Origin of the sequence: Phenylobacterium sp. (assembly GCF_030681155.1) — a bacterium.
Lineage (GTDB): Bacteria > Pseudomonadota > Alphaproteobacteria > Caulobacterales > Caulobacteraceae > Phenylobacterium.
The window spans coordinates 1-96624 of the sequence record NZ_JAUXXE010000002.1 but is presented as its reverse complement, the minus strand read 5'-3'; the positions used below and the strand labels follow the sequence as shown (position 1 = coordinate 96624).

The following is a 96624-nucleotide window of genomic DNA, read 5'->3' as shown; positions in this document are numbered from 1 at the left end:
TGGCGTTATTGGCTTCGAAGCTGCCGTGCATGCCCAGCATGCCCAGCCACGCCGGATTGGAGGCGGGGAAGGCGCCCAGGCCCATCAGGGTCGAGGTGACCGGCGCGCCGGTCAGCTTGGCGAATTCGCGCAGCAGCTCAGAGGCGCGGGGGCCGGCGTTGATGACGCCGCCACCGGTGTAGAGGATCGGCCGACGCGCGCCGGCGATCATCGCCACGGCCTCGGCGATCTTGGCCGAGTCGCCCTTGGTCCGCGGATTGTAGTTGTGGGCGTGAACGACTTCCTTGGGGCCCTGATAGGCGCCCTTGGAGAACTGCACGTCCTTCGGGATGTCGATGACCACCGGGCCAGGGCGGCCCGAGGTGGCGATGTGGAAGGCCTCGTGGATGATCCGGGGCAGATCGGCCACGTCCTTCACCAGGTAGTTGTGCTTGGTGATCGGCCGGGTGATGCCGATGGTGTCGCATTCCTGGAAGGCGTCGGTGCCGATCAGGTGCGTGGCGACTTGGCCGGTGAAGACGATCATCGGGATCGAGTCCATCAGCGCGTCGACAATGCCGGTGATGGCGTTGGTCGCGCCCGGGCCCGAGGTGACTAGGACGACGCCCGGCTTGCCGGTCGAGCGGGCGTAGCCCTCGGCGGCATGGGTCGCGCCCTGCTCGTGGCGGACCAGCACGTGCTGCAGCCGCGCCTCTTCGAACAAGGCGTCATAGATCGGCAGGACCGCGCCGCCCGGATAGCCGAAGAGCACTTCGACGCCCTGGTCGATGAGGGCGCGGACCACGATCTCGGCGCCGGTCAGGGTTTCGGTCGTGGCGGGGGCTTCGATAGTCTGGTGGGCGGTCATTTCGGGCGGCCTTGGTTTTCGGCAATAAAAAAGGCCCTCAATGGGGCCTGTGGCAAGCGACCTTTAACGGGCTGACGACGATGTCAGTCCGCGAGAGGTCGCCCAGAGAGTACAAGAAGCTCACGCACGAGCGTTCTCCAAATGAAGTCAGCAACGCTCATGACATGCCCCGATCAGCCCGTCAAGGCGGGGCTGAGAGCAAGAAACTGCCTCCACTGGCTTTCGTGGTCGACGGCGTCGATCCGGGGCCAGTCGGCCATCTGTCCTCGCAGCCAGGTCGACTGGCGCTTGGCGTAGCGGCGGGTCTCGCGTTGAGCGGCGTCCAATCCCTCGGCGAGGCTGGTCTCGCCCCGCAGATAGGCGGCCAGTTCGCGGTAGCCGACGGCCTTCATGGCGGGCAGGGCCGGATCCAGTTCCCGCGCGGCGAGGGCGGCGACCTCGTCCAAGGCCCCCTGATCAATCATGTTCTCGAGCCGGACATCGCAGCGGTCGTAGAGGGCCTGACGAGGCGGCTCCAGCGCGACGGCGTTCCAGGAAGCGGGCTCCAGGGCCGGATCGGTGCGAGCCTGCCAGTCGCTGAGCGAGGTCCCGGTGGCGGCGTAGACTTCCCAGGCGCGCGATAGTCGTTGACGGTCGGCCGGGGAAATCCGGGCCTCGGCGGCAGGATCGACCTGCGCCAACCGGTCGCGGAAGGCGGCTTCGCCCAAGGCGTCGAAATCTGCGGCGGATGCGCGGCGAACCTCGGCAGGCGTCTGCGGCACGTCGGCCAGCCCATGGGTGAGAGCGCGGAAATAAAGGCCGGTGCCGCCTACGACCACCGCCGGGCGTCCCCGTTCGGCGATATCGCCCAGCACTGAGGTGGCGGCCCGCTGCCAACGGCCGACCGACCAGCCGTCAGCGGCGTCGACGGTTCCAAACAGGTGATGGAGGGCTTGAGCCTCTTCCTCGACTGATGGACGCGCGGTCAGCAGGCGCAGGTCGGCATAGAGCTGCAGCGCGTCGCCATTGACGATCTCGGCGCCGATTTCCTGGGCCAGCCGCAGGGCCAGCGCCGACTTGCCGCTTGCCGTCGGCCCGGCGATCAGCCAGATGCGGGGCTCCATGCAGATCGCCCTTACCCTTGTCGGTCCCGATTCAGACGCGGCTCTACAGGCCGTCGCCCTTGTAACGCCAGCGCTCGCAGGAGCCCATGCCCGCGTCAAGGAGCCCCGCATCCTTGGCGACGGCGCCGTGGATTTACTGGTTGAAGCTGAGGCCGTCGGATTGGTCCGCGCCGCGGCGGAAGCCAGTCTTGCGCACTTGCCGGTCGATATCTGCGCCCAACCCTGGAACGGGCGTCGCAAGCGACTGCTGATCGCCGACATGGACTCCACCATCATCGGCTGCGAGTGCATCGATGAACTGGCCGACTTCGCGGGCGTGAAAGAACAGGTCTCGGCGATCACCGAGCGCGCCATGCAGGGCGAGCTCGACTTCGAGGCGGCTCTGCGCGAGCGCGTGGCCATGCTCAAGGGCTTGCCGCTCAGCGCGCTGCAACAGGCCTATGACGAGCGTGTTCGGCTTAATCCGGGCGCCCGGACGCTAGTCCGAACCATGGCGACGCATGGCGCTCGCTGCGCCTTGGTCTCCGGCGGCTTCACCTTCTTCACCAGCCGCGTGGCTCAGGCCGCAGGCTTCCATCTCGACCGCGCCAACATTCTGCACGACGACGGCCACGGCCTGACCGGGACGGTCGGAGAGCCGATCCTTGGCCGCGAAGCCAAGCTCGCTTCGTTGAAGGACCTGTCTCAAGCCCAGGGGATCGAGCTGGCGGAAACCCTGGCGGTCGGCGACGGCGCCAATGACCTGGGCATGATCGAAGCTGCGGGCCTGGGCGTGGCCTACCGCGCCAAGCCGATCGTGGCGGCCCAAGCCGACGCCAAGGTGGACCATGCCTCGCTCACGGCGCTGCTCTATTTCCAAGGCTATCGCGCCGACGAGTTCGTAACCGACTGAAGCGGGGTTTGATTTCCGCCATAGGGCCAAGCTCGCTAGAGACAGCGCCATGAGCTTGCCTCGCGCGCCCCTCGCCGTCGTCTTCGACATGGACGGCCTGCTCTGCGACACCGAAGTCGTCTATCGCGACGCGATGATCGCAGTGGCGGCCGAGGACGGCCACGACATGCCGTTGTCGCTGTTCAAAAGCATGATCGGCCTGCCGGGCCCGTCGGGCGACCGCAAGGTGCTTGACCACTTCGGAGACGATTTCCCGATCGAGTCCTTCAACACCCGTATCCGCGACTACGTGGATGCAGCCTGCGTCGCCGGGGTGGCGCTCAAGGCCGGGGTCGTCGAGTTGCTGGACCACTTGGACGAACTTGGCCTGCCTCGCGCGATCGCGACCTCGTCGAGCCATCGGTCAGTTCAATCCCACCTCGGCCACAGCGGCATCATCCCGCGGTTCAACACGGTGGTGGCGCGGGGCGACTATGTGCTCGGCAAGCCCAATCCCGATCCCTTCCTGACCGCGGCCGCGCGGTTGGGGATCGCGCCTGAGTTCTGCTTGGCGCTTGAGGACAGCCATAACGGCGTGCGCGCCGCATCCACGGCGGGAATGATGACCATCATGGTTCCAGACCTGCTCGACCCCACGCAGGAGATGCATGACCTTTGCGTCCGCATCGCCCGTGACCTGCATGAGGTCGAGGCCTTGATCAGGGCCTCGCGCTAGCCGCCGCGCGATTGTTGTTGGGCGGGTTCTTGAACCGCTCGATCACGTCCTTGACGACATTGGACGGGATGGCGAAGGCCAGGCCCGCGCCCGGCTCGCCCCGCGACTCCCGTGCGCTGGCCATGCCGATCACCTGGCCGGACGAATTCAGCAGCGGCCCACCCGATCCGCCAGCCGTCAAAGGCGCATCGGTCTGGATGTAGGCGGTCACCGGCCCGCTCAAGGCGCCATTGGCGAAGCGGTTCTCGCCCGCCGGACCGATCTGCCGGTTGATCGCCGAGACGATGCCCGAGGTGGCGGTCCCGACCAGGCCATACGGCGCGCCCATCAGGACGACCGGCTGCCCGGCTTTCACCTGATTGCTGTCGGCCAGTGTAAGCGGGACCAATTGCTTGCCCGGGGTGGTGCTGAACACCGCCACATCGGCGACCTCGTCCGACCCGATCAATTCGGCCCGCGCCACGCTGCCATCGGCGAAGACCACGCTGACCACCGGCATGCCGCCGGTGACATGAGCGGCGGTGACGATCAGGCCTTCCGACGAGACCACGAAACCCGATCCCATCGGCATGGCCTCGCCGCGCGGTCCGCCTGAGACGGTGATCATCACGGTCGCGCGTTGGCCTCGATCCACGGCCCCGATGAAGCCCTCGCCGCCGCGCGGGGCGTGTGGCGTGTCGTCCGAACCGCGCGTCAGGCCCCAGCCGAGCAGCAGCAGGATGACCAGCGCGACGACGCCGGCCGCGGCGTGCAGAAGTTGTTGGGTGCGCAAGACGGACTCCGGGCGAAAAACCTTCACGCCCAAAAGCGGCCAAGGTCGAGCTTGGTTCCACCGGGAGGGGTGCGGCTTTAGAGCGCGATCCAGTAGTGCAAGGCGGTCTCGCCTGGTCGCCAGATATGCGGGACCGAGGCGGTGTGCACCCCGCCGTTCTTCTCGATCACCTTGATCGAGGCGGGGTTCAGCGCATTGACGGTCAGCAGCACGCGGCGCAGCGGCAGGTTCGCGCGAATATAATCCAGACCCTCGGCCAGCATGGCGCTAGCGTGGCCGTTACCGCGTGCGCTGGGGCGAACCGCGTAGCCGACGTGCCCGCCGACCTTTTCAAGGTTTTCGTTGAGATGGTGGCGGACGTGGAAGGAGCCGAGGAACGTCTCGCCCTCCACGTACCAGAGGACGCTCGAGGGCACCGCCGCGCCTTGCCCGCCGTCTGGCAAGGTCACGGTCGTCGGTGGATTGCGCTGGCTCTCGATGAAGGCCTCCGGATCGGCCGCGATCTCGGCGATCGATTCCGGAGTCTCAGCCCGCAGGGTATCGCGGGAGTATCCCTCGCGCAGGGCCTCCAGGAAGGAAGGCATCTGCGCGAGGTCTGATCGTATGAGCCTTGGCATTAGGCTTAGCGGGCGTTCGGGCCGCCGTCGAAGTACTTGAAGAACTCGCTGTCGGGCGACAGCACCATGGTGGTGTCGCCGCGGCCGAGCGAAGCCTCATAGGCCTGCATGGACCGGTAGAATGAGGCGAAGGCCGGGTCACGTCCGAAGCTCTGAGCGAACAGACGGGTGCGTTGGGCGTCGCCCTCGCCTCGGGTGGTCTCGGCTTCCTGGTGAGCCGTGGCGAGCGTGATCGCGACTTCGCGGTCGGCGCCGGCGATGATCTCACGCTTGCGCTGTTCGCCCTCGGCCCGAGTTTCGGCCGCCTGTTGCTGACGGGAGGTCTGCATCCGGCGATAGACCGCCGCCTGGTTGGCGGCCGGCAGATCGGCGCGCTTGATGCGCAGGTCGATGATCTCGATGCCCAGCTTGGACGAGTTGGCGCGGGCGGCGACATCGGCGCGGGTCTTGGCCATCAGCTCACCGCGACGACCGGAGATGATGTCGTTGGAGGTCGCCGAACCCAGCACCTGACGGAGCGAGGAGTTCACCAGCCGTTCGATCCGGTCGGACGCGGTCCGCTCGTCACGAAGGGTGCGGTAGTACTGCAGCGGATTGGAGATCCGGTAGCGGACGAAGGCGTCCACGACCAGGCGCTGCTGGTCGGCGGCGATGACTTCTTCCTGTTCGGCTTCCAGTGCGAGGTTGCGCTTGTCGAACATCACGACGTTTTCGATGAAGGGCGCCTTCATCTTCAAGCCAGGGTCCGGATCGCCGGGCGCGTTCACGACGCGGACCGGCTCGCCGAGCCGCACGATCACGGCCTGGGTACGTTGGTCGACGATGAAGAAGGTCTGCGACAGTACGATCAGCAGACCGACGACGATGACGGCGATGACGGTGAGATTGCGGTTCATCGGGCGGCTCCCGTGCTGGGAGTCGGCGCAGCGCCGGTCTCGGGTTGCGGCTCGACACGCACGGCGGACAGCGCGGCGGTACGTGGGCGGAAGACGTCCGGCGGCAGAATGATCGGCGCGCTAGCGCCCTTGCCGTCGATGACCACCTTGTTCGAGTTCTGGAGCACGCGTTGCATGGTCTCGATGTAGAGCCGCTCCTTGGTCACACCAGGGGCCTTGCGGTACTCATTGTAGATCTGGTCGAAGCGCGACACGTCGCCGGTGGCCTCGCGCACGGACTGCTCGCGATAACCGCGGGCGGATTCGATCAGCTTGGCCGCGTCACCCTTGGCTTCGTTGATCACCCGGTTGCGATAGGTGTTGGCCTCGTTGGCGGCGCTCTCGGCGTCCTGCTGGGCGTTGGTCACGTCGCGGAACGCGGCGACGACCTCGGTCGGCGGGTTGGCGGTGCGGATCTGCACTTCGACGACGGTCACGCCGGCGTTCCAGGAATCCAGGGTCCGTTGCATGGTCTCGGCCGCCTGGGCCTGAACCTGACCGCGGCCGCGCGTCAGCACGTCCTGAAGCGGGGTGCGGCCGACGACTTCGCGCATGGCGCTTTCGGCGACGGCTTTGACGGCCGAGTCCTGGTCGCGAACGTTGAAGACGAAGTTGCGGGCGTTCGCCACGCGCCAGGTCACGCTGAAGTCCAGGTCGACGATGTTCTCATCGCCGGTGAGCATCAGGCTTTCGGCGGGCACGTCATTGGTGGCGGTGCCGCCGATGTCGATGCGGTTGAGGCTGGTGACCGGCACCTTCTCGACGCGCTCAAGCGGGATCGGCAGGTGATAGCGGATGCCGGGACCCTCGGAGCGCGAGTAGGCGCCGAAGGTGGTGACGACCGCCTGTTCGTTGGGTTGGACGATGTAGATGCCCGACAGCGCCCAGAGGCCGAAGCCGACACCAGCCACCGCAGCGATCGCGCCAGGACGGATACCGTCGCCGCCGGGGCCGCCGAAGAAGTCGCGAACCTGCTGCTGCAGACGCTCGAACGCTGCGTTCAGTTCAGGCCCTTCAGGGCGGCGCGGTCCACGCGGACCATTGCCGCCGCCACCGCCGGTGGGCCGGCGGGGTGGAGGCTTTTTATCGCCATTCCCATCGTTCGGGGGCGGAGCGCCCCAAGGACCGGGGTTCGCGTTGTCATTCCAAGGCATGGTCGCGTCGTCTTGCTTTCGTCTCGGCGCGGCCGCGTCGTGAGGCCCGTGGCTGGGCTTGTAAACCGGCGCTGTGAGCCGGATATGTTACTCAACGTCGGTTAAAGCAAGGCAAAGGGCCCAATGGATTCGACAATCCCCGATCGAAACGCCGTTCTCGCGGCCCTTGACGGGGTCTTAGATCCGAAATCGGGCAAGGGTCTGGTGGCCGCTGGCCTGGTCCGTGGACTGACGATTGGCCCCGGTCGAGCTGGCTTCATGCTGGAGGTCCCGGCCTCTGAAACCGGGCTCTATGGCCCAGTTCATGGCGAGGCCCAGGCGGCGCTCTCGGCCGTGCCCGGGGTCGCCAAGGCCCAGGTGGTGTTGACCGCTGAGCATGACGCGCCGCCGCCCGCTGAGGGCGTCACCCGGGTCCGCAAGGGCGCCCGCGTGAGCGAGGATCCCAAGGCCGCGCCGGCTCCATCGCCCGAGGCGGCCCGTCCGGCTCATGTGCGCCGCGTGATCGCAGTGGCCAGCGGCAAGGGCGGGGTGGGCAAGTCCACCGTGTCGGTGAACCTGGCGACGGCGTTCGCCGAGCTGGGTTTGAAAGTCGGGGTGCTCGACGCCGACGTTTACGGCCCCTCGGCGCCGCGCATGCTGGGGATCGACGGCGAGCCCGCCTTTGAGAACGGCAAACTTCAACCCCTGCACGCCTGGGGTCTGAAGGTCATGTCGATCGGCTTCCTGGTCGATGAGGGCGCGCCGATGATCTGGCGTGGCCCCATGGCGTCTTCGGCTGTTCGCCAGATGATGAACGACGTGGCCTGGGGTTCGGAAGCCGAGCCGCTGGACGTGCTGGTCGTCGACCTGCCGCCTGGCACCGGCGACATTCAGCTCACCCTGATCCAGAAAATGAAGATCGACGGGGTGGTGATCGTTTCCACGCCGCAGGAGATCGCCCTGATCGATGCGCGCCGCGCGGTGTCGATGTTCCAGAAGACCGGCACTCCGATCCTCGGCGTGATCGAGAACATGGCCTTCTTCACCGATCCGTCGACCGGCGCGCCGATCCCGATCTTCGGTACGGGCGGGGCCAAGGCCGAGGCTGAACGTCTGGGCGTACCGCTGCTGGCCGAGGTGCCTTTGGAGATGGCCTTGCGCGAAGCCTGCGACAACGGCCGCCCGGTGGTGGCCACGACGCCGGACAGCGCTGCGGCCCAGGCTTTCATCGCCGCGGCCAAGGCGTTGATGGTTTGACGACCTGCTCCTCCCCCACACCGCGGGGGAGGAGGCTATCTCCCTAGCGGGGGGTATCGGTCGCCAGGCCGACGCCGCTGACCGAGTCCAGCAGCGCCGCCTGGGCGGCCAACGCGTCGCGTTCATCGAGCTGGCGGCGCACGTCGGCGTGGCGGGTGGCGTCCAGCTTCCAGCCAATGAAGGCCGCGCCGCCGAAGAACACGAAGATGATCGGGGCGAAGACGTAGCAGAGCTCCAGGCCCCGGATGGCCTCGGGGGTGTTCACCGCGCCTTCGGCGGCGTTGTAGCCGACGATGTCGAGCACCCAGAAGCTGATGCCGACCGTGATCGCCGTCCCGATCTTTTGGGTGGTCGTGACCAGGGCGTAGAGCAGACCGACGCGTTCCTTGCCGGTTTCAAGCCTGACCTCGTCGGCGACGTCGGCGACCATGGCCCGGACGATCAGGATGAAGGCCGAGGAGACGAAGCCGACCGACATCATGCCGGGGATAGCCAGCGACATGGTGGCCGGCGGAATGATCATCAGCGCTGACTGGGTGAAGGCGTAGGCAACCGCCGCGGTGATGATCGCACGGTGCTTGCCGACCTTCTGCGCCAGCCAGCCCCAGAACATCGAGCCGAGCAGGCCCGCGGCGATGAAGAAGACCAGCAGCACGCCGGTCTGCTGGGTCGAGTAGCCCCGGGCGTCGTGGAAGAAGAACAGATAGAGGGCGGCCGTGGTGCCCGGACCAAGCGCCATGAACAGGTCGGCGAAGATCAGCCGCGCCATTTCCGGGCGGCGGACCAGATCCCAGTAGTCGGCCAGGGTGGCGCGTTCCTTGTCGGCCTCGGGGTTGATGCGCTCGGGGGTCACGAACGAGCACAGGGCAACGGTGATAGGCAGCAGGATGATGCAGAACCAGCCCATGGCGTGGACGCCGTTGGCGCCGGTGCCCTTGGGGCCGAGGGCCAGCGGGAGCAGCAGGATCAGCACCGCCCCAACCACGCCGACCGCCTGGATCACGCCATAGACGCGCGAGCGGTCATGATAGTCGGTCGCCAGCGAGGCGGCCCAGGCCGCCTGAGCCAGGGTCAGGATCGAGATGCCGACATAGAGCACCAGGAGCCAGCCGATCAGGTAGCCCTCGGTGATCCCGGGCTTGGCCATGAACAGCATGTAGGAGGCCGCCATGACGATTGGCGCGCCGAGCACCAGCCAAGGCCGGTAGCGGCCGAACCGCGACTGCGTGCGGTCCATGGCCATCCCCAGGGCCGGGTCGAGGGCCATGTCGAGCAGTCGCACGATAGTGAAGGCGCTGCCGACCGCGACGAGCGACAGGCCAAGCTGCGCGGCGAAGAAGCGGGGAAGATAAACCGCCATCACCAGCCCAATGGCGGCGATGGGAAGCGCGGTCGATGCAAACGACATGACCACGGGCAGTGACAGCCGTTGGCTGCTGGTGGCGGTATTCGCCATGAATGCCTCAAATGTCTGGTCCCGGGAAAAATGGTCCGGGCGGCTTAGAAAATGACGGCCCGGGACGAGGTCCCAGGCCGGTATCAATCTCAGGTACTATCTGCTTGCTTGGGGTGGGACCGCAATGGCCGCCTCACCGGAAATCGTCTCGATGACTGGCGCCTCGTCATAGAGGGCGTCGCGTTCGTCGAGCTGGCGGCGGATCTCGGCGTGCCGCTCGGGGCCCAGCTTGTAGCCGAACATGCAGGCCCCACCGAGCATGACGAACGCCACCGGACCGATCAGGTAGGCGAGCTCAAGGTTGTGGATCGCTTCGGGCGTGTTGGCTGCGCCTTCCGTGGCGATATAGCCGACCTTCGAGAGCACGAAGAAGGTCAGACCGATCGAGAAGGCGCCGGCGATCTTGGAGGTCATCACTGTCATGGCGTAGAGCAGGCCCGCACGCTCTCTGCCCTGTTCAAGGCGCACCTCGTCGGCGATGTCTGCGGTCATCGCCCGCGTCAGGACGTTGAAACCGGCGGCCAGGAAGCCGGCCATGAACATCGGGACCGCGCCGATGAGCATGTTGCCCTGGGGGATCGCCATCAGCGAGATTAGCACCAGCGAGTAGCCGGTCGTGGCGACCATCACCGCGCGGTGCTTGGAGATCTTGGTCGCCAGGCGCCCCATCAGCGGCGCCCCGACGAAGCCCGCCAGGATGTATATCGCCAGCAGGATGCTGGCTTGGCCGGTGGTGTAGCCGCGGCTGTCGGTGAAGAAGAACAGGTAGAGCGCGCTCATCCAGCCCGGGCCAAGCGCGAGGCACAGGTCAGCCAGGAGGATCCGGGCGAAGGAGGGGCGGGCTATCAGCGCCCAATAGTCCCGCATGCGGAACTGTTGGCCGGCCACCTCCGGCGCGATCTTTTCGGGAGTGCGCCAGACGACCAGGGCCACGGCGATCGGAGTCATGGCGAAAATGAACCAGCCCATGGTGGCGACGTTGCCCGCGTCCGAGGCGCCTCGAGCTTCGTTGATGATGGGGATCGCCAGCGCAGCCGCCGCGCCGATCACGCCAATGGCGGTCATGATCCCAAATAGCCGGGAGCGGTCGTCGTAGTGGGGTGCGAGCGTCGCGGCCCAGGCGACGTGGGAGAGGGTGAGGATCGAGTTGCCCAGGTACATGACCAGCAACCAGATGATCAGATAGGCCCGACCTACGCCTTCCGGCGGCATGAAGAGGAAGTAGATCCCCGCCATCAGGACAGGCGCCCCCAGGATCGTCCAGATCCGGTAGCGGCCCCATCTGCTGCGGGTCTTGTCCATCGACCAGCCCAGCAGGCCGTCGATCGGAATGTCGATCATGCGGACGAAGAAGAAGGCCGCGCCGATCAAGGCCAGGTCGATCCCCAGATGGCTGGCGTAGTGGCGAGGCAGGTAGACCGAAACCGCGATCGCGACCGCTGAGATCGGCAGGCTGGTGGCGGCGAAGGCAAAGGCGGTGGATAGGGGCAGGGCTCGGGCGCGCGCAGCCGGCGGGGCCTGGGTCAAGTTTCGATTCTCCCATGATCGATCCAGGCCTCTGATCGGGCCCGGTCTCGGATCCAGGTTACGCGCGATAACCTAGGCGGCGGCAAGTGAATTCGTCGAAACAAAAACGGGCGGCCGCCTCCTTGAGAAACGACCGCCCGCTAACTTGCACCTTTTTGGTGTGGGTCTTAGCCGCCTTGCAGCTTGCGGAAGAACTTGCCGCTCTGCTCGCCGCCGTTGACATAGGCCTGCTGGCCTTCCGGATCGGAGATCTTGGACCAGTTGTCGCGGACTTCCTCGACCGACAGGCCGCCCTCGCCGAGGTACACGCCCTCGGTTTCGTAAATGCGCGACATGGCGAAAGCGCCGGCGCCGGCGGTCAGGATCGCGCCGGTCGGGGCTTCTTCCGAGGCCAGGTAGACGACGCCCGGGGTCACGTATTCCGGCTTCAGCTTTTCCAGCACCGCCGGAGGCATCAGGTTCTCGGTCATCCGGGTGGCGGCCACCGGGCTGATGGCGTTGATGTGGATGTTGTTCTTCTGGCCTTCGAGCTTGATGGTGTTCATGAAGCCGATGATGCCGAGCTTGGCCGCGCCGTAGTTCGACTGGCCGAAGTTGCCGTACATGCCCGACGACGAGGTCGTCACGACGATGCGGCCGTAGTTCTGCTCGCGCATGATTTTCCAGACGGCCTTCACGGGCTTCACGGTGCCCATGAGGTGGACGTTCACGACCAGCTCGAAGTCGGCCAGTTCCATCTTGGAGAAGGACTTGTCGCGCAGGATGCCGGCGTTGGCGATCAGGATGTCGATGCGGCCCCAGGTATCCATGGCCTGCTTGATCATCAGGGCGACGCCGGCGTCGTCGGTGACCGACGAGCCGTTGGAGATGGCCTCGCCGCCAGCGGCCTTGATCTCGGCCACGACCGCGTCCGCGGCGGCGGAGGACCCGCCCGAACCGTCAACCGAACCGCCGAGGTCGTTGACCACGACCTTGGCGCCGCGACGGGCCAACTCAAGGGCGTGCTGACGGCCAAGGCCGCCGCCAGCGCCGGTGACGATCGCGACTTTGCCGTCGAAGCGGATGTCCGCCATGGAAGTCTCCCAGGGATTAAAATTCGCCGCGGTTTGTGCGGCGCGGGAAGCGGGAGGTCAAGCGCCGCTTAGCGCGCCGCCAGGGTCTGCACCCCGCCCCGCATGAACTTCACCAGCACGCGCTGGCCGATCAGGAAGGGCGCGGTGTCGGCGCTGACCACCACCTCGACGACGCGGTCGTCGGCGCGTTCGGTGGGATCGTCGGACTGGAGCTTGCGGGCGCCGAACACCGCCGCGCGGCGAATGACCTTGCCGTTGTAGACCTTGGTCGGGTCGGATTCAGGGGCGATCTGCACGGTCTGACCGATCGCCACGTGCGGCAGGGAGCTCTCGGCGATCTCGGCGCGGACGATGCGCGGAGCCACCGGCTCCAGGTCGAACATGTTGGAGACGTTGAGGGTCGAGGCGCCCGCGCCAGGGTTGGCGTAGCGCCGCGCGATGCGGCCGTCGGACGGCGCGCGGATCATGGTCAGCTCGAGATTGTAGCGGGCTTCCTCCAGCGCGGCCTGGGCGGTGGCCACCGCCGCGCGCTGGGCCTGCAGGTTGGCCTGGGCCTCCCTGATCTTGTCGGCGGCCTGGTCGAGCTTCTGGGCTGCGACGAAGTTGGTGGAGACCAGCGATTGCAGGCGTTGGTGCTCCCGCTGGGCGGTGGAGAGCTGAACCTGCAGCAGGGCGATCTGAGCTTTGGCCTGGTCGACGGCGGCGCTTGCGCGGGCGGCGGACAGCTTGGGTTCGTCGTCTTCCTGGCGAGCCAGGATCTGGCCTTTCACGACCTTGTCGCCTTCCTGGACATAGACATCCCGGACGATGCCGGCCCGGCGGGCGGCGACCTGAATCATGCCGCCCTCGACGTCGGCCTTGCCGTTGGCGACGGCGACAAACGGGCTCTTGGGCGCTGCGGCTGCGGCGGCCCGGGCTTCAGCGGCCTTCTTCGCCTTGGCTTGGCCAGCCATGGCGAAGGCGCCTCCGCCGATCACGGACAGGGCGGCGATGACGGTGATCTTGATGCGATGCGACTGAATGAACTTGAACATGTCTAGGCCTTGATGAGCTCGTGGCGCCGGTCGCCGGTCGGAGCGTCCACGGCGCGCGTGCGCCGGTCGTCCAGGATGCGGCCGTCTTCGATATGGATGACGCGGTCGGCATAGGCCTCGAGCCGCGGGTCGTGGGTGACGCAGATCACCGCCGCCCCATGCTCCTTGGCCGCCCGCTGGAGTAGCTGAATGACGATCTGGCCATTCTCGCCGTCGAGTGCGCTGGTCGGTTCGTCGGCGAACAGCAGGCGCGGCTCCTTGGCCAGGGCGCGGGCGATCGCGACGCGTTGCTTCTCGCCTCCGGAGAGCTCGGCAGGGCGCTGGTTAAGGCGCGCGCCCAGCCCGACCTCGGTCAGGGCGACGGCGGCGCGGTCCTTGGCCTCGGCTGGGCTGAAGCCCTTGTATTTCAGGATCGTCGTCACCTGCTGCAGGGCGGTCAGAGCCCCGAACAGGTTGAAGCCCTGGAAGATGAAGCCGCAGTTATCGAGGCGGAACTTGTCGATCTTCCCGGGGCGCTGACTCCAAAGATCCTCGCCCAGGGCGGTGACCTGGCCTTCGTCGGGCTTCAGCAGGCCCGACAGCGAGGCGATGAGGGTCGATTTGCCCGACCCCGACGGGCCCATGACCATGGTCATTTCGCCATGGCGGCAGTCGAAGTCGACCGACTTCAGCACCTCGATATGGGTCCGGCCGGTCTTGAAGCGCTTGACCAGCCCGGTTCCCTGGAGGGCGATGGGATTGATGGCTTGGCCGTTCATCGCAGCAGGTCCGCCGGTTGGCTTTTCTTGAGGATGCCCAGGGCCATCAGGCCCGAGGCGAGCGAGATCGCCATCAGCAGCACGCCCACGGCCGCCATCCAGGTCACCGGAAAGCCCATCGGCAGGCCGCTGCTGCGAGCCAGCAGCGAGACGAGGAAGGTGAAGAGGGCGGTGGCCCCAAGACCGACGACTCCGACCCAGAACGACAGCTCCAGGACGATCAGGCGCAGCGATCCCATCGACACTCCGAGCGCCCGCAGCGAGGCGAATTCCTTGATGTTCGCGAGGATCGCGCCGCGCAGGGTCTGGGAGGTGATACCGACCCCGATCAGGAAGCCCAGGAACACGGAGAAGCCGAGGAAGACGCCGATGATCTGTTCCTTCATCAGCGCGCTCTCATTGGCCTTGGCCAGTTCGGGCCGCGTCCAGGCGCGATAGGCGCCCTTGGCGTCGGCGTTGAGTTGGTCGCGTACGGCCTCGGCCTGGCCTGGATCGCGCAGCCGCACCATCAGCGGACCGGTCTTCTCGCCCTTCTCGGCCATGCCCAACCGGCGCAGCGTATCGCGGGACACCACGATCGAGGCCTGGTTGATATCGGGATAGCCGTCCAGCAACGCCCGGATGCGGACCGTCTTTCCGTTGACCGTGGCTGTGTCACCGAGCTTTACGCCAAGGCGGTTCTGGGCCGAACGGTCGATGACGATGGCGTTTGGCTCCATCAGGGCCAGACGCACGTTCTCCGGATAGTCGACCGGCAGGGTCAGGGCGCCTTCCTGGGTGTCGACCATATTGACTTGCACCCAGGTCGTGACCTGCTTCTGGCCGCCCTCGGGCTGATTGGTCCAGCGGCCGCCGCCGCCGTCGAAGCTGGCGACCTCCACGACGTTCGGATTGAGGTAAAGCTGGGGGCCGATCCGCCGTGGAAGGCTGGAGGGGCCTGAATTGATGAGGCTTTCGGACTTGGCCGGCATGATCATCAGATCGGCGCGGGAACGGTCGATCGTGGCGGTCGCGGCCTGGATCATACCTGTGAACATGCCCACCTGGGCCAGGATCAGCAGCCCCGAAAAGGCGAGCGCGATCACCGCCGCCAGATAGCGGCGCCATTCATAGATCAGGGTCGCTAGGGCCAATGACATGGGCGTCTCCTCAACCGAAGCATGTGATGCACGTGGGCGCTGTAGCCTAGTTAAATCGAGGTAAGACGACGGGGTCGGTGCTGGTCACGCTGGCGGGCAAACGTTACGGAGTTACATCCAGCGAGCCCCTACGAGCGCTCGCGCACATCAGGTTGCTGACGAATGATCCCATTGAAGTTCGGCGCGGGCCTCGGCCTCGCCGCCGCTTTCGCGATTTCCGCAGGGCCCGCCTTCGCCGATGAAGGCATGTGGACCTACGACAATTTTCCCACCGCCAAAGTCAACGCGGCCTACGGGTTGAAGCTCGACCAGCCGTGGCTGGACCGGGTGCAGGCCGCCTCGGTGCGACTGACCACCGGCTGCTCGGCCTCGCTGGTGTCGAAGTCGGGCCTGGTCCTGACCAACCATCACTGCGTGGTCGAGTGCGTCCAGGATCTCTCGTCGGAGAAGACCGACTTCGTAAAGGAGGGCTTCGCGGCCGCCACGCGCGAGGAAGAGAAGAAGTGTCCGGGGATGCAGGCCGAGATCCTCACCTCGATCACCGACCTGACCAAGGACATCCAAGCCGCGACGGCTGGAAAGACCGGCCAGGACTTCATCCGGGCGCGTGATGCGGCGATGGCCGCGGCTGAACAAGCCACCTGCGCTGGCGATCCGCAACTGCGTTGCCAGGTGGTCAGCCTGTATCGCGGCGGTCAGTTCAAGCTCTACAAGTACCGCAAGTACGCTGACGTCCGGCTGGTCTTCGCCCCCGAGTTCGCCACGGCGTTCTTCGGCGGCGACCCGGACAATTTCAACTTCCCACGCTTCAATCTCGATGTTGGCTTCCTGCGCCTCTATGAGGGCGGCAAGCCGGTCTCTACGCCCCAGCACCTGACCTGGGTCTCGCGCGCGCCGAAGGAAGGGGAGGCGACGTTCGTCTCCGGCAACCCCGGCTCGACGAACCGCCTGATGACCATGTCCCAGCTTGAGACCCTGCGCGACCTGACCATTCCGGTCGGTCAGCTGCAGCGCTCGGAAATGCGCGGCCGTTTGACCCGCTTCTCCGAGGAGTCGGCTGAGCATAAGCGCGTCGCCACCGATCCGCTGTTCGGGATCGAGAACTCCTTCAAGGTCTTCTACGGCCAGCAGTCGGCCCTCAACGACAAGACCTTCATGGACGCCAAGCGCGCGCAGGAAGCCGAGCTGAAGGCCAAGATCGCCGCCGACCCGAAGCTGGCGGCTGAGATCGGCGACCCGTGGGCCGAGATCGCGAACGCCCAGACCGCCTACGCCAACAACTATCTGCGCTACCGCCAGATCGAGGGCGGGGCGACCTATTCCAACCTCTATCACTACGCCGAGATGCTCGTGCGCGCTGCGCAGGAGCAGGCCAAGCCGAGCGCCGAGCGTCTGCCTGAATACGCCGAGGCCCGTCTGCCGCTGCTCGAGAAGCAACTGCTGGACGTCAAGCCGATCGACGCCGAGCTTGAGGAGGTCTCGCTAGGCTTCTGGCTGTCGAAGACCCGCGAATATCTGACAACCGACGATGCGGCGGTGAAGGCCGTGCTCGGTAAGGAAAGCCCCGAGGGCTTGGCCAAGCGCACGGTCGCCGGCTCCAAGCTGGCTGACCCCGCCGCTCGCAAGGCGCTGTGGGACGGCGGCCTGGCCGCCATCCAGGCGTCTGACGACCCGATGATCCAGCTCTTCCTGCGCAACGACCCTGCCGCTCGCGCGGTGCGCAAGACCTGGGAGGCCGAGGTCGCCGGTCCCACCGACCGCGCCGCCGAACGCGTGGCCCGGGCCAAGTTCGCCGCCTATGGCGATGCGGTCTATCCGGACGCGACGTTCACTCCGCGTCTCTCCTATGGGAAGGTTGCAGGCTGGACCTATCGCGGGACCACCGTGCCGGCGACGACCAATTTCGCTGGTCTCTACGAGCGGGCGACCGGAGCCGAGCCCTATCAGCTTGCGCCCCGCTGGGTCGCGGCCAAGGGCAAGGTGAACCCGGATACGGTCTATAACTTCGTGACCACCAACGACATCATCGGCGGCAACTCCGGCTCGCCGGTGGTCAACGCCAAGGGCGAAGTCCTGGGCGCGGCCTTCGACGGCAATATCCACTCGCTGGGCGGCGCCTTCGGCTATGACGGCTCGATCAACCGGACCGTGGTCGTGGCCACCTCGGCGGCGACCGAGGCGCTGTCCAAGGTCTACGGCCAGACCGCGTTGGTGAAGGAGCTGACGGGGAAGTAGCTCCCACGCCGTTCGTCATCCCTGGCTGAAGCGAAGCTGGGGATGGCGAACCGGCCGCGCTTGCGCCGCGAGCGGGCCGCGCCATATTCGAGGCCATGTCCAGCCTCCGCATGCCCCAGGGTTCACGGTCGCCGTTCCAGACCGGCGCCAACATCCTCGATATTGAGATCCAGCAGGAGCGCAGCGCCGCGCTCGGCGCGGCCGGTCAGCGCATTGAGAAGGCCCTGGCCGCGCTACGTGAGTTCGACGCTTCGGGCGGGGATCCCGCCCTTCGCCCCCCGATCCTGAAAGAAGCGGCGACGGCGGTTTGGTACTATTTCATCCAGCGTGAAGCCTGCGGCATCCGCGATCAGCGGCCGGCCATCGAGCACTATGCGATCCCGCGCGAAGTGCTGATGCGGCTAGGCGCTCGGTAGGGCGCTCAGCTCGCCGCCTTCATCTTGCGCGCCAGATCCTGAAGCGTCGTTCGAAGTTCTACGATCTCGTCGAGCGGCAATTGAAGCTGGCAAGCTAGCGCCGTTGGAACCTCACCCGCCTTTTCGCGCAGCGCTTCGCCGGTTTGCGTGAGGGCGATCTGCACGCGCCGCTCGTCTTCCGCGTCGCGGGTGCGGGTGACGAAGCCCGCCGCTTCGAGGCGTTTCAGCAACGGGGTCAGGGTGCCCGAGTCGAGTTCCAGCGCCTGACCTAAAGCCTTCACTGTACGCGGCGCCTGTTCCCACAAGGCCAACATGACCAGGTACTGCGGATAGGTCAGGCCCAACGGCTCCAGTAGCGGGCGATAGGCGCGGGTCACCAGCCCGCTTGCCGCATAGAGGGCGAAGCAGAGCTGGTTATCGAGGCGCAGGTGATCGCCGGCCGCCCTTGCGGCCGGCGTCTGGGTCTTGGTTTTGGTCTTCGTGGTCATCCTGCCTGTACGGATATCGCAACATCGACGTTGCCGCGAATGGCGTTCGAGTAGGGGCAGACCTCGTGCGCGGCCGCGACCAGGGCCTCGGCGGCGGCTTGATCGAGGCCTTGCGTCTCGACATCCAGCGCCACGCCCAGCTTGAAGCCGCCTTCGGCGCGGGGATGCAGCTCGACGGTCGCGGTGACGGCCGCCCCGGTCAGAGGGATCTTCTGCTGGCCGGCGATGTAACGCGCGGCGTTTTCGAAACAGGCGGCGTAGCCGGCGGCGAACAACTGCTCAGGATTGGTGCCGCCGCCCTTGCCGCCCATCTCGCGGGGCAGGGCCAAGTCCAGACTCAGCAGACCGTCCTGAGATTCAACGTGGCCGGCGCGGCCGCCGACGGCGCGGGCTTGAGTGGCGTAAAGAGCGGTCATCCGATTTTCTCCAATTCAATTGTGTACAATCTAAATATGCCGATGTCGCTCTGCGTCAAGTGGCGATGTAACAAGCGCGGCGCTGCGTCTGCTTGCGTGGCATATGGCCTCCGTAGTCAATAGCGGCAAAGCTGCCCGAATCCCGGGGGGCGGGGGCTTTCGATGTTTCGACCAGAAAACGCTCAGAGCCTTGTCGGCCTGGCCTTCGTGCTCGCCGTCTGCTGGGTGCTGTCTGAGAACAGACGGGCGTTTCCGTGGAAACTGGCCCTGGGCTCGATCGCCGTGCAGGTGGGGTTGATCCTGCTGCTGTTCGGGCTGCCTGGCGCGCAGGGCGTGATCGAGGCGCTGAACGCCGGCGTCGACGGCCTGGCGGCCGCGACCGCCACCGGCACTCAGTTCGTGTTCGGTTACATGGGCGGCGGCGCCCAGCCCTATGCGGTGACCGACGCCGGGGCGCTATTTGTGTTCGCCTTCCAGGTGCTGCCGCTGATCCTGGTGATCTCGGCGCTGTCGGCCCTGCTCTGGCATTGGAATATCCTCAAGTGGATCACGCGCGGCTTTGGCCTGCTGTTCCAGAAGACCATGGGCCTGGGCGGCGCCTCGGCTTTGGCTGTCGCAGTGAACATCTTCCTGGGCATGATCGAGAGCCCGATCGTCATCCGCGCCTATCTCGACAAGCTGACCCGTTCAGAGCTGTTCCTGATGATCGTGGTGGGGCTGGCCACCGTCGCCGGCTCGACCATGGTCGCCTACGCCACCATCCTGAAGACAGTGCTGCCCAATGCGGCGGCCCACGTGCTGGTGGCTTCGATCATCTCTGCGCCGGCCGGTATCCTGCTCGCGCGGATCATGGTGCCGGAGAAGGAAGGGCAGGGCGGTTTCTACGCCGACTACGGCTCGCTGCTGAAATACGACTCGTCAATCGACGCCATCAGCAAGGGCACGATGGACGGCTTGACCGTGGTGCTGAACATCTCGGCCATCCTGATCGTGTTCGTGGCCTTCGTGGCCATCGGCAACGGCCTGTTGTCAGTGTTTCCGCCGGTCTACGGCGAAGCCCTGACCATCGAACGCATCCTGGGCGTGATCTTCGCGCCGCTGGCCTGGGCCATGGGGATCCATTGGGACGAAGCGCTTAAGGCTGGCTATCTGCTGGGCGTGAAGCTGATGCTGACCGAGTTCATCGCATTCATCCAACTTGGCGCGGTGCCGGCCGGCGAGATGACCGAGCGCACTCGGATGATCCTCACCTACGCCCTATGCGGCTTCGCTAACGTCGGGTCAGTCGGGATAACGGTGTCGGGCATGGGCGTGCTGATGCCCGAGCGGCGCAACGAGATCATTGGTATGGTGTGGAAGGCGCTGATCGCCGGCTTCCTGGCCACCTGCATGACCGGAGCGTTGGTGGGCGCCATGCCGCACGAACTGTTCGGACTGTAAGAAGAGGCGGCCGCAAGAGCCGCTGGGAGGAAGGCATGAAGCTCTACGACACGCCCTTGGCGCCCAATCCGCGCCGCGTGCGCTGGTTCATGGCCGAGAAGGGGATCGAGGACATCGAGATCGTGTCCCTGAATCTGATCGAGGGAACCCACAAGCAACCGGAATACCTCGCCAAGGCCGGCCTGCCCAACGTTCCGGCGTTGGAGATGAACGACGGAAGCACCGTCACCGAATCCATCGCCATCTGCCGCTATCTGGAGGCGCTCTACCCGGAGCCCAATCTCTTCGGCCGGACGCCGGAAGAAACCGCGGTGATCGAGATGTGGATGCGGCGGGCCGAAATGATGGTCGCCACCCCGTTCATGATGGGCGTGCGCCACAGCCATCCGGCGCTGGCGGCGCTGGAAACCCAGAACCCGGAAATCGCCGAGTACAATAAGGCCCAAGGGCTACGGGCGCTGAAGGTGCTCGACCGCCGGCTGGCCGAGGCCGAGTGGCTGGCCGCCAATCGCTTGACCATCGCCGACATCGTCGGCTTCATCGGCATCGACTTCACCCGCATGATCAAGCTGGTGATCCCTGAAGAGTTGCAGAACGTCCATCGCTGGGCCGAGGCGATGCGCGCGCGGCCCGCCGCGAAGGCGGCCATGCGCAGTTGATGCGATCGGGGCGCCGGCCGGCGTCCCGCCTTCGAACCGATCTCGACGAATTAAGGTGTTCCTCCGATGATTTCGTCCCTCGTCTCCGCGCTGGCTGGTCTCGCGCTTCTTGCTCCGGCGAGCGGCGGGGCGGCCGACAGCGTCTATCTGCATGGCTTGGTGATAACGGTCGACGAGGCCCAGCCCAGGGCCCAGGCCGTGGCGGTGAAGGACGGCAAGATCCTGGCCGTTGGTTCCGACGCCCAGGTGTCAGCCCTGAAGGGGCCGACGACGCGCGTGGTCGATCTGGCCGGCAAGACCATGGTTCCGGGATTCATCGACGGGCACAGCCATATCGCCGACATGGTGCTGGGCTGGAATCTGACCGACCTGTCGCCGCCGCCGGTCGGAACGGTGCGCGACATCGCCGGCTTGCAGGCGGCGATGCGCGGCGCCTTGGCGCGAGCCGCGCCGGGTGACGAGATGCTGCTGGGGTCGGGCTACGACGACTCGTTGTTGGCCGAGCGCCGCCATCCGACCGGCGCCGAACTGGATGCGGTGTCGGCCACCCGTCCAATCTGCGTCGGCCACGTCTCGGGTCACCTCGCGGTGTGCAACAGCGCCGCGCTGAAGCGGCTGGGCTTCGTCAAGGGCGCACCAAATCCGCCCGGCGGCGTGATCGCGCGCGACGCGTCCGGCGAGCCTACCGGGTTGCTCGAAGAGCAGGCGATCTTCGCAGTGTTCGCGGCCCTGCCGCCGATGACGCCGGAGGCGGCGGCCAAGAGCTTCGACGAGATCCAGACCTATTACGCCAGTCTTGGCTACACCACCGCCCAGGACGGCCAGACCGCCAGCCCGGCCACCCTGGCGATGCTGTTGAAGGCCCGGGCCGAGAAGCGTTTTAAGATAGACGTCGCCGCCTATCCGAAATGGACCTTGGCCGAGAAGATGGTCGCCAACAACGGCCTCAAGATCGGTGGGCCCTATGAGAACGGTCTGAAGTTCGCCGGGGTCAAGATCACCCAGGACGGCTCGCCACAGGGCAAGACCGCCTATCTCGAAAAGCCGTATTTCCATCCGCCGCATGGCGCGGCCGCGGACTATCGCGGCTATCCGATCATGCCGCAGGCCGAGCTGGACGCCTGGTACGAGAAGTTCGCCGGCCTGGGCTGGCAGGTGCAGACCCACTGCAATGGCGACGCCTGCATCGACATGCTGATCAAGGCCGTCGAGAAGGCCGAAGCGGCCCATCCCGGCTATGTGGCGACGCGGCCGGTGGTGATCCATTCGCAGGTGACACGGCCCGAGCAGTTGAGCGCCTACAAGCGCCTGGGCGTCTTCCCGTCCTTCTTCGCCGAGCACACCTTCTATTGGGGGGACTGGCACCGTGACGAGACGTTGGGCCCGGCGCGCGCCGCCTTCATCAGCCCGACTGCGGCGGCCTTGAGGGAAGGCCTGCACTTCAGCCTGCACACCGACGCTCCCGTCGTGCCGCCCGCGCCGATGCACGCCTTGTGGAGCGCCGTGAACCGCACGACCCGCAGTGGTGAGGTCCTGGGGCCGGACCAGCGAATCGCGCCGATGGACGCGTTGCGCGCCCTGACCATCTGGCCAGCCTGGCAGCATTTCGACGAGGCGAGCCGCGGCTCGATCACCGTCGGCAAGAAGGCCGATCTTGTGGTGCTGGGGGCGGACCCGTTGAGCGTTGATCCCGCGACCATCAAGGACATCCCCGTCCTCGCCACGATCAAGGACGGCCAGCCGGTCTACGAGGCCGGCAAGACCGTCGTGGCGCGTAAGGCGTTCGCCCAGCCCTAGGCGCTCTTGATCAGCTCCAGCGAGCGTATCCGGCTTTCCAGGCTCGGGCCGACCGCCATCACGAAGAGTTCGTCCGCGCCGGTGGCGCGGGCCTTTTCATCAAGGCGGGCCTTCACGTTGGCCGCGTCGCCGACGATGGCGCGCGCCATGACGCCGGCCATCCTGGGATCGCCCGCGCGCTCGGCCAAGTATTCCTGGGCCTCGGGGATGGACCGGAACCGGCGGCGTTCCCCATCAAGGGTGGCCAGGTTGCCGGCTCGCATAGGCGCGGCCAACCGCTCGGCTTCCTCGGCCGTGTCTGCGGCCAGCGCGATGGTTGCTACGCCCGCCCAGGGCTTGTCGCGAAACACCGAGGGCTCGAACGCCTGGCGATAGGCCGCGACCGAAGGGCCGCCCTCGGTGCGGGCGATGAACTCGGCGAACACCATGCCGACCCCTGCCGCGCCCGCGAACTGGGCGCTCTCAGGCGATGAGCACAGCATGAAGAGGTCGGGGTGCGATGGGCCGGACGGATTGGCATGGATGTCGTGGGCCGGATGAGCGGCGGTGATCGGCTCGGTTCCCGAGGCGTCGAGCAGCCAGGCGTTCAGGAGAGAAAAGTAGTGCGGGAAGGCGTCCGACATCGCCGAGCGCAGGGCCGCGCCGGTACGGCCGTCCGTACCAAGCGCGCGCCCGACTCCAAGGTCGATGCGTCCCGGCGCCAAGGCCTCCAATTCCATGAACACCTCGGCCACTTTGAGCGGCGAGTAGTTCACCAGCATCACCCCGCCCGAGCCGAGGCGAATGGTCTTGGTGACCTGGGTCAGGGCCGCGATCAGGATCTCCGGGGCCGGAGACGAAAGCGTGCCGATGTTGTGGTGCTCGGCCACCCAGAAGCGGTGATAGCCCAGGCGTTCGGCGGCCTTGGCGACCTCGATGGTGTCGCGCACGCCTTGGGCCTGGGTGCCATCCCCGCTGACCGGCGAGAGGTCGAGGGCCGAGAGGGTGTAACTCATGCTGAGGTTCTTCTCGAAAGGGCCGCCCACTCCGGGCGGGTCAAGATCATGCCTTCGCCCAACAGATCATCGCCGCCGCCCTGGATGAATCCTTCCCGTCCATAGACGTGTCTGGCCCGGCGATTGCCCGGCCGAACGTGAAGGTCGAGGGCCTGGGCGTCGCTGGTCTCGAAGAGCCAATCAACAACGTCGCGCAGCAACGCTGTTCCAGCGCCGGCGCCAGGTGAATCCACCGCGATGCGACGTAGCCGAACGGTGGGCTCGCGGAACTTCTGCAGGATCGTAAAGCCGGCAAGGGCGGCGCCGGCGCGATAGCCGAAGTAGCGAGCGTCGGCGGAGGTCAACTCGGCGGCGTGAATTTCGGCGGTCCAGCTATGGATGAAGGCGTCATAGCCAGGCAGGCGCTCGATGCGCATGACCTCGGCGAGATCCTCCTCCGACAGTGAGACGAGGTCCGCCATGGCCGCTGCTACTTCTTCCGCAGTTCCCGCAGGATCTTCCGCGCGCCGAAGGCCGTCACCAGGCCCGCGAACAGGCAGAGCACGATCTCCATCGAGAGGTCGAAGATCTGGGTCGACGCCGTCATGCCTCGCGTCCGGCTCATGATCAGGAACAAGGTGATGTCCATCGCCATGAATAGGAAGACCGGGCCGGCCAACAGCACCATGGCCGCGCCGGGGGCGATCTGCTTCCAGCTCTCGGGGCTCAGTTTGCGGCTCATGCGGCGTCCCTTGGGCGGGTTTTCTTGATGACCGCAGAGAAATTCATGACCGGCTCGTCGCCGGTGGTGATCAGGCCGCGGACGAAGACCATGCTGCGGCCGGCCTTGACGACCTCGCCGCGGCACTCGACCAGCGAGCCCTGCGGCACCGCGCCGACGAACTCGCCGTTGAAGGTGGCGGTGACGCTGCGGCTGTCCTGCAGGACGTCGCGAGCGATCACGAACAGGCAGTAGTCGGCGAAGGTCATGATCGCCCCGCCGTGCATGAAGCCGCCGCCGTTCATGTGATGCTTCTCGGCGCGCATCGCGCAGACCGGGCGGCCGTTCTCTTCGACCTTAAAGTAGAAGGGGCCGGCGTGGTCCTCGAACGGGTCGCTGCCATAGAGCGTCCAGCCCGCCCATTCGCCGTCCTCGACGACTTGGTGCTTCCAACCGCTGACCGTCTGTTCCTCGCCGCCGTCCATTCCGTCTCCCCCAGACCCTGGTAAGGGTTTGCTCGCCGCGCGCTCAAACACTAGTTTGCCGGCCTATTCACCAAGCGACCTAGGCGGCAGGGAAACACTATGCAAGGCCGGACTGTTTATCTGTGCGGAGGACTCCGCAGCCCTATCGGCCGCTATGCCGGTGCGCTTTCCAAGGTCAGGGCCGACGATCTGGCCGCCCATCCGCTGAAAGCCCTGATGGCCGTCTATCCCAAGCTGGACTGGGAGCGGGTGGATGAAGTCATCTATGGTTGCGTGAACCAGGCCGGCGAGGACAACCGCAACGTAGCGCGCATGGCGCTGCTGCTGGCGGGCATGCCGTCGAGCGTCCCGGGCATCACCGTGAACCGCCTCTGCGCCTCGGGCCTGGACGCCGTGATCGCCGGCGCCCGCGCCATCGCCTCGGGCGAAGCCGACCTGATCGTGGCCGGCGGCGTGGAAAGCATGAGCAGATCGCCCTTCGTCATGGCCAAGCCGGACACCGCCTTCTCGCGCAGCCCAGAGATCTACGACACCACCATCGGCTGGCGGTTCGTTAACCCGGCGCTGAAGAAAGCCTATGGCGTCGACGCCATGCCCGAGACCGCCGAGAACGTCGCCACCGACTATCAGATCAACCGCGAAGACCAGGACGCCTTCGCCCAGCGCAGCCAGGCCCGCGTCGGCGCCGCGCGCGCCAAGGGCTTCTTCGAGGGCGAGATCGCGCCCCTGACCATCAAGGACCGCAAGGGCGATATCGTCGTTTCCCAGGACGAGCACCCGCGCCCTGACACCACGCTGGAGGCCTTGCAGGGCCTGAAGCCTATCGTCCGCGAAGGTGGCACTGTCACAGCCGGCAACGCCTCGGGCGTCAATGACGGCGCGGCGGCCTTGCTGCTGGCCTCGGCGGAAATGGTCCAGAAGCTGGGCCTGGAACCGCTCGCCCGCATCGACGGCGGCGCCGCCGGCGGTGTTGCGCCCCGGGTCATGGGCGTCGGCCCGGTCCCGGCGGTCGAGAAACTGACCGCGCGTCTGGGCATCACCCCGCGCGACTTCGACGTCATTGAACTGAACGAGGCGTTCGCCGCCCAGGCCCTGGCCTGCACCCGCGCTTGGGGCCTAGACGACGACGCGCCGCATGTGAACGCCCACGGCGGCGCCATCGCCATCGGCCACCCGCTGGGCGCCTCGGGCGCGCGGCTTGCGCTCACCGCTGCGCGTACGCTGTTCCAAACGGGCGGCGAGCGGGCGCTGGCCACCATGTGCGTCGGCGTCGGCCAAGGCTCGGCGCTCGCGCTCGCCAAGGCCTGACGTGCGGCTGATCGCTTTCGCGGCGGCGATTGGCGCCCTGGCCTCGGCGGTTCACGCCGAGACGCCGGAAACGACGGCCCCCAAGCCGCCGGCCAACCTGATCGCGGCGCTGGAGGCGGCGGGCCTGGATCCTCGCACCAAGGTCGAGGGCGGCTCGGTCCAGGTTGTGCTGGGCCAGCGGGCGGTCTTCCACCTGGACGCCGACGGCAAGCCTGTCCTCAACGACGTCGAGGCCGGCCGCGTCGATCTGGCCACCGCCAATGGCGCCGGCGAGACCTATAAGGGACCTGGCGTCGGCAAGCTCGCCTTCGCCCTGGATTCTTCGCCCGAGAAGCGACAGTCGATCATGAAGGTCTGGAACGGTCTGGCCCGCCCCGTCGCCTACGAGGTAGAGATCACCGCCCTGCGTCGCGGCCAGCTCATGAAGCGCATGGCCACCATCTGCACGGTGCCGGCGGGCGGCGCGACCCATGAGGTCTGGCCCGATCCGATCGTCAGCGTCACCCTGTCCAAATTCGCCGAAACCCCGGCCGATAAATTCATCTGCCAATAGCCGAGACACCGAACATGGCCCTCGACCTCGAAACCCGCGAGCAACTGATCGACACCGTCCGCCGGTTCGTCACCGAACGCCTGCGTCCGCTGGAGGCGCAGGTTTCGGAGGATGACGCGATCCCAGGTGAGGTGATCGAGGAAATGAAGGGCCTTGGGCTCTTTGGTCTGTCGATCCCCGAAGAGTACGGCGGGCTCGATCTTTCTATGGAAGACGAGTGCCTAGTCGGGGTTGAGCTCGGCCGCACCAGCCCGGCCTTCCGCTCGGCCTTCGGCACCAATGTCGGCATCGGCAGCCAAGGGCTGGTGATGTTCGGCACCGAGGCCCAGAAGGCCAAGTATCTGCCGGGCATCGCCTCGGGCGAAATCATCACCTCGTTCGCCCTGACCGAGCCGGAAGCCGGGTCCGACAGCGCCAACGTCCAGACCCGCGCCATCCGCGACGGCGATTTTTATGTCCTGAACGGCACCAAGCGTTTCATCACCAACGCCAACAAGGCCGACCTGTTCACGGTCATGGCGCGCTCCGATCCCAGCAAGCCGGGCGGCGGCGGGGTCAGCGCCTTCCTGGTCGAGCGGAACCTGCCGGGCCTGTCGGTCGGCAAGCCCGAGAAGAAGATGGGCCAACAGGGCGCGCACATCTGCGACGTCATCTTCGACAATGTCCGCGTGCCGGCCGAGAACCGCCTGGGCGCTGAGGGCGAGGGCTTCAAGGTCGCCATGCAGGTGCTGGATCGCGGCCGCCTTCATATCTCGGCGGTCTGCATCGGGGTGGCCGAGCGGCTGCTGGCTGACTGCGTGGCCTATGCCTCCGAGCGCAAGCAGTTCGGCCAGGCGATCTCCGGCTTCCAGCTCATCCAGGGCATGATCGCCGACAGCAAGACCGAGGCGCTGGTGGCCAAGGCGATGACCATGGAAACCGCCCGGGCTCGCGACGCCGGCAAGAGCGTGACCATGGAGGCGGCCGCCGCCAAGTACTTCGCCTCGGAAATGGTGGGCCGCGTCGCCGACCGCGCGGTGCAGATCTTCGGCGGCGCAGGCTATGTCGCCGACCACGGTATCGAGCGGTTCTACCGAGACGTACGCATCTTCCGGATCTATGAGGGCACCAGTCAGATTCAGCAGGTGGTCATCGCCCGCGAAACCATGAAACGAGGCGGCTGATGAGCGTCGATATGGAAGCCGTGATCCTCGAGGTCCTGGGAAAACTGCCGGCCGGGAAATCGGCTTCGTCCGAAGAGGTGGCTCGCGCCGCCGATAATGATAACTGGCGCCGGCTGACCGGTCACGTGCGCTCGACCGCGCGGGGCCTGGCCCGCCAGGGCAAGATCGTCATCACCCGTCACGGCAAGCCGGCCGACCCGGAGAAGTTCAAGGGCGTCTATCGCCTACGGATGCCGATGGAAGGCGAGAGCGTCTCGCCGTCGCAGGACATGGCGGAGTAGGGCGCAATCCCTATATCGGCGATATGAGCCTCGAGGCTGTTCTCGCCGATATCGCCGCCTGCCGGGCCTGCGCGCCTGAGTTGCCGCATGAACCCCGGCCTGTGGTGCGCGTCTCGCCGCAGACGCGGCTGCTGATCTGTGGTCAGGCTCCCGGGCGGCGCGTGCATGAAAGCGGCCTCCCGTTCACCGATCCCTCCGGCGATCGCCTACGCGGCTGGATGGGCCTCGACTACGAGACATTCTATGGCCGCCCCGAGATCGGGGTTGCGGCGATGGCTTTCTGTTTTCCAGGGACCAATCCCAAGGGCGGCGACTTCCCGCCGCCACCACGCTGCGCCCAGCTTTGGCGACCGCAATTGCTGCAGCAGTTGCCGCAGGTCGAACTGACCCTGCTGGTCGGCGGATACGCCCAGGAGTGGGCGCTGGGCGGGCGTATGCAGGCGAACATGACGCAGACCGTTCGAGCTTGGCGTGACTATGCTCCAGCGATATTGCCCATGCCGCATCCTTCGTGGCGCAATACAGGTTGGTTGAAGCGCAACCCGTGGTTCGAGGACGAGGTGACGCCCTATCTTCGCCAACGGGTCCTGGAGATACTGCGACCGTGAGACGCCTCGCCGCCATTTCCGCCGCCATGATGCTCAGCGCCTGTACGCCGTTGATGGTGCAGCAGGCCGGGGCGCCGCCGATGGGCTTCCAGGGACCGCGTCTGGAAAACGACGTCTTCGTTTCCTTCGACGGCGCGCGGCTGGGGCTGACGCGTTGGGAGGCTGAGGGAGAGTCGCAGGCGGTGGTCGTCGCTCTGCACGGCATGAACGACTACGCCAACGCCTTCCACTTGGCCGCGCCCTATTGGGCCAAGAACGGCGTCACCACCTACGCCTTCGACCAGCGGGGTTTCGGACGCTCGCCCAATCGCGGCATCTGGGGCGGCGATGACCTGATGGTCGAGGACCTGCGCACCATCACCGCCGTGGTCCGCAACCAGCATCCCGTCGTGCCGGTGATCGTCGCTGGCGAGAGCATGGGCGGGGCGGTGGCGATCGAGGCCTTCGCTTCTGATCGTCCGCCGGCCGCGGACCGACTGATCCTGATGTCGCCCGCCGTCTGGGGATGGTCGAACCAACCGCTGCCCTACAAGACCATGCTGTGGCTGGCCGCTCGGTTTACTGCTGGCAAGGTCTATGAACCGCCGCGCTGGCTCACCAGTCGCGTCCAGCCGACCGACAATCATGACGAACTGCGCGCCATGGGGCGCGACCCGCTGATGGTCTGGGGCGCGAGGTCCGACACACTCTACGGGCTAGTGGCGATGATGGAGCGGGCCTGGCAGGCGACCGGGGCGGTGAAGGTTCCGGTCCTCTACATCTACGGCGCCCACGACGAGATCATCCCCAAGGAACCGGCCTTCGAGGCCGCCGCCAAGCTCAAGCCGACCGATCGCTCAGCCTACTATTCCAAGGGCTGGCATCTGATGACCCGCGACCATCAGGGGCCGGTGGTCTGGGAGGACCTGTTGTCGTTCATTCGCGACCCCCAGGCGCCGCTGCCGTCCGGAGCTCCCACCATTCCCGGTTCGCCGACCCAACCGAACGCGCCGATCGACGCAGAAGCGGCGCGGAAGATCCAGGCAGGCTTGTGATGCGCCCAGGGCGGGCGTAGGGAATTCGGCAATCTCTTCCACTGTCTCGCGGCGAGTGCGGCATGACCTTGTTCGATTCCCCCGCTTTCGAAGGACATGAAGGCGTCCATTCGTTCTACGACGAGAAAACCGGCCTCAAGACTATCATCGCGGTTCACTCCACCGCCCGCGGCCCGGCCGCCGGAGGATGCCGCATGTGGCCCTATGCAAGCGCCGATGCGGCGTTGGAGGACGCCCTGCGCCTGTCCCGCGCCATGTCCTACAAGAACGCCATGGCCGACCTGGAGTTGGGCGGCGGGAAGGCCGTGATCATCGGCGACAGCCGGACCATGAAGACGCCGGCCCTGTTCGAGGCCTTCGGCCGCGCCGTCGACAAACTGGGCGGCAGCTACTGGACCGCCGAGGATGTCGGGGTCTCGCCCGCAGACCTGATGAGCGCCCGCAAGCAGACCCGTTTCGTCGCCGGGCTTGAAGGGCATGCCGCCGCATCCGGCGATCCAAGCCCGGTGACCGCCGAAGGCGTTTTTCGCGGTGTGCGGCTGGCGGTCCGGCGCGCCCTGAACCGCGACCTCGACGGAGTCACCGTCGCCATCCAGGGCGTGGGCCACGTCGGCGCCTATCTGGCTGAAAAGCTGCATGCGGCCGGCGCCAAGCTGATCATCACCGACGTCAACGAGACCGCGCTGGCCGAGATCGCGGCGCGTACGGGCGCGCAAGTCGTGGCGCCGGGCGCGATCTTCGATGTCGAGGCCGATGTCTTCGCGCCTTGCGCGATGGGCGGGGCGATCAACGCCGCCACCTTGCCGAGGCTGAAAGCCAAGGTGATCGCCGGCGGCGCCAACAACCAGCTCGCTGATCTCGAGATTGGCCGCCAAGTCTTCGAGCGCGGCATGCTCTACGCGCCGGACTACGTGATCAATGGCGGCGGCATCATCAATGTCGCCGGTGAGATCCGCGCGTTGGAGCAGGGCGGCGCCTTCGACCCTGCCTGGGTCGCGGCCAAGCTCGACCGGTTGACCGCGACCTTAGAAGAGGTGCTCGACCGCGCCGTGACCGAAGCGCGCCCGACCCACGAAGTCGCAAACGAAATGGCCAAGGCGCGGATCGCGCAGGCCGAGGCGCAGCGGTTGGCGGCCTAGGTCTGCTCGGGGATAGATGCTCCCCCGCTGGGGGAGCTGTCAGCAAAGCTGACTGAGGGGGACTTTGACCCGTGCGGTCGCAGGCCCCCTCCGTCTCGTCGCTTCGCGCCGATCCACCTCCCCCAGCGGGGGAGGATCTAAATCAAGGCTACGCCCCTACGCCGCCTTCTCGACCGACCACTTTCGCGGGTGCTGGGACCGGAAGCCGACGGCCAGGCGGTTCCAGACGTTGATGGCGCCGATCAGCATCGTCAGCTTTACGGCTTCGGCCTCGTCGAACTCTTCGCGCATGACCGCATAGTCGGCGTCCGGCGCGCGGGTCTGGGCGATGAGGGTCAGCGACTCCGTCCAGGTCAGGGCCGCCTTCTCACGCGGCGTGAACAGCGAGGATTCCCACCAGGCGGCCAGCAGGTGCAGACGCTCCTCGCTCTCGCCGGCGGCGCGGGCGTCGCGGGTGTGCATATGCAGGCAGAAGGCGCAGCCGTTGATCTGCGAGGCGCGGGTCTTCACCAGTTCGATCAGGCTGTGTTCCAGGCCCGAGGACGCCACAGCGGTCTCGAACGCGGTCATGGCGGCGATCATTTCGGGCGCGGCGGCGAAGGGGTTCAGGCGGGCTGACATGGGGAGGTCCTTGTTGCGGTGTCGCCGTGGTGGGCGTTCGACAATAGGACGGAGCAGCCGGCCCGCTTGTGACACGCGGCGCTAGAGGAACCTTGGAAGCACGTAGATCGCCATCAGGACCAGGGCGATGACCACAACGATCAGGCCGGCATGTTTGCGCCCGCCCAGCATGGAGCCGCCGGTCTTGGCTTGGCGCGCAGCCTTCGCCTGGGCGGCTTTCGCGGCCGCTTCCTTGGCCTGCAGGGCCTTGCGACGCTCATTCAGGTCGACGACCTGCGGCTTTTCTTCGCGCTTCATGCCCATCGATCTAACACGCCCTCGCCAGCAGGCCACCCATAGGGTGCGTTGACAGGTCCTAGCCTGCGAGCCAACACCAGATCCAATGATAAGAACGGGAGGATGTCCAATGGGCGCCTATATGCAGGCCGCGCTTGAAGCGGTGAATTTCATTGGCGCCCAGCGGTTGGAGGGACGTACCAAATGGCGCCGCGCCGACGATGCGGGCGGCTCCGACTACGGCCTCTATCACGGCTCGTCCGGCATCATCTTGCTGCTGCTGGAACTGCACGCGGCCACCGGATCGGCGCAGGCCCTGGAGCAGGCCATCGCGGCCGGCGAGGAAGTCGCCGCCCATCTGGCCCGGATCGACAGTCTTTCGGTCAGCGCCTCGAACGGTTGGCCAGGCTACGCCTTTGCGATGAGCGAACTGGCGCGGGTCAGCGGGCGCGAGGACTTCCGCGCCCTCGCCGGAAACTGCCTGCAGCGCCTGCGCGACCAGGCCAAGCCCCTGGGTGCGGGCATTGGCTGGATCGAGCCGGCGCCGTTCTCGGAAATCACCGGCTTCACGGGCGAGCGGGAAATCTACGACCAGTCTGTCGGCGCGGCGGGCGCGGGCCTCGTCATGCTCTACGGCGATCGCAACGACCTGCACCCCGACGCGCTGGACTGGGCGGTGGCGGTCGGCGAGCGGTTGCTGGAGGTGGCCGAGAGCGATCCTGACGGCCTGCGCTGGCGGCTGATGTCGGACATGCCGTTCGCCTTCACCGCTCCCAATTTCGCCCATGGTGGCGCGGGCGTGGCCTACTTCCTGGCCGAGCTTTACAAGTCAACCGGCGACGAACGTTTCCTGGCCGCGGCCAAGGAGGGCGCGCGCTATGTGCTTAGCCGCTCCAGTTCGGTCGGCGACGGCCGCCTCGTCTGTCACACCGAGGAGGCGCGCAATCCCATCTTCTACCTGGGCGCCTGCCATGGACCGGCAGGCACGGGCCGGCTGTTCCTCGAGCTCTACAAGATCACCGGCGAGGCCCAGTGGCTGGAGGAGGCGAAGGCCCTGACGAAGGGGCTGCTGAGCTTGGGCGCGCCGGAGACCCGTTCGAAGGGCTTCTGGAACAATCACGGTCAATGCTGCGGTGACGCTGGCGTGGGGGAATACGCCCTGCTGATGGCGCGGCGCACGGGCGACGAGGCTTATCTCGACCTGGCCCGGCGTTGCGCGGCGGTGATTTTGGAGAACAGCACCATGGACGGTGATCGCCGCCGCTGGATCCAGGCCGAGCATCGCGACCGGCCGGAGTTCCTGCAGGCCCAGACCGGCTACATGCAGGGCGCGGCCGGCATCGCCAGCTTCCTGATCCATCTGGACACGGCCTTGGCGGGCCAGCCGGTGAAGATCGCACTTCCCGACTGGCCGCAAGAGGTTGGCTAAGAACCGGGGCTAGGAGTGCCGGGCGGTTCTCGGCTCCTTGACCAGCGTGATCAGCACGATCAGCGCGGCGATCAGGAAGGCGATCGAGATCGAGAACATCGGGCCGTAGCCGAGGGTCGAGGAGATCACGCCCCCCAGCAGCGGTCCGATGGAGCCCATGATGCCCTCGGCGGTGGCCGAGAAGGCGATGCGCATCGGCATTTCGTCGCGGTCGCCGAACTCCAGGATCATGGTGCCGGCGCTCATCATGTAGCCCGACTGCGCCGCGCCTAGACCCGAGAAGGCCAGGAAGATCGGCAGGAAGTCGTGCGCGCCCATCAGCAGGACGGTCGAGCCGACCCACAGCAGCAGGGAGATCAGCATGATCAGCCGGAAGCCGGTCTTGTCGCCAAGATAGCCCCAGACCAAGTTCGAGATGGTGTCGGCGCCCAGGAACGCCAGCGAGAGCAGGCCGAGGTTCTTACCGTTCAGCTCGATGGTGGACGAGGCGAACAGCACGTAGAAAGGCACCGCCATCCGCGCCGTGATCGCCAGCATCTGCACGATCATGAAGTAGAGGAAGCCTTTCTCGGCCAGTAGAGCCGGGAAGTCCTTGAACCGGTCGATCAGGCGCGAGCGGGCTCGCACGGTCGGCGGTTCCGGCTCGATCATCAGCAACCGCAACGCCGTCAGGCCCAGGCTGGTCAAGGCGAAGGCGAAGATGAAGGTCGTTGAGTAGCCGTTGCCGAACAGGTTCGCGTCGATGAAGTAGCGCCCGGCCAGATAGGCTAGGCCTGCGGCGATCAGGCCCCCGGTGGCGTTGCGCCAGGCCTGTAATCGACCGCGTCGGCTGATAGGGATCACCTTGGCCAGCAGCATGGAGAACACCACCCGCTGGGTGCCCATGAACAGGCCGAACAGGAACATGAAGCCGATGATGGCGACGACCCGGCTCTGGCCCGACAGGAACCAGCCGGCGAGCGCCATGCCGATGATCTGCAGGCGGGCAAGGCCGCCCATCCATAGCGCGGCGGGCATCACCTTGGTGCGGTGCTCGACTTGGTTGGCGCCGACGATGGGGCTGAGCACCCCGCCGAGTTGCTGGAGCGCCAAGCCCAAGCCGACGATCGTGTTCGAGCCCGACAGCATGTGCAGATAGGCGGGCAGGAAGGTCGGAGCGTTGATCAGCCGGAAGCCGGTCATGCCCAGCATGCCGTGCAGATAGTGGCCGATATAGTTGCGCTTCAGATTGGCCCAGACGAACTTTTCGTAGGCGGCCTCTTTTTCCGCCAGGGTCGGCTCTGTCGCGCCGATAGCTTCGGGCGCAGCCTCAGCCACGCCCTCCTCCTCAAATTTTGTTTCCAACAGCGTTCCGTCCGCGCGCGGATCGCAAAAGGGTCGCGCGGGCGACTCCCTAATTATGACGGCTTAATTTAATGCCGACCGTCGTAGCAGAGTCTTGTGACGCGGGGGAAGTGGCCCGGCGCCTCGCGCCGATCTTTCTCAGGCGCGTGTCTTCAGCGCCGTCAGGACAGCGTCCGGACGGATCGGCAAATGCCGAACCCGCGCGCCGCTGGCGCGGAAGATGGCGTTGCCGATGGCGGGGCCGACCACGGTGGTCGCAGGCTCGCCCAATCCGACCGGCGCCTCGGTGCTTTCGATGAACTCCACCTCGATTTCCGGCACGTCCGCCATGCGTAGGGGCGTGTAGGAATCGAGATTGGTGTCCTGCACCTGGCCGTCGGCGAACTGGGTTCCCTCGAACAGCGCCAGGCTCATGCCCCACAGCGCCGCCCCTTCCATCTGGGCCAGGGCGCCGTCCGGCGAGACGATGGTTCCGGCGTCGACCACCAGGGTCAGCTTCTCGACCTTCACCGCGCCGGTGACGGGGTCCACATTGACCCTGGCGGCGCAGGCGACCCAGGTCGGCATGTCGCGTTCCTGGCCAAAGGTGGTGGCCAGGCCAAGGCCGGTGTTCTTGGGAAGGGCTTGACCCCAGCCGACCTTCTTGGCCAGCCGCGCCAGCACCGCCGCCTGCCGCTTGGCGCCGCCGACTGCGTTGGGCGCCGAGCCGGCGTTGCGGCCGGCCCCGTCCAGCATGGCCAGCCGGAAGGCCAGCGGATCCTTGCCGGCCGCCAAAGCCGCCTCGTCCATGAAGCTCTCGACCGCCCAGTTGGTCCAACCGGGTCCGACCGAGCGCAGCCAGCCCGGACGGAAGGCGATGTTGGCGAGGTCGTTCGGGACCGCGCGAACCCGCTGGGCGCCGACGCTGTACCAATGGTTCGCGCCGCTGATTGCGAAGGGGTCATAGGCGACGTCGTTCGCGCCCTTGGGCATGAAGAACGGGGCCATTACCTGGGTCGGCCAGCCGGCGGCGGCGGCGTGATCCATGGCGGTGACCTTGCCGCCCTCGCCAAAGGCCATCTTCACGACCTGGACCGAGGGCGAGCGGAACGAGTCGAACAGGGTGTCGTCGGACCGGGTGCAGACCATCTTCACCGGCTTGCCGATGGCCTTGGCCGCCAGGGCCGCGGGCACCGCATAGTCGCCGTTCAGACGCCGGCCGAACCCGCCGCCTAGCATGTAGGACTTCAGGACGATCTTGTCCTCGGGCCGGCCCAGCGCCTTGGACAGCCAGGGCAGCGCCAGCGATTGCCACTGGTTGCCGGTGTGGATCTCCATCACCCCGTCCTTCTCGAAGGCCAGGGCGTTGACCGGCTCCATCTGGAAGTGAAGGGCGCTGGCGGTGGTGTAGGTCCGCTCCAACTTCGACTTGGCGGCGGCGAAGGCGGCGTCGACGCCGGGATCCTCGACCACCAGAGACCCCGCCTTCGGATCGGCGATCAGCTCGGCCGAACGCTTCTGAAGATCGGCCTCGGAGGTCTTGGCGGTCTCGCCCGAGGTCCAGTTCACCTTGACCAGATCGCAGGCGTTGTTGGCGGCGACAAAGCTGTCGGCGAACACCATCACCCAGCCCGGCACAGTGTTCGACGGGTCGTCCAGCGCCAGGCTGCTGATGTAGCCGGGCACCGCCTTGGCGGCGGAGTCGTCGATTGAGACGACCTTGGACTGGTTGCGGGTCGGGGGGATCTTGGGGCGCGCGAAGACCATGCCCGGGACCTTGGCGTCGAGGCCGTAGAGCGCCGTGCCGTCGACCTTGGCCGGGATGTCGAGCTGCGTCGACGCCTTGCCGATCAGGCGGCGTTCGGAGGCTGGCTTGATCGGCAGCTTGCCGAGCTCGTCGGCGGTGAAGGTCCGGCCCATGTTCCCGCGGGCGACGATGTCGCCATAGGATATCGACTTGCCGCCCCCGCTGACTGCGCCGTTCCGCGCCGTGCAGGCCTTCGGATCGAGGCCGAGCAACTTGGCGCCTTCCTCAATCAGGGTGATGCGCCCGGCCGCCCCGGCCTGGCTCATCAGCGGATAGCTTTGCCAGACCGACCAACTGCCGCCTGTGACCATCAGGCCCCACTTGGCGGCGGAATCGACGTGATCGATCTTCACTTTCGACCAGTCCGCCTCGAGCTCGTCGGCGACGATGCGAGCGATGGCCGTACCGACATGCTGGCCCATCTCGGCGCGGATGACATTGACGGTCACCGTGCCGTCGCGACCGATGCGATACCAGATGGTCGGCTCGAATCCCTCGGCGGCCTCGGCCCCAATCGGGGCGGCCAGGCCCATCATCGCGCCGGCGGCGGCCACGGTGATCATGAAGCCGCGGCGGGTGGTCGCCGTGGGCGACGGGATCGGCATGGCGTTCATGCCCTGCTCCCTTGCGATCCGGCGGCGAGCTTGATCGCCTGTTTGATCCGGACATAGGCCATGCAGCGGCAGAGATTGCCGTTCATGGCGTCATTGATCTGTGCGTCGGTGGGATTGGGCGTGGTCTTCAGCAGGGCGGCGGCCTGCATTATCTGACCCGACTGGCAGTAGCCGCACTGCGGGGCCTGGGCCTTGATCCAGGCCACCTGCAATGGGTGGGCGCCTTTTGGATCCAGGCCCTCGATGGTGGTCACCTTGGCGCCCGCGGCCGCGTTGACCGGGGTCACGCAGGAGCGCACCGCTTCGCCGTTCAGGTGCACGGTGCAGGCGCCGCAAGCGCCGATGCCGCAACCGAACTTGGAGCCCGTCAGCCCGACCTCGTCACGGATCGCCCAGAGTAGCGGAGAGTCGTCGGGGGCCTTGATCGTGACCTTGCGGCCGTTGATCTCGAACGTCGTCGTCATACGGCTCAAGCCTCCAGACGGTGCAACTCTCCAGTGAGAGCGGACGCCAACCTTGGCCGCCGCGCAACTCATTTTTCGCGAGGCGCACGCCAGGAGGAAAAACCTGCTGCGGGCTGTAGGATCGCATTCACCAGCATCGTCCTTGCTTCGAACCCCTGTGATTGGAGATCGCGATGACGACGACGCAAACGCCGCCCGCCCATGACCGTGAACTGGTGCTCACCCGCATCATCGACGTACCGCGCGAGAAGCTCTATCGCGCCTGGACCGACGCCGAAGTGCTGAAGCAGTGGTTCGCGCCCAAACCGTTCACCACCCCGATCGCCGAACTCGACGTGCGCACCGGCGGCGCCAATCGGATCGTGATGCGAGACGCCGAGGGGAACGACTACCCGAACGCCGGGGTCTATCTGGAGGTCGTGCCTAACGAGAAGATCGTTTTCACCGACGCCTTCACCGAGGCGTGGGCTCCGTCGGACAAGCCCTTCATGACCGCGATCATAACCTTCGAGGATCTTGGGGACGGGCGCACCAAGTACATCGCCCGCGCTCGCCACTGGAGCGTGGCGGACCGCGAAACCCATGAGCAGATGGGTTTCATGGAGGGCTGGGGCATCTGCGCCGACCAATTGGCCGAGGTGGCGGCTAAGCTTTGAAGCTAGGCTAGGTCCACAGCCCCGGCTCGGCGGTCATCGTCGCCACCAGCTCCATCACCTGCGCCAGCGGGATGCAGCGGCCCAGGCGCTCCGCCTCGTGGGTGGCGACATAGATGCCGATCCATTGCAGCAGCGTTCTGTCGCCGCGTTCGGCGCGCAGGGCGACAGGGCCGCCGGAGCAGCCAGCCCCGCCGATGCCGTCGACATGAAAGGCGAACGGATTGAGCCGGTAGTCTGTGGCCAGGGTGAAACCTCGGGCGATCGGCGCGCTGCGCAGGATCGCCGCCCCGCCGGGGAAGCCGTAGATCAGCCCCGCCGACCCGGCGGTGAGCGGCAAGCCTTGGGTCACCACGTCGTAGTCGCCGAAGGCGCCTGCCATATTGATCGCCTGCGGGCGGGAAGGCAGGCGCACCGGAACGCCGGCCACGTCGATCGAGGCGTTGTGCGGGTCCTGATGCCAACGGAACCGGGGCGCTGTTCCGTCATAGAGAGGCGCGCTGAAGCCTAGCGTCTCGCAGTCCAGATCGTGGCCGTAGGTCTCGGGCCAAGTCGCCTCGGTCCCGCGGTTCTTGAAGTAGAAAGTATTGGGCCGCAGCAGGCAGTGCAGGGCGGTCAGCACGATGTAGCGGTCTTCGCCCACATGGTAGAGGAAGCCGGAAAACACCTGGTGGGGCTCGCCGTTCTTGAGGCGGGTGACGAGGCGTGGCGTGGCGAGCGCGAACGGGTCGAGAAGGTCCATCGATGGTCACGCTACGACCCCGCGGCGCCCGGCGTCGAGCGTTGATCTGCGGCGCATCGCAGGGGACGTCGCGCGGCCGCGCCTATAGAACCGGCTCGCGAGTCGCTTGGACCCGCTGGAGCAGTCATGACCCTTTCCATGTATCAGGCCTCGGTCCCCGTCTTCATCCAGGGCCTCACCGGTCTTGGCGGGGTGATCGACAAGGCCGCGGCCCACGCCGCTGAACGCAAGATCGACCCGGCCGCCCTGCTGCAGGCGCGGCTCTATCCGGACATGTTCCCCTTCGCCCGTCAGGTTCAGATCGCCACCGACTTCGCCAAGGGCGGCGCCGCGCGTCTGGCTGGCGTCGAGTTCCCTGCTTATGAGGACAGCGAAACCAGCTTTGAGGAATTGAAGGCCCGGGTCGACAAGACCATCGCCTTCCTCCGCACCCTCGACGCGGCTCAGATCGACGGCTCCGAAGAGCGCGACATCAGCCTGGTGCGCCGCGGTGAGACCAGCATCGTGAAGGGGCAGGCCTACCTGCTTGAGCAGGCGATGCCGAACTTCTACTTCCACATCACCACCGCCTACGCGATCCAGCGCCACAACGGCGTCGAGGTCGGCAAGCGCGTCTTCCTGGGTGCGGCCTAGCGGTCTGAGGGACCGAGGGGCTGGGCTCCTCGGTCCCATCCCCGGATGGGGACTGGACGGAACAGAATGAGAACATTAGCTTGAGGCATGGCAAGCCTGGACCTCAAGCAGAAGCTCGCGATCCTATCGGACGCCGCGAAATACGACGCCTCCTGCGCGTCCTCAGGCACGACCAAGCGCGACTCGGTGGGCGGTAAGGGCGTCGGCTCGACCGAGGGGATGGGTATCTGCCACGCCTATGCTCCCGATGGCCGTTGCATCAGCCTTCTGAAGATTCTGCTGACCAACTTCTGTGTCTATGACTGCGTCTATTGCGTGAACCGGGTGACTTCGAACACGCGCCGCGCCCGCTTCACCGTTAAGGAGGTCGTCGACCTCACCCTCGGCTTCTACAAGCGGAACTACATCGAGGGGTTGTTCCTGTCCTCGGGGATCATCCGCAACGCCGACTACACGATGGAAGAGATGGTGCGCGTGGCCAAGTCGCTGCGGCTCGACCACGACTTTCGCGGCTATATCCACCTCAAGGTCATCCCAGAAGCTTCGCCCGCCCTGGTCAACCAGGCCGCGCTTTATGCCGATCGGGTGTCGATCAATATCGAGCTACCTCGGGACGACAGCCTGGCCGACCTCGCGCCGGAAAAGGACGCCAAGGGCATTCGCAAAGCCATGGGCTCTGTGCGCTTGGGGATCGAGGAAACCACCGACAAGGCGATCAAGGCCAAGCCGCCGAAGTTCGCGCCCGCGGGCCAGTCGACCCAGATGATCGTCGGCGCCGACGCCGCTAGCGACGGCGAAATCCTGTCACGCAGCGCCGGCCTCTACGGGGCCTACGGCATGCGACGGGTCTACTATTCCGCCTACAGTCCGATCCCGGACACCACGTCGCGCCTGCCTCCCGTCCGGCCGCCGTTGATGCGCGAGCATAGGCTCTATCAGGCCGATTGGCTGATGCGGTTCTACGGTTTCGAGGCGCTTGAAATCGCCAGCGGCGATGAAAACCTGGACCTGGCCATTGACCCCAAGCTGGCCTGGGCCCTGAAAAACCGGGCGCGGTTCCCGGTAGATCTGAACAAGGCCGATCGCGAGCCGATGCTGCGGGTGCCGGGGCTGGGCGTCAAAAGCGTCGATCGGATGATCGAGATCCGCCGCTACAAGCGCTTGACCCTTGAGGATGTGAAGCGCCTGACGCGCGGCCTCGACAAGGTGCGGCCCTTCATCATCACCGACGACTGGCGTCCAGGTTCGCTGACCGACCGCGCCGACTTGCGGACCCATATCGCGCCCCAGCAGTTGAGCCTGTTCTGATGCAGGTCGTACGCCTCGCCTCGGAAACTGACTTCGATGGTTGGCGGCGAGCCGCGCGACTTCTTCGCGGGGCTGATGTGTCGCCGGAGGACGCGCTTTGGACCGTGGACGGCGGCGGGGATCTGTTTGGTCAGACCACGGAGCCGGCAACCGCTGCAGCAAGCTTCACCGTTCCGCGAGAGTTCGTCGAGGTCGCCGAACAGGTGGTTCTGCATAGCTCGGGCGAGCGGTTCGCTCTGTTGTATCGCTTGCTGTGGCGGCTCGCGAACGAGCCTAACCTGATGCATATCGCTTCGGATCCCGACGTCGCCCGCGCCCGGGACATGGCCGGCGCGGTGTCGAAGGCGATCCACAAGATGAAGGCCTTTGTCCGTTTTCGGCAGGTCAAGGGCGCGGACGAGGATACCTATGTGGCCTGGTTCGAGCCGGCCCACCGAGTGGCCGAGGCCGCCGCGCCCTTCTTTGCCCGCCGCTACGCCAACATGAACTGGTCCATTCTGACGCCTGATCGCTGCGCCCACTGGGACAAGGTGCTGCTGACGTTTACGCCGGGCGCCGACCCAGCGGATGCTCCAAGCGAGGACGCCCTGGAGGATTATTGGCGCACCTATTACGCCTCCACCTTCAACCCTGCTCGTCTGAAGGTGGGCGCTATGCAGCGCGAGATGCCCAAGCGCTATTGGCGGAACCTGCCCGAGGCCGGGCTCATTCCCGAACTGGTCAAAGCCGCAGAGGACCGTACCTCGGCCATGGTCAGGCAAATGCCATCCGAACCCAATCGCCGTGTGGTGCGTCAGGCCCAGCGCCTGTCGCGGGATGCGTCATTTGAGGAAGGCGCGCCGACGTCCCTGGAAGAGGTTGTGGCGGGCGTCGATTTCTGCCGCCGCTGCGACCTGTGGCGCGATGCGACTCAGGGCGTGGCCGGGGAGGGGCCTGCCAAGGCCAGGCTGATGATCGTGGGCGAGCAGCCCGGCGACCAGGAAGATCTGGCCGGTCAACCTTTTGTCGGCCCGGCCGGCAAGGTTCTGGACCAGGCTCTGGCTGAGGCGGGCGTTCCGCGGGCCGAGCTCTATGTGACGAACGCCGTGAAACACTTCCGGCACGAGTTGCGGGGTAAGCGCCGTATTCACCAGACGCCCAAGACATCGGAGGTCACGGCGTGCCGCTGGTGGCTGGACGCCGAGCGCCGGATCGTACGGCCGCGGGTGATTGTCGCGCTGGGGGCCACGGCGGCGTTGGCGGTGTGCGGGAAGCCCACTCCGATCGGCAAGGCGCGCGGCCATGCGTTTCAACTCGCCGACCAGGCCCAGGGCGTGGTCACCTATCATCCGTCGTTTCTACTGCGGGTCCCTGACGCGCAGGAAAAAGCCAGGGCCTATGCGGCCTTCGTCGAGGATCTGAAGTTTGCTTGGAATCTCGCCGCCTAGCCGCGAGGCGAAGAGTCAGGCCTGGAAGCCAGCCTCGGCGAAGTCGAGCATTCGTTTGAGCAGGGCGTCTACATCGCCCTCCCGGGTCGCGCCGTCCGACAGCACATGCAGGCGGTCGAACTCGGCGAAGCGGTTGTTGTGGACCATGCCAAGGCAGAAGTGCAGCCGCCAGTAGACGGTCTCGCGCGGCAGGTCGGGGCAGGCCGCGATGAGGGCGTCGGAGAACCGCGCCAGATGGCTGACGTCGTTGGTCAGAGCCTCGCGCATTTCGGCGGTGCCTTCGCTGCGCGAGCGAATGATGAACTGCACCGAGATCCGCCGGTCGTTGTCGGGGGAGGCCCATTTCAACGGCGGGGCGAACAGGGCCTCAAGGATTTCGCGCACCGGCGGCTTGCCGGCGTTGCGGTCATTTGCCTCGTGCAGCATCCGGGCACGTTCGCGGTTCAGCTCCGCCGTGCGCCGGCGGAAGATCTCGAACAACAGCGCGTCTTTTGACCCGAAGTGGTAGTTCACCGAGGCGAGATTCACGCCCGCGTCGGCGGTGATGTCGCGGACCGAGACGTTCTGGAAGCCGTGCAGCGCGAACAGCCGTTCAGCCGCGCAGAAGACCGCCGCCTTGGTGGCGGCCTCGTGGGCCTCTCCGGTATCGTCGACCTTGACGGTGTCCACTGGCGAATCTCTCAAATGTCACATCAGCTTAGCAGGTGTGACACAAACCGCGATGCGGCGCGCTAGCGCGACAGTTCCCGCATGGCCTTGTCCAACCCTTCAATGGTCAGGGGGAACATGCGGTCGCCGACCAGTTGCTTCATGACCTCGATGGAGGGGGTGTAGTCCCAATGCCGTTCGGCGGTGGGGTTCAGCCAGATCATGTTTTCGTAGATGCCCGCGACCCGATCCATCCAAATCGCGCCGGCCTCTTCATTCCAGTGCTCCACCGAACCACCCGGATAGGTGATTTCGTAGGGGCTCATGGTCGCGTCGCCAACGAATATGACTTTGTAATCGCTGGAATATTTGTGGAGGATGTCCCAGGTGTTCAGCTTCTCGGCGTGACGGCGCCGATTGTCCTTCCACACATTCTCATAGAGGCAGTTGTGGAAGTAGTAGAACTCCATGTTCTTGAACTCGCTTCGCGCGGCCGAGAACAGCTCCTCACAAATTTTGATGTGGCTATCCATCGAGCCGCCAATGTCGAAGAAGATCAGCACGCTGATCTTATTGCGGCGTTCCGGGCGCAGATGGATATCCAGATAGCCCTTTTCCGCGGTGCCGCGGATGGTGCCGTTCATATCCAGTTCCTCGGCGGCGCCTTCGCGGACCCATTTGCGCAGTCGGCGCAGGGCGACCTTGATGTTGCGGGTGCCGAGCTCGACGCTGTCGTCGAGGTTCTTGTATTCGCGCTTGTCCCAGACCTTCACGGCCTTGCCGTGACGGCCCTTGTCCTGGCCGATGCGGATACCTTCAGGGTGATAGCCATTGGCGCCGAACGGTGAGCTGCCGTCGCCCTTCTGGCCGTTCTGGCCCTTGCCTTCACCGTCGCCATCGCCCTCTTCGCGCTGCTTGCGCATTTGTTCGGCGAGGGCCTCCATCAGTTTGTCGAAGCCGCCCATGGCCTCGATCTGGGCCTTTTCCTCGTCAGTGAGGAACTGATCGGAAATTCGCTTCAGCCATTCGGCGGGAATATCGGCCGTCCCGACGCCCTGGGTCTTGTCCAGGCCCTTGAAGACCTGGCCGAACACCTGGTCGAACTTGTCGAGGTTCTTCTCATCCTTCACCAGCGCCGAGCGGGCGAGGTAGTAGAAGTCTTCCACGTTGCGATCGATGACGACCTTATCGAGCGCCTCCATCAGCATGAGGTACTCTTTCAGCGACACCGGGACCTTGGCTTCGCGCAGCTCGGTGAAAAAGCGCATAAACATGGGCAGGCTTCCCAAATAGGGGGACGAACAGGTGTTTGACTTCCGAAGATGAAGCCGCCGACCGCCGTTGTCCAGCACGCCTTGCGGACCGCTGGCTTTCGCCGCATGTCGCCCAGTGATTAGTGCGCGTGCCGCCGCTTCCAGTTGAAGACGTGGGCGAGGGCCAGCAGCAGGCTGCCGGACACGGTCAGCGCGGTCTCATGGGCATGGAACGGCCAGATCCCGAGGCCCATCAGAGACAGGCCGCCGAGCGCCAGCGCGATCACCGCCGGCCGTTGGCCGCGTCGCCAGAGGGCCATGGCCGAAAGCGGCGCCGCCATGACAATCACCGCGACATGGACCCACTCGGCCTCCGCCCAGGCCGCCAGGAGGGGGGAGAAGGCGGCGACCAGGGGGAGGGCCAGGCAGTGAGCCAGGCAGAGGCCCGACAGGCTGATGGCTGAAGCATCGAGGAGAGACGTGGAAGCGGTCTTCAAAAGTCCCTCACTCGGCTAGCCGTCATCGTCGCGGCCAGTCTTATGTAATATTATAACGTATCGCGTCAACCAGCCGTCATGACTTTTCGCTGTCCAGGGTCGCCATCTGGGGAGCTGGGTAGCGCTCGCCGGCCGCCGCGCCCTTCGGAGCCGCCGCCTCAATAGCCGCCAGGTCGGTGGGGGTAAGTTCGAAGGTCCGCGCCCCAAGGGCTTCGGTCAGGCGATCGCGGCGGCGGGCCCCGACCAGCGGGATGATGTCGTCGCCCTGCGCCAGCACCCAGGCGATGGCGATCTGCGCGACGGTGACGCCCTTGTCTGCGGCGACGCTACGCAGAGCCTCGACCAGGCTCAGGTTGTGATCGAGATTTTCGCCCTGGAACCGCGGGCTCATGCTGCGGAAATCTCCCGCCGCAGGTTGGTCCTTTGTCCAGTGACCGCTGATCAGGCCGCGGGCTAGGACCCCATAGGCGGTGATCCCGACGCCCAGCTCGCGGCAGGTCGCGAGGATCCCGTCCTCGATCCCGCGTGAGATCAACGAGTATTCGATCTGCAGGTCGACGATCGGGTGGACGGCTGCGGCGCGGCGAATGGTGTCGGCGCCGACCTCAGAGAGACCGATATGGCGGACGTAGCCAGCCTTCACCAGGTCTGCGATGGCTCCCACCGTGTCCTCAATGGGAACCGCCGGGTCCAGGCGCGCGGGGCGGTAGACGTCGATATAGTCGACCCCCAGCCGTTTCAGGCTGTAGGCGGCCGCGGCCTTCAGCGCCTTGGGGCTGGCGTCGTAGCCGAGCCACATTCCGTCCGGCCCGCGTTGAGCGCCGAACTTGACGCTGATGATGAGGTCCTCCCGCCGGTGGCCCTTGAGGCCTTCGGCGATCAGCATCTCATTGTGGCCCATTCCATAGAAGTCGCCGGTGTCGAGCAGGGTGATCCCGGCGTCCATGGCCGCCGCCATCGTGGCGAGGCTCTCTTGGCGATCAGAGGGGCCGTAGAGGTCGGACATGCCCATGCAGCCGAGGCCGAGGGCGGAGGTGGCGGGGCCGGCGGCGCCCAGTTTGCGAATGTTCATCGGGTGATCCTTCACGAAGCTGAGGAGAAGGTGGCGCCCCGTTGGCTGTGCGATAATCTGCATAGTTCAGAACAAACTGTTCGGGATTTCGCACAATGAATTTGGCCGATCTCGACGCCTTCGCCGCTGTCGCCCGTCATCGCAGCTTTCGCCGGGCGGCGGCCAAGCGTGGCGTCGCGCCCTCCAGCATGTCGAAGAGCGTGCGAGATCTCGAGGCGCGGCTCGGCGTGAGGCTGCTGAACAGGACCACACGCAGCGTCGCGCCCACCGCGGCGGGCCAGCGCCTGCTGGACCGGTTGTCGCCGGCCCTTTTGGAGATCGCCGCGGCGGTCGATCAGGTCGCCGATGAACCCGGAGAGCCGGCGGGAACCGTCCGGATCAACGCGCCGGAGCCGGCGGTCGAACTGATCCTTGCGCCGCTGGTCGCCGAATTCCTGGCGACGTACCCGAAGGTCCGGCTGGAGATCGTCGCCGAAGCGGCCTTTGTCGACATCGTCAAGGCGGGCTTCGACGCCGGGGTGCGATGGGACGAAAGCCTGGCGCAGGATATGATCGCCATCTCGCTCGGCGCGCCGCAACGTTACGCCTTGGTCGCGGCCCCGGAGGTGATCGCCCAGTACGGCGCGCCGTCCGCGCCCCGCGACCTGCTGACCAAGCCGTGTGTGAGAATACGTTTCCCGAGCGGGGTCATGCCAGCGTGGGATTTCGAGCGAGACGGGGTGACCACCAAGATCGAACCGGAGGCGCGGCTGGTGACCACTAGCCTGTCGCTACTCCTGCGGGCGGCGTTGGACGGCGTAGGGTTCTGCTCGGCCTTTGAAGGTCAGGTGCGCGAACATATTGCGGCGGGTCGACTGGTGAGCGTCATGGAGGATTGGCTGCCGCCATTCCCCGCGCCGTTCCTCTATTATCCCAGCCGCGACGTGCCGAGCGCGTTGCGCGCGTTCATCGATTTCATGAAGCAGCGGGCGTCTTAGGCCGGCATCGCCTTCAACTTGCGCCAAACCGTCATGCGCGACACGCCAAGGCGCCGTGCGATCTCCACCGGGCCGACGCCGGCGGCCTGCAAGGCCCGGATATCGTCCGTCGGAGCCTCTTTGCGGCGACGAGCGCCGCCCGGAGGCTCGACTGAAGCTACCGCCTCCAGCGCCGCGCGCAGCGCGCGGCCGCCTTCGCCTTGGCTGCAGATTTCGGATTCAACGACGAAAAGGGTCGCGCAACGCGCCTCAAGCCTATCGATGACGTCGAGAAGATCACGGCTGGAGGCCGCAAGGTGATTCAGGCGGGTGACGACGAGCTGATCGCCTTCGCCGATGAAGTCCAGAATCGAAGTCAGCACTGCCGCCCCGTCCGCCACCGGCCCGGCGGGCTCTTCAGCCCGGACCACATGACACCCGATCGTTTTCAGTACTGCCGTGTCTTGCGCCGAGCGCTCGTCGCGCAGGCGCACATAACCAATTTTCAGCATCCCACCCGTCGCCACAAGCTACTGCGATGATTGGCGGGAACCTGACAAAATGTAACGTCAACGTCAAAGTCTAGGTTGTTAAATCGCAGCAATATTTCTCTAATTGCCTTCAATTATTCAACAAATCCTGCAACCGGAAGTGCGAAGCTCACGCAATGGTGGAATTTGTTTGCGCAACACGCCTCAGAATGAACTCGTGATCGACGGTCGAGCCCACCTTGAAGCCGTACTCCCCAACCTTGGCGAAGCCATGCCGAGCATAGAATCTCTGGGCCCCGAGGTTCTCAGACCAGACGCCGATCCACAGGTCGCGCGGCCCGTCTCGCTCCAGCCACGCCATGACTTCGGCAAATAAGCGACCGCCGACACCGCCATTCTGCGAGGACTTCAACAAGTAGAACCGCTTGAGTTCGCCGCATGCGGGAGTGACCTCGGCGTGGGGGAGGGCGCAAGGGCCGGCCAGCGCATAACCGACGACGTGTCCGCCGGTTTCGACCAGCCAAATCGCCTTTTTGGGATCGGCCAGATCGGCTTTCGTCTGCTCGAGGCCATAGGCTTCGGCCAGGAACCCGGCGAGGTCTTCGGGCGGATAAAGATGAGCGAACGTCTCGCTGAAGGTTCGCGCGCCGATTTGGGCGACAGCTCGAGCATCGGTGACGTCGGCGCGGCGGATCACAGGTTCCTGCATTCGGCTTAGCGGCCTCGGTAGGTTAGGGTGAGATTCCATGGACACCGCCCTCTACACCCATCCCGACATGCTGGACCATCGTCCAGGGCAGGGCCATCACGAGCGGCCGGCGCGGCTGACGGCGGTTCTGGACGCCCTGGCTGACAGCGACCTGCGGCTGGCCCCGCATGACGCGCCGTTGGTGACCCGCGCGGATCTGGAGCTGGCCCACAGGGGTAGCTACGTCGACGGGATATTTGACGCCGCGCCCCGCGCCGGGACCCTCCGGCTTGACGACGACACCTATATGTCGCCCGGCAGTCTCATCGCGGCCCGCCGCGCCGCGGGCGCGGTCGTCCAAGCGGTGCGGGATGTCGCCTCGGGCCAGGTGCAGCGCGCCTTTTGCGCCGTGCGGCCGCCCGGGCACCATGCCGAGCCGGCCCTGCCGATGGGTTTTTGCATTTTCTCCAATGTCGCCATCGCCGCGCGGGCCGCGCAGGAGGCGGGACTGCAACGGGTCGCCGTCGTCGATTTCGATGTCCATCACGGCAATGGCACCCAGGCGGTGTTCGGCGGGCGCGAGGATCTGTTCTTCGCCTCGGTCCAGCAGTGGCCGATGTGGCCGGGTACGGGCCATCCGTCCGAGCCGGTTCCCGGCAACATCAGGAACGCCGTGGTGGCGCCCGGCGCGCCGCGCGAAGCATGGCGCAAGGAATTCGAGGGCTTGATGTCGCATGTCGACGCCTTCGCCCCTGACCTGATCATCGTTTCGGCCGGCTTCGACGCCCATGTGCGCGACCCGATCGGCGATTCCAGTCAAAGCCTGGAGGCGGAGGATTTCGCCTGGGCGACGCGGGCGATCATGAGTGTTGCGCAGGCTCATAGCAGCGGCCGGGTTGTTTCCTCGCTCGAGGGCGGTTACGACCTGGAAGCTCTAGGCCGTTCTGCACTCGCGCACGTTCAGGCTCTCTCGCAGGGGTGAAGGGCGAGTCCGGGTTGCTCGAATCTGGGCCTTCGAATGATATGGCCGACGCTTTGACCGCCGACCTTCCAAAAACCGTAGCCACCCGTCCGGGCTCGATTATCCTGGCGCGCCATGGCGAGCCCGACATCGCGCGCGACGTGATGCTGAACGCGCGTGGCTATGAGGACTATTGGGGACGCTACGAGGAACTGGGAATCCGGCCGGGCCAGACGCCGCCGCGCGAGTTGCTGGAGCAGGCCGCCAAGGCCGACGTCATCATCTCTTCGGTGCGCAGGCGCTCGATCGAAAGCACCCAGGCCCTGGTGGGGGGCCGCGAGTTCGCCCGTAATCCGATCTTCGTCGAGGCGCCGCTGCCCGCGCCGGGCTTCCCTGGCTTCCTGAAGATGTCGCCCAAGGTGTGGGGGTTCACGGCCCGCTTCTGGTGGTGGTTCTTCAATCACCACGCCGGCCAGGAGACCCGCGCCGAGGCCGAAGCCCGCGCCGACCAGGCCGCCGACCTGATCGTCGAATTGGCGGAACAGGGGCAGGACGTCGTGGTGCTGGCGCATGGCTTCTTCAATTTCATGGTCGGTCGATCGCTGCGTAAGCGGGGTTGGCGACTGACGGCCAACCAGGGCTGGAAGTACTGGTCCACCCGCCGTTTCGAGCGCAGCTGACGCCTTTCGGGCGTTGCGGCTGCCGATCCCCGTCTCTAACGTGCTTGCTTCTTAAGGATTTTTCCAAATGGCCGACGTCGCCGACATCGATGCCCTGTCCTTCGAACAGGCTCTCGCGGAGTTGGAACGCATTGTCGGTCAACTGGAATCCGGCCAGGCCCCGCTGGAGCAGTCCATCGAACTCTATGAACGCGGCGCCCTGCTGAAGGCGCATTGCGAGAAGCGCCTGGAGGCCGCGCGCCTGCGGGTCGAGAAGATCGTGGTGGGAGCCGGTGGCCAGGTGGGCGTCGAGCCGGCCGAGTTCAACTGAGATGGCCCTTGCACAGCGTGTAGCCGAGGCCGCCGATCTGGTGACGGTGGCGCTCGACGAGTTGCTGCATCGCGCCGAGGGACCGGAGGCCCGCCTGACCGAAGCCATGCGCTATGCGGCGCTGGGGCCCGGCAAGCGCCTGCGCCCGTTCTTCGCCATCGAAACCGGCAGGATGTTCGACCTGGACGAGCGCGCAGTGCTGCGCGCCGCCTGCGCGCTGGAGTGCATCCAAGCCTACAGCCTGGTCCATGACGACCTGCCCTGTATGGACGACGACGACATGCGCCGTGGCCGGCCGACCGTCCACAAGGCCTATGACGAGGCGACCGCCGTGCTCGTCGGCGACGCTCTGCAGACTGTGGCTTTCGAGATCCTCGCTCATCCCGACACCCACAAGGACGGCAATGTCCGGGCTGAGATGGTGCTGCGCCTGGCCCTGGCCTCCGGCGCTCGGGGCATGTGCGGGGGGCAGATGATCGACATGCTGGGCGTGCGCGATGACCTCGGCGCGGTCGCGCGCATGCAGCGATTGAAGACCGGCGCCTTGATCGCAGTGTCTTTCGAACTGCCGCTGATCATGGCCCATGCGGGCGAGGCCGAACGCCACGCCCTGATGGCCTTCGCCCAGGACATCGGCCTGGCCTATCAGATCGTGGACGACCTGCTGGACGCCGAGGGTGACAGCGCCGCGCTTGGCAAGAAAGCCGGCAAGGACGCTGACAAGGGCAAGGCCAACTATGTCACCCTGCTGGGGGCGGAAGCCGCGCGCGAGCGCCTAAGTCTTCTGGCCGAGCAGACCAAAGCACACCTGGACCCTTTCGGCTCAAGGGCCGAATTCCTGCGGGCCAGCGTGGATTTCGTGCTAGATCGCCGAAACTAAATTCAAAGCAGCAACATTCGTTTAGACATGCCGCCAGTCACGCCTCTGCTCGACAAGGTCTCGTATCCCCGGGACATGCGCGGGTTCAATTCCGCTGAACTTCGGCAGCTCGCTGACGAAGTGCGCGCCGAAATGATCGACGCCGTCTCGCAGACCGGTGGCCACTTCGGCGCGGGCCTGGGCGTGGTCGAACTGACCGTGGCGCTGCACCATGTATATGAAACGCCTGACGACATCCTGATCTGGGATGTCGGCCACCAGGCCTATCCGCACAAGATTCTGACCGGTCGGCGCGACCGTATCCGCACCCTGCGCCAGGGCGGCGGTCTCTCCGGCTTCACCAAGCGCAGCGAGAGCGAATACGACCCGTTCGGTGCGGCCCACGCGGCGACTTCGATTTCCGCGGCGCTCGGCTTCGCCGCGGCGCGCGACGCGCATGGCAAGCACAACAGCGTGGTTGCGGTGATCGGCGACGGCTCGATGAGCGCCGGCATGGCCTATGAGGCCATGAACAACGCCTGCGAGACCACAGGCCAACTCACCGTCATCCTCAACGACAACGACATGTCGATCGCCCCGCCGGTCGGCGGGATGAGCGCCTATATGGCCCGGCTGGTGTCCGGCGGCGGTTATCAGTCGCTGCGCAAGGTCGGCAAGTCGGTCGCCAAGGTGTTGCCCAAGCCGCTGCAGGAAGCTGCCCGCAAGGCCGAGGAATACGCTCGGGGCATGGTCACCGGCGGCACACTGTTTGAGGAGTTGGGCTTCTACTATGTCGGCCCGATCGATGGTCATGACCTCGAAGCCCTGGTGCCGATCCTGAAAAATGTCCGTGAGATCAAGGACAAACCGGTCCTGGTCCATGTGGTGACGCAGAAGGGCAAGGGCTACGCGCCAGCCGAGAGCGCCGCCGACAAGCTGCACGCGGTGGCCAAGTTCGACGTCGTCACCGGCCAGCAAGCCAAGAGCCAGCCGGCCGCCCCGCAGTACACCAAGGTCTTCGCCCAGGAACTGATCAAGCAGGCCGAGCGCGACGAACGGATCATCGCCGTGACCGCCGCCATGCCGTCCGGCACCGGCCTGGACCTGTTCGCCCAACGCTTCCCGCAGCGCACGTTCGACGTCGGCATCGCCGAGCAGCACGCCGTGACCTTTGCGGCCGGCCTCGCCGCCGACGGCATGAAGCCGTTCTGCGCGATCTATTCGACCTTCCTCCAGCGCGGCTACGACCAGGTCGTCCACGATGTGGCGATCCAGGGCCTGCCTGTGCGCTTCGCGATGGACCGCGCGGGTCTGGTGGGCGCCGATGGCGCGACCCACGCCGGCTCCTTCGACATCGGCTTCATGGGGGCTCTGCCCGGCATGGTTCTGATGGCCGCCGCCGACGAGGCGGATCTGGCGCGCATGGTCGCGACCGCTGTGGCCATCGACGACCGCCCCTCGGCCTTCCGCTATCCGCGTGGCGAGGGCGTCGGCGTGGCCATCCCCGAGATCGCCGAGCCTCTGGAGATCGGAAAGGGCCGCATCGTCCGCGAAGGCACGGCCGTGGCCATCCTGTCGTTCGGCACCCGCCTGGCCGAGTGCCTGAAGGCCGCTGACCTGCTGGCCGCGCGTGGCCTGTCAGCCACTGTCGCCGATGCTCGCTTCGCCAAGCCGCTTGATATCGACATGCTGCTGCGCCTGGCCCGCGACCATGAGGCGCTGATCACGGTGGAAGAGGGCGCCATGGGCGGCTTCGGCGCCTTCGTACTTCAGGCCCTGGCCCAGCACGGCGCGCTTGATCGTGGGTTGAAGGTGCGCACGCTGAACCTGCCGGACATCTTCCAGGACCACGACAAGCCCGAGATCATGTACGCCGATGCTGGCCTCGACGCCGAAGGCATCGTGCATGGCGCCTTGTCGGCGCTGGGCGTTGACAACCACTCGATGGCTGGCCGACGCGCCTAAGGCGCGTTTCGGCTGAGTCTATTTGCAAGCCCCGAGGAACTTTCGGACCATCGACTTTGGCGCGGGCGGGGGTTGGACCGTCTCGCCGGCCGCCGTCAGTGTGACAAGCCCTGTCTTGCGGAACGCCGTCGCCAGCGGCGCTGCGGTGGAGAATTCGGCGATCGCCAAGGACCCGCCGGTCGCCTCATCGACATGGATCTGGCCGCGCAGGGTCGCGTTGGCGCCTTCCGAGTTCAGCGCGACGCTCATCGGCCAGGGACCACGCACCCCAGCCTTGTCGACCCAGGCGCCGCCTGCGTCCATTTTCACGCCGATCTCCCGCGCCAACTGGGCGAACACCTTAACTTGGCCCGAGCCGCGAACGCAGGCGAAGGCGATGGGTTGAGCGTCGGTGTCGGGGATCGCGTAGCGCAAGGCCGCATCAGCGTCCTTGGGCGTCTCGACCGCCCAGACCATGGCCTCTTGGGCGGCGGCCGGGGTGACGAAAGAAGCGAGGGCGGCGGCGACGGCGAACTTCATGCCGTCAAGCTAGCATCACCTTTCCGGCGGCTCTAGGCGGCTCGGCACTCGGCGAAGAAGTCAGCGACCGTTGCGCGTTCGGCCTGGCGCACCGGCATGCGCGCGGCGCGGCCGTTCTCCATCACGGCGATGTCGCCGGTGCGGGCGAAGCTCTGCAGGGCCGGATCGGTGGCCGGCGTGATGGCTTCGACCCATGACGAGCCCTCAGTCATGGCGGGGGCAGATGCGCCCGGAAGACGGCTGGAATGGCCCTTCGACGCGATCTCAATCGCCTCAACGCCCACGGAGTCGGGGGCGGTCAGGGAGACCAGCACCTGACCGGACCTGGGCTGGCAGGTCATCATCAGCAAGACGTTGTCGCTGTCGGGCTGTCCATAGGCGAGCTTTGCGCCTTCACCCTCGGCGTGGTGCAGCGACCAGCCTAGATCCACCGCGCCATAGCCCCCGTGGGTGCAGGCGGTGAGTAGGCAAGAAAGTCCCAGTCCGATGATCGCGCGACGACGCATGACGACGCTCCTTTCGAATGGAGAACCCCCGCGCGCGCCAAATGATCCAACTCCGCCGTTAGAACGGCTGGAAGCGCTCCACCAGCGACTGGCCGGCGGGGGTCTTTTGGACGCGGCTGATATCGCCCCGGCCGCCATAGCTGATGCGGGCTTCGGCGATCTGTGTGTGCCTGATGGTATTGGCCGAGGAGATGTCTTCCGGGCGCACGATGCCGGCCACGGTGAGCTGGCGCAGTTCGGCGTTGGTGCGGACTTCCTGGGTGCCTTGGATCACCATGTTGCCGTTCGGCAGGACGTTGGTGACGACCGCGGCGATGGTCAGTGAGATCCGTTCCGAGCGCGTGACGGCGCCCGAGCCTTGGTTGCTCGACTGCGAGTTGGTGTTGATCGCGTTCGAAGGATCGAAGGCGCCGGGGAAGAAGCGACCCAGGCTCGTCTCCAGGCCCAGGAAGTTGTCGACGCCCGAACTCATGCCCGCGGTGCGGCTGCTGTTGGAGGCGTTGGAGGTCTGGGCGCTGTCGTTGATGTCGATCTGGACGGTCAGGATGTCGCCGACGCGATTGGCGCGCTGGTCGATGAAGAAGGCGCGGGCACCCGTGCGCCACAGCGAGTTGGCCGACGCCGCCTGGGGCATCGGTTCGCGTGCCGATACGAAGGTCGGCTGGTCGCGGGCGACCAAGGTGGCGGGATAGCCGACCGGCGCGAGCGTGGGGCCCACCACCGCCTCGGTGACGGTGGAGCAGGCGGCCAGCGGGGCCAGGGCGAGAAGAGCGAGGATCGAAAGGCGCATGGGACTGGCTCTCTAACGAAGCGCGAGTTGGGTGCGGCGCGCGGCGCGGAATTGTTCGGCGGCGGGGCCGACCACGGCCTCGCCCGGGCCGCTGGCGACGGCCTGAATGATCTTCTTGGAGGTGGTGTTTTGGACGCTGACCGTCTCGCCCAGGCCCGCGGCGGCCATCGCCTTGCCCTGGAGCGACAGCGAGATCCCGCCATCCTGGTAGTTCACGACGATCAGTTCGCCGGCCTTGATGACCTGCGGAGCCGAGACATCGCGAGCTGAGACCGCGGCGCCGGCGCGCAGCGGGCGGCGGGCGGCCAAGCCGATGACGACATCGGCGTCGCCGGGTGCGTCGCTGGGCGCGACGGCGGCCTTGCCCCAGACCAGGTCCTGCGGCTGGACGATCTCGCCAGCCGAGAGGCTGCGGGCATAGGTGAGGACCTCGACATTGCCGCGCGAGGCGACAGCTCCACCACCGCCGGCGCCATCGGCGCCCGAGCGCACGACGATGCGACGCAGGCCCTCGGCGTTGGGCCAATCCAGGCCGGCGCGGCGGGCCAGGGTCTGGACGGCGGCGGCGTCGAGCACGGTGGAGACGCCTGGCTTGGCGGCGACGACGACCTTGCCGGCGGCGCCTGCGCCATCGAACAGATCCGACAGGGTGACGATCCCGTCGGCGTCGAGCGTCTGGGCCTTCAGCGTCACGGCCTGCCCGGCCAGGGCGGGGCTGGCGATGAGGAAGGCGGCGGCGGCGATCAGGAGGCGCTTCATGACTAGGACCTGATGTTGCTGGCGGTGCGCAGCATTTCGTCGGCCGAGGTGATCACCTTCGAGTTCATCTCGTAGGCGCGCTGCGCGACGATCAGGGCGGTGATCTCGGTCACGGCGTCAACGTTCGAGGCTTCCGTATAGCCTTGATTGATGCCGCCAATTCCTTCGGTGCCCGGCGTGCCGACGGTCGGCGCGCCCGAGGCGGCGCTTTCCAGCAGCAGGTTGTCGCCGATGGCGTCCAGGCCGCCCTCGTTGATGAAGGTGGCCAGTTCGATGTTGCCGATCACCTCCGGCGTGGTCTGGCCGGAACGAACCGCCTGGACCTGCCCGCTCTTCGAGATCGAGATGTCCGTGGCGTCTTCGGGAATGGTGATGGCCGGCTGGACCAGGTAACCGTCTTCGGTCACCAGCTGGCCCTGGTCGTTGGGCGAGAAGTTGCCGGCCCGGGTGTAGGCGGTCTCGCCGGTCGGCATCAGCACCTGGAAGTAGCCCCGGCCCGAGATCGCCATATCGAGCTTGTTGCCCGTGGAGTTCATCGTTCCTTGCTGGGTGATGCGGTAGACCGAACCGGCCTTCACCCCGCCGCCGACCTGAACGCCGGTGGGGACCACGGTCCCTTGATCGGACGACTGCGCGCCGGCCCGTTCGATGGTCTGGTAGAGCAGGTCCTGGAATTCGGCGCGCTGCTTCTTGAAGCCAACAGTGTTCATGTTGGCGATGTTGTTCGAGATGACCTCGACGTTCAGCTGTTGGGCGGCCATGCCGGTCGCCGCGGTGCGAAGCGCTTGCATCGACTAGACTTTCCTTAGTTCAGCTTTCCCATCCGCTCGATCGAGCGGCGGGACAGTTCGGCGTTGGCGTCCATCATCTTGGCCATGGACTCATAGGCGCGGGTGACCTGGATCATCCGGGTGATCTCGGAGATCGGCTTGACGTTGGAGCCTTCCAGCATGCCCTGGTGCATCACCACCTCGGGGGCGGCGACGGGCTGCTCGTTTGAGGTGTTGCGGTAGCGGTTGTCGCCGACCTTCTCGAGGACGGTCAGGTTGTCGAAGCGCGCAACGCCAACCTTGCCCAGAATTTCCTCGCCCTGGCTGACGGTGCCGTCCTGGGCGATGCTCACTGCCCCATCCTTCGGGTCGATGACGATCGGACCGCCGCCTTCGTCCAGCAGCGGCAGGCCATCCTGGGTGGTGATGCGTCCGGCGTCGTCCAGCCGGAAGCGACCGTCGCGGGTGTACTGCTCGCCGTCCGGCGCGCCGACCTTGAAGAAGCCGTTGCCGTCGAGGCCCAGGTCGAAGGTCGCGCCGGTCGAGCGCAGACCGCCCTGGCCGAAGTCACGGCCGACGCTGCGGTCGATCACGAACTTTACCGGACGCGGCGCGCCGGCGGTGTGGGCCGGGGCCATAGGCTCGGTCTCGACCATCAGGCTCTCGACCTTGAACCCGGTGGTGTCGGCGTTGGCGATGTTGTTGGCCACGATGTCGAGTTCGCGGCGCAGCGTCATCTGACGCGAGAGTCCGACGTAGAGGGCGTTGTCCATGGCTAGGCTTAACCTGCGGCGAATTTGTCGCTGTCAGGGAAGCAAGGTTTGGGCCAACCTAAAACACGAATAAAAACAACAAGAAATAAAGTTAACGCCGACCGGTCGGCCAAAATTGCCCGGCACGGAAATCGCCCGCGTTAACACCTGTTAAAAACTGATCCTTAACCATGCGCAGGCGATGAGACGGGTATAGATTCTAAGGAGCGCGCGCGCGTGGCCAAGGACAAGGTCAAGGAAGCCCCTGCGGGCGAACCCGCCGAAGGCGAGGAAGGCGAAGGCGCGCCCGCCAAAAAGAAGTTCACGCCGAAGATGATGATCATCGCCGGCGTCGCGGCTGTGCTGGTTCTGGGCGGCGGCGGGACCGCCGGCTTCCTGATGCTGAAGCCGAAGCCCGACGAGGCCCACGCCGGCAAGAAGCCGGACAAGAAAAAAGAGAAAGAAAAGAAGGGCGACAAGGAAGGCGCCAAGACGCTGGGCGAGGTCCGCGAAGGACCCGACGGCATCTTGTTCTACACCATGCCGAATGTGGTCGTGAACATGCAGACGGCCGACGGCCGCGCCACCTTCCTGAAGTTGAAGTTGACCCTGGAAGTGCCCGATCAAGCGACGGTGGATCTTCTTGAGCCGAACATGCCTAGGCTGCAGGACATGTTCCAGACCTTCCTGCGCGAACTGCGCCCCGAAGACCTGCAAGGCAGCCAGGGCTCCTACCAGCTTCGGATGGAGATCCAGCGCCGGGTCAATCTGGTGATCGCGCCTTCGAAGGTGAACGCCGTGCTCATCGAGGAGATGCTGATCAACTAGGTCCCTCAAGGACCTGGCCAGCGTGCACCGCATGGAAGACGAACCTCAAATCATCGGCGGGATGCAGGGCGCGATGAACCCTGACGACCCATCGACCTGGGACAACGCCGGGGCCAGCGATGGCCTGGGCGGCGGCGCCGAGCGGATCCTCAATCAGGACGAGATCGACAGCCTGCTGGGCTTCGACCTGTCGGATGAAGAGGCGGCCGAGCGTTCGGGCATCCGGGCGATCATCAACTCCGCGCTGGTTTGCTACGAACGCCTTCCGATGCTGGAGATCGTCTTCGACCGCCTGGTGCGGTTGATGACCACCAGCTTGCGGAACTTCACCTCGGACAACGTCGAGGTCAGCCTCGACAACATCTCGTCGATCCGTTTCGGCGACTATCTGAACTCGATTCCGCTGCCGGCCATCCTCTCTGTCTTCAAGGCCGAAGAGCTCGAGAACTACGGCCTGCTGACGGTCGATTCCAACCTGATCTATTCGATCGTCGACGTGTTGCTGGGCGGCCGTCGCGGCACCGCGGCCATGCGGATCGAGGGGCGGCCCTACACCACCATCGAACGGGTGCTGGTCCAGCGGATGGTCGAGGTGGTGCTGGCCGACGCCCGCGCCGCCTTTGAGCCGCTGACGCCGGTGACCTTCACGCTCGACCGCCTGGAAACCAATCCGCGTTTCGCCGCCATCGCCCGCCCGGCCAACGCCGCGATCCTGGTGAAGCTGCGGATCGATATGGAAGACCGCGGCGGGCGCATCGAGCTGCTGCTGCCCTATGCGACCCTCGAGCCCATCCGGAAGATGCTGCTGCAGCAGTTCATGGGCGAGAAGTTCGGCCGCGACAATATCTGGGAGGGCCACTTGGCGACCGAGCTCTGGACTACCCAGATGGAGGTTCGCGCCGTTCTGGACGAGCAGCAGATGAGCCTGCGCGAAGTGCTCGACTTCAAGGTCGGCGACACCATCATGCTGAACGCCACGCCCGACAGCCAGGTCGAGCTGCGCGCCGGATCGATCCCGCTCACCCGCGGCCGTATGGGCCGCCGCAATCACCACATCGCCGTGCGCGTCGACGGTCCGCTGTCGCCGCACGCGAAGAAGGCGATCTCGAGGGTCAAATGAGCATCGTCGCCATCGGCATGAACCTGATGTTGGCCGGTCTGCTGGTCGTGGCCCTGCTGATGGGCTACCGGCTCAATGCTCGGCTTAAGGCGCTGCGCGAGAGCCACGAGGGCTTCGCCAAGGCGGTCGCAGATCTGGACGCCGCCGCGGCCCGCGCCGAACAAGGTCTCGCCGACCTGCGCGCCGCGACCGACGAGGCGCACGACGCCCTGGCCGACCGCATCGAGAAGGCCCGCGCCCTGACCGCCAAGCTCGACCGTCAAATTCAATCTTCGCCGCAAGCTTCCGCGCAAGCCCCAAGGGCTCGCCGCGAGGAGCCGGCCCAGGACGATGACGTCGAGCGTGTCACCCATCGACTTGGCGCGCTGTTGTCGGGCGCCCGCGATCCTCGCCCCGAGCGCGCGCCGCCGCGCGTCCCGCGTGAAGCGCCGCCGGCCCGGCCGGCTGTCAATTTCGACGACGACCTTTTCGAACAACCCGCTGAGCGCCAGACGCCGCGCGCCGGAACCCGCCGATGAAGAACATGCCCCGCATCCTGCCCCTGGTCGGCGTCGCCATCGTCGGCGTCATGGGGATCAATGCGCTGTCGGGCGCCCAGTCGCTGCCGGACATGGTGTCGGGCGCGCGCGCCTTCGCCGAGGAAGCCGCCAATAGCGTCAAGCCGGGCGCAAAGCCCGATGCGAAGGCCGCCACTGGCGCCGCCAAGGACGCGGTGGCCACCGCCGTCCTGCCGCCGGCCGCAAAGCCTGCCGCGGTCTGCGCGCCGACGGCCGCCGAACTTGCCAAGGAAGCCGGGCTCTCGCCTGCCGAACTCCAGGTCCTGCAAAGCCTGGGCGCGCGTCGGGGCCAACTCGACAAGCGCGAGCAGGACATGGATGTCCAACTTGCCTTGATGGCCGCCGCTGAAGCCAAGCTGGACGCCAAGATCAAGGCGCTGACCGGCATGAAGGGCGATATCGCCAAGCTGATGGTGGACGCCGACGCCAAGGAACAGGCCGAGATCGATCGCCTGGTGAAGGTGTTCGAAGGCATGAAGCCGAAGGACGCCGCGCCGCGCATGGTCCTGCTGGATGACTCGGTGCGCCTGCCGATCGCCGCCAAGATGAAGGAGCGGGCGCTGTCGCCGATCATCGCGGCCATGCCGCCGATGGAGGCCAAGAAGCTGACCGAAGCGCTGGCCGGCCGGTTTGCGGACGTCAAGCGCGTCGCGGCCGCCGCCAACGCCGCCGTCGCCACGCCGCCCGCGCCTGGTCAGGCCGCCGCCAAGCCCCCCGCGCCCAAGGCCTGATAGCCCGTGAGCCTGCGCCAAACTCTCCGGTCCAGCGTGGCGGCGATCACCATCGCCAGCCTCGCCGCGCCTGCAGGGATGGCGGCTCCCGCGGCGACCGCCGCGGCTGGGGGCGGGTTGGAGGTGCGCGTCGCCCAGGCCCGCGACTTTTCCCGCATCGAGTTCAAGGGCGCGCGTGCCGTTGCTCGGCGCGATGGCCAGACCCTGGTCCTGAAGTTCAGCCGGGACGCCAATCCGGACATCTCGCGCCTACGGGTCTCGCCGCCCAAGTGGCTGAAGACCACTGAAGCGCGGCGCGCGGCCGGCGGCCTGGAACTGGTGCTGACCCTTACCGACACGGCCGACGCCAAGGTCGGGGTCGCCGACGGGGTCACCTACGTCAATTTGTTCGAGCGCCCTCCGGTCGCAAAGCCAGTGGCTCCGCCGGCGGCTCTGGCCGAGGCGCCCGAGACCGCTCCCGCGCCGCCGCGACCCAATCCGGTCCCGGCCGGCGGCGTCGTGCGGATGGAGACCAAGATCGGGGCCGGTCAGGTGCAACTGACCTTCCCCTGGGCCAACCCAAACGGCGCGGCGGTGTTCCGGCGGGGCGGGGCAGTCTGGGTGGTGTTCGACGCCCCCGCCGCCATCGACGTTTCCAAGGCCCCGCGCGGCCTGCGCCAGATGAGCGGGCTCAGTGCGGTTCGCGGCGACGACTACACCGCCGTCCGTATCGAATCTCCGCCCGGCACACCGTTCTTCGCCTCAAGCGAGGGCGCGGTCTGGACCGTGACGCTTGGTCCAGGAGCTCAGGTCGCCCAGCCCGGCCAGATCAAGGTGATCCGCGATCAGGCCGGCGGTCCGGCCGCCCTGCGGGCTGCCGTCGCCGGCACGACGCGGGTCGTGAAGGTCGCCGATCCGGCGGTCGGCGATACGCTGTCAGTGGTCACCGCGCTTGGTCCAGCCAAGGGGCTGCCCTCGCGACGGGAATTCGTGCAGATGGCCCTGTTGCCGTCGGCCCAGGGCCTGGCGGTCGAGTCCTATATCGAGGACCTCGGCGTTCGGCATGCCGGCGACCTGGTGCAGTTCGGCCGTCCCGCCGGTCTTATGCTGTCGCCGGCCTCTGCCGCCGCCGAGCGGATCGAGGCCAATCTCGGCGCGCCCCAGGCGGCTACGATGCCGGGCCTGATCGACTATGAAGATTGGCCGAAGACCGGGTCGGGCGGCTTCCTGTCGCGCTACAACGCCCTGCTGGCGGCCTCCAATGAGGAAGCCGCGCTCGGCCGCGACGCACCGGTCGGCGCCCGGATGGCGCTGGCCCGGTTCCTGGTCGGGTCGGAACTGTCCTTTGAGGCGATCGGCGTCCTGAACGAGGCGGCCCGGCGCAATCCGGCCATCATGGAGGATCCGGAGTTCCGGGCCTTGCGGGGCATGGCTCGGGTGATGGCGCGTCGCTACAAGGAGGCGCAGGCCGACTTCTCGGTCGCCATCCTATCCGACAATCCGGCCGCGGCCCTGTGGCGCTCCTACATCGCCGCGCAACTGGCGCAGTGGCCCGAGGCGCGCAACCAGTTCGGAGCCGGCGCTGAGGCGTTCAACCAGTTCTCGCCAGTCTGGAAAGCGCGCTTCGCCCGCTCCGACGCCCAGGCCGCCCTGGCGCTGGGCGACGTCAACGGCGCCGACGCCCGCATCAAGCTCGCCTTGCTGGACAAGACCGACCCGCTGGAAGAACTCGCCACCCGCCTGGTCCAGGCCCAGGTGGTGGAAGCTCAGGGCTTCAAGGACCGCGCCTTGCGGATCTACGCCGCCGTCGCCGGCGCGCCGACCGAGGGGCTCTCAGCTCCGGCCACCCTGCACGCGACCAAGATCAGGCTCGAGACCGGCAAGATCACGCCGGTTCAGGCGGCCAACACTTTTGCGGGGTTGCGCTATCGCTGGCGTGGCGACTCCACCGAGCTCGAGACCATCCGGGCGCTGGGGCACCTCTATCTCAGCCAGGGGCGATATCGCGAGGCGTTGGAGGCCTTGCGGTCGGCCGGGCGCAGCCTGCCCGACCTGCCTGAAGCCGTGCAACTCCAGGCCGACCTCGGCGCCGCATTCCGGGCGCTGTTCCTGGACGGGGCCGCCGACGGGCTGGAGCCGGTTCAGGCCCTGGCCATGTTCTACGATTTCCAGGAGCTGACGCCGCTGGGCGCCGATGGCGACCTGATGGTCCGCAAGCTGGTGCGCCGGTTGGTCGATGTCGACCTGCTCGACCAGGCCGCGGGGTTGCTGAAGTACCAGGCCGAAAACCGCCTCGACGGCGTGCCGCGCGCCCAGGTCGCCACCGACCTGGCGGTGATCTACCTGATGGATCGCAAGCCTGAGCAGGCTTTGCAGGCCATCAACGGTTCGCGGACAACGGTCCTGCCGACCGCCCTGAACGCCGAGCGCCGCCTGGTCGAAGGCCGGGCGCTGATGGGGCTGGGCCGTTACGATCATGCGCTGGAAGTCATCGAGCGCGACACCAGCCGCGAGGGGCAGGACCTTCGCGCCGAGGTGTTCTGGAAGCAGAAGAATTGGGACGCCTCGGCGGGCCTGTTCGAAAAGAGCCTCGGGGATCGCTGGAAGGCCGGCGGACCGCTGTCGGCGGAGGACGAGGGCAAACTTCTTCGCACCGGCGTCGCCTACAGCCTGTCGGGCAACGAGGCGGCGCTTACCCGTCTCCAGCAGCGCTATGGCGGCTTCTATGATCAGGCCCGCAATCCCGAGGCCCTGCGCGTGGCTCTGTCGGGCGTGCAGTCGGGCCAACTCAGCGTGGCCGACTTCGGCCGCGTCACGGCCGACAACGAGGCCTTCGCCGGCTGGGTCGACAAGATGAAGGCGCGGTTCCGCGAAAAGCCGGCTCCAGTAGGAACGGCCAAGGCTCCAGCGGCGGCTCCGGCCAAACAGGCGGCGGCGGCGACGACGGCGGCCAAGGGCTAGGGCTGGTCACCGCGCCCTGGAGAGTTTTCATGCGTCATCTTCTGTCCTGCGCATCGTTCGGCCCGGTCTTGGCGGGCCTTGCGCTGGCCACGTCCGCCCAAGCCCAAACGCCTGCCGAGCGCCGCGACTTCTGTCCCGACCGACCGGGCAAGGGTTCGCCGTCCTGCATCGTCGATGTCGGTGTCGTTCAGGCCGAACTGGGCGTTTTCGACGCCAGTTTCCAGCGCTCCGGCCCCGGCTCGACCGACACCTACGCCGTCAGCGACATCCAGGTTCGGTTTGGCCTGACGCCGATGATGGAGGGGCAGGTCCTGTGGACGCCCTATACCCAGATACGCGAGCGCGCGGACGGTCAGACTGAGCGAACCGAAGGGGTTGGCGACGTCACGTTCGCCCTGCGCCGGTCGTTGAAAAACCCCGACGGATCCGGGTTCTCCGTCGCGCTCCAGCCGTTCGTTTCGGCCCCGACCGGCAAGTCCGGAATTGGCGCGGGCGGATGGCAGGGCGGGCTGGTCGCGCCGATATCGATCCCGCTTGGCGGCGACCTGTCGCTAGGCCTGGCGCCGCAGCTCGACTTGCTGGCGGACGGCGACGGCCACGGGACCCATTGGGGGTGGGCCGGGGCGGCGGGGCTGAGCAAGCCCTTCGGCGCCGTGACGTGGGGTCTGGAACTATGGGCTGCGGTCGGTGACGATCCCGCCGGCCGCGTCACCCAGGCTTCGCTAGATCTGACCCTGGCCTGGACTCCCGCCGGTCACGAAGACCTGCAGTTCGACGCCGGCCTCTATGGCGGCCTGACCAAGGAAACTCCCGACCTGGCCGTCGGGATCGGCCTGTCGCGCCGGTTCTAGCCGCCGCCTGCGCCGCGCTGGAAGCTCTCGACCAGCGACCCCGCCACGAGCCGCCAGCCGTCCACCAGGACGAAGAAGATCAGCTTGAAGGGCAGGGACACCACCACCGGCGGCAGCATCATCATACCCATGCTCATCAGCACGCTGGCTACGACCAGGTCGATGACCAGGAACGGGATGAACAGCAGGAAGCCGATCTCGAAGGCGCGCTTCAGCTCCGAGATCATGAAGGCCGGCGTGACCACGTGCAGGGGCGTGTCCTGGATGGTGGCGGGCTTTTCGATCTTCGAAAGGCGGATGAACAGGGCCAAGTCTTCTTGATCGACCTGGCTCAGCATGAAGGTTTTAACCGGCGCCCCGGCCGCGTCGAACGCCTGGGGAAGCTCGATCTGCTGGTCCATCAGCGGCCGGATGCCGTCTTCGTAGGACTTCTGCAGTGTCGGACCCATGACGATGGCGGTGAGGAACAGGGCCAGGCTGATCAGCACCGCATTGGGCGGACTTTGCTGCAGGCCCAGGGCCGTTCGCAGCAGGCCCAGCACCACCACGATCCGCACGAACGACGTGGTCATGATCACGATGGACGGCGCCAGCGACAGCACGGTCAGCAGGCCGACCATCTGGACGACGCGCTCGGAGAGGCCCGCGCCGGTGCCAAGGTCGATGTTCAGCGCCTGGGCGGCGGCCACCGCCGGGAAGACCAGGCTGATCAGGGTCGCCAACGCCGAAAGCCCGGCCGCGCGGCGCCAGTCGGCGGCGTCGAGATGGGTGAGGGCGGAAAAGAACTTGCGCATCAGGCGGCCGTCTTGGGTTTGCGGGCGGGCTTGGCGGCGGTGGGAAGCAATTGTCCCTCGCCCAGCAGCAGCAGGCGTTCCTCGCCGTCGAGGGAGACCACGACGAGGCGTCGGGACGGATCGAGCACCAGCGTCTCGACAATCGCCAGCCGGCGTTCCTTGCGAGTCGGGGTGAAGCGGGCCAGCGCGTCGGGCCCGAACCGCCGCAAGGCGACGGCCGCAAGTCCGACAAGCCCCAGGGTGAGCGCCAGGGCGAAGAAGGCGCGAAGGAAATCGGCGAATGCCATGGGGTGTTCGAACAGGGTCAGGGGGCGTGAAATCGCCGTTGGTCCTGGGTTTGCCCTGCACTGTCTTAAGGCGCGGTTAACCCTATTTATTCACCATATTCCCTTATGAACCTCGCCGAGATTCCGCTGTTTTCGATGTTGAAGGGCCGGTTCGGGCACCTCGGCGAGCGCCAGCGGCTGATCTCGCAGAACGTCGCGAACTCCGACACGCCCGGCTATACACCCACCGACGTCCAGGCCTTCAGCTTCCAGGCCCAGATGAAGACGCAGATGACCCCCGTGGCCACCCAGGCGGTGACCCAGCCCGGCCACATGGCGCCGGCCGCGCGTCACAACACCGCGTTCCGGACGGTCCAGGCCAAAGACTCCGAAACCACCCTTGATGGGAACTCGGTCGTGCTCGAGGAAGAGATGATGAAGATGGCCGAGGCGCGGATGAACTACGACGCCGCCATCAGCTTCTACCAGAAGTCGCTGGGCATGCTGCGCATGGCCAGCCGCGCGCCCGGTCGCGGTTAGGATCTCTTAGATGGCCGACATCAAACCCATGAGCGGGGCCACCCAGGCCATCGCCGCCACCGCCCTTCGCGCCCAGCAGGCGCGGATGCGAGTGATCGCCGAGAATATGGCCAACGCCAATTCGGTGTCCCGCGAAGCCGGTGGCGATCCCTACCGCCGGCAGGTGCCGGTCTTCACCCCGATCCGCACCGACGGCGGGCAGGGCGTGCGGGTCGCCAGGGTCGAGCCGGACCGCAAGGACTTCCGCAACGTCTACGACCCCGGCCATCCGTCGGCCGACGCGGCGGGCTATGTGAAGCTGCCGAACGTCGACACCCTGGTCGAGGCGCTCGACATGAAGGAGGCCCAACGGGCCTACGAAGCGAACCTGAACGTGATCGAGACGGCGCGCGCGATGGAAATGCGCACCCTCGACATCCTCAAGAAGTAGGGGCTGAGCCATGATGACCGCGCTCGCCGCCGCCAAGGCCTACGCCGCCACCCAGAACACCGCGGTCCTCAAGCCGTCCGCCGGCCAGGATGTGGCCGGCCTCGACTTCGGCTCGATGGTGAAGTCGGCGCTGAACGACGTGATGCACAACACCAAGGCCGCCGAGAGCAAGATCACGGCGCAGGTCCAGGGCAAGGCCGAACTGATCGACGTCGTCACGGCCATCTCGGCGGCGGAGGCCAGCCTGGAGACGGTGATGGCCGTCCGCGACCAGGTCATCAACGCCTATCAAGAAATCATGCGGATGCCGATCTGACGGCTCTGCGCCTTCGTCATTGTCGAGCTTGTCCCGGCCGTTCTGCTGCTCTTCAGCCGAGGATGACGATCAGAGGTGGAGCCAGTTTGGCCCGACCGTGTTACGCCTGAGCTATGATCCAACCGGCGATTGAACTCATCGGTATTGAAAAGCGCTACGCCGGGCACGAGGCGTTGGCGCGCGTGTCGCTTGAGATACCTGCCGGCCAGTTCGTGGCTCTGGTCGGGGCGTCCGGCTCGGGCAAGACCACGCTTCTGAAGACGATCAATCGCCTCATCGTCCCCGATGCTGGGGAGGTCCGCGTCGCCGGAGCGGATACCGGCGGCGTTCCGGCGCACCAGCTCCGTCGCCGCATCGGATATGTGTTCCAGGAAATCGGCCTCTTCCCGCACTTGAGCATCGCCGAGAACATCGCCATCACGCCGAAGCTGCTCGGCTGGGAGCGCACGCGCATGACCGGCCGGGTGGATGACCTGCTCGATCTGGTGGCGCTGCCGCGGGAGGTTGCGACCCGCGCGCCGTCGGAGCTGTCCGGCGGCCAGCGCCAGCGCGTCGGTGTGGCCCGCGCGCTCGCCGCCGAGCCGAAGATCATGCTGATGGACGAGCCGTTCGGCGCGTTGGACCCCCTGACCCGCGACGCGCTGGGAACAGACTACCGCGCCCTGCACGAAAAGCTTGGTCTGACGACGGTGATGGTCACGCATGACATGACCGAGGCGGTGTTGCTCGCCGACCGGATCGTCGTCCTGGAGTCCGGCTCTATCGTCGCCGACGGCCAGCCCGGCGAACTCCTGGCCTCGACCGACAATCCCGAGGTCCGCGCTTTGCTAGAGGCCCCGCGTCGCCAGGCCGAGCGACTACGCCAGCGCCTGGAGGCCGCGCAGTGAGCGGTCGCGTCGCTCAGGCCTGGGGCCTGCTACCCGAATATCTCGCCTGGCACGTTCTCCTGAGCGCCAGCGCCCTGGTGCTCGGCCTGCTGATCAGCCTGCCGCTGGCGGTGGCGGCAAGTCGTAGCGCGCGGCTCCGCTGGCCGGTCCTGGCCTTCGCGGGCTTGATCCAGACCATTCCCAGCCTGGCCCTGCTGGCCCTGTTCTATCCCTTGCTGCTGGCGCTGTCGGCCTTGAGCCAGACCGTCTTCGGCCAAGGATTCTCAGCCTTGGGCTTTCTGCCGTCGCTGTTGGCCCTGACGCTCTATTCGATGCTGCCGATCCTGCGGACTGGGACCGCCGGCATTCTCGGCGTCGATCCGGCCGTGCGCGAGGCGGCCGATGGGGTGGGCATGACCCCGCGCCAGCGGCTGTTCCAGGTCGAATTGCCGCTGGCCATGCCGGTCATCATGGCCGGCGTCCGCACGGCCGCGGTCTGGACCATCGGGGCGGCGACGCTCTCGACGCCGGTCGGGCAGACCAGTCTTGGCAACTACATTTTCGCGGGTCTGCAGACCGAGAACTGGGTCTTCGTGCTGTTTGGTTGCGCGGCCTCGGCGGCGCTTGCCATGACCGTCGACCAGTTGCTGGGCCTGATCGAAACCGGCGCGGCTCGCCGCAAGCGCGGCCTGATGATCGCCGGCGCCGCGTTGCTGGTCGTCGGCGTGCTGGCCACCCTGACGCCGCTCGCCGCACTGGGCAAGCCGTCGAGCTATGTGGTCGGGGCCAAGAACTTCTCCGAACAGTACATCCTGGCCGAGGTGATGGCCGAACGCCTGGAGCGCTCGGGCGCCCATGTCTCGCGCAAGGAAGACCTGGGCTCCGCCGTCGCCTACCGCGCCCTGGCCGCCGGCGAACTCGATGTCTATGTCGACTATTCGGGCACCCTTTGGACCAACGTTCTGAAGCGCGAGGACAATCCGGGCCGGGCCCAAGTCCTGGCCGAACTCACAACCGAACTGAAGAAGCGCGACGGGGTCGTGGTGCTCGGCTCGCTTGGCTTCGAGAACGCCTACGCCTTCGCCATGCGCGCCGACCGCGCCAAGGCGTTGGGCATTGTCAGCCTGACCGATCTGGCACGCCAGGCGCCGCGCCTGACCCTGGGGTCTGACCTGGAGTTCCTGTCGCGGCCGGAGTGGAAGGCGGTCGACGCGGCCTATGACTTCAACTTCAAGAAGGAGCGCTCCTTCCAGCCGACCTTCATGTACCGCGCGCTGTCGGGCGGCGAAGCCGATGTGATTTCGGCCTTCTCCTCCGATGGCCGGATATCGGCTGACAAGCTGGTGGTGCTGACCGACCCGAAGGGCGCGCTGCCGCCCTATGACGCGGTGATCCTGATCTCGCCGAAACGCGCGGGCGACGAGCGATTGCTGGCGGCGCTGCGGCCGCTGATCGGCTCGATCTCGGTGGAGGCGATGCGTTCGGCCAACTACGCCGTCGACCGGGACCAGGGCAAGGTGAGCCCCGCCGAGGCCGCGAGGGCGCTGCATCCGTAAACGTCAGGTAGTCGTTCGTTAACCATAACTAGGCAAATTCCGCCTAGCTTGATTTCCCGGCTCCACGCGTACCCAAGAGGCCAAAGATGAACGGCGCCGAGGTTCTCGACATCGGTCGCGACGCCATCTGGCTCACCATCCAGCTTTCGGCGCCGGTGCTGATCGTCGGTTTGGTGGTCGGGGTGGGGATCGGCCTGTTGCAGGCCCTGACCCAGATCCAGGAAGCCACCCTGGTCTATGCGCCGAAGATCGTGGCCATTTTCCTTTCGCTGCTGCTGTTCCTGCCGATGATGGGCGCTCTGATGAGCGGCTTCATGCGCGAGATCGCCGCCCGCATCGCAGCGATGTAGCGGCCGTTCGGCCGGTTCATGGAAAGCTTTGCAGCCGCATCCCAGGTCTATGCAGGAGGCCTGATCTTCGCCCGCGTCGCGGCGATCGTCATGCTGTTGCCCGGCATTGGCGATACCAGCGTGCCGCCGCGGGTCCGGCTCGCCTTCGCCTTCCTGATGGCCCTGATGCTGATGCCGGTGGTCGCGCGTGGCATGGCGGTTCCGCCCGACGTGTCCGGCGTCGCCGGCGCGGTGATCAAGGAACTGATGATCGGCCTGATGATCGGCGGGATCCTGAAGATCTTCCTGTCGTCGCTGAGCACGACGGGCGAGATCATCTCCATCCAGACCACGCTGGCCTTCGCCCAGACCGCCGCACCGGGCCAGGCCTCGCCCTCGACCACCATTGGCACCTTCCTGGGCCTCATCGGCATCACGCTGATCATGGCGACCGACCTGCACCACATGTTCCTGACCGCCATCGTGCGGTCCTACGCCATCTTCCCGTTCGGGCGCGAAATCCCGATCGCCGACAGCGCCCAACTCGCGGTGCAGACGGTCGCCGGGTCGTTCAAGCTGGGCTTGCAGCTGGCCGCCCCGGTTGTGGTCTTCTCGCTGGTCTTCAACATCGCCGCCGGTCTGGTCGGGCGGGTGATGCCGCAGTTCCAGGTGTTCTTCGTCGCCACGCCGCTGATCGTGCTGCTCGGACTTTCGATCTTCGCCCTCAGCCTTGGGACCATCGGCATGGTCTGGCTCAACCGCTATCGCGAGCTCACCTCGCTGTTCCTAGGCTAGAGCGATGGCCGACGAACAGGACGCAGCCTCTAAAACAGAAGAGGCGACACCCACCAAGCTCCAGAAGGCGCGGGAGAAGGGCGATGTCGCCAAGACCCCGGACCTCGCCACCCTGGCCTCGTTCTCCGGCGCCGCGGCGGTCATCGCCATCGCCGGCGGCTGGATGTCGCAGAACCTGGCCAGCGCGCTGCTGCCCTTCATAGCCCATCCCGAAAGCATGAGCCTGGAGGGGCACGGGGCCATCGAGGTCGCCCGCGTCGCGGCCCGCGCGGCCGCGCCGCTGCTGATCACCGTCCTGGTCGTCGCCGCTGTGATGGGGGTTGGCGGAAACCTGATCCAGACCGGGTTCATGTACAGCCCGGACAAGGTGAAGCCGGACTGGAAGAAGGTCTCGCCGATGGCTGGGCTGAAGCGTCTGGTCGGGCTCGACAGCCTGATGCAGTTCGTCAAGTCGGTGGCCAAGATCGTTATGGTCGGCTGGGTCGGATGGGTGGTGATGAAGCCCTACCTCCACCCGCTGCGCGAGCTGGCGGCGATGGACCCGGCGGCGATGCTGCCGCTGCTGTCGGAGATCCTTCGCAAGCTGGTCTTCGCCACCGCCGCCCTGATGTTGGCCATCGCCGGGCTCGACTGGTTCTGGCAGCGCCAGCGCTTCCTGAAGCGCATGCGGATGACCAAGGAAGAGCAGAAGGAAGAATACAAGAACTCGGAAGGCGACCCGCACTTCAAGGCCAAGCGTCGCCAGATCGCCATCCAGCGCTCGCGAAGCCGGATGATGGCGGCGGTTCCGAACGCGACCATGGTGGTGATGAACCCCACTCACTTCGCGGTCGCGCTCAAGTACGAAGCTGGCGAAACGGCGGCTCCGCAGTGCGTCGCAAAGGGCATGGACGCCATCGCCCTGAAGATCCGCGCGCTCGCCGAAGAGCATGGCGTGCCGGTCATCGAGGACCCGCCGCTCGCCCGGGCCCTCTACGCCGCCGTCGAACTCGACGAGTTCATTCCGCCCGCCCACTACGAAGCCGTAGCCAAGCTGATCGGCTTCATCATGAGCAACAGCGCCCGCGTAGTCGCAAATGCCCGTGGTCGCTGAGAAATCGTGAGAAGATTGCGTGACTGATTCGCCGGAGGCCATCGCCTCTCCGTCTGGCATCAACCGAGGCCTCCCTATGGCCAAGTCGTCGAACTCTGAGGGCGCTCGCCGCCGTTTCGACCTGCTGACGGTGTTCGCGGCCCTGTGCTTCGTCGCCGCCGTGGGCTTCGCGGCCGTGCCCGCTATCCACGCAGGTCCTTCGACACGCGCCGGCTTGATGCTGCTGATCGGCCTGGCCGGCGTGGCGTGCCTGGGGCTGTTCGCCGTGCGCAATTCGGCCGCGCCGGCGCCCGCGGCCGAGCCCGGCGCCGACAAGCTTATCGACGCGCTGTCGGAGCCGGCGGCGATCGCCGCCGCAGATGGCCGCATCCATGCCGCCAACGCTTCGTGGCGGCTGGTCCTGGGCGCCGCCTCGCGCCTGCCAAAGGGCGGTCCCTCGGCGGCCAGCCTGTTCTCGGCCCTGACCGCTGCGCGCCGTGGCGAAACCGCCCAGGCCTCGATCCGCAACAATGGATCGGAGCATTCGGCCACTGTCGCCCCGCTGGGCGAGCGTCGCTTCCTGGTTCGCCTGGCCGAGCCCGCGCCCCTGGCCCTGCCGCGCGCCGCGGCCGAGGTCCTGGACGCCTTCAACACCGCCAAGCCGCCGCCGCCCAAGGTGCTGGACGCATTCGCCGCCGCCTCGCCGTTTGGCGCGGCGTTGCTGGATGGCGAAGACCCCTTCGCCGCGACCATCGTCGAGGCCAATCCGACGCTGTCGGCCGTGGCCGGCGGCGGCGCGGCGGGCACGGTGTTCGGCGACCTGATCGATGCGGCGTCACGCGCCGATGCGACCCAGAAGCTGGCCGATGGTCACGTCGGCGCCCTGGAAGTCCGCCTCGCCTGCGATCAGGCCAAGGTCGCTCACCTTTACCTATCCAAGACTGACGGGCGCTGGGTGGCCTATCTGGTCGACGTTTCCGAGCAGAAGCAGATCGAACTGCAGCTATCGCAGAGCCAGAAGATGCAGGCCATCGGCCAGCTCGCCGGCGGCGTCGCGCACGACTTCAACAACCTGCTGACCGCGATCTTCATGCAGCTCGACGTGCTGGCTCAGCGCCATCCCGTCGGGGATCCTTCCTACGAGGGGCTGAACGAGATCCGTTCGACCTCGGCCCGCGCGGCCGATCTGGTTCGCAAGCTGCTGGCCTTCTCGCGCAAGCAGACCGTCCAGCGCGAGACCCTCGACCTGGGCGAACTGATCAGCGAGTCCGAGGTGCTGCTGCGCCGCGTGCTTTACGAGGACGTGAAGCTCGAGACCGAATACGGCCGTAACCTGCCGCACGTCCGAGCCGATCGTAGCCAGATCGAGACGGCGGTGATGAACCTGGCCGTCAACGCCCGCGACGCCGTGCGCGCGCATGGCGGCGGGGTTGTCCGCATCCGTCTCGCGCGCCTGACCCAGGACGAGGCCGTCGCACACGGCTATCCCGCCGCCCAGGGCGACCAGGCGCTGATCGAGGTGTCCGACGACGGGCCCGGCATCGCGCCTGACGTCATCGACAAGATCTTCGACCCCTTCTTCACCACCAAGCCGGTGGGCGAGGGCACGGGCCTGGGTCTGGCCACCGTCTATGGCATCGTCAAACAGTCGGACGGCTGGATCAGCGTTGCCTCCAAGGCCGGCGAAGGCGCGGCTTTCCGTATCTTCCTGCCGGTGCATGTGCCCAGCGCCTCGGCTCCGGCCCTGGTGCCAGTGGTCAAGGCGCCGCCCAAGGCCCGCGACCTTTCGGGCGCCGGCCGCATCCTGTTTGTCGAGGACGAGGACGCCGTGCGCGGCGTGGCGGCCAAGCTGTTGCGGGCCCGCGGTTATGAGGTGATCGAGGCCGCTTCGGGCGAGGAAGCTCTGGAACTGGCCGAGGAATATGCCGGCAAGATCGACCTCATGATCTCCGACGTGGTCATGCCCGGCATGCAGGGCCCCGACCTGCTGAAGCACGCCCGGATCTATCTGGCCGGCGCGCCGGTGATGTTCATTTCCGGCTATGCCGAGGCGGAGTTCTCCAACCTGCTGGAAGGCGAGGAGAACGTCTCATTCCTGCCCAAGCCGATTGACATCAAGACGTTGGCTGAGCGCGTGAAGCAGGAACTCCAGAAGGCCGCCTGACGTATTCACCGATTGGCCTTGGGCCGCCGAGGAGTGCTAAGCGAGCTTCATGCAGGGATTTGAAACCGAGCTTACTGAACGTCTGCGCCAGACGGTGACGACGGACGAGGACGTCCTCCACAAGTTCATTAACGCTGCGGGCGACCTGGCCGTAAACCTCGTCGTCGCGGTCATCATCATGACCGTCACATGGTGGGCGGCGGGCTGGGCTTCGCGGCTGGTGCGGCGCCTTATCGCTCGCGTCCACGGGGGCGGCCCCCCCGACGTCACCCTGCAGAGCTTCGCCGGCTCGATGGCGCGCTATTTCGTCATCGTCGTCGGCTTCGTCGCGGTGTTGCAGCAACTTGGCGTTCAGACCACGTCGATCCTGGCGGTCCTGGGCGCGGCTTCGCTGGCTGTGGGCCTAGCCCTGCAAGGCACGCTCAGCAACGTCGCCGCCGGCGTCATGCTGCTGCTGTTCCGCCCCTATCGCGTCGGCGACACGGTCGAGATCGGCGGTCGCACCGGAACGGTGAAGATGCTCGACCTCTTCGTCACCGAGCTCGCGACCCCCGATAATCTCAAGGTCGTGCTGCCGAACGGCAAGGTGTTCGGCGATGTCATCGTCAACACCAGTTATCACAGCCGTCGCCGGGTCGACGCTGTGTTCCGCGTCGACAACAAGCGCGATGTCCCGGCGCTGTTGGCCGGCCTCAAGGCGCGAGCCGAGGCCAACCCGCTGGTGCTCAAGGACCCCGCGCCTACCGTCGAGGTGACCGGCCTGTCGGAGGCCTTTGTCGAGGGCGCTGTCCGAGCTTGGGTGGAAAGCGGCGACTTCGGCGTTGTGAAGGGCGACCTTCTGCTAGCTGCCCGCCTATTGGCCGACGGCGCGGATGAGGCGCTGCCGCCCCTGCCTAAGGCGCACGTGAAGGGGCCCCCCGCACCGCGGAAGAAGCGCCCCTCGATCCGTGACCGCCTGAAGCATTCTAACGAGTAGCGAGCACCGCTCGGGCGGCGGCCACGCCGCTCGCGAAGGCGCCTTGCAGGAGATAGCCGCCGGTCGGCGCCTCCCAGTCCAGCATCTCCCCCACGACGTAGACGCCGGGGATGGCGCGAAGCATCAAACCTTCGTCCAGGCCAGGCAGGCTCACGCCGCCGGCGGTCGAGATCGCCCGGTCGATGGGGCGCACGGCCTTGAGCGTGATCGGCGTCGATTTGATCGCGCGGGCCAGGGCGCCAGCGTCTTTCGGCAGTTCGACCCCGTGGCCTTCACGCAGCAGATTGATCTCCGCCGGCGTCAGGCTGGCGGTCTTGCGCAGAAGATTGGTCGTCGACTGGCCGCTGACCACCTTGTGCAATCGGTCAGCCAGCTTGGGGCGGCTGACATCGGGACGCAGGTCGACGTGGAGGACCGCAGATCCGTCCCGCGAAATCGCGGCGCGCAGATCGGCCGACAGAGCATAGATTGCGCCCCCCTCGATCCCATAGTCGGCGATCATAGCCTCGCCACGGACCGTACGTTCGCCGAAGGTGAGCGCGATGTTCTTCAGCGGATGGCCTGCGAAGCGGGTGCGGAACACCTCGCTCCAGGCGACGTCGAAGCCGCTATTGGCGGGCTGGAACGGCGCAAGTTCGACGCCGCGCTCGGCCAGGGCCTGTGTCCACGCGCCGTTCGAACCCAGGCGAGGCCAGCTTGCGCCGCCGAGCGCCAGGATGGTCGCATCCGGGCGCGCGGTCTCGATGCTGGCGTCGTCGAGCGCGAAGATCAGATCGCCGGCCTCGTTCCAGCCGCGCCAGTCGCGCCGGGTGCGGAACTCCACGCCCTGGGCGGTCAGCCGCGCCAGCCAGGCCCGCAAGAGGGGCGAGGCTTTCAGGGCGCGCGGGAAGATGCGGCCGCTGGAGCCCATGAAGGTTTCCTGGCCCAGGCCCTCGGCCCAGGCGATCAGGTCGGCCGGGGTGAAGGCCTCAAGCACCGGCCGAAGCTGCTGCGCCTGCGCGCCGTAGCGGGTGATGAAGGTCTCGAAGTCTTCGGAGTGGGTCAGGTTCAGGCCGCCGCGGCCAGCCATCAGGAACTTGCGGCCGAGCGTCAGCATCCGATCGTAGACCGTGACGGCCAGGCCAGCGGCGCTCAGCACCTCGGCGGCCATGAGGCCAGCCGGGCCGCCGCCAATGACGGCGACATTTTCAATTCGTTGGGTCATGGCGGCAGGTCACGCGCCTATTCCGCCATGAATGTCCAGCGATTAGGGCGCGAAGCTCGATCTGGCCTTCACACCCCAGTGGCCGTTTTCACAGGTGATCACATAGATGGAGTCGAAGCCGCCGATCACCGATCCGTCCTTGCGGTAGCGGGTGAAGCGGGTGTCCAGGTGAACCTTGTCGGCGCCCGCGTGGATCACCTCGCGGCGCTCCCAGGCCGAGTGGTCCCAGTCCGACAGCGGGCCGCGCTCGAACATCTGCGGCTGATGATAGCCGGGCTCGATCACCGCCAGGGTGTTGGAGGCCAGGCGGATGCTGGGAAAGTTGAAGGTCGCTTCGAAGGCCGGCAGGTCGCGAGCGTTGAAGGCGGTCATGAAGGCGTCGGTCACGGCCAGGGCCGCGGCGATCTCGGTCTCGTAGGCAGGCATCTGAACTCCCTTTTTGAGCCAGCTTGCCATGCTCGGTGCGGGTAAAAACAGCGGTTTCCGCCCTGCGGCTCTTCCGCACCAGTTAATGAATTCCTTGCTGCAAGGCTTGCCGTAACGTCTTGCTTGGCCTCTAAGGCGCGCCCGCGCGTTCTTTGTGTGTGGCGCGAACCGACAGGACGACTATGGCCTTCCCCGACATCCACCCCGCCTTGGCGCGCGCGCTCGCGAGCCAGGGCTACGCCGAACCCACCCCCGTTCAAGAGGCGGTGCTCACCGAAGAGGCCGCCGGCCGCGACCTGCTGGTCTCGGCCCAGACCGGCTCGGGCAAGACGGTGGCCTTCGGCCTCGCCGCTGGCCCGACCCTGCTGGGCGACGAAGCCCGCTTCGGCAAGCCGGGCGCCCCGCTGGCCCTGGTGATCGCCCCGACCCGCGAACTGGCCATCCAGGTCAGCCGCGAGCTGACATGGCTCTACGCCGACTCCGGCGCGAAGGTGGAAACCTGCGTCGGCGGCATGGATCCGCGCCGCGAGAAGTTCGCGCTTCAGGACGGCGTCCACATCCTGGTCGGTACGCCGGGCCGTCTGAAGGACCACCTTGAGCGCGGCAACCTCGATCTGGGCTCGCTGCGCGTCCTCGTCCTCGACGAGGCCGACGAGATGCTCGACATGGGCTTCCGCGAAGACCTGGAGGAGATCCTCGATTCCTCGCCGGTCGACCGTCGCACCCTGCTGTTCTCGGCCACCATCGCCAAGGACATCGCGGCCCTGGCCAAGCGCTACCAGAAAAACGCCCTGCGCGTCGACACCGTGCGTCGCGACGAGCCGCACGGCGACATCGAATACCGCGCCATCCGCGTGGCGCCGAACGAGATCGAGTTGGCCGTCGTCAACGTGCTGCGCTTCTACGAATCCGCCCGCGCCCTGGTGTTCTGCAACACGCGTGAAGGCGTGCGCCATATGCACGCCGCGCTGCGTGAGCGCGGCTTCGCCGTAGTCGGTCTGTCCGGCGAACTTGGCCAGCGTGAACGTTCGGAGGCCCTGCAAGCGCTGCGCGACGGTCACGCCCGGGTGTGCGTCGCCACCGACGTCGCCGCCCGTGGCCTCGACCTGCCCGACCTCGGCCTGGTCATCCACGCCGACATTCCGATCAACAAGCCGGGCCTGCTGCACCGTTCGGGCCGGACGGGCCGCGCCGGCAAGAAGGGCATTTCCGTCCTGCTGGTCTCCTACACTCGTCGCCGCAAGGCCGAGCAACTGCTGGCCTCGGCCGGCGTCGACGCCCATTGGCAAGGTCCGCCGACCGCCGACGAAATCCGCGCCAAGGATCAGGCGCGCCTGCTGGAAGACCCGATCCTGACCGAACCAATGGCGGAGGAAGACCTCGCCCTGGCCAAGCTGGTGCTGGAGAACCGCAGCGCCGAAGAGGTCGCGGCGGCCCTGATCCGTCTGCACCGTCAGCGCCTGCCCGCGGCGGAAGAGCTCTACGACGATGCGCGTATGCGCGACTCCCAGAGCCGCGATCGCGAGCGTCCGCAGCGCGACCGCTATGACCCCAGCGACCGCGAGGGCGGCCCGGTCGGCCGTCCGCCGCGCCTCGCGCCGGAGGACGTCTCCTGGTTCCGCATCAGCGTCGGCCGCGACAAGAACGCTGACCCGAAGTGGCTGATCCCGATGATTTGCCGTCTGGGCCATGTCACTAAGAAGGACATTGGCTCGATCAAGATCTTTGATCGCGAGACGAAGTTCGAGATCTCCAAGGAAGCCGAGCCGAAGTTCGCGGCGGCCGTGAAGGCGACCGTGGCCGACGAGATCAAGATCGAACCTTCGTCGCCTCCGGGCGGTCCGACCTCGCCGCCGCGTGGCGGCCCGAACCGCAAGGGTCCGCCAAGCGGCGACCGTCCGTTCCGCAAGGGACCTCCGGGCGAAGGCAAGCCGGCGTTCCGCAAAGGCCCGCCCGGTGAGGATCGTCCGCCCTTCCGCAAGGGTCCGCCGCGCGACGGCGCCAAGCCGGCCTTCAAGGGCCCTCCAGGCGCACCTGGCCCCAAGGCCGGCAAGCCGCCGTGGAAGAAAAAGGGCAACGACGAACGCCGCTAGGCGTCTTCGTCCGGTCACAAACTCATAGCTAGGATCGCTGCGGTTTCCGCGGCGATCCTGCGTTGTGATTCGCGCCAGTCTTCGGAGCCTCAAGGTCTGCAATCAGGGGACATGGCGACGTGGCACGCCAGACGACCGAGGTTGAGACACAAGGCCGCAAAATCCTGCGGGCCTTCGCGCGTTGGGCGCCCGCGCTCCTGTTGATCGCCGCAACGGCCTGGCTCTACGCCAGCGGCATGGCGACTGACATCTCGCTGGACAATCTCCAGGCCCACGAAATGCGGTTGCGCGCGGAGGTGGCGGCCAACCCGCTGCTGGCCCTGGCGGTGTTCACCGCGCTCTATGCCGTGGCGACGGCGGCGTTTGTACCGGTGGGCCTAGTCATGATGCTGGCCGGCGGCTTCCTGTTCGGCCCACTGATCGGCACGTTCGCAACCGTCGTCGGATCGACGGGCGGGGCGATCATGGCCTACCTCGCTGCGCGTTTCGCGGCGGGCGACCACATCCGTAATCGCTTGGCCATCGGGCGGTTGCGAAAGCTGGTCGAGGGCTTCGAGCGCGCGCCCTTCGGCTATCTTCTGACCTTGCGGCTGGTGCCGCTCAGTCCGTTCGGCCTGGTGAATGTCGCCGCCGGCTGCGCGCGTGCGCCGTTCCGCGCCTATGTCGCGGCGACGGTGGTCGGGGCCATTCCGTATTCGCTGATCTACAGCTATCTGGGCGATGGGCTGGGCGAGGCGTTCCTGGCCAGCCGCACGCCGACCGCCGCGATTTTCCTGACGCCCGATATCGCCTGGCCGCTGGCCGCGCTGATGGTGATTTCGTTGCTGGCGGCGCGCTTCAGTCGGCGCGAGCGTACGGGGCGCATCGCTTAGGGCCCTCGACTTCCCCTACGCCGCGGCCGCATGATCCCGGCCGCTTAAGGAAGGGAACGTCATGCCGATCAATCGCCAATGGGTGCTGCGCCATCGTCCGACTGGCGCCATCGGACCAGACGACCTGGAGCTGATCGAGAGCGTCACGCCCGAGCTCAAGGACGGCGAGGTGCTGGTCCGGAACATCTATCTGTCCCTCGATCCCACCAACCGGATCTGGATGAGCGATCAGGACCAGTACCTGCCGCCCGTACAGATCGGCGAGGTCATGCGCGGGGGCGTGATCGGGGTGGTCGAACAGTCGCGCTCGGCGAGCCTGCCGGTCGGCGCGGTCGTCAATCCCGGCCTCGGCGGCTGGCAGGACTACACCGTGGCCCCCGAGGCCATGGCCCGGCGCACGCCGCACATCCCCGGGGTTCCGCTGACCGCCTATATGAGCGTGCTCGGCGCGACAGGGCTCACCGCCTATTTCGGCCTGATGGACATCGGCAAACCGAAGCCGGGCGAGACGGTCGTGGTGTCGGCCGCGGCTGGCGCCGTCGGCTCCATCGTCGGACAGATCGCCAAGCTGAAGGGATGCCGGGTCATCGGGATCGCTGGCGGCGCGGAGAAATGCCGCTGGATCACCCAGGACCTCGGGTTCGACGGAGCCATCGACTACAAGTCCGAGGATGTCAGCGAGGCGCTGGGCCGTCTCGCGCCCAACGGCGTCGACATCAATTTCGAGAACGTCGGCGGCAAGGTCATGGACGCCGTCATCGGCCATATGAACAACCACAGCCGCATGCCGCTTTGCGGGATGATCTCGACCTACAACACCGAAGGGCCAGTGCCAGGGCCGTCCGACTTCGCCCGCGTGCTGATGCACCGCATCCACATCCAGGGCTTCATCGTCATCGACTACCTGCCGCGCGCCGCCGAGGCGATGGCGGAGCTGGCCCCGTGGGTCGCCTCGGGTCAGATCAAGTGGAAAGCGCATGTCGAGGATGGGCTGGAGAACGCCGTGTCGGCCTTGGACCGGCTGTTCACCGGTGATCATGACGGCAAGCTGCTGGTTCGCGTGTCCGCCGAACCCTAGGCGGACACGCGACGGCGCTCAGCGGGCGGGCTGACCGACTTTCAGTTGGGCGATCACCGCGGCGGCGTCGACTGTCGGTGGTCGTTCGATGCGTTGGTAATCGCGTCCATCGAGCGTGCGGGTGACAAGCCGCGCTTCATAGAGTTCACGCCGCAGCAGGGCGTGATCGCCAAAGTCATGCAGGCCGCGCAGGACTTCGCTGATTTCGCGCTCGGTGAACATCTGCCGTGGCGGCAACTGTGACCACAGCCCCCAGAGCGCCAGCACCTGATCGCCGCGTTTGGCGGGCCACCGCATCAGGCGGCCGTCCCGGGCGAAGCAACGTCCAGTCCGTTCGACCGCACGCAGATCCACGGGTGGCGACGCCTCCGCGGCGACGATGACCGTCGTTGGCGCGGCGTCGGCCTGCGCCCGGAGCTGCTGGAAGTTCCGGCAGCCAATCGACCGGGCCAGCATGTTCAGCAGTTCGACGTGGCCGGGCACAGCGTCGTGGTTGGCGAGTTGGGCGCGCAACGAACGCGCCAGGCCGGAGATGTCGGAGGTTTGAAACGGTATCGCGGTTCTAGACATGATCTCTCCCTGCGTGCCGAGGGATGAACGGTGATCGCCATTCCGAGCTGGCACGGGAAAGAGGTGTCAGTCGAGGAAGTCTGAGCAGGTTTAGCTTGCCCTCGCGGGCGGCGATGCCTCGGTGAACTGCGGACCGGGAGAACGTCGATAGGCCGGCGCCGGTGGAGCGTCAAGCCTGGTCCGCGTCCTAGAAGCTGCTGCGGCCATGGGTCGGGCTAGCCTTGGCGACCTCAGGGCGGACGGTCTTCAGGCATTCGGCATAGGTGGTGAGCAGCCAGGCTCGGCTCGGCCCGTCGCCCGCCAGCGCGCCGCCCTCGGCCGCGAGGACGTCGCGCATGAGCTGGTAGGCCACCGCTTCCGGTGTCTGCGGTGTGTCGGCCATGGGGTTTCCTTGTCTCAGGCGAACCTGGTCCCAAGACATGAAGGAATTGGCCGAGCCTAGGCGCTCACCCCAAGCGCAGCCAAGGCGCGCTCGCGGGAGGCCTTGTAGTCGACCTTGCCGTTGGGTGCGCGGCCGATGCTTTCCACCACCACTAATTCGCGGGGGGCCTTGTAGGCCGCGAGCCTGGTCTTCACGTGACCGGACATCTCTTCCAGGGTGGGGGCCGGGACGGAGGGGTCGGGCTCGACCACCGCGCAGATGCGCTCTCCAAACCGGGCGTCGGGGATGCCGACCACCACGGCGTCGCGGACTGAAGGGTGGGTCTTCAGGGCCTCCTCGACCTCCTCGGGGAAGACCTTCTCGCCGCCGGTGTTGATGCACTGGCTGCCTCGGCCCAGCAGTTTCAAGGTGCCGTCCAGATTGACCTCGGCCCAGTCGCCCGGGACGCTCCATCGCTGCCCGTCCATATTGCGGAAGGTCTTGGCGCTCTTCTCGGGGTCCTTGTAGTAGCCGGTCGGCAGGAAGCCGCAGACCGCGACCAGGCCGCGCTCGCCCGAGCCCGGCTCGACCCGGCGGCCGTCCTCGGTGAACACCGAGCAGTTGGGACCGAGCATGAAGGCCGCAGTCGCGGCCTCCGCGCCGGGCGCGGAGGCCGAGGCGCCCAGGCCGACGGCCTCGGACGAGCCGAAGCTGTCCATGATCATCGCATTGCGGGCGTAGGACAGCAGGCCGCGCTTGTTCTCCTGGCTCCACATCGAACCGGACGAGCTCATCGCCTTGACGTGAGAAAGGTCCCAGCGGTCGGGGTTGGCTTCCAGAGCCTCCAGCATCGGGGTGGAGAAGGCTAGGCCGACGATGACGATGTTGTCGGCGTGCAGCCGCACAGCCTCGTCCCACAGCTCCATGGCGCTGAATTGCCTCGAGGGCAGGGACGCGACCGCGCCGCCGATGTTCAAGGTGATGAAGGCCGAGAACTGCCCGGTGCCGTGCATCAGCGGGCAGCAGACCAGGGTCGTCGGCTGCTCATAGGTGGGGAGCCGGTCGCCGACATCCTCCGGCCGTTCGAGCGGGGGCAGGCCCATCATTGCGTGACCGCCAGCGCCGATGACGTTGAACAGGTCGTCCTGTCGCCACATCACCCCCTTGGGCATGCCGGTGGTGCCGCCGGTGTAGAGCAACACCAGATCGTCGGGCGTGCGGCCCCAGGGCGCCTTGAACGGATGAGGCGACTGCGTCGCGACAATCGTTTCGTAGTCGTCGGCCCAAGCTGGCGCGGGATGGCCCGGCTCTGCGACCGAAATCCAGCGCTTCACTTGCGGCAGCTTGGCGCGCAGCGGCTCAAGCGTCTCAGCGAAGCCGGCGTGGAACACCACCGCCTGGGCGTCGGCGTTGTCGAACAGATAGGTCAGCTCATCGCCGCCATACCGGTAATTGGTGTTGATCGGGGCCATGCCGGCCTTGAAGGCGGCGTAGTAGGTCTCGAGGTATTCGGGGCCGTTGTAGAGATAGGCTGCGACCTTGGCGTCCGAGGTCAGCCCGCTGGCGACCAGGTGGGCTGCCAGGGCGTCGGCGTGGGCGTCGAACTGGCCCCAGGTGACGATGCGGTCGCCCTGGATGAGGGCCGGTTTGTCGGGCTGACGGGCGGCGATGGCCTCCCAGACGTCAGCGAATGTCCATGCGCTCACGGTCTCTCTCCCACATGCTCTTCTTTTTATGGAGAGAAGTGGGGGGCAGCAGCGGCGGGGTGTCAACTCTGACGCGGGGGCAGGAGCCCCCGCATTTCCCTCCGCGGGTGGAGAGGCGCGCGCCGCGCTACGCCAACCGTTCGCGGCCGCGGATCTCGCGGAACGACACCAGCCGTTCGGCCGCCTCATCCCAGAGGGCGAGGCGGGCGTTCTTGAAGCTGTCCAAAAGGCCGATGCGGCTGACGTCCTGGAGTTCAGGATGGTCGTGGAGCACCTGCGGCAGCCGGTAGAACGGGATGCGGCTCGACAGGTGGTGGACGTGGTGGATGCCGATATTGGCCGTCAGCCAGCGCAGCGGCTGGGGCAGGTCGTAGTGCGAGGAGCCGTGCAGGGCGGCTTGATCCCGCTTCCAGGTCTTGTTGCGCGACCAGGAAACGCCTTCGTACTGATGCTGCACGAAGAATAGCCAGACGCCGATGGTCGCGGCGATCACCAGGGTGGTGAAATTCACCAGCACGACCGGCGCGACGCCGATCAGCCACATCATGATCCCGACGCCGACCGCGATGATCGCGGTGTTGCCGAGGGTCGAGACCCAGGTCCGCCAGTCCTTCATCATGCCGACCGGCACCCGCTGCTGCAGGAAGAACACGAAGGTGGGGCCGATGCCGAACATCACCGCCGGATTGCGGTAGAGCCGGTAGCCCAGCCGCTTGAGCGGGGGCAGGGCGAGATACTCGTCCACCGTCAGCATCTCGATGACGCCCAGGCCGCGGCGATCCAGGTTGCCGGATGTGGCGTGGTGCATCGCATGGGTCCGGCGCCAATAGTCGTAGGGCGTCAGGGTCAGCAGGCTGATCGAGCGGCCGACCCAATCGTTGGCGGCCTTGGCCTCGAAGAACGAGCCATGCCCGCAGTCGTGCTGGATCATGAACAGCCGCACGAGGAAGACGGCGGCCGGTACTGTGAGCAGCAGGGCCAGCCACCACAGGCCGAAATACATGGCCGCCCAACCGAGCGCCCATAGGGTCGCCAGGGCCGAGGCGGTGAGCGCCAATTCAAAGATGCTGCGCGCCAGAACGGGACGCTTGTAGTCGGCGAGCTTGCGGCTCCAGTCAGCGGGCTTGGTGTCAGGCACGTGGGTAGGCTTCCAAAAGGGGATAGATCTCACCTACTCGTAGAATGGGGTTCTTCTGCGACAGGGCGATAACGACCGCGCGCCTGCATTACGGCGAATTAACAATTTGCGCCACGACGCGTTGTTGCAGCGCTCCGCCAGCTCCGAAATAGGTGGGCGTCACAAATGTAACGAGTTCGGGGAGGGTGCTACATGCAAAGCCGCCGTCAACTTCTTCTGTCCGCCGGCGCCATGGCCGCCCTGGCCGGCTGCGCCAGCACCGCCGAGCCTGTGGCGATGACGACGGCGCCTGCTGTCCCGCTACCCCCCGCCGCCCCTGACGCCGCCGCGCAACTGGCCAAGTATCTGGATCAGGTCTTCGAGCAGGCGTTGGACGACTCGCCGCAGCTCGTCACCGGGCTTGGCCTCGACACCGGCGCGCGCGCCCCGGCGAAGTGGAAGCTCGACAGCGCCTCCCTCGACGAGAAGGCCAAGCAGAAGGCGCTTAACACCGAGCAACTACGCCAACTCAAGGCCATCGACCGCTCGCAGCTCTCGGGCATGGCGGCGGTCAACTATGACAGCGTGATGTTCAACCGCGCGACCAACGAGGCGGCCAATCAGCGGTTCGACTACGGCTATCTCGGCGCCGGCCAGCCCTACATGCTGTCCCAGCTCAACGGCTCCTATCAGTCGACGCCCGACTGGCTCGACAATCAGCACCGGATCGAGACGAAGGACGACGCCGACGCCTATCTCTCGCGGCTCGCCGATTTCGCCACGGTCATGGACCAGGAAACCGAGCGCGCCCGCCGCGACATCGCCGCGGGCGTGATCCCGCCGGACTTCGTGATCGAGCGGGCGCTGGGCCAGATGGCTGGTCTGCGCAGCGCGCCGAACGCCTCGCCGCTTGTGAAGTCGGTCACCCGCCGCGCCAAGGAAAAGGGCATCGCCGGCGACTATGAAGGCCAGGCGGCCAAGATCTATTCGGACAAGGTGCTGCCCGCGCTGGAGCGTCAGATCGCGCTCTTCAAGGAAACCCAGGGCAAGGCCGTCCACGACGCCGGCGTGTGGCGCCAGCCCGACGGCGAGGCCTATTACGAACACGCCCTGCACGACTCCACGACCACCCGCCTGACCGCCGATGAAATTCACAACATCGGCCTGGAACAGGCCAAGGAGTTGAACGCCCGCGCCGAGGTGTTGCTGCGCGCCCAGGGCATGACACAGGGCTCGGTCGGAGCGCGGATCCAGGCGCTCTACAAGAACAAGACGTACCACTACCCGAACACCGACGCCGGCAAGGAGAAGCTGCTCGCCGACCTGATGGTGCAGGTCAACGCGATGTCAAAGCGCTTGCCTCAGTACTTCGGTACGCTTCCCAAGGCGCCGCTGGAGATCAAGCGGGTGCCGAAGTTCATCGAGGCCGGCGCGCCGGGCGGCTACTACAACCAGCCCTCCCTGGATGGCTCGCGGCCAGGGATCTACTGGATCAACCTGCGCGACACCGCTGAATACCCGAAGTGGACGCTGCCGACCCTGACCTATCACGAGGGCGTCCCGGGCCATCACCTCCAGCTGTCCCTGCAACAGGAAGCAGATCTTCCGATGATCCGGCGGGCGACCTTCCTCTCGGCCTATGGCGAGGGCTGGGCGCTCTATTCCGAGGAGCTGGCCCGCGAGATGGGCGTCTATGACGGCGATCCGCTGGGGGAGATCGGCTACATCCAGTCCTCGCTGTTCCGCTCAGCGCGGCTGGTGGTCGACACCGGCATCCACGCCAAGCGCTGGAGCCGCGAGAAGGCCATCGAGACGATGAGCTCGATCGATGGCTCGCCGAAGTCGGCCGCCACCACCGAAATCGAGCGCTACTGCGTCTGGCCAGGCCAGGCCTGCAGCTACATGGTCGGCAAGCTTGAGTGGCTGCGCCTGCGGGCCAAGGCCAAGGCGGCGATGGGGCCGAAGTTCGACATCCGCCAATTCCACGATGCGGCCCTGCTGTCGGGGGCCATGCCCCTGACAGTGCTGGAGTCGGTCGTCGATCAGTACGTCGCGCGCGTCTAAGGCGCCGTCAGCCCCAGGTGTCGACCGTGCCCCGCCGACGGGCCGCGGGCGACACTGGGGCCAGCGCCGAGGCCGGTTCGACACTGGCTGGCAGGTCGCCCGGCGCGCCGTACAGCCAACCCTGGGCGTAGTCGACGCCCGCCCGGCGAACGGCGTCCTCGGCCTGGACGTTCTCCACCATCTCGGCGAGCGTCTTAACGCCCAGTTCGGTGCACATGTGGACCAGATGGCGGATGAACGTGCTTTCGCGCCCGCCATGTTGCAGCTCGCGGATGAAGCGTCCGTCGATCTTCACGATATCCAGGGTCAGTTGCTGGAGGTAGGCCAGCGAAGCGGCGCCCGCGCCGAAATCATCCAGGCAGATGATGCAGCCGGCGGCGCGCAGCGCCTGGAGGTGACGGTCGGCGAGGGCGAGATCGTCGATCGCCGCGCTCTCGGTGATCTCCAGCAGCAGTTGGCCCGGCGCCAGCGGCGTCTTGACCAGCATCGCCTGGACGGCGCTCACGAAGTTGGGGCTGACGATCGTTCGACCAGAGACATTGGCGGCAAGTCGCAGTTTCGGCGAGGCGGCCAGCAGGGCCACCGTCTCGCCCAGCACCGCGATGTCCAGCGGCTCGATCATGTCGAGCTCCTCGGCCATGCGGATCATCGGATAGGGGCTGGCGTTGTCGCCAAAGCGCACCAGCACTTCGCGGTGATGCAGGGCCGAACCCACCTTCAGATCGACCACGGGTTGGAAGACCAGCTGGAAGCGCTTTTCGTTCACGGCTTGGCCAAGGACGCCGACATCGATCAGCGTGCGCTGCACCGAGCGGTTTACCGCCTCGTTCAGGGTCAGCGAGGCTTCGCTCGCCATCCCTTCCTTGATGAAGTTGTCGAGCGAGAAGCGCAGGGCCCGCAAAACCTGCGCCGGCTGAACATCAGCGTTCAGAGCCATGGTCCGGCCGGTGGCCGTGAGGTTGTCGTTGGGATCGCTGGAGACAAGCGCGATCAGTCGCTGGACGAGGGCTTCGACCGCTTCGCCTTTCTGCCGCACCAGGGCGTACCGATCCGAGCCGAGGTCGGCCGCGGCGGCGCCGCCATGCGACTGGGAGCGGATCGCGCCGGAAAGTCTTTCTTCAAGCGCCCTGGACCCCTCCTCGCCGAGCACCTTGCGCAGGGCGGCCAGCCCTCCGAATTCGATCAGGGCGAGTTCGAGCTCAAGCCCCGTCGCCTTGGCGGTTTCGATCAGCGCGGCGGCGGTGGTTTCGAAGCCGGCCTTGTCCTGCAGGCCGTGGGTTGTCTTCGCCGCCGAGCGGCTTAGCGCGCAGGAGGTCGCCCCACCATTGCCCGGCATGCGGAAGGCGGTCATCGAGGCGGCCCGCTCGATCCCGTCTGCCGCGCCAGCCAGGCTGACGACCAGCGGCCCGCCACGGCCTCCATCCTTCAGGCCGCCCAGCAGGGCCGCGAGCATCATCTGGTCGCGAGGGTCGATGAAATCGCGCCAGGCGCGGCCCACCAAAGCGGTCTCGGCCGAGCCGGACAGCGCTTCGCTAGCCCCGATGGCGAAGCTGATCTGGCCATCCTGCGTGATTTCCAGAAGCAGGTCGGCGCTCGCAAAGGCGAAGCCGAGCAGACGTTGAGGGCCGAGCGACAATCGGGGTCTCCATGTCGTTACGCTCAACACCTTGTCGTGCCTCAATTAACTTCAGATTGAGACTGAGGTTCGCTGAAGCGTTTCGACAGGCTAGATTCGGCCAAACTTCCCGGAGCTTCCCTTTGCGTGAACGTCTGACCGCCCGTGTCCTGCTGTTCGACCCGCAAGGCCGGATCCTGCTGATGAGGGGCCGGTTGCCCAACCGCCCGCCGAGCAGCGCCGCGTGGTTCACGGTCGGGGGCGGCGTCGAGGAGGGCGAGAGCCTGGCGCAGGCTGCGATCCGCGAGATCGTGGAGGAGACAGGTTTCACTCAAGTCGACCTCGGCCCGGTCGTCTGGACGCGGGAAGGCGAGGGGGTTCTGGTCTCAGGCGAGCGGGTGCTTTTCAAGGAAAGCTACCTCGTCGCCCGCTGCGCCGGCGGTGAGCCTTCGCGGGACGGATGGGCGGACTATGAAACCGACCTGATCGACGACATCCGCTGGTGGACCTTGGACGAGTTGGCCGCCACGGCGGACCGGGTCTATCCCGAACGCTTCTGCGAATTGGTCGGACCCGTTGCGCTCGGGAGCTATCCCGACGCGCCCCTGGAAATCACGGTGGTGCGCATCGTCGATTGAGCGATTAGAGCGGCCTGGCGTCCGGATATTGCGGCTTGTCGTCGGTGATCGGCCACCAGTTGGCTTTTGACGCCGTGTAGAAGTGGAAGCCGATCTCGCTTTCGACGACGCCGTCCAGTGTGCCGGCGCGGATCCGCATCACCTCGGGCTTGCTCTTGAGGCGGCTGAACAGCGGGCCGCCGCACCGACCGCAGAACACCCGCTCCTTGTCCGGCGTTGAGTCATAGATCCTGAGGTCGTCTGCGCCTGACAGCTGGTGGAACTTGCTGGTCTCCACCGGGATATTCGTGCCGAACGGCCCGCCCTGCGCCTTGCGGCAATCGCCGCAATGGCACACCTGGATCGGCGCGAGGTCGCCCTCGATCTCAAAGCGGACGGCGCGGCAATGGCAGGAACCGGTGTGCATGTGATCTCCGGGCTATCGGTTTGGCCCGATATATCGCGCCGGCTCGGCCAGCCAAAGGAAAGACGTCCGGCTATTTGGCGATGTGGCGCGAGCGCCGGCCTAGGCCACTTCCACCGTCAGGTGGCGGAGCTCATGGACCGGCCGCAGCCGGCGTCGGACTTCCTGCGCATCTAGCCCGCCCACGACGCTGACGATCGCCGCGTGGGCCTCGGGGCCGACCCGCCAGACGTGGAGGTCGCAGATGCGGCTGTCGCCTGGTCCTTCGACAAGCTCGCGGATTTCCTCGGCGACATGCTCGTCGGTGGTGTCGAGCAGCACGGCGGCGGTGTCGCGCATCAGGGTCCAGGACCATCGGCCGATGACCACCGCGCCGACCATGCCCATCACAGGGTCCAGCCAGACCCAGCCCAGAAGGCGTCCGGCGACCAAGGCGGCGATCGCCAAGATCGAGGTCAGGGCGTCGGCGAGGACGTGCAGGTAGGCCGACCGCAGATTGTTGTCGCCGCTATGATGGGCGCCGTGGGCTGCGAGATCGTGGTGGTGGTCGTGGCCATGTCCGTGGTGATGATGGCCAGCGCCCAGCAGCACGGCGCTGATGATGTTTACGCCAAGGCCGACGACGGCCACGATTGTCGCCTCGCCAAAGGCGACGTTGGTCGGTTCAAACAGGCGCTTTACGGACTCGATGCCAATGCCCAGCGCCACGAGGCCAAGGGCCAGGGCCGAGGCGAAACCGGCGAGATCTCCGACCTTGCCCGTGCCGAAGCTGAACCTCGCGCTCATGGCGTGTTTGCGGGCATAGGCGTAGGCGATGGCGGTCACGCTTAGCGCCCCCGCGTGGGTCGCCATGTGGAAGCCGTCGGCCAGTAGCGCCATCGATCCGGTCCAGTAGCCGGCGATGATCTCGCCGACCATCATCAGTGCGGTCAGGCCCACCACCCACAGGGTGCGTCGGGCGTTTGCGTCATGCGCCGCGCCCAGAAAGATATGTTCGTGGGACAGCGTGGCCAAGTCGTCATGCGAGCTCATGGATTGTCTCACTTCGAGTAGCGGCGAATGGCTTCGATGACTTCTTCGGCGGCCTGCGCCCTCGCGGCGTCATCCAGACCGGGCTTGGCGACATGTTCCCGCAGATGGGCCTCGAGCACCTCATCAAGCAGCCCGTTGATCGCGCCACGCGTGGCGGCCACGAGATGGAGCGTGGACGCGCAATCGGCGTGGCCGGCGATGGAGCGTTCGATAGCCTCCACCTGGCCTGCGATGCGGCGCACGCGTTTCAGCAGGGCGTCATTGTGGGAGGATAGGTGTGCCATAGGATACCCCCCTATGGTATATTTCCGAGCGCTGCAAGGTAGGCCGTCGTTTGCCGGCTTGGTCAAATTCGGCGCGTATGGCTGACCGGCGCCGAAACTAACCAAGCCCGTTTACGGATATTTGATGGAACGTCGTTATCTGTGTGCGTATGTCGCGCTTCTCTATTCAGATCAGGGACCCCGCGCCGCGGAAGCCGCCCATCAACGGTTGGGTCGCCGTTCGGGTCTTCATCTGGACTCTGCTCCTGGCGGGCGCCGTGCTGTGGTGCTGGTCGATGCTGGCCGCCTGACTCCTCTCCGCTGAACGACTGGCTTGGCTTTTGCGGGTGACGCCCCAACAGAAGTCAGATCGTCCCAGCGGAGGACAAGATGCGGTTTACGTTCGCACCGACTGCCGTCGCGCCTCCTCGGCGCAGCGTCATCCTGCTTTGGGCGCGGCGTGCGTTCGACATGATCGTGATCGGGGTGATGGTCTATGCGGCGGTCGAAACCATCGCTTTCTTGCGCGGCATGAGCAGCTAGCCACGCGGCGTCATCGCCCTGTCATCTAAAGGTCGCATCACCGATCCCAGCAGGGCCTGGGAACCGGAACGACCATGGGGCAAGCCAGCGCGTTTCTATGGGCCTACGTCTTCCATGGCGGCGTGGCGCACGCCCTGACCGACCAGGCCTTTGAGGCGGCGTCCGAAAGCCCCGAGGCGTGGACCTGGGTCCATTTCCCCCTGAGCGACCAGCGCTCGCGGCTCTACCTTGAGGGACTGGACGAGTTGCCGGCGGCTGCTCGCGCCCTGATCCTGCGGACCGAACAGCGCGTGCAAATCCAGTTCAGCGGTCACTGGGCCTTCGGCGTGCTGCCCGATCTTGAGCGCGATCTGGACGGACGGCCTGTCGGCTCCGGGCGGCTGCTGTTCGCCTTTGACGGCGCCAGGCTGGTGACGGCGCGCCGTCAGGCCCTGCGGGTGGTGGACGAGGTAAGGCGCGAGGCGGAGGGTGGGGCTCTGATCGCCAGCCCGGCCGAGGCCATAGTGCGGCTTATCGAGCGCTATGTGGACGTCTCCGAGCAGCGTCTTCACGATGCCGCCCAGGCGCTAGACCGGGTCGAAGACCGAATGCTGGGCGACCATGGCGAGGTCGAGAACCTGAAACTAGGCCCCACGCGTCGCGGGCTTTCGCGCGATCATCGGGAGTATCTGGGCCTGCGCAGCGCGCTGCATCGCGCCTGTGTTCCGCGTGAGGACCACCAGGTGGCGCTGCTGCCGCAGCATTTGTCGCGGCTGGCTCAGGAGGCCGAGGATCTGGATCGCGAGGCCGCCAGCCTGCAGGAACGGGCGCGCCTGCTGCATGAGGAGCTGGACACCCAGATCACCAGCGCCACCAACCGCAGCATGCGAGCCCTGACCGTGATGTCGAGCCTGCTGATCCCGCCGACCCTGATCGTCGGGGCGTTCGGCATGAACCTCTCGGGCATCCCGTTCGCTGGTTCGGCGGGCGGTTTTGTCGCCGCTTGCGGCCTGTGCCTAGCGGTGGTGGCTGGCGCCTATTGGGTGCTGCGGCGAATGCGGATCATGCCGTAGCGGCGCCCTGATCTCCCCTGGATGCCGCAACGGTTGATCTCGGTTCACATGTTGGCCGGCGCGACGCTGGGACTTGCGCCTGGAGAGCGCCGGCCTCCGCCCGCTAGGCGGGCAGCTTGGCGGGCTCGCCGCCCAGGTCGGGGTCCTGGTCCTCGATGTCGTCCAGCTCACCTTCCCACTTGGCGACCACGGCGGCGGCGACGGAGTTGCCTACGACGTTGGTGGCCGAGCGGCCCATGTCCAGCAGGTGGTCGACGCCCAGCACCAGGGCGATCCAGGCCTCCGGCAGGCCGAAATAGGTGAGGGTGGCCATGATCACCACCAGGGAGGCGCGCGGCACGCCGGCGATGCCCTTCGACGTCACCATCAGCAGCAGGAGCATGAAGATCTGCTGCTGGACGGTAAGATGGACGCCGTGCGCCTGGGTGATGAAGATGGTGGCGAAGGTGCAATAGAGCATCGAGCCGTCGAGATTGAACGAGTATCCCAGCGGCAGAACGAACGAGACGATGCGGCGGCGAACCCCGACCTTCGGCAGGGCGTCGAGGATGCGAGGATAGGCGGCCTCCGAACTGGCGGTCGAGAACGCCAGCAGGGCCGGGGTGCGGATCACCCCGAACAGCGGCACGGCGCGCTTGCCAAGCACGACGAAGGCGGCGGCGAACAGCACGAGCCACAGCAGACCCATGGTGGCGTAGAAGCCCAGCACGAACTTCCCATAGACCGCCAGCATCGACATGCCCTGGGTCGCGATGGTCGAGGCGAGCGCGGCGAATATGGCCAAGGGGGCCAATTTCATTACGAACTCGGTGACCTTGAGCATGATCTGAGCACCTTGCTCGACCAGCAGCAGGATGGCGGGGGCCTTGTTGTCGAGCGCCGCCACGGCGGTGCCGACGAACAGCGAGAAGACGACGATCTGCAGGATCTCGTTCTTGGCCATGGCGTCGACGATCGAGGTCGGCACCAGGTGGGTGATGAAGCCCTTCAGGGTGAAGGCGTCGGTGCTAGCCACGCCCGGCGCGGCGGCGGCCGCGGCGGTCTGCATGTGCAGCCCGGCCCCCGGCTGAAGCAGATGCACCATCATCAGGCCGATCAGCAGCGAGACGATCGAGGCGCAGATGAACCAGCCCATGGTCTTGGCGCCGATCCGGCCGACGGCGGCGGCGTCTTCCATGTGGGCGATACCGGCGACCAGGGTCGTGAACACCAGCGGGGCGATGATCATCTTGATCAGCCGCAGGAATACGTCGGTGATGATCGACAGGCCGTCCGCCGCCTGCGTGGCCTGGCCGGGATCGAGGAATTGGTTGCACGCCCAGCCCACTCCCACCCCGAGCACCATGGACAGGACGATCAGCAGGGCGAAGCGGCGGTTCATGGCGATACTCGGCGAGGGAGAGGCGGCAGGCGCGGCGTGAGCGCACCACTCATCCACAAGACGCAGCAGCGAGGCCGTGCCTCACTAGAGCGTTGTTTTTCTCACCGAGGTCGATAGAGCCCGGTGGGGATCAGATGGCCGACCCGCACCCCGATAATGCCTACTGGCGGGTGGCCGGAGGCGCGTCCACCGGCTCTTCGCCGGCCCAGCCGCTCAGGAACTGCGGTTGATAGCCCTGCGCGGCCAATTGCTCGAACTTGAGCCGATAGGTCGGCGCGGTCATGCCATGGATCACCACCGAGTCGGCGGTGTGCTTTTCCCAAAGGCCGGCATAGACATCCTGCCCGCCCACGGCCGCGGCCCCGGCGCAAACCAGGTCATAGCCTTGGGCGGCCAAGTCCTTGCAGGCCTCGCGGAAGTCTGGCTCGCTTTGGTGGTGATGGGCGACCCAGGCCGGCCCTTCGCTTTTCTCCCAGATCGCGGCGTACCGATCCTGGCCGCTGACCGCATAGATGCTGATCCAGGTGGGCCGATAGCCGCGCTCCACGAACTCGTCGAACGCCCGTTGGTAGCTCTTGGCGCTCAGTCCGTGGCACGCCGACCAGGGCGGCCCGTCGGTCTTCTCCCAGAAGGCCGCATAGCGGTCCTGGCCGCGCACCGTGTAGCCGCTGACGAAACGGGGACGGTATCCGGCGCGGGTGAAGTCTTGGAAAGCTTGCTGATACTCAGCCGATGACAGGTCATGACGAGACGTCCAGGCGCCGCCCGGGCGCTTGTCCCAGATCGCGGCGTACCGATCCTGTCCTCCGGACTCGTACCCGCTAAGGGATCGAAGGCGATAGCCTTTCGCGGTGAAGTCGTCGAAGGCCGTTTGGTAGTCCAGGGAGGTCAGTCCCAGGCGGACCACCCAGGCGTCAGGCGCGCCCTTGTTCCAGGAGGCGACGAATAGATCTCTGGTCATTTCGCGTTTCCCTCACATGCGTTGAAGCGGGGCGAAGCAGCGCCTTTGAGTATTAGTTGGCGCCGTTGTGGAGTCTTGGCGGTGTTTGCTGTTCTCGACACTTAGACTTGAGTGTGAACTTGAATATGGCCGAGCTTGATTTAGGCAAATGTGTGCGAGAACGGAGCAACGCTCGCCTCAAATTGGAGCAAAAATTCGTCCATAGGATGAACGTTCGACCAAATATGTGCGAATAGTCGCGCTCTGGTGGTGAAGGTTGTTGTGCCGGATATCGATATTTCTAGGATTTCTGGAGGCTAAGCTTCAGCCCTGGCCCTGATCAGCGTCATGTGAAACGCCCGGCGATGCCGCACCTGCTCACGTCGGCGCCGCATCTGCGAAGAATTGCAGATCGGACATGTGGCTCTTGGAAACGCCTGCGTCTTGGAACCGGACGCGCGAGGGGCGTGTCGTAAAAATTACCAAGGGCGGTCGGATGAATTCCAGTTCGTTGAAGTGGCTTATGGCGGGTAGCTGCGCCATTGGCGCGTTGCTCGCAGGCGCTGCGCAGGCGCAGACGACCGAGGCCGAGGTCGCTGTTGAAGAAGTCGTCGTCACCGGTTCGCGCATCGCCCGGCCTGACTACGTCGCCAACAGCCCCATCGTCTCGGTTGGCCAGGCGGCCATCGAAAACACCGGGCAGGTGACGGTCGAGAAGTCGCTGTCGCAGATGCCGCAGTTCTCGGGCTCTTTCGGCCAAGGCAACACCGGCTCGACCTCGACCGGCCTGAACGGCGGCCAGTCGTACGCCTCGCTCCGCGGTCTGGGCGCCAAGCGCACCCTGATCCTGCTCGACGGCCGTCGCCTTCAGCCTTCCAACCCGGACGGCTCGGTCGACCTCAACACCATTCCTGAAGCCCTGATCGACAACGTCGAAGTCATCACCGGCGGCGCCTCGACGGCCTACGGCTCGGACGCCACGGCCGGCGTCGTGAACTTCCGCCTGAAGCGGAACTTCGAAGGCATCGTCCTAGACAGCCAGTACGGCATCACGGAAAAGGGCGACGGCGAATCCTTCAAGATCGCCATGACCGCCGGCGCTCGTTTCGACGAAGGCAAGGGCAGCGCCGTCATCTCGGTCGACTACACCAATCGCGACATCGCTCTGCAGAGCGCCCGCGACTACTACGTCTTCCGCACCTCGACCCCAGGCCTCAGCACTATCCCTCAAGGGACTGTACTGTTCGGCGCCAACCTGCCGACGCTGGCTTCGGTCAACAACGTGTTCGTGGGCCAGTACGGCACGCGCGCTCTGACCGGCAACGCGGCGGGCAAGTACACCGGCCAGATCGGCTTCAACACCGACCAGACACTGTTCTCGACGGCTGGCGTCCCGGTTCTGAACTTCCGCGATCCGGAAACCGATCAGGCCTACATCGTCAACTCGAACGCTTCGGGCACCCAGCAGCAGGTCAATTTCGGCTACAACGGCGCCTCGATGCAGTCGGACCTCGACCGCTACTCGGTGTTCGGCAAGATCGACTACGAGCTGAGCGACAACCTGCGCATGTTCACGCAGTTCTCGTTCACCGACTATGAGTCGACGGGCATCAGCAATCCGACCCTGGCCTCGAACGTCTATGGCCTGACGGTTCCGGTTTCGAACCCTTACATTTCGACCGATTTCCGCAACATCCTGGCCTCGCGCCCGAACCCGAACGCCGGCTTCACCTTCTATAAGGCGTTCGACATCCTGGGTCCGCGGATCCAGAAGTACAGCTACACCGTCTATCAGCTCACCTCGGGCCTCTCGGGCGACGTCGGCTTCAAGGACTGGACCTGGGACGGCTACGCCTCGTTCAGCCGCGCCAAGTTCGACAACGAGCAATTCGGCGGGGCCAGCGCCTCCGCCGTCGCGCGTCTGCTGAACAGCCCCACGGGCGGCACGGAATATTGCGCGGGCGGCTTCAACCCGTTCGGCAACCTGACCCCGTCGGGCGACTGCATCCGCTACATCAGCCGTCGCACCCTGAACCAGAACACCCTGGAACAGCGCACGGTTGAAGCCAGCGTCCAGGGCGGCGCCTTCGAACTGCCGGCCGGTGAAGTCCGCTTCGCCATCGGCGCCGACTACCGCAGCAACGAGTACACCTTCACCCCCGACACCCAGCTGAACCAGCCCGACGGCACCAGCGACGTGCTGGGCTATAGCGTGCTGCGCAATGCTGGCGGCGCGGTGGACACCTACGAGCTGTTCGGCGAAGTCCTGGTTCCGATCCTGAAGGACCTGCCGTTCATCCAGGAGTTCAGCACCAACCTTGGCTACCGGTTCTCCGACTACAGCTCGGTCGGCGCCATCAGCACCTACAAGGCTGACTTCGACTGGAAGGTCGTGGACAACGTGCGTCTGCGCGGCGGCTACAACCGCGCCGTCCGCGCCCCGAGCGTCGGCGAACTGTTCGCCCCTATCTCGACGGGCAGCGTCGCGGTCGGCACCGCCGGCCCGACCAACACCGACGGCGATCCCTGCGATGTCCGCTCGTCGTTCCGCCGGGGTTCGAGCGGTGCTCAAGTCGCCGCCCTCTGCCTCGCGCAAGGTGTGCCGGCGAACATCATCGACAGCTACCAGCTCGGCACCGCCCAGGTGTTCGCCCTGACCGGCGGCAACCCGGACCTGCAGGAAGAAACCGCCGACACCTTCTCGTTCGGCGCCGTCATCCAGTCGCCGTTCGAGTCACCGCTGTTCAGCCGGATGTCGGCCTCGATCGACTGGTACAGCATCAAGGTGAAGGACGCCGTTGGTCAGCTGCCGATCAAGAACGCCTTCCAGTTCTGCTTCAACGCCGGCGGCTCCAACCCGACCTACGACCCGAACAACTACTACTGCCAGCTTCTGACGCGTAACCCGGCCAGCGGCGTGCCGTTGAACCCGGTCCAGCCCCTGCTGAACCTGGGTCAGTTCGAAACCAGCGGGATCGACGTCCAGTTCGACTGGACCGTTGACCTGATGGACGCCGGTCTGGGCGAGAACGCCGGTTCGCTGGCCGTGAACGTCGCGGTCGGCTGGCTGGAAAGCTTCAAGGTCCAGAACCTGCCCGGCGCCGCCACCTACGACTACGCCGGCACCTGGGGCACTGCGGTTGAAACCAGCGCCGGTCAGGCTCACCCGGAATGGAAGTCGGTCACTAATCTGACCTACACCAACGGCCCGGCGAGCGTCGGTTTGCGCTGGCGTTACATCAGCGAGATGGAGAACTCCGCTCGCGTCGTGACCGCCACCAGCACCACGCGCGGTGTGAAGGCCTACCACGCCTTCGACCTCAACGGCCGCGTTAAGCTGCCTTGGGAAACCGACCTGCGCTTTGGCGTGAACAACCTCTTCGACAA

100 protein-coding genes are annotated in these 96624 nt (G+C 66.4%); 50 read left to right on the top strand and 50 right to left on the bottom strand.

All coding sequences use genetic code 11. The annotated features are described in order from the left end of the window. A partial coding sequence (locus tag Q8M13_RS00685) for a thiamine pyrophosphate-binding protein (RefSeq protein WP_305297693.1) occupies positions 1-847 on the bottom strand: 847 nt, incomplete at its 3' end. Positions 848-1020: 173 nt separating this feature from the next. Next, complete coding sequence (miaA, locus tag Q8M13_RS00680) at positions 1021-1950, bottom strand: tRNA (adenosine(37)-N6)-dimethylallyltransferase MiaA (protein ID WP_305297692.1); 930 nt, start codon at positions 1948-1950, stop codon at positions 1021-1023. Between miaA and serB the strand changes: the two genes are divergently transcribed. Then, entirely contained in the window at positions 1949-2842 is an 894-nt protein-coding gene (serB, locus tag Q8M13_RS00675; protein WP_305297691.1) for a phosphoserine phosphatase SerB, read from the top strand. The genes miaA and serB overlap by 2 nt on opposite strands. A 49-nt stretch (positions 2843-2891) precedes the next feature. Next, positions 2892-3557 carry an HAD family phosphatase gene (locus Q8M13_RS00670; RefSeq protein WP_305297690.1) on the top strand — a complete coding sequence of 222 codons (666 nt, stop codon included), beginning with the start codon at positions 2892-2894 and terminating at the stop codon, positions 3555-3557. On the opposite strand, the gene Q8M13_RS00665 is transcribed toward Q8M13_RS00670, so the two are convergent. The 4 genes from Q8M13_RS00665 to hflK form a co-directional block, all read right to left on the bottom strand. Beyond that, positions 3541-4329, bottom strand: coding sequence for a S1C family serine protease (locus Q8M13_RS00665; protein WP_305297689.1), 789 nt, complete (start codon positions 4327-4329; stop codon positions 3541-3543). The genes Q8M13_RS00670 and Q8M13_RS00665 overlap by 17 nt on opposite strands. A gap of 77 nt (positions 4330-4406) precedes the next feature. Continuing rightward, a complete protein-coding gene (locus tag Q8M13_RS00660) occupies positions 4407-4913 on the bottom strand; it encodes a GNAT family N-acetyltransferase (protein ID WP_305297688.1) in 507 nt (168 codons plus the stop codon). A gap of 38 nt (positions 4914-4951) precedes the next feature. Further along, positions 4952-5842 (bottom strand): protease modulator HflC, encoded by an 891-nt coding sequence (gene hflC, locus Q8M13_RS00655; protein ID WP_305297687.1) that lies wholly within the window; start codon positions 5840-5842, stop codon positions 4952-4954. Further along, positions 5839-7035 carry an FtsH protease activity modulator HflK gene (hflK, locus tag Q8M13_RS00650; protein WP_305297686.1) on the bottom strand — a complete coding sequence of 399 codons (1197 nt, stop codon included), beginning with the start codon at positions 7033-7035 and terminating at the stop codon, positions 5839-5841. Before hflK ends, hflC begins: the two co-directional genes overlap by 4 nt. A gap of 123 nt (positions 7036-7158) precedes the next feature. Between hflK and Q8M13_RS00645 the strand changes: the two genes are divergently transcribed. After that, positions 7159-8271, top strand: a complete 1113-nt coding sequence (locus Q8M13_RS00645) for an Mrp/NBP35 family ATP-binding protein (protein WP_305297685.1) — start codon at positions 7159-7161, stop codon at positions 8269-8271. A 43-nt stretch (positions 8272-8314) separates the two neighbouring features. Here the strand turns inward: Q8M13_RS00645 and Q8M13_RS00640 are convergent, their stop codons facing one another. From Q8M13_RS00640 to Q8M13_RS00615, 6 genes are all read right to left on the bottom strand, one after another. Beyond that, a complete protein-coding gene (locus tag Q8M13_RS00640; RefSeq protein ID WP_305297684.1) occupies positions 8315-9727 on the bottom strand; it encodes an MFS transporter in 1413 nt (470 codons plus the stop codon). 96 nt (positions 9728-9823) lie between these two features. Further along, the gene (locus Q8M13_RS00635; protein WP_305297683.1) at positions 9824-11254 is read right to left on the bottom strand and encodes an MFS transporter; all 1431 of its coding nucleotides are present in this window, start codon (positions 11252-11254) and stop codon (positions 9824-9826) included. A 167-nt stretch (positions 11255-11421) separates the two neighbouring features. Further along, on the bottom strand, positions 11422-12327 hold the full coding sequence (locus Q8M13_RS00630) for an SDR family NAD(P)-dependent oxidoreductase (RefSeq protein ID WP_305297682.1): 906 nt from the start codon (positions 12325-12327) through the stop codon (positions 11422-11424). Between the two features lie 68 nt (positions 12328-12395). Next, positions 12396-13361: an HlyD family secretion protein gene (locus Q8M13_RS00625; RefSeq protein ID WP_305297681.1), complete on the bottom strand. Its 966-nt coding sequence runs from the start codon at positions 13359-13361 to the stop codon at positions 12396-12398. Positions 13362-13363: 2 nt separating this feature from the next. Next, positions 13364-14119 carry an ABC transporter ATP-binding protein gene (locus tag Q8M13_RS00620; RefSeq protein ID WP_305297680.1) on the bottom strand — a complete coding sequence of 252 codons (756 nt, stop codon included), beginning with the start codon at positions 14117-14119 and terminating at the stop codon, positions 13364-13366. Next, positions 14116-15258 (bottom strand): ABC transporter permease, encoded by a 1143-nt coding sequence (locus Q8M13_RS00615; RefSeq protein WP_305297679.1) that lies wholly within the window; start codon positions 15256-15258, stop codon positions 14116-14118. Before Q8M13_RS00615 ends, Q8M13_RS00620 begins: the two co-directional genes overlap by 4 nt. Before the next feature lie 162 nt (positions 15259-15420). Here Q8M13_RS00615 and Q8M13_RS00610 point away from each other — a divergent pair, with 162 nt between their 5' ends. After that, on the top strand, positions 15421-17493 hold the full coding sequence (locus Q8M13_RS00610; RefSeq protein WP_305297678.1) for a S46 family peptidase: 2073 nt from the start codon (positions 15421-15423) through the stop codon (positions 17491-17493). A 95-nt stretch (positions 17494-17588) separates the two neighbouring features. Next, on the top strand, positions 17589-17909 hold the full coding sequence (locus Q8M13_RS00605) for a DUF6665 family protein (protein ID WP_305297677.1): 321 nt from the start codon (positions 17589-17591) through the stop codon (positions 17907-17909). 5 nt (positions 17910-17914) lie between these two features. Here the strand turns inward: Q8M13_RS00605 and Q8M13_RS00600 are convergent, their stop codons facing one another. Both Q8M13_RS00600 and Q8M13_RS00595 read right to left on the bottom strand, forming a co-directional pair. After that, positions 17915-18397 carry a MarR family winged helix-turn-helix transcriptional regulator gene (locus Q8M13_RS00600; protein WP_305297676.1) on the bottom strand — a complete coding sequence of 161 codons (483 nt, stop codon included), beginning with the start codon at positions 18395-18397 and terminating at the stop codon, positions 17915-17917. Then, positions 18394-18813: an organic hydroperoxide resistance protein gene (locus Q8M13_RS00595; RefSeq protein ID WP_305297675.1), complete on the bottom strand. Its 420-nt coding sequence runs from the start codon at positions 18811-18813 to the stop codon at positions 18394-18396. The genes Q8M13_RS00600 and Q8M13_RS00595 overlap by 4 nt, the downstream gene beginning before the upstream one ends. A 162-nt stretch (positions 18814-18975) precedes the next feature. On the opposite strand from Q8M13_RS00595, the gene Q8M13_RS00590 reads away from it, so the two are divergent. From Q8M13_RS00590 to Q8M13_RS00580, 3 genes are all read left to right on the top strand, one after another. After that, on the top strand, positions 18976-20253 hold the full coding sequence (locus Q8M13_RS00590) for a NupC/NupG family nucleoside CNT transporter (RefSeq protein ID WP_305297674.1): 1278 nt from the start codon (positions 18976-18978) through the stop codon (positions 20251-20253). Positions 20254-20288: 35 nt separating this feature from the next. Beyond that, the gene (locus Q8M13_RS00585) at positions 20289-20912 is read left to right on the top strand and encodes a glutathione S-transferase family protein (RefSeq protein ID WP_305297673.1); all 624 of its coding nucleotides are present in this window, start codon (positions 20289-20291) and stop codon (positions 20910-20912) included. A 66-nt stretch (positions 20913-20978) separates the two neighbouring features. Continuing rightward, a complete protein-coding gene (locus Q8M13_RS00580; RefSeq protein ID WP_305297672.1) occupies positions 20979-22709 on the top strand; it encodes an amidohydrolase in 1731 nt (576 codons plus the stop codon). Here Q8M13_RS00580 and Q8M13_RS00575 read toward each other — a convergent pair. From Q8M13_RS00575 to Q8M13_RS00560, 4 genes are read right to left on the bottom strand one after another with little or no spacing between them, the layout of a single operon-like run. After that, the gene (locus Q8M13_RS00575) at positions 22706-23704 is read right to left on the bottom strand and encodes an LLM class flavin-dependent oxidoreductase (RefSeq protein ID WP_305297671.1); all 999 of its coding nucleotides are present in this window, start codon (positions 23702-23704) and stop codon (positions 22706-22708) included. The genes Q8M13_RS00580 and Q8M13_RS00575 overlap by 4 nt on opposite strands. Beyond that, positions 23701-24165: a GNAT family N-acetyltransferase gene (locus Q8M13_RS00570; RefSeq protein ID WP_305297670.1), complete on the bottom strand. Its 465-nt coding sequence runs from the start codon at positions 24163-24165 to the stop codon at positions 23701-23703. Before Q8M13_RS00570 ends, Q8M13_RS00575 begins: the two co-directional genes overlap by 4 nt. A gap of 8 nt (positions 24166-24173) precedes the next feature. Further along, on the bottom strand, positions 24174-24425 hold the full coding sequence (locus Q8M13_RS00565; protein ID WP_305297669.1) for a hypothetical protein: 252 nt from the start codon (positions 24423-24425) through the stop codon (positions 24174-24176). Continuing rightward, positions 24422-24889, bottom strand: a complete 468-nt coding sequence (locus Q8M13_RS00560; RefSeq protein ID WP_305297668.1) for a PaaI family thioesterase — start codon at positions 24887-24889, stop codon at positions 24422-24424. The genes Q8M13_RS00565 and Q8M13_RS00560 overlap by 4 nt, the downstream gene beginning before the upstream one ends. Positions 24890-24988: 99 nt before the next feature. Here Q8M13_RS00560 and pcaF point away from each other — a divergent pair, with 99 nt between their 5' ends. From pcaF to Q8M13_RS00525, 7 genes are all read left to right on the top strand, one after another. Next, positions 24989-26197, top strand: coding sequence for a 3-oxoadipyl-CoA thiolase (gene pcaF, locus Q8M13_RS00555; RefSeq protein WP_305297667.1), 1209 nt, complete (start codon positions 24989-24991; stop codon positions 26195-26197). Position 26198: 1 nt separating this feature from the next. Further along, positions 26199-26750, top strand: a complete 552-nt coding sequence (locus Q8M13_RS00550; RefSeq protein ID WP_305297666.1) for a hypothetical protein — start codon at positions 26199-26201, stop codon at positions 26748-26750. A 14-nt stretch (positions 26751-26764) separates the two neighbouring features. Beyond that, entirely contained in the window at positions 26765-27913 is a 1149-nt protein-coding gene (locus Q8M13_RS00545; RefSeq protein WP_305297665.1) for an acyl-CoA dehydrogenase family protein, read from the top strand. Continuing rightward, positions 27913-28194 carry a DUF3253 domain-containing protein gene (locus Q8M13_RS00540; RefSeq protein WP_305297664.1) on the top strand — a complete coding sequence of 94 codons (282 nt, stop codon included), beginning with the start codon at positions 27913-27915 and terminating at the stop codon, positions 28192-28194. The genes Q8M13_RS00545 and Q8M13_RS00540 overlap by 1 nt, the downstream gene beginning before the upstream one ends. 23 nt (positions 28195-28217) lie before the next feature. After that, positions 28218-28802: a uracil-DNA glycosylase family protein gene (locus Q8M13_RS00535; protein WP_305297663.1), complete on the top strand. Its 585-nt coding sequence runs from the start codon at positions 28218-28220 to the stop codon at positions 28800-28802. Then, positions 28799-29836, top strand: a complete 1038-nt coding sequence (locus Q8M13_RS00530) for an alpha/beta hydrolase (protein WP_305297662.1) — start codon at positions 28799-28801, stop codon at positions 29834-29836. The genes Q8M13_RS00535 and Q8M13_RS00530 overlap by 4 nt, the downstream gene beginning before the upstream one ends. Before the next feature lie 62 nt (positions 29837-29898). Then, positions 29899-30975 (top strand): Glu/Leu/Phe/Val dehydrogenase dimerization domain-containing protein, encoded by a 1077-nt coding sequence (locus tag Q8M13_RS00525; protein WP_305297661.1) that lies wholly within the window; start codon positions 29899-29901, stop codon positions 30973-30975. 156 nt (positions 30976-31131) lie between these two features. Here the strand turns inward: Q8M13_RS00525 and Q8M13_RS00520 are convergent, their stop codons facing one another. Together Q8M13_RS00520 and Q8M13_RS00515 are read right to left on the bottom strand one after the other, a co-directional pair. Next, positions 31132-31596, bottom strand: coding sequence for a carboxymuconolactone decarboxylase family protein (locus tag Q8M13_RS00520; protein WP_305297660.1), 465 nt, complete (start codon positions 31594-31596; stop codon positions 31132-31134). 81 nt (positions 31597-31677) lie between these two features. Next, entirely contained in the window at positions 31678-31893 is a 216-nt protein-coding gene (locus tag Q8M13_RS00515) for a hypothetical protein (protein ID WP_305297659.1), read from the bottom strand. Positions 31894-32002: 109 nt separating this feature from the next. Here Q8M13_RS00515 and Q8M13_RS00510 point away from each other — a divergent pair, with 109 nt between their 5' ends. Further along, positions 32003-33301: a lanthionine synthetase LanC family protein gene (locus tag Q8M13_RS00510; RefSeq protein WP_305297658.1), complete on the top strand. Its 1299-nt coding sequence runs from the start codon at positions 32003-32005 to the stop codon at positions 33299-33301. Positions 33302-33310: 9 nt separating this feature from the next. On the opposite strand, the gene Q8M13_RS00505 is transcribed toward Q8M13_RS00510, so the two are convergent. The 3 genes from Q8M13_RS00505 to Q8M13_RS00495 form a co-directional block, all read right to left on the bottom strand. Beyond that, on the bottom strand, positions 33311-34618 hold the full coding sequence (locus Q8M13_RS00505; protein WP_305297657.1) for an MFS transporter: 1308 nt from the start codon (positions 34616-34618) through the stop codon (positions 33311-33313). A 165-nt stretch (positions 34619-34783) separates the two neighbouring features. Next, on the bottom strand, positions 34784-37045 hold the full coding sequence (locus Q8M13_RS00500; RefSeq protein WP_305297656.1) for a xanthine dehydrogenase family protein molybdopterin-binding subunit: 2262 nt from the start codon (positions 37043-37045) through the stop codon (positions 34784-34786). Next, the gene (locus Q8M13_RS00495; RefSeq protein WP_305297655.1) at positions 37042-37509 is read right to left on the bottom strand and encodes a (2Fe-2S)-binding protein; all 468 of its coding nucleotides are present in this window, start codon (positions 37507-37509) and stop codon (positions 37042-37044) included. The genes Q8M13_RS00500 and Q8M13_RS00495 overlap by 4 nt, the downstream gene beginning before the upstream one ends. A 173-nt stretch (positions 37510-37682) precedes the next feature. Here Q8M13_RS00495 and Q8M13_RS00490 point away from each other — a divergent pair, with 173 nt between their 5' ends. Next, complete coding sequence (locus Q8M13_RS00490) at positions 37683-38165, top strand: SRPBCC family protein (protein ID WP_305297654.1); 483 nt, start codon at positions 37683-37685, stop codon at positions 38163-38165. Positions 38166-38172: 7 nt separating this feature from the next. On the opposite strand, the gene Q8M13_RS00485 is transcribed toward Q8M13_RS00490, so the two are convergent. After that, entirely contained in the window at positions 38173-38904 is a 732-nt protein-coding gene (locus Q8M13_RS00485) for a hypothetical protein (protein WP_305297653.1), read from the bottom strand. A 126-nt stretch (positions 38905-39030) separates the two neighbouring features. Here Q8M13_RS00485 and Q8M13_RS00480 point away from each other — a divergent pair, with 126 nt between their 5' ends. The 3 genes from Q8M13_RS00480 (at position 39031) to Q8M13_RS00470 (ending at position 42272) form a co-directional block, all read left to right on the top strand. Next, positions 39031-39537 carry a DUF1993 family protein gene (locus tag Q8M13_RS00480; RefSeq protein ID WP_305297652.1) on the top strand — a complete coding sequence of 169 codons (507 nt, stop codon included), beginning with the start codon at positions 39031-39033 and terminating at the stop codon, positions 39535-39537. Positions 39538-39624: 87 nt separating this feature from the next. Further along, on the top strand, positions 39625-40845 hold the full coding sequence (locus Q8M13_RS00475) for a putative DNA modification/repair radical SAM protein (protein WP_305297651.1): 1221 nt from the start codon (positions 39625-39627) through the stop codon (positions 40843-40845). Then, entirely contained in the window at positions 40845-42272 is a 1428-nt protein-coding gene (locus Q8M13_RS00470; RefSeq protein ID WP_305297650.1) for a UdgX family uracil-DNA binding protein, read from the top strand. Before Q8M13_RS00475 ends, Q8M13_RS00470 begins: the two co-directional genes overlap by 1 nt. Before the next feature lie 15 nt (positions 42273-42287). On the opposite strand, the gene Q8M13_RS00465 is transcribed toward Q8M13_RS00470, so the two are convergent. From Q8M13_RS00465 to Q8M13_RS00450, 4 genes are all read right to left on the bottom strand, one after another. Further along, positions 42288-42941, bottom strand: coding sequence for a TetR/AcrR family transcriptional regulator (locus Q8M13_RS00465; RefSeq protein ID WP_305297649.1), 654 nt, complete (start codon positions 42939-42941; stop codon positions 42288-42290). A gap of 62 nt (positions 42942-43003) precedes the next feature. Continuing rightward, entirely contained in the window at positions 43004-44194 is a 1191-nt protein-coding gene (locus Q8M13_RS00460; RefSeq protein WP_305297648.1) for a VWA domain-containing protein, read from the bottom strand. Between the two features lie 119 nt (positions 44195-44313). Next, positions 44314-44670: a MerC domain-containing protein gene (locus Q8M13_RS00455; protein WP_305297647.1), complete on the bottom strand. Its 357-nt coding sequence runs from the start codon at positions 44668-44670 to the stop codon at positions 44314-44316. Between the two features lie 76 nt (positions 44671-44746). After that, entirely contained in the window at positions 44747-45742 is a 996-nt protein-coding gene (locus Q8M13_RS00450; protein WP_305297646.1) for an aldo/keto reductase, read from the bottom strand. Between the two features lie 95 nt (positions 45743-45837). On the opposite strand from Q8M13_RS00450, the gene Q8M13_RS00445 reads away from it, so the two are divergent. Then, a complete protein-coding gene (locus tag Q8M13_RS00445; RefSeq protein ID WP_305297645.1) occupies positions 45838-46719 on the top strand; it encodes a LysR family transcriptional regulator in 882 nt (293 codons plus the stop codon). Here Q8M13_RS00445 and Q8M13_RS00440 read toward each other — a convergent pair. Continuing rightward, the gene (locus Q8M13_RS00440) at positions 46716-47225 is read right to left on the bottom strand and encodes a recombinase family protein (RefSeq protein ID WP_305297644.1); all 510 of its coding nucleotides are present in this window, start codon (positions 47223-47225) and stop codon (positions 46716-46718) included. The genes Q8M13_RS00445 and Q8M13_RS00440 overlap by 4 nt on opposite strands. Positions 47226-47358: 133 nt before the next feature. After that, the gene (locus Q8M13_RS00435) at positions 47359-47898 is read right to left on the bottom strand and encodes a GNAT family N-acetyltransferase (protein WP_305297643.1); all 540 of its coding nucleotides are present in this window, start codon (positions 47896-47898) and stop codon (positions 47359-47361) included. Between the two features lie 37 nt (positions 47899-47935). On the opposite strand from Q8M13_RS00435, the gene Q8M13_RS00430 reads away from it, so the two are divergent. The 5 genes from Q8M13_RS00430 to dxs all read left to right on the top strand — a co-directional run bounded on the left by Q8M13_RS00430 (position 47936) and on the right by dxs (position 52652). After that, positions 47936-48859 (top strand): histone deacetylase family protein, encoded by a 924-nt coding sequence (locus Q8M13_RS00430; protein WP_305297642.1) that lies wholly within the window; start codon positions 47936-47938, stop codon positions 48857-48859. A gap of 41 nt (positions 48860-48900) precedes the next feature. After that, positions 48901-49518, top strand: coding sequence for a phosphoglycerate mutase family protein (locus Q8M13_RS00425; protein WP_305297641.1), 618 nt, complete (start codon positions 48901-48903; stop codon positions 49516-49518). A 67-nt stretch (positions 49519-49585) separates the two neighbouring features. After that, a complete protein-coding gene (locus Q8M13_RS00420) occupies positions 49586-49828 on the top strand; it encodes an exodeoxyribonuclease VII small subunit (protein WP_305297640.1) in 243 nt (80 codons plus the stop codon). Position 49829: 1 nt separating this feature from the next. Next, positions 49830-50708, top strand: a complete 879-nt coding sequence (locus Q8M13_RS00415; protein ID WP_305297639.1) for a polyprenyl synthetase family protein — start codon at positions 49830-49832, stop codon at positions 50706-50708. Positions 50709-50735: 27 nt separating this feature from the next. Beyond that, positions 50736-52652, top strand: a complete 1917-nt coding sequence (gene dxs, locus Q8M13_RS00410; protein WP_305297638.1) for a 1-deoxy-D-xylulose-5-phosphate synthase — start codon at positions 50736-50738, stop codon at positions 52650-52652. Between the two features lie 18 nt (positions 52653-52670). Here dxs and Q8M13_RS00405 read toward each other — a convergent pair whose 3' ends face one another. From Q8M13_RS00405 to flgF, 6 genes are read right to left on the bottom strand one after another with little or no spacing between them, the layout of a single operon-like run. Beyond that, a complete protein-coding gene (locus tag Q8M13_RS00405; protein ID WP_305297637.1) occupies positions 52671-53171 on the bottom strand; it encodes a hypothetical protein in 501 nt (166 codons plus the stop codon). A 32-nt stretch (positions 53172-53203) separates the two neighbouring features. Then, entirely contained in the window at positions 53204-53677 is a 474-nt protein-coding gene (locus Q8M13_RS00400; protein WP_305297636.1) for a hypothetical protein, read from the bottom strand. A 58-nt stretch (positions 53678-53735) separates the two neighbouring features. Further along, positions 53736-54467: a flagellar basal body L-ring protein FlgH gene (gene flgH / locus Q8M13_RS00395; protein ID WP_305297634.1), complete on the bottom strand. Its 732-nt coding sequence runs from the start codon at positions 54465-54467 to the stop codon at positions 53736-53738. A 12-nt stretch (positions 54468-54479) separates the two neighbouring features. Beyond that, a complete protein-coding gene (gene flgA, locus Q8M13_RS00390) occupies positions 54480-55226 on the bottom strand; it encodes a flagellar basal body P-ring formation chaperone FlgA (RefSeq protein ID WP_305297633.1) in 747 nt (248 codons plus the stop codon). Positions 55227-55228: 2 nt separating this feature from the next. Next, positions 55229-56017 (bottom strand): flagellar basal-body rod protein FlgG, encoded by a 789-nt coding sequence (gene flgG, locus Q8M13_RS00385; protein ID WP_305297631.1) that lies wholly within the window; start codon positions 56015-56017, stop codon positions 55229-55231. A 14-nt stretch (positions 56018-56031) separates the two neighbouring features. Further along, entirely contained in the window at positions 56032-56769 is a 738-nt protein-coding gene (gene flgF, locus Q8M13_RS00380; protein WP_305297629.1) for a flagellar basal-body rod protein FlgF, read from the bottom strand. A 216-nt stretch (positions 56770-56985) separates the two neighbouring features. Between flgF and Q8M13_RS00375 the strand changes: the two genes are divergently transcribed. From Q8M13_RS00375 to Q8M13_RS00350, 6 genes are read left to right on the top strand one after another with little or no spacing between them, the layout of a single operon-like run. After that, the gene (locus Q8M13_RS00375) at positions 56986-57576 is read left to right on the top strand and encodes a flagellar basal body-associated FliL family protein (RefSeq protein WP_305297627.1); all 591 of its coding nucleotides are present in this window, start codon (positions 56986-56988) and stop codon (positions 57574-57576) included. A 31-nt stretch (positions 57577-57607) separates the two neighbouring features. Beyond that, entirely contained in the window at positions 57608-58696 is a 1089-nt protein-coding gene (fliM, locus tag Q8M13_RS00370) for a flagellar motor switch protein FliM (protein WP_370869906.1), read from the top strand. Further along, entirely contained in the window at positions 58693-59214 is a 522-nt protein-coding gene (locus tag Q8M13_RS00365) for a DUF6468 domain-containing protein (protein ID WP_305297625.1), read from the top strand. Before fliM ends, Q8M13_RS00365 begins: the two co-directional genes overlap by 4 nt. After that, entirely contained in the window at positions 59211-59984 is a 774-nt protein-coding gene (locus Q8M13_RS00360; protein ID WP_305297623.1) for a MotE family protein, read from the top strand. The genes Q8M13_RS00365 and Q8M13_RS00360 overlap by 4 nt, the downstream gene beginning before the upstream one ends. Positions 59985-59990: 6 nt before the next feature. Further along, the gene (locus Q8M13_RS00355) at positions 59991-62924 is read left to right on the top strand and encodes an endoglucanase (RefSeq protein WP_305297622.1); all 2934 of its coding nucleotides are present in this window, start codon (positions 59991-59993) and stop codon (positions 62922-62924) included. A 29-nt stretch (positions 62925-62953) separates the two neighbouring features. Continuing rightward, entirely contained in the window at positions 62954-63775 is an 822-nt protein-coding gene (locus Q8M13_RS00350; protein WP_305297620.1) for a transporter, read from the top strand. Here the strand turns inward: Q8M13_RS00350 and fliP are convergent. Beyond that, complete coding sequence (gene fliP, locus Q8M13_RS00345) at positions 63772-64569, bottom strand: flagellar type III secretion system pore protein FliP (protein WP_305297618.1); 798 nt, start codon at positions 64567-64569, stop codon at positions 63772-63774. The genes Q8M13_RS00350 and fliP overlap by 4 nt on opposite strands. Next, on the bottom strand, positions 64569-64856 hold the full coding sequence (locus Q8M13_RS00340) for a flagellar biosynthetic protein FliO (RefSeq protein WP_305297616.1): 288 nt from the start codon (positions 64854-64856) through the stop codon (positions 64569-64571). The genes fliP and Q8M13_RS00340 overlap by 1 nt, the downstream gene beginning before the upstream one ends. 105 nt (positions 64857-64961) lie before the next feature. Here Q8M13_RS00340 and flgB point away from each other — a divergent pair, with 105 nt between their 5' ends. The 10 genes from flgB (at position 64962) to Q8M13_RS00290 (ending at position 73879) form a co-directional block, all read left to right on the top strand. Next, a complete protein-coding gene (flgB, locus tag Q8M13_RS00335; protein WP_305297615.1) occupies positions 64962-65375 on the top strand; it encodes a flagellar basal body rod protein FlgB in 414 nt (137 codons plus the stop codon). 10 nt (positions 65376-65385) lie between these two features. Next, positions 65386-65805, top strand: coding sequence for a flagellar basal body rod protein FlgC (gene flgC, locus Q8M13_RS00330; protein WP_305297614.1), 420 nt, complete (start codon positions 65386-65388; stop codon positions 65803-65805). A gap of 10 nt (positions 65806-65815) precedes the next feature. After that, positions 65816-66121 (top strand): flagellar hook-basal body complex protein FliE, encoded by a 306-nt coding sequence (locus tag Q8M13_RS00325; protein ID WP_305297612.1) that lies wholly within the window; start codon positions 65816-65818, stop codon positions 66119-66121. 113 nt (positions 66122-66234) lie between these two features. Next, the gene (locus Q8M13_RS00320; RefSeq protein WP_370869905.1) at positions 66235-67008 is read left to right on the top strand and encodes an ATP-binding cassette domain-containing protein; all 774 of its coding nucleotides are present in this window, start codon (positions 66235-66237) and stop codon (positions 67006-67008) included. Then, positions 67005-68543, top strand: coding sequence for a glycine betaine ABC transporter substrate-binding protein (locus tag Q8M13_RS00315; protein WP_305297611.1), 1539 nt, complete (start codon positions 67005-67007; stop codon positions 68541-68543). Before Q8M13_RS00320 ends, Q8M13_RS00315 begins: the two co-directional genes overlap by 4 nt. A gap of 86 nt (positions 68544-68629) precedes the next feature. Further along, entirely contained in the window at positions 68630-68893 is a 264-nt protein-coding gene (gene fliQ, locus Q8M13_RS00310) for a flagellar biosynthesis protein FliQ (protein WP_305297610.1), read from the top strand. 18 nt (positions 68894-68911) lie between these two features. Further along, complete coding sequence (fliR, locus tag Q8M13_RS00305) at positions 68912-69667, top strand: flagellar biosynthetic protein FliR (protein ID WP_305297609.1); 756 nt, start codon at positions 68912-68914, stop codon at positions 69665-69667. Positions 69668-69671: 4 nt separating this feature from the next. After that, complete coding sequence (gene flhB / locus Q8M13_RS00300) at positions 69672-70760, top strand: flagellar biosynthesis protein FlhB (RefSeq protein ID WP_305297608.1); 1089 nt, start codon at positions 69672-69674, stop codon at positions 70758-70760. Between the two features lie 76 nt (positions 70761-70836). Beyond that, positions 70837-72903, top strand: coding sequence for a cell cycle histidine kinase CckA (gene cckA, locus Q8M13_RS00295; RefSeq protein WP_305297606.1), 2067 nt, complete (start codon positions 70837-70839; stop codon positions 72901-72903). A gap of 49 nt (positions 72904-72952) precedes the next feature. Continuing rightward, positions 72953-73879: a mechanosensitive ion channel family protein gene (locus tag Q8M13_RS00290; protein ID WP_305297605.1), complete on the top strand. Its 927-nt coding sequence runs from the start codon at positions 72953-72955 to the stop codon at positions 73877-73879. Here Q8M13_RS00290 and Q8M13_RS00285 read toward each other — a convergent pair. Both Q8M13_RS00285 and Q8M13_RS00280 read right to left on the bottom strand, forming a co-directional pair. Continuing rightward, positions 73869-75083: a TIGR03862 family flavoprotein gene (locus Q8M13_RS00285; RefSeq protein ID WP_305297603.1), complete on the bottom strand. Its 1215-nt coding sequence runs from the start codon at positions 75081-75083 to the stop codon at positions 73869-73871. The genes Q8M13_RS00290 and Q8M13_RS00285 overlap by 11 nt on opposite strands. A gap of 42 nt (positions 75084-75125) precedes the next feature. Continuing rightward, positions 75126-75509, bottom strand: coding sequence for a hypothetical protein (locus Q8M13_RS00280; RefSeq protein WP_305297601.1), 384 nt, complete (start codon positions 75507-75509; stop codon positions 75126-75128). A 182-nt stretch (positions 75510-75691) separates the two neighbouring features. Between Q8M13_RS00280 and Q8M13_RS00275 the strand changes: the two genes are divergently transcribed. From Q8M13_RS00275 to Q8M13_RS00265, 3 genes are all read left to right on the top strand, one after another. Then, on the top strand, positions 75692-77602 hold the full coding sequence (locus Q8M13_RS00275) for a DEAD/DEAH box helicase (protein WP_305297599.1): 1911 nt from the start codon (positions 75692-75694) through the stop codon (positions 77600-77602). Positions 77603-77721: 119 nt separating this feature from the next. Further along, a complete protein-coding gene (locus tag Q8M13_RS00270; RefSeq protein WP_305297598.1) occupies positions 77722-78474 on the top strand; it encodes a TVP38/TMEM64 family protein in 753 nt (250 codons plus the stop codon). Between the two features lie 61 nt (positions 78475-78535). Continuing rightward, positions 78536-79552, top strand: coding sequence for an NADP-dependent oxidoreductase (locus Q8M13_RS00265; RefSeq protein ID WP_305297597.1), 1017 nt, complete (start codon positions 78536-78538; stop codon positions 79550-79552). An 18-nt stretch (positions 79553-79570) separates the two neighbouring features. On the opposite strand, the gene Q8M13_RS00260 is transcribed toward Q8M13_RS00265, so the two are convergent. From Q8M13_RS00260 to Q8M13_RS00245, 4 genes are all read right to left on the bottom strand, one after another. Next, positions 79571-80122 carry a DUF2087 domain-containing protein gene (locus Q8M13_RS00260; RefSeq protein WP_305297596.1) on the bottom strand — a complete coding sequence of 184 codons (552 nt, stop codon included), beginning with the start codon at positions 80120-80122 and terminating at the stop codon, positions 79571-79573. A 187-nt stretch (positions 80123-80309) separates the two neighbouring features. Beyond that, a complete protein-coding gene (locus tag Q8M13_RS00255; protein ID WP_305297594.1) occupies positions 80310-80504 on the bottom strand; it encodes a hypothetical protein in 195 nt (64 codons plus the stop codon). A gap of 56 nt (positions 80505-80560) precedes the next feature. Further along, the gene (locus Q8M13_RS00250) at positions 80561-82189 is read right to left on the bottom strand and encodes an AMP-binding protein (protein ID WP_305297593.1); all 1629 of its coding nucleotides are present in this window, start codon (positions 82187-82189) and stop codon (positions 80561-80563) included. 127 nt (positions 82190-82316) lie between these two features. Next, positions 82317-83327 (bottom strand): fatty acid desaturase, encoded by a 1011-nt coding sequence (locus Q8M13_RS00245; RefSeq protein WP_305297592.1) that lies wholly within the window; start codon positions 83325-83327, stop codon positions 82317-82319. A 192-nt stretch (positions 83328-83519) separates the two neighbouring features. Between Q8M13_RS00245 and Q8M13_RS00240 the strand changes: the two genes are divergently transcribed. Continuing rightward, the gene (locus Q8M13_RS00240) at positions 83520-85370 is read left to right on the top strand and encodes a DUF885 family protein (RefSeq protein ID WP_305297591.1); all 1851 of its coding nucleotides are present in this window, start codon (positions 83520-83522) and stop codon (positions 85368-85370) included. A 7-nt stretch (positions 85371-85377) separates the two neighbouring features. Here the strand turns inward: Q8M13_RS00240 and Q8M13_RS00235 are convergent, their stop codons facing one another. Continuing rightward, complete coding sequence (locus Q8M13_RS00235) at positions 85378-87006, bottom strand: EAL domain-containing protein (RefSeq protein WP_305297589.1); 1629 nt, start codon at positions 87004-87006, stop codon at positions 85378-85380. 122 nt (positions 87007-87128) lie between these two features. On the opposite strand from Q8M13_RS00235, the gene Q8M13_RS00230 reads away from it, so the two are divergent. After that, entirely contained in the window at positions 87129-87623 is a 495-nt protein-coding gene (locus Q8M13_RS00230; RefSeq protein WP_305297588.1) for an NUDIX hydrolase, read from the top strand. Positions 87624-87627: 4 nt separating this feature from the next. Here Q8M13_RS00230 and Q8M13_RS00225 read toward each other — a convergent pair whose 3' ends face one another. The 3 genes from Q8M13_RS00225 to Q8M13_RS00215 all read right to left on the bottom strand — a co-directional run bounded on the left by Q8M13_RS00225 (position 87628) and on the right by Q8M13_RS00215 (position 89342). After that, positions 87628-88029 (bottom strand): GFA family protein, encoded by a 402-nt coding sequence (locus Q8M13_RS00225; protein WP_305297587.1) that lies wholly within the window; start codon positions 88027-88029, stop codon positions 87628-87630. Between the two features lie 99 nt (positions 88030-88128). Further along, on the bottom strand, positions 88129-89058 hold the full coding sequence (gene dmeF, locus Q8M13_RS00220) for a CDF family Co(II)/Ni(II) efflux transporter DmeF (RefSeq protein ID WP_305297586.1): 930 nt from the start codon (positions 89056-89058) through the stop codon (positions 88129-88131). An 8-nt stretch (positions 89059-89066) separates the two neighbouring features. After that, entirely contained in the window at positions 89067-89342 is a 276-nt protein-coding gene (locus Q8M13_RS00215; protein ID WP_305297585.1) for a metal/formaldehyde-sensitive transcriptional repressor, read from the bottom strand. A 369-nt stretch (positions 89343-89711) separates the two neighbouring features. On the opposite strand from Q8M13_RS00215, the gene Q8M13_RS00210 reads away from it, so the two are divergent. After that, positions 89712-89864, top strand: coding sequence for a hypothetical protein (locus tag Q8M13_RS00210; protein ID WP_305297584.1), 153 nt, complete (start codon positions 89712-89714; stop codon positions 89862-89864). Positions 89865-89938: 74 nt separating this feature from the next. Next, positions 89939-90916, top strand: coding sequence for a CorA family divalent cation transporter (locus tag Q8M13_RS00205; protein WP_305297583.1), 978 nt, complete (start codon positions 89939-89941; stop codon positions 90914-90916). A gap of 103 nt (positions 90917-91019) precedes the next feature. Here Q8M13_RS00205 and Q8M13_RS00200 read toward each other — a convergent pair whose 3' ends face one another. Further along, complete coding sequence (locus Q8M13_RS00200) at positions 91020-92297, bottom strand: dicarboxylate/amino acid:cation symporter (RefSeq protein ID WP_305297582.1); 1278 nt, start codon at positions 92295-92297, stop codon at positions 91020-91022. A 160-nt stretch (positions 92298-92457) separates the two neighbouring features. Further along, the gene (locus Q8M13_RS00195; protein ID WP_305297580.1) at positions 92458-93258 is read right to left on the bottom strand and encodes a hypothetical protein; all 801 of its coding nucleotides are present in this window, start codon (positions 93256-93258) and stop codon (positions 92458-92460) included. 502 nt (positions 93259-93760) lie between these two features. On the opposite strand from Q8M13_RS00195, the gene Q8M13_RS00190 reads away from it, so the two are divergent. Then, on the top strand, positions 93761-96624 hold a 2864-nt coding region (locus tag Q8M13_RS00190), incomplete at its 3' end, for a TonB-dependent receptor domain-containing protein (RefSeq protein ID WP_305297579.1).

Excerpts from the sequence above, each read along its gene's own strand:
- serB (WP_305297691.1), top strand. The coding sequence starts at position 1,949 with ATGCAGATCGCCCTTACCCTTGTCGGTCCCGATTCAGACGCGGCTCTA.
- miaA (WP_305297692.1), bottom strand. The coding sequence starts at position 1,950 with ATGGAGCCCCGCATCTGGCTGATCGCCGGGCCGACGGCAAGCGGCAAG.
- Q8M13_RS00670 (WP_305297690.1), top strand. The coding sequence starts at position 2,892 with ATGAGCTTGCCTCGCGCGCCCCTCGCCGTCGTCTTCGACATGGACGGC.
- Q8M13_RS00660 (WP_305297688.1), bottom strand. The coding sequence starts at position 4,913 with ATGCCTTCCTTCCTGGAGGCCCTGCGCGAGGGATACTCCCGCGATACC.
- hflC (WP_305297687.1), bottom strand. The coding sequence starts at position 5,842 with ATGAACCGCAATCTCACCGTCATCGCCGTCATCGTCGTCGGTCTGCTG.
- hflK (WP_305297686.1), bottom strand. The coding sequence starts at position 7,035 with ATGCCTTGGAATGACAACGCGAACCCCGGTCCTTGGGGCGCTCCGCCC.
- Q8M13_RS00645 (WP_305297685.1), top strand. The coding sequence starts at position 7,159 with ATGGATTCGACAATCCCCGATCGAAACGCCGTTCTCGCGGCCCTTGAC.
- Q8M13_RS00640 (WP_305297684.1), bottom strand. The coding sequence starts at position 9,727 with ATGGCGAATACCGCCACCAGCAGCCAACGGCTGTCACTGCCCGTGGTC.
- Q8M13_RS00630 (WP_305297682.1), bottom strand. The coding sequence starts at position 12,327 with ATGGCGGACATCCGCTTCGACGGCAAAGTCGCGATCGTCACCGGCGCT.
- Q8M13_RS00625 (WP_305297681.1), bottom strand. The coding sequence starts at position 13,361 with ATGTTCAAGTTCATTCAGTCGCATCGCATCAAGATCACCGTCATCGCC.
- Q8M13_RS00620 (WP_305297680.1), bottom strand. The coding sequence starts at position 14,119 with ATGAACGGCCAAGCCATCAATCCCATCGCCCTCCAGGGAACCGGGCTG.
- Q8M13_RS00615 (WP_305297679.1), bottom strand. The coding sequence starts at position 15,258 with ATGTCATTGGCCCTAGCGACCCTGATCTATGAATGGCGCCGCTATCTG.
- Q8M13_RS00610 (WP_305297678.1), top strand. The coding sequence starts at position 15,421 with ATGATCCCATTGAAGTTCGGCGCGGGCCTCGGCCTCGCCGCCGCTTTC.
- Q8M13_RS00605 (WP_305297677.1), top strand. The coding sequence starts at position 17,589 with ATGTCCAGCCTCCGCATGCCCCAGGGTTCACGGTCGCCGTTCCAGACC.
- Q8M13_RS00600 (WP_305297676.1), bottom strand. The coding sequence starts at position 18,397 with ATGACCACGAAGACCAAAACCAAGACCCAGACGCCGGCCGCAAGGGCG.
- Q8M13_RS00595 (WP_305297675.1), bottom strand. The coding sequence starts at position 18,813 with ATGACCGCTCTTTACGCCACTCAAGCCCGCGCCGTCGGCGGCCGCGCC.
- Q8M13_RS00590 (WP_305297674.1), top strand. The coding sequence starts at position 18,976 with ATGTTTCGACCAGAAAACGCTCAGAGCCTTGTCGGCCTGGCCTTCGTG.
- Q8M13_RS00585 (WP_305297673.1), top strand. The coding sequence starts at position 20,289 with ATGAAGCTCTACGACACGCCCTTGGCGCCCAATCCGCGCCGCGTGCGC.
- Q8M13_RS00580 (WP_305297672.1), top strand. The coding sequence starts at position 20,979 with ATGATTTCGTCCCTCGTCTCCGCGCTGGCTGGTCTCGCGCTTCTTGCT.
- Q8M13_RS00575 (WP_305297671.1), bottom strand. The coding sequence starts at position 23,704 with ATGAGTTACACCCTCTCGGCCCTCGACCTCTCGCCGGTCAGCGGGGAT.
- Q8M13_RS00570 (WP_305297670.1), bottom strand. The coding sequence starts at position 24,165 with ATGGCGGACCTCGTCTCACTGTCGGAGGAGGATCTCGCCGAGGTCATG.
- Q8M13_RS00565 (WP_305297669.1), bottom strand. The coding sequence starts at position 24,425 with ATGAGCCGCAAACTGAGCCCCGAGAGCTGGAAGCAGATCGCCCCCGGC.
- Q8M13_RS00560 (WP_305297668.1), bottom strand. The coding sequence starts at position 24,889 with ATGGACGGCGGCGAGGAACAGACGGTCAGCGGTTGGAAGCACCAAGTC.
- pcaF (WP_305297667.1), top strand. The coding sequence starts at position 24,989 with ATGCAAGGCCGGACTGTTTATCTGTGCGGAGGACTCCGCAGCCCTATC.
- Q8M13_RS00545 (WP_305297665.1), top strand. The coding sequence starts at position 26,765 with ATGGCCCTCGACCTCGAAACCCGCGAGCAACTGATCGACACCGTCCGC.
- Q8M13_RS00540 (WP_305297664.1), top strand. The coding sequence starts at position 27,913 with ATGAGCGTCGATATGGAAGCCGTGATCCTCGAGGTCCTGGGAAAACTG.
- Q8M13_RS00535 (WP_305297663.1), top strand. The coding sequence starts at position 28,218 with ATGAGCCTCGAGGCTGTTCTCGCCGATATCGCCGCCTGCCGGGCCTGC.
- Q8M13_RS00525 (WP_305297661.1), top strand. The coding sequence starts at position 29,899 with ATGACCTTGTTCGATTCCCCCGCTTTCGAAGGACATGAAGGCGTCCAT.
- Q8M13_RS00520 (WP_305297660.1), bottom strand. The coding sequence starts at position 31,596 with ATGTCAGCCCGCCTGAACCCCTTCGCCGCCGCGCCCGAAATGATCGCC.
- Q8M13_RS00515 (WP_305297659.1), bottom strand. The coding sequence starts at position 31,893 with ATGAAGCGCGAAGAAAAGCCGCAGGTCGTCGACCTGAATGAGCGTCGC.
- Q8M13_RS00510 (WP_305297658.1), top strand. The coding sequence starts at position 32,003 with ATGGGCGCCTATATGCAGGCCGCGCTTGAAGCGGTGAATTTCATTGGC.
- Q8M13_RS00500 (WP_305297656.1), bottom strand. The coding sequence starts at position 37,045 with ATGAACGCCATGCCGATCCCGTCGCCCACGGCGACCACCCGCCGCGGC.
- Q8M13_RS00495 (WP_305297655.1), bottom strand. The coding sequence starts at position 37,509 with ATGACGACGACGTTCGAGATCAACGGCCGCAAGGTCACGATCAAGGCC.
- Q8M13_RS00490 (WP_305297654.1), top strand. The coding sequence starts at position 37,683 with ATGACGACGACGCAAACGCCGCCCGCCCATGACCGTGAACTGGTGCTC.
- Q8M13_RS00485 (WP_305297653.1), bottom strand. The coding sequence starts at position 38,904 with ATGGACCTTCTCGACCCGTTCGCGCTCGCCACGCCACGCCTCGTCACC.
- Q8M13_RS00480 (WP_305297652.1), top strand. The coding sequence starts at position 39,031 with ATGACCCTTTCCATGTATCAGGCCTCGGTCCCCGTCTTCATCCAGGGC.
- Q8M13_RS00475 (WP_305297651.1), top strand. The coding sequence starts at position 39,625 with ATGGCAAGCCTGGACCTCAAGCAGAAGCTCGCGATCCTATCGGACGCC.
- Q8M13_RS00470 (WP_305297650.1), top strand. The coding sequence starts at position 40,845 with ATGCAGGTCGTACGCCTCGCCTCGGAAACTGACTTCGATGGTTGGCGG.
- Q8M13_RS00460 (WP_305297648.1), bottom strand. The coding sequence starts at position 44,194 with ATGTTTATGCGCTTTTTCACCGAGCTGCGCGAAGCCAAGGTCCCGGTG.
- Q8M13_RS00450 (WP_305297646.1), bottom strand. The coding sequence starts at position 45,742 with ATGAACATTCGCAAACTGGGCGCCGCCGGCCCCGCCACCTCCGCCCTC.
- Q8M13_RS00445 (WP_305297645.1), top strand. The coding sequence starts at position 45,838 with ATGAATTTGGCCGATCTCGACGCCTTCGCCGCTGTCGCCCGTCATCGC.
- Q8M13_RS00435 (WP_305297643.1), bottom strand. The coding sequence starts at position 47,898 with ATGCAGGAACCTGTGATCCGCCGCGCCGACGTCACCGATGCTCGAGCT.
- Q8M13_RS00430 (WP_305297642.1), top strand. The coding sequence starts at position 47,936 with ATGGACACCGCCCTCTACACCCATCCCGACATGCTGGACCATCGTCCA.
- Q8M13_RS00425 (WP_305297641.1), top strand. The coding sequence starts at position 48,901 with ATGGCCGACGCTTTGACCGCCGACCTTCCAAAAACCGTAGCCACCCGT.
- Q8M13_RS00420 (WP_305297640.1), top strand. The coding sequence starts at position 49,586 with ATGGCCGACGTCGCCGACATCGATGCCCTGTCCTTCGAACAGGCTCTC.
- Q8M13_RS00415 (WP_305297639.1), top strand. The coding sequence starts at position 49,830 with ATGGCCCTTGCACAGCGTGTAGCCGAGGCCGCCGATCTGGTGACGGTG.
- dxs (WP_305297638.1), top strand. The coding sequence starts at position 50,736 with ATGCCGCCAGTCACGCCTCTGCTCGACAAGGTCTCGTATCCCCGGGAC.
- Q8M13_RS00405 (WP_305297637.1), bottom strand. The coding sequence starts at position 53,171 with ATGAAGTTCGCCGTCGCCGCCGCCCTCGCTTCTTTCGTCACCCCGGCC.
- Q8M13_RS00400 (WP_305297636.1), bottom strand. The coding sequence starts at position 53,677 with ATGCGTCGTCGCGCGATCATCGGACTGGGACTTTCTTGCCTACTCACC.
- flgH (WP_305297634.1), bottom strand. The coding sequence starts at position 54,467 with ATGCGCCTTTCGATCCTCGCTCTTCTCGCCCTGGCCCCGCTGGCCGCC.
- flgA (WP_305297633.1), bottom strand. The coding sequence starts at position 55,226 with ATGAAGCGCCTCCTGATCGCCGCCGCCGCCTTCCTCATCGCCAGCCCC.
- flgG (WP_305297631.1), bottom strand. The coding sequence starts at position 56,017 with ATGCAAGCGCTTCGCACCGCGGCGACCGGCATGGCCGCCCAACAGCTG.
- flgF (WP_305297629.1), bottom strand. The coding sequence starts at position 56,769 with ATGGACAACGCCCTCTACGTCGGACTCTCGCGTCAGATGACGCTGCGC.
- fliM (WP_370869906.1), top strand. The coding sequence starts at position 57,608 with ATGGAAGACGAACCTCAAATCATCGGCGGGATGCAGGGCGCGATGAAC.
- Q8M13_RS00365 (WP_305297625.1), top strand. The coding sequence starts at position 58,693 with ATGAGCATCGTCGCCATCGGCATGAACCTGATGTTGGCCGGTCTGCTG.
- Q8M13_RS00360 (WP_305297623.1), top strand. The coding sequence starts at position 59,211 with ATGAAGAACATGCCCCGCATCCTGCCCCTGGTCGGCGTCGCCATCGTC.
- Q8M13_RS00350 (WP_305297620.1), top strand. The coding sequence starts at position 62,954 with ATGCGTCATCTTCTGTCCTGCGCATCGTTCGGCCCGGTCTTGGCGGGC.
- fliP (WP_305297618.1), bottom strand. The coding sequence starts at position 64,569 with ATGCGCAAGTTCTTTTCCGCCCTCACCCATCTCGACGCCGCCGACTGG.
- Q8M13_RS00340 (WP_305297616.1), bottom strand. The coding sequence starts at position 64,856 with ATGGCATTCGCCGATTTCCTTCGCGCCTTCTTCGCCCTGGCGCTCACC.
- flgB (WP_305297615.1), top strand. The coding sequence starts at position 64,962 with ATGAACCTCGCCGAGATTCCGCTGTTTTCGATGTTGAAGGGCCGGTTC.
- flgC (WP_305297614.1), top strand. The coding sequence starts at position 65,386 with ATGGCCGACATCAAACCCATGAGCGGGGCCACCCAGGCCATCGCCGCC.
- Q8M13_RS00325 (WP_305297612.1), top strand. The coding sequence starts at position 65,816 with ATGATGACCGCGCTCGCCGCCGCCAAGGCCTACGCCGCCACCCAGAAC.
- Q8M13_RS00320 (WP_370869905.1), top strand. The coding sequence starts at position 66,235 with ATGATCCAACCGGCGATTGAACTCATCGGTATTGAAAAGCGCTACGCC.
- fliQ (WP_305297610.1), top strand. The coding sequence starts at position 68,630 with ATGAACGGCGCCGAGGTTCTCGACATCGGTCGCGACGCCATCTGGCTC.
- fliR (WP_305297609.1), top strand. The coding sequence starts at position 68,912 with ATGGAAAGCTTTGCAGCCGCATCCCAGGTCTATGCAGGAGGCCTGATC.
- flhB (WP_305297608.1), top strand. The coding sequence starts at position 69,672 with ATGGCCGACGAACAGGACGCAGCCTCTAAAACAGAAGAGGCGACACCC.
- cckA (WP_305297606.1), top strand. The coding sequence starts at position 70,837 with ATGGCCAAGTCGTCGAACTCTGAGGGCGCTCGCCGCCGTTTCGACCTG.
- Q8M13_RS00290 (WP_305297605.1), top strand. The coding sequence starts at position 72,953 with ATGCAGGGATTTGAAACCGAGCTTACTGAACGTCTGCGCCAGACGGTG.
- Q8M13_RS00285 (WP_305297603.1), bottom strand. The coding sequence starts at position 75,083 with ATGACCCAACGAATTGAAAATGTCGCCGTCATTGGCGGCGGCCCGGCT.
- Q8M13_RS00280 (WP_305297601.1), bottom strand. The coding sequence starts at position 75,509 with ATGCCTGCCTACGAGACCGAGATCGCCGCGGCCCTGGCCGTGACCGAC.
- Q8M13_RS00275 (WP_305297599.1), top strand. The coding sequence starts at position 75,692 with ATGGCCTTCCCCGACATCCACCCCGCCTTGGCGCGCGCGCTCGCGAGC.
- Q8M13_RS00265 (WP_305297597.1), top strand. The coding sequence starts at position 78,536 with ATGCCGATCAATCGCCAATGGGTGCTGCGCCATCGTCCGACTGGCGCC.
- Q8M13_RS00260 (WP_305297596.1), bottom strand. The coding sequence starts at position 80,122 with ATGTCTAGAACCGCGATACCGTTTCAAACCTCCGACATCTCCGGCCTG.
- Q8M13_RS00255 (WP_305297594.1), bottom strand. The coding sequence starts at position 80,504 with ATGGCCGACACACCGCAGACACCGGAAGCGGTGGCCTACCAGCTCATG.
- Q8M13_RS00240 (WP_305297591.1), top strand. The coding sequence starts at position 83,520 with ATGCAAAGCCGCCGTCAACTTCTTCTGTCCGCCGGCGCCATGGCCGCC.
- Q8M13_RS00225 (WP_305297587.1), bottom strand. The coding sequence starts at position 88,029 with ATGCACACCGGTTCCTGCCATTGCCGCGCCGTCCGCTTTGAGATCGAG.
- dmeF (WP_305297586.1), bottom strand. The coding sequence starts at position 89,058 with ATGAGCTCGCATGACGACTTGGCCACGCTGTCCCACGAACATATCTTT.
- Q8M13_RS00215 (WP_305297585.1), bottom strand. The coding sequence starts at position 89,342 with ATGGCACACCTATCCTCCCACAATGACGCCCTGCTGAAACGCGTGCGC.
- Q8M13_RS00210 (WP_305297584.1), top strand. The coding sequence starts at position 89,712 with ATGCGGTTTACGTTCGCACCGACTGCCGTCGCGCCTCCTCGGCGCAGC.
- Q8M13_RS00205 (WP_305297583.1), top strand. The coding sequence starts at position 89,939 with ATGGGGCAAGCCAGCGCGTTTCTATGGGCCTACGTCTTCCATGGCGGC.
- Q8M13_RS00200 (WP_305297582.1), bottom strand. The coding sequence starts at position 92,297 with ATGAACCGCCGCTTCGCCCTGCTGATCGTCCTGTCCATGGTGCTCGGG.
- Q8M13_RS00195 (WP_305297580.1), bottom strand. The coding sequence starts at position 93,258 with ATGACCAGAGATCTATTCGTCGCCTCCTGGAACAAGGGCGCGCCTGAC.